Here is a 115,343-nt window from a genome sequence, read left to right on the forward strand (position 1 = left end):
TTGCTGGGCGAGCATACCTACAGTGGTAGGCCATTTCCCCCACATGCTACTTTACCCATTGCACATGAGCATTTTGAGCGCTGGGTAAGCCTTTTTTACGCTACGGTAGACGAACTGTTTACCGGCGACAAAGCCGATGAAGCCAAATGGCGTGCGGCCAAAATAGCCCAGATGTTTGAGGCCAAGGTTTGGCATTTTCAGAACCATCCTGGTGCCATTCAGTAAATAATTATTGTTTTACGAGGGCTATCAGGTTGGGACTGATCTCGTTTTTATTCCCCGTGATTTTATAGAAAGCCATGATGTTGCTGCGGATGGCGTCATCAGGCAAGTTTCGGTTTGCTTTCTTCAAGCGTTCCATCCACTCGTGGTATGATTTATCGGCCAGCGCATATTCTTTAAAGGCAGAGCGGTTGCCTGTATCAAAGTTGATGTTTTGCAGCTTCAGGTTGTTATCGCCGGCCTTTTGCATTAGCGTAGCGTAGTTAATCAGGATGCTGTCCATACTTTTCAGGTACAGTTCTTCGCATTTTACGCCGGGATATCTAAACTGCAGTTTCTTAAACGGACCGATCTTCGGCATCGCCTCAATAAACATGGCCAGCGATTTAGCACCTATGCCCACATGGGTGTACTCTTTGCCATACTGCTTGTCAAAAGCCTTGCGTGGCATCTGGTAACAGAAAGTTTCGCGGGTAATATGTTCGCGGCTTTGGCGGATGCCCTCCTCGTCGCTGCGCCAGGCGGTGCGGGCCAGCTCCGGGAACAGACTGCGCACTCCCCAGCGGAAGGTATTAATGGCCGAATCAAATTTCGGGAAAACATCGTCTAACTGCTGTCCGTAAACCTTTTGAAATGCCCGGCTCAGTACTGGTGTGGCAATATTAAAACCGATGAAATTGTGATAGGCTGTGCTGGCGTAATTGCCTTTTACGGTCTGGATCACATCATAAGCAAACTCCATGCAACTGTGCGAGCTATGGTCGTTATCATAAGTCACCACATCGCCAAATTTCTTTTTTAGCTTGGGGTAGAGTATGGCTACAGATGGATTGGTTGCCAGGGCATGGCCATATTTATCGGCTACGTAATGGGAGAGGGCGCCAATGGCAAAGGCATATTCATTTACATCATGCGCCTCGTTTAGCAGGGCCATCACCATATCGCCGCTGCGTACATAATGCAATAAATTGGTAAAGTAAGGACTGCCACCGGGGATATAGCCCATATCTGCCACCAGCGAACCTCCATAAGCATAAGATTGTGCCACCTGCAGATCATTCTCTGTTGATTGCGGATATTTTTTCAGTAAGAGTGGTTTGATATGGTCCTGCCAGCCGGCATCAATTATAGCCTCATGCGCCAGGATAGAGAAGGCGCGGACAGGAGAAACGAAGACCAGGCAAAGCAAAACGGAGAGTAGGCATTGCCTGTACTTTCCCATGTTATCGCGTTGTGAGTTGTCTGTTTTTCACAACGCAAAATTGGGGAGAGGGTTTAAGTTTATGGGTAAGTGGTGGTTAAGGTTGTGTTAAGTTTTGTGAGATGATTTGAAAATTAACGCAATTACTTAATATTAGAAAAGTAACGGGTTAATTAAAGAGAGCCCTAATTAATTCCAGTAGAAAAGATTTGTCAATTGAGCTTTCTTCGCTTTTGTCGTAAAGGGTTAACATATTAATATCTATATCTCCATCAATTTCCGTTACGAGATAGGTTATTATTCTATATCCTCCACTTTTGCCTTTGCCCTTACTTTTAATGGCTAACCTCACTTTACGGAGACCACCACCTAAATCGACTCCTTGTTTCGGATCGCTAATTAATTCTTTTTCAAGTTCGGCCAAATCACCGGGCAGAGAAATGTGCTTTTTCTTTAACGCCTTGGCCTTTCTTACAAAAACAGGGGTATAGATTATTCTATTAGCCATCAAATATCTTTAAGTGTCAATGGCTTTATATCTCCGTCTTTGATTTGTTTGGCTTCTTTTAAAGCTTCGGCTATTTCGTACGTTAATGAGCTTTCATCTGGTGTCTTAATAACCTTCGCTTTGAATTTCTTCAGAATTGCCAACACCATTTCTGCATCATTATCATTAATCTGTACAGTGAAAGTTGTCATATCACAAATTTATATTAATATCACCCATTCAACAAGCTGCCAAACAGTTGCTGGTGCCAGCTATCTTTAAACGGCACTTCCCATTTGGTGTGCAGGTCTGCCAGGGTTTGGATGGTGTTATTGAATACGGTGGTTTGGGCGTTGATGTTCTGCTGTTTGATCAGTTCTTCAAACTGCGCGCGTGAGGCAGAAAGTATTTCTTCGCCGGCGCGATAGGCCAGGTTAAAGCGATCGAACAGGTTGATGTTAAATTCCTGCTCAATATCTTTCATAACGCGTACCGATTTATCGATAGAACAACCGCTGGCGCCGGCCTGGCTTTCGTCTACAATCAGTATCAGGAAACGGTTATAGCGCACTTCTGCCATGGCTTTCAGGGCATTGTTGTGGGCGGTCCAATTAGTGGTAAACGCATCTAACTGGGTTTGAATGCGGCGGGTTTCGCCTTCACTTAGCTGTCTGTCTGCCTGGTAGATCCACACTCTAGAATTTTCAGAAAATTGCATATCGCAAAAATAGATCAAATAATTATCTTCGTAAAGCGTTGTGATGTTATGAGAAGGCCGTTTTTGTCAAACCTCTGTAAACCATTTGTTTTACTGACCATTGTTGCCGCCCTATTGTGTGGTTTTAAGGCTGCGCCCGATGTTGCCGAACTGCTGGGCTGGAGCAATCATTGCCTTAACCGTTATTACGATCAATCGGCAGAGAGCAAACTTAAAAAACTCGAACTGACGCTTACCGATGATTATTTTTTCCGCCTGCGCAAAACCTATCAGACTGGCAAGCAGGAGTATTTCTCTATGAAAATGCACAGCTTTGATGACCTGGATTATTCAGGTTCACCCACAGCGGGCACACTCATCATCAAAACTAAGGCTGATGATATTATTGTACAGACGTATAATGATCGCCTGGGGAACGTCGATTCTATGGCTACCCAGCTTAACATTCCTGTAAAAGATATGGATGTAGAAGAGGTAGATAGTCTGCGCAGTGCGTTGATTAGCTTAAAGCAAGCTGCAGAAGCGCGATAAACAAATTATAACCCGTTTGCCCGGGCCACAATCTCGGCCACATCCAGCACTTTTATTTCCTGCTCTTTGTCTGAGTGTTTAACGGCGTCGCTGAGCATGGTCATGCAGAAGGGACAGGCCGCGGCTACCACCTGGGCTTTGCTTTCCAGTATATCGTCCATACGTTCCATGTTTATGTCTCTTTTGCCGGCTTCTGGTTCTTTGAACATTTGCCCGCCTCCGGCACCGCAGCACAGGCCGTTACTGCGGCAGCGTTTTAGTTCTACCAGGTCGGCATCCAACGTTTCCAGTGCTTTGCGTGGTGCCTCGTAAACGTTGTTTCCGCGGCCGAGATAGCAAGGGTCATGGTAGGTAATGCGCCGACCTTTAAAGCTTTCGCCGCCCTCTGCTTTCAGTTTGCCTTCGTCTATCAACTGCTGGATTAATTGTGTGTGATGAATCACCTCGTAGTTGCCGCCAAGACCGGGATATTCGTTTTTAATGGTATTGAAGCAATGCGGACAAGCGGTCACAATCTTTTTAATGCCATAGCCATCCAGTACCTGAATATTCATCATGGCCTGCATCTGAAATAAAAACTCGTTACCCGCGCGCTTGGCCGGGTCGCCGGTGCAACTTTCTTCGGTGCCCAGTACTGCGTAGCTAATGCCGGTATGATGCAAAATTTTGCAGATATCGCGGGTAATACGTTGTGCCCGTTCGTCAAAACTACCGGCGCAACCTACCCAGAACAGTATTTCCGGCATTTTACCTTCGGCAGCCATTTGGGCCATGGTTATTGGTTCATTGATCATAGTTCATGGTTCATGACTTTTGTTTTTGGTTGATAATTTATAGGCCATGAACTATGAACCATCAACTATTAACTCAGAAGCTACGCGCCGTTAGCCCAATTCAACCTGTCGGCCTGGCTATACTTCCATGGCGCGCCGTTGTTTTCTACGTTGCCAAACATGTTATTCAGGCTGGCCGGTGCTTGCGATTCTTCCATCACCACGTAACGGCGCATCTCGGTAATAATTTCTAGTGGATTGATGTTTACCGGACAGGCGTCTACACACGCGTTGCAGGTGGTACAGGCCCATAGCTCTTCGCGGGTGATGTAGTTATCCAACAGGGTTTTATCGTCGGTATGGTCCTTGCCGCGCTTGTCTATATTAAGGCCCACTTCGGTGATCCGGTCGCGGGTATCCATCATGATCTTGCGGGGCGACAGCAACTTACCTGTCTGATTGGCCGGACAAACCGATGTGCATCTGCCGCATTCGGTGCAGGTATAGGCCTCCATCAGATTTTTCCAGGTCAGGTCGGTTACATCCTTGGCGCCAAAGCGGGCTACCTCCGCAGGCTCGGGCTTGAAGGATGGATCGAGCATGGCTTTTACCTCGTTTGTAACCGATGCCATATTGCTGAATTGTCCCTTAGGGTTCAGGTTGGAATAATAGGTATTCGGAAATGCCAGCAAAATATGAAAATGTTTAGAGTAGGGGAGGTAGTTTAAAAATGCCAGGATCCCCACAATATGGAACCACCAGCAGCCGCGCTCCAAAAGTTCAAGTGCGTTTTCATTGCCGGGAAGAATTGATGATAATGCACCACTTATTGCAAATCCGCCGGTGCCGTCTGTATGGAAAGACTGTAATCTGTGCTCGGCCGCGTTCATGGTTAAGAAAGCGCACATTAATAATATCTCGGCAATTAAGATGTAATTGGCATCAGATTTTGGCCAGTTTTTCATCTCCACGCCATTAAAGCGCTTTAGGTGCAAAATGTTGCGTCGCGCCAAAAATGCTACGCAAGCTACCAGAACCAGCACTGCCAAAAACTCAAATGCATCAATTAGATAGACATAATAACTACCCAGTGGGCGCGAGAACACCCGGTGCGAGCCAAAAACACCATCAATCAAAATCTCCAACACTTCAATGTTGATGATGACGAAGCCAACGTAAATAAACAAGTGCAATATGGCTGCCACCGGCCGTTTGCCCATTTTACTTTGACCCAATGCCACTTTAGCCATGGTTTTCCAACGCAGGGCCGGGTTATCTGATCGATCCACGGGGCGGCCCATCCGGATGTTACGACGGATCTTACCTACATTTTTGCTGAACAGCCAAATGGCCGCCGCCAGTATCAGTATAAAAATTACTTGCTCGATCATTTGTTATGCATGCATAGTATTTGTAACGAATGTATAAAATACTTTTTAAAATTAAAGTTTAAAAGAATTCTAAATTAACGATGCTAGCAGCATTTATTTGTTTAAGAAAGTAAGATACGTTTAATAGGTGAACCGATAACGTTTAAGGTTGGGCCGATGCTCTTTAAGCCGCGATTGCTCATACTGCATCAGTACCCGGGCCAGGTTTTTTAAAAATGGCAGACATACGGTGGTGTACTCGTATTTGTTATCGTTATAAATGCCGTCTTCATTTGATTGTACTACTGCCGAGAGCAGGAACTCGGCGCCGGTTTTAAAGTTGACGATGTATGCGTTATCAATATCATAACCATAAGAATCGCCTACTTTATTAAAAATGCGGACGTTGGGATCGATACTGGCGGTGCTGTCTCCGCCATAGTATAAGAACTTGCAGTAAGCCGGGAAATAATCGGGGCGATGGTAAGCCGGGTGATCGCTCTCGGTAGGATACATGCTCATGTACCGGTAAATAAATTGTTATTGGGCGTTGGTAAGATTAAAGCGCTGTTCTTTTGGAAAGACCTCAGGGAAGAGCAAATGTTTCAGTACCGTTTGCTGATCAGCCAGGGGATAGTTGTTCTTGTCAGAAAAATCAAATGGGGCCATTACCAACTGATCGTTTTTATCAATATAGCCTTTGCCTTGCTGCAGGTTTTCGGTGGCATACATGGGGTAATCGTGGCTGTCGGTTAGCGCCGGTTTGGTGTACACCAGTTTATCGCCATTATAAAAACGGATCTGGTTGGTGTGCCGGGCGCTCCCGCCGCCATCGCCAACGGCCAGGCGGCTTACTATGCGGGTTTGTATCAGTCCGTACTTCTTTAGCTTTAGGTTAATTTCCTCGCGCCCCACAAACTCATACAGGCGGTTATAAGCATCGTTATCGCTCACCAGTAGTATCTTCTTTATGTAGTTTTCTAAGCTGGGTAATCCGTTGGTAGATGAGGTATCGCGCGTTACCCAGGTTTGGCCCGCATAGCAGCTGTCTGTTAACATGGCCGATTGCAAGGTGAGTCCTTTTATCTTCAGCTCGTTCACTTTTTCCATCGCAAAAATCAGCGTCGGCAATTTCACGGTGCTGGCCGGGTAAAAATAATGGCGTGGGTTAAGGTGATAACTAAATGAAGTGAAATGTGGATTGTTGTGCGAGTCTCGGTCAATCTGTGTATATAGTATCTGCACCTCGTTTTGTGTAGCTTGCTTTAAGATATTGCCAAACAGATCTGGGCGACTTTGCAGCAGTGTTTTCAGAAATACGGTGTCGGGTTGCTGTGCGGTAGCGCATAAACATAAACTGCTGATAAAGACAAGCAATAGCAATTTTTTCATCATTGGGTAAGGCAATAAATGTATAATATAATAAATGAAAAAAAGGTTTAAGCTATTAAGACGAAAAGCTTAAATATGCTGGACAATTTTGTATAGTGAAAAGAGAAGATTTCAGAGTATTTCAATTTGGTGTAGAATAACTTTGCTACTTATCAATTTAATACCCCTAAAAAATATGAAACTGTGGATTTTAAGTTTGCTTAGTCTCTTTTCTTTGGCCTCAATTTCTGTTTCGGCACAGAAAAAACACCAAGACAACCAATTTATTTTAAATGGTACCATAAACGGCCAAATAGATGGCTCGGTATATGTAAGATACCGGGACCTGCATGAGAAATTTGTTGTAGATAGCTGCAAGTTGCAGAACGGCCATTTTAGTATTCAAGGTTCTATTAAAGAACCCACCATCACATTTATCTCCACACTTAAAAAAGCCATCCCTGATGATGATGATATGGAAGCCGATGGCAAGAACTCCACACTGTTCTTTTTAGAACCGGGCACAGTAACCGCCCAGCTCAATCCATCTGATTTTAAAAACGGACAGTTTAGCGGCTCTGCCTCACAAGTGCAGTTTGCTGAGCTTAATGGTAAACTGATGAAAGCAGGTAACGCGGCAGAGAAAGCCGATATTACCCGCCGTTTTTATAACCAGTACTCAAGCTCGTACGTTACCGCTTATTTGGTGAGTGATTCGCACTATAAGCTCGATAGCCTTAACGCATGTTATAAGCGCCTTCCGCCAGCTGTCCGGAAGTCATCCTACGGTGAAGATATTCAGGAAAAAATAGAAAAGAAGGAAAAGGTAGCTGTTGGTCGCCGCGCGCCCGATTTTAAACAGAAGGCGGCAGACGGCACAGAGGTTTCGCTGGCCAACTTTAAAGGGAAATACCTGCTGCTGATTTTCTGGAGCTCGTCTGATATGTCAAGCCGGGCCCAAAGTATGGAGCTGGCGAATGTTTATAATCGTTTTAAAGACAAAAATTTTACTATTCTGGGGGCATCGATAGATGGTGAAAAAACCAGAAAGGTATGGCAAAAGGCAGTACAGCAAGACAATTTACCGTGGATGCAGTTGGCACCGCTGAAAAACAACCATAACCCAGCTGCTATACAATATGATGTTGAGGTACTGCCGGCAAGCTTCTTGATCGACCCGAAAGGGAAGATTATTGCTGCTGATTTGAGCGCTAAGGATTTAGATAAAAGTTTGGAAGCAATGCTGAATCGCTAATGGCCACGTGCTGATGCATTGACTATTTTGAAAACACGCTATATAAATAGTGTGTTTTTTTATATGCGGACTAATTTTAGGTGCCGAAAACCAGACTTCACGGTTGCGTAAAAATATTTAGGTATTCCTTACGTATACTATTTGAAATCGGTACCTTTAGTTAACTCCTTTCTGTACAGGAAAGTTGTTACCTTGTTTAGTACGAACGTCTGCTGTTACCCTATACCTATGATAGAAGATAAATACGGGAGTGTATTATTTAACGCCTATCCAATACCAGCCATTTTATTAAAGGCAGACCACCCCACTTATACCATTGTTGCTGCAAATGATGCCTACTTTGCCTTCACCAACTCTAGCAAAGAAGAGATAATAGGATATAGTTTAATAGGTTTTCTAGAGGCTTATCTGGAAGATGCCGATAAGCTGTTGCCTGGTCTGCAAAACGTACTGCTCAATAAAAAAGCCCATAAGCAGCCTGCTGTTAAATACAACTTCCGCACGCCACATACTAATGAGGTGGTGGTAAAATATCTCGAGGTATTTAGTAATCCCTTATTAGGGGATGATGGAGAGGTTGAGTTTATTTTGCGCACAATAAGTGATGTTACCGAGCTGGTAGAAGCGCAGCAAAATGAAAAATCCATTCATGAAAATCTGCTTAAGCATGAGATGTTTTTAAATGAATCGCAGCGCATTGCAAAGATAGGCTATTGGGAGGTGGATTATATCAACAGCATCATTACCTGGTCTGACGTGCTGAAGGAGATATATGAGGTGCCGCCGGCTTACCAGCCAACGTATGAAACGGGCATGGCCTTCTATAAAACGAATGAGTACAGGGAAATAATATTGAACGCGGTAAACGAGTCTATTAAACACCATGGCGAGTTTGATATAGAACTGGAAATTATTACCGCGGCGGGTAATGTACGCTGGTTGCGAACTACCGGCAAGGCGGATATGGAAGATGGCATATGCGTGCGCCTGTATGGTGTAACTCAGGATATAACTGCCTCTAAAGCGGTTGAAAAAGAGCTGACAGATTCACGTAATCAATACCAGGCGCTTATCGAATCGGTAGAGGGAGTAGTGTGGGAGGCGGATGCTGATACATTTGAGTTTACCTATATCAGCAACAAAATAAATGACTTGCTGGGATACTCGCCCGAAGAATGGTTGAGCGATCCGAATTTCTGGGCTAATCATATTTACCAGGGCGACCGTGAATGGGCCGTAACTTTTTGCCAGGCCCAGACAACCAAAGGTCTGAACCACGTTTTTGATTACCGTATGATCAATGCCGACGGGGGGATAGTGTGGATAAAGGATCTGGTGTCTGTAATTGCCGAAAACGGCAAGCCTAAATTGCTGCGGGGGGTAATGATTGATATTACAGAGTCTAAACTACTGGAGAACCTCGATAATCTTGAAAAAAATGTGCTGGAACAGGTTGCCAATAAAGAGGACGATTTACAGCAGGTTCTTGTTAGCTATTTAAGAGGTATTGAGAATTTGTTACCCTGCATGAAATGTTCTTTGCTGCAGGTAAAAAACAATAAAGTATATACACTGGCTGCACCCTCGCTTCCAAAAGATTACACCGATGCTATAAACGGCAAGCCAATAGGTGCTAAGGCCGGCTCTTGCGGTACAGCAGCCTTTAGGAAAGAAAAAGTAACAGTAACCGATATAGCAACAGATCCCTTGTGGGACAATTACAAGCCCTTTGCTTTAGCACATAACCTGCGAGCATGCTGGTCTTGTCCTATTATTAATAGCGACGGTGAGGTAATGGCCGTATTTGGCATGTATTATGGCGATATTAAAGAGCCTGGCGATGCCGAACAGCTGGTGATAGATCGTTCTACCGCGATGCTGAAGGTAATATTAGAAAACAGACAAGGTGCCCGGATCATTGAAGAAACCACCATGCTGATGACGCAGGGGCAGGAGCTGGCAAAGTTTGGCAACTGGCAGTGGGACATACAAAACAATGAGGTTAAATGGTCTGACGAGTTGTATAATATCTACGGAGTAGATAAAAAAGTACACGTGGCTACTTACGAAAGCTACATGGCTATGCTGCATACAGATGACAGAGAGCCGGTGAGAGATATACTGTTTAAAGCGCTTAACACGCATGAGGATATTGTATTTGAAGAGCGGATTATCCGCCCGGATGGTGAGACCCGTCACCTGAAATCATGGGGGAGAGTGCTTTGCGATAGCAATGGCCAGCCCGAGAAGATGATTGGTTCTTGTTTAGATATTACGGCCGCCAAAATTGCAGAGTCTCAACTATGGGAGATTGCCTGGATGCAATCGCATTTAGTGCGTGGCCCGTTGGCGAGGTTGATGGGATTGGTTGGTTTACTACAAGAAGAGCAGCAGGTGAGCAAAGAAATTGAAGGAGAGTTGTTGGATTATATCATGACCACTGCGCATGAGTTAGATAAAGTTGTCAGGGATATTTCAAACAGAACCGTAACTCAACCTATATAAAGCATTACTGGCTTTTAATTAAGTGGTGAGTCTAAACAAGAAAAGCCTTCAGGTTGCACCTGAAGGCTTTTCTTGTTGGTGATGATAGGGTTTATGCTTTTTTCACAAACTCAGATTTAAGCGCCATGGCGCCAAATCCATCAATCTTACAGTCAATATTATGATCGCTGTCTACCAGTCGAATGTTTTTAACCTTGGTGCCTGCCTTTATAGTTTGCGAAGTGCCTTTAACGGGCAGGTTTTTGATGGTTACTACCGAGTCGCCGTCTTGCAAAATATTGCCGTTGCTGTCTTTCACCACAAACTGCTGATCTGCAGCATTATCTTCTTCCGGGTTCCACTCGTGGCCACATTCGGGGCAGGCCAGCAGGCCGTTCATTTCATACGTAAAGGTTGATTTGCACAAAGGGCAAGGGGGCAGTTCTGTCATCTATAAAAATTTGGGCAAAGGTAAAAATTGCTGCCCGCAATTGAAAAATGATAAATATCACTATTGCAATTGAGGCCTTTCCCGGAAATTTATACCGGTATACAGCTATATTGAGTATATAAATCAACAGAGTAAAACATGAACTTTTTCAAAGCCAAAACAACTTGGTCCAACGCTGAATTTATTCCGCTGAAATTGTGCATCGCATCAATTTACATTGTGGTCGGCAGCTATTTCCATGATTTTTTTAGCAAGTACTATATCGGCTTATTCGTGCTTTTTGCGGCCACCGTTATTTGGAGCGTCTATTTATGGATTAAAAAGATGAAAGAAGCTAACTAAGTTATACCAGCCTGCAGGGCACTTCCAGATCTTCTGTAACGTAATAGCTGCAACATAGGCGGTGATAGCCATCGGCTATAATCAGCCCTGTTTCGCTTCGCACCAGTAATATGGGCGAGAGCTTTTTCTTCTTTTTTATTTTCTTCAGATTTTCCTGTACGTGAATATTGTCTTCTGGCAATAGCGGCAGCCTGCTTGCTCTTAATATATCTTTTGATTTTTTCTGGATGGTAGGGGCCAATCGCAAAGCAGTCACAAACTTTTCTGCCTGTTTGGGCAAAAAGAGCAGTTCCAGATAATCCTGCGCGGCGGGGTAATCGTGTGGTTCCGGGTCATCTTGCCAGATGTCTTTCGGGGTTTCTGTCTTTTTATGTTTTATGGTGGGTATTGAATATTTTAAAATCGATATGAAATAACCTTGGGATGATGGATCAGATTTGCAATCAGTTGCTCATGGTTTTTAATATTGCCGGTTATAAGCCAGGTGCGCGAAAAACTAACAGGGCTACTGTCTTCGCCCAACAAAAAATATTTCAATTGGTACTGTTTAAACAGGGCTATACATTCGTCTGCATCGGCTGGTGTAGCAGTGGCAATATGGTATTCCCGTATTTTATGGTGATTGTCAATATAAGCCTGTAGCGGCAAGAGTAGTTTCAATATAACCAGTATCACCAGTGTGCCTGCCAAGGCCATGTAAATATGGCCCGAGCCCGCGCTCATACCTACAGAGGCGGTGGCCCAGATGGTGGTAGCGGTGGTGATACCTTCTATCTTGTTATTATCTTTAAAAATAACCCCTGCCCCCAAAAAGCCAATGCCGGTTATAATATTGGCAGCTAGCCTGTCTGGGTTGCTTACCCCAATTTTGATCGACAAAATGGTAAACACGCACGACCCAAATGATACCAGTATAAATGTGCGAAGCCCTGCCGACTTATTGCTGTACTCGCGCTCGGTGCCTATTACGGCTCCAATTAAAATAGCCACGCACACCATCAACAGCTCCTGCAGCATGGTAGGCATGTCAAACCCCTGGATCATATTATGTAGCATAACTGAATTTACGAATAAAATAAATTTGGTTGTGTGGTTTTTTGTGGATACGCCTGATTTATATGAATAGCCAAACAGGTATTAAAGCGAAGTTCACTTTAGTTGAACTGTTTTTCTAATCAGGCAAACTTGGTAAGCAGAGGGATGAGGGTCATTTAGCAAAAGACATGGCTACAATTCCGCAGATAGCTTTTACCAGCAATGCTCCGTCAATCAAAATAAGATAGTAAACCAGGCTGTGTCTTTTCCGCATGGTATAAACTACATATATCATAAGCAGGAACGGAATGCAATTGATAAGGATCTGTAAAGGCAGCAGGCCCCTATACAGTGCAAAACATATTAGTGCGAACAGGCCGATAGCCAGCAACGGCATCAAAATAAAAAAGATAGTGCGCCTGAGCCCGAACCGGACAACAAAGGTTTTTAGCTGGACGTTGGCATCCGATGGGTAGTCTTTGACGTCGAACATGATGGCGTTTACGGTGCAAAACATCCAGTTTTTAACAAATAAAAATACCCAAAGCACCGCATCCGGATAAGCGTTCCCGGTTTCTATATGCGTCATCATCATAGGGGCCAGATTTGCACAGCAGGCCCACACAAATCCAATCACAAACGCTTTGAGCCAACCCACGTTTCTTAAGTTCAGAGCTCCAGGCAATAATCCATAATATAAAGTGGCCGTGATTAAAATGACTGCAAGAAATATCCAGGAAATCAGCGGCAGATGCAGCAGGCGGTTGGCATAAGTTACAAATAAGTCTACAGAAATAATGGCCGATAAACCGATCATTATTGCCTGGCTGTATTGTATAAATTGCCGGTGTTTGGCATACCAACGGCTTCGTGGATCAGCCTTTACCGGGTCAATAGATTGATGTTGATAGGCATAGGTATAGTACACTATAGGGAGCATAAACAACAAGGCATAATATTGTAATGAATTATGCGGCATGTGTAATTGGGCAGAAGCTTCTAGATTAAAAGCGATTGCCAAAAAACCAACAAAATAATTACCAAAAAAGAGAAGCCTTAACCCCTTATTCATGCTGTAGGCAGGATTTTAATCGAGCGTTAAATTTACATAAATATTCTCGTTGCATGTAATTATAAACTATTAATCGTAATATTGCGATATATATTATGGGCATTACCAAAACAGAAATATTTACCGAAGAGCAGAACAAGCTGGCGGTGCAGTTAAAAGCCATTGCTCACCCTGCGCGTATCGCCATTTTACAACATATTATGCAAGCAAATGCCTGTATTTGCGGTGACCTTGTTGATGAGTTAGGCCTGGCGCAAGCAACCATATCTCAACACCTGAAAGAATTGAAGAATGCCGGGCTTATTCAGGGCACTATTGAAGGCGTGAGTGTATGTTATTGCATTGAACCCAATGCCTGGAAAAACCTGCAAATGGAGCTGAATAAGCTATTTGGCTCTTATCAGACCAAGGGCAACTGCTGTTAAAATTTTTTGAATTAATATATCGCAATATTACAATGGAAGCTATGGAGACATTAACCTGGGGTAATTTTAAAGCCCGATTAGAAGCAAATCCCGAACTGCATCTGCAATTCCAGTATGAAGAAGGTAAGCTTGCAGACACCTCTTTTCATATTACAGAGATCAAGCTGGCGCCAATTACATCGGTAGATTGCGGTGGCGTAATGAACAAATGGACAGAAGTGATTGTGCAACTGTGGGAGCCTGGAGAAAAACAAGCAGAGCGTAGCATGAAGGTGAATAAAGCGCTGTCTATTATTGCTGTTGTAGAGCAAATGTTACCGTTGGACGGCGATGCTATTGTGAAAATAGAATTTGGCAATTCGCAGTTTGATACCCGCCAAATGTTCCCGGCTGATATTACAGTAGCTGGTGATACGCTGACGGTAAATCTAACCCCAGATTTTGTACAATGTAAAGCACAAACCCGCGGCGGTAGTTGCGGTACAAATGATAAGGGCGAAGAATGCTGCGCCCCGGTTGAAAAACCAACAATCAAATTGGTGAACCTGGTAACTCAAACAGATGCCTGCTGTACACCTGGTGGCGGATGCTGCTAACTCAAAACAAACCCCTAATTTCCTCATACATGAAAAATATTCTCGTTCTATGTACCGGTAACAGCTGCCGGAGCCAGATGGCCGAAGGTTACCTTCGTTTTTATGCTGGCAACAAAGCCAATGTTTACAGTGCTGGTGTAAAAACTCATGGCGTAAACCCCAAAGCTATCCAGGTGATGGCCGAAGATCATATCGATATCTCCGGGCATACTTCCAATCACGTTGATGAGTATCAGCACATCCCGTTTGATATGGTAATCACCGTGTGTGATAATGCTAACGAGGCTTGTCCGTTTTTTCCTGGCAACGTACAACGTTTTCATCAAAACTTCCCTGATCCTCCAAAGGCAACTGGCACCCCCGATGAAATTATGGATGAGTTTAGAAGAGTGCGGGATATGATCAAGGCCTACTCTATGGATTTTGTACAAACCTATTTATGAGAAGATATGTGGCCGAGCTACTCGGTACTTTCATTATGGTGTTTTGCGGCACCGGCGCGATGATTATTGACCAGCAAGCGGGTGGCGCAATTACCCATGTGGGGGTGGCAACAACCTGGGGCTTGGTGGTGATGAGTTTGATCTATGCGCTGGGCGATATTTCGGGCGCGCACATGAATCCGGCTGTGAGTATCGCTTTTACACTTGCCGGCCGTTTTGAAAAAAAACACTTGTTGCCTTATATTTTAAGCCAGGTTTGTGGTGCTTTACTGGCTAGCACAGTTTTAAAACTGTTGTTTCCCGCTAGTGCGTCTTTGGGTGCAACACTGCCAAGCGGAAGTGCAATACAATCTTTTGTATTGGAGCTATTGCTCACTTTCTTTTTGATGCTGGTGGTTCTGAACGTAGCGTGCGGCGACAAAGAGCGGGGCCTATTTGCCGGTATTGCCGTCGGCTCTGTGGTTGGTTTAGAAGCAATGTTTGCCGGACCAATATGTGGCGCATCCATGAATCCCGCCCGTTCGCTCGCCCCGGCATTGGTCTCCGGACATTTGGAAAATCTATGGGTTTACCTGATTGCTACACCACTGGGGGCTACTGCAGCCATCCCAGTGTGGAATTATCTGACAAGTAACGGTAAAATTGATACGATATGAGGATTGCCTTGTTTTCTGATGTGCATGCTAACCTGCCGGCACTTGAGGCGTTCCTGGCGGATCTGGATAAATGCAAGCCAGACGCGGTCTATTGCCTGGGCGATCTGATTGGCTATAACATTTGGCCTAATGAAGTGATTGCAGAGATTCGTAAACGTGGGATAGCCACACTAATGGGTAATCACGATCAGAAGACCAAAGGTTACGCCTACGAGCTGGTGACCGCCGACAATAGGAGTTACCTAAATACCTTACCGGCACATATTCGCCTTGAGTTTCTTCGGGATGATTATTCGTTTCATATATTGATGGCGCATGGTAGCCCGCGAAGCATCAATGAATACATGCTCGAAAATCTGGGCGAAGATTATGTAACCGAAATGATGAACGAGGTTAAAGCGAATGTGCTTTGTGTAGGCCATTCGCATTTGCCCTATTACCGCACTATCGGCGATAAACATATTATCAATGTCGGTTCTGTTGGCAAACCAAAAGATAATGATCCCCGCGGTGGCTACGTTGTGCTGACAATTGGAAATGATATCAAGGTTGAGTTTATTCGATTTGCCTATAACGTAGAAAAAGCCGCCAGAGCGATAGAGGTCAGCCTTTTACCTAATGAACTAGCCGACCGGCTTCGGATGGCATTTTAAAGGTCATTAATCCGTTGAACTAAAAAAACGCTTATAATACAAAAGCCTTCAACGAAAGTTGAAGGCTTTTGTATTTCTGGTGGTGCAGGCTTTAATTCACGCCAAATCTTAGCCAGGGTGTTTCAATACTCCAAAATATAGACAACCGATACACCATATTTTAAAATTCAGCAACCCGATGCGTTATAACGGTTGTGCCCAAAAAAAAGCCCTCAACTTTCGTTGAAGGCTTTCTGGTGGTGCAGACTTTAAATATAACAAACCATTTCTTCTATGATTTGAAGCGATTGGCAGACTTAGACTTAAATTGAACGTGGTTCAAAATTAACCGAATATTTATATTTACAATCAACTAAATCAGGGAGTTAATAAAGTGAAAAAAATATTCATAGTTCTTATTTTATTCAATGTTTCAACGTATAGTCTTTACGCTCAAAAGAAAACGATTGAAGGAAGGGTTATTGATGATAATCTGAAAGCTTTGCCTTACGTGTCAATTATGATCAATGACACTGTTAAAATAGGTAAGACAGACCTAAATGGTTTTTTTCATATAGAGATACCTGTTTCCGTTAAAAAGATATTATTTAGTACTGTTGGAATAGAGCTAGCGTCTGTAGAGCTTGCAGAGAAATGTGATGAAGTAGAAGTTGTAATGATGTTGAGTGGTACTTATGATTTTATAACCCATAGGAGGGTAGATCAACTTCGGATGAAAAGATTTAATAAATTACCGGAACTACATAAGGTGGCGTTTGAGAAAGGGATATTTAAAACCATTAAAGCTTGTTATACCCAAGAGTTTATACCTTGTTTTAAGAAAAGCAATGTAAAACGTTAAGCAGCCCCAAAGGTTCTTTAAAAAAAAAAGCCCTCAACTTTCGTTGAAGGCTTTCTGGTGGTACCAACTGGGATCGAACCAGTGACACATGGATTTTCAGTCCATTGCTCTACCATCTGAGCTATGGTACCCTTTTTTTGACGTTTTGTTCCGTCGTTTTGGGATTGCAAATGTAGTGCGTTTTTTGATTTAAAGAAACTTTTTTTGAAATTTTTTTGAGCTTTCTTCTGTGGTTGGAAATTGAGCTGATTTAACGTTCTGTAAACCTTGTGTTTAACTTATGGAGGGTTGGAGGTTTTTTTTTCTCTTTTTGTAATAATGGCTTCACGTTTGATTAGGTCTGCCGTTTTCAGTCGGGAAAATATTTGTCATCTGCTCAAAATGGAGCTGTTTTTTTGGTTTGAGTATAGTTGAGAATAGTAAATCACATTGTTTAAACACTGGCAAAACCTTAACTTGTCTGTTGTTTCCATGAAAAGAATTTTACCGGTTATCGTTATTTCCCAGTTTTTCTGCACCTCGTTGTGGTTTGCAGGCAATGCCGTTATTGGCGATATAGCACGTGAGTTTCACCTGCAATCTGGCTTTTTGGCTTACTTAAGCAGTGCAGTGCAGCTGGGATTTATTACCGGTACGTTGGTTTTTGCCGTGTTGGGTATTTCAGACCGGTTTTCACCGTCGCGGGTGTTTTTTGCTTGCGCAATGATTGGTGCTCTTATCAATTTGGGGGTGGTTATTGCCGGTATTAGTCCCGCAGTATTATTGTTGCTTAGAGCGCTTACCGGTTTTTTTCTTGCAGGCATCTATCCGGTAGGGATGAAAATAGCAGCCGATCATTATGAGCGCGGACTCGGCAAATCGCTTGGCTTTTTGGTAGGAGCATTGGTTGTAGGTACAGCTTTTCCGCACCTGCTTAAATTTGCAATGGTGGGCTTGCCCTGGCGATATATTGTTTATGCAACGTCGGCGCTTGCAATGGCGGGGGGGACGGCAATGGTGCTTCTGGTGCCGGATGGGCCATATTGTAAACCCGGTCAAAAGATTCAGCCTTCGCTGTTTTTGCAGAGTTTTAAGAACAGGCAGTTCAGGGCTGCGGCGTTCGGCTATTTTGGACACATGTGGGAGTTATATACTTTTTGGGTTTTTGTCCCCATAATTTTGTCGTCCTACAAAGCCTACTTTCATCTGGAAGCATTTAATGTTCCGTTACTTTCATTCCTGATCATTGTTGTGGGGAGTTTGGCCTGTGTGGTAAGTGGCCTTTTGTCGCAGCGTTTTGGAGCAAAAAAGGTAGCCGCTATTGCGCTTGCCATATCTTGTTTGTGCTGTTTGGCGTCGCCATTGATGCTTTTCAATGCGTCGCAGTCGGCATTTTTAGTATTTATGTTGATTTGGAGCGCGTCCGTCATCGCAGATTCGCCGTTGTTTTCTACCCTTGTGGCGGGCAATGCACCTGCCGAGTCAAAAGGTACCGCTCTAACCATTGTTAATTGCATTGGCTTCGGCATTACAATTATCAGCATACAGTTTTTAAGCGCGATACATACCAGCGGCAATACCCGGTACATCTTTACGCTGCTGGCTATTGGTCCGCTGTTGGGGTTGTTAGCTTTGGCCGCTGGCCAAAAGTCAAAGTTGTCGTGCTGACTTAACGGTAGGTACACAGCAACCGGCAGGCTACTGTTTCAGCAAAACTGACTATCTTCAAGCCGGCATTAAGGCCATTTGCACATCCACATGACCATGAAAAAACAGCTGCTTTTTGCACTTGTACTGTTCTGCAGTGCGGCATCGGCACAAAAAAAATATACGGCCAGTTGGGCATCTATAGACTCACGACCCATTCCGGCCTGGTACACCAATGCCAAGTTTGGTATTTTTATCCATTGGGGCGTGTATTCGGTGCCCGCTTATGCACCGGTTGGTAAAGAGTTTGATGTTTACTCCAAGTATGCCGAGTGGTACTGGAACCGGTTAGAAAATGATACTACCAATGTAGGGCGTGCCTTTCGCCATTTTCATGAGAAAACCTACGGCAAAAACTTCAAGTACCGTGATTTTGCGCCGATGTTTAAGGCCGAGCTGTTCAACCCCAGTCAATGGGTCGATCTGTTTGTGGCTTCGGGGGCTAAATATGTAGTGCTAACCTCTAAACATCATGAGGGCTACACGCTTTGGCACAGTGCGCAATCGCCGGGGTGGAATAGTGTTGACGTTGGTGCGCACCGGGATCTGGCCGGCGATCTTACCCATGCCGTAAAGGCCAAAGGACTGAAAATGGGTTTTTATTATTCGCTTTATGAGTGGAACAATCCGCTATATCATAGCAACGTACACCGTTATGTAAGTGAGCACATGCTGCCGCAATTAAAAGATCTGGTTACCCGTTATCAGCCTGATATTATTTGGCCCGATGGCGAGTGGGAGCATCCGGCAGGTACCTGGCGGAGCGCCGAATTTTTAGCATGGTTGTATAATGATAGTGCTGTGAAGGATGACGTGGTGACGAATGACCGCTGGGGAAGCGATACCCGGAACAAGCACGGCGGTTATTACACCACAGAGTATGATTTGGAGGGCGATAAGAATGTCAAAAACAAAAAAATAACCCATCCGTGGGAAGAGTGCCGTGCTATCGGCGGTTCGTTTGGCTATAATCGTAACGAGAACTTTGCCGATTATAGCACGCCTGACGACCTGATCCATGTGCTGATAGAGAAAGTGGCTAAAGGCGGTAATTTGCTGTTAGATATTGGTCCGGCTGCAGACGGAACCATCCCGGTGATTATGCAGCAGCGCTTAATGGATATTGGCCATTGGTTAAAAATTAACGGCGATGCTATTTACAATACGTCCGTTTGGGCCGGGGCTTACGCCAGCAAGCATCCAGGGGTTTTCTATACCCGCAACGGTAAAGATTTGTATGTGCTTTGCGAGCAGTATCCGTCGGTACCTTTAAAAGTTAGCGGTATTAAAAAGCCTGCTAGCATTATTTTGTTAAGCACCCATGGTGCTGTATCTACTGCCTATACCGGTAAAACTTTGACAATTGTGCCTCCTGCTTTCACGCCCAAATCGGGCAGATATGCCTGGGTGTTTAAATTGGCCGGGGCGTTGGACTAACTATAATTTATACGTTTGGTCATTGCCGTAAGGACCGACATTTTATAACGTTCGAATAATTGGGGGCGATCTTCATTATCCCCCCCTCTAAACACAATCTTCCTTTCGGCGTTAAACCAATATGCTGAAACGAATATTGGTCTGTTTGGTATGCGGATACGCTTGGTGCCAAGCTCAGGCTCAACCTAAAACACCGGCACAATTGTACCCGGGCTTGTTTGACGCTGTGCAGATGGAGCGCATTTTTCCCGATGGCAAAACTTTTCCTGATTGTACCCCCAGGCGTTCTGCCGTGGCCATTATGGTTAGCTATAACAAGCAGCGCACCGATCCTGGTTTTAATTTAAAAAGTTTTGTACAGGATAACTTTACCGAACCTGCCCCGGCAGGCTCAACCTATCGCAGTAATGTGAAGAAAGGCGTGCAGTATCACATTGAAGAGCTATGGAATGTGTTGCAGCGCCATGCCGATACCGCTACCAACTCCTCGCTTATTCCGTTGCCGTATAGCTACGTGGTGCCCGGCGGACGTTTCAGGGAGGTTTACTACTGGGATTCATACTTTACCATGCTTGGCTTGGAAGAAAGTAAGCGTTATGACGTGATCAGCAATATGGTCAAAAATTTCGCTTATCTAATAGATACCTATGGCCACGCACCCAACGGCAACCGTACGTACTATCTGAGCCGCTCGCAACCGCCATTTTTTGTGCTGATGGTAGAATTGCTGGCCCGATATACCGATCGCGGTGTACTCATTACTTATCGCCCGCAACTAATTGCCGAGTATAATTACTGGATGAAGACCGGCCCGCAACTAAAGCCGGGCCAAACGAGCAACAATGTGGTGTGTATGCCTGATGGTAGTCTGCTTAATCGTTATTGGGACTATAGCGCCTCTCCACGCGACGAATCGTATCGGGAGGATGTTCTGGGTGCTCGCGAGTCAAAACAGGCTCCAGTGGCTTATTATCGTAATATCCGGGCAGCTGCCGAGTCGGGCTGGGATTTTAGCAGTCGCTGGCTGGCAGATGGCAAAACGCTGGCCACCATTCAAACTACAGATCTGGTGGCTATCGATCTGAATTGTATCCTTTACCGGCTGGAACAAACCATCGCCTCGTCATACCGGTTAAGCGGGCAGGTTAACTCGGCCCAATTTTATCAGGCCAAAGCCCGCCAGCGTCAGAAAGCTATCCTGAAATATTGCTGGAATGCCTCGCTTGGCGATTTTCAGGATTACAATATCAGAACCCGCACGCTATCGCCGCAGGTTACTATTGCCACGGCTTATCCGCTTTTCTTCAATATAGCTACTACAGCTCAGGCTAAGCAAATAGCCAAACTGATAGGTGCAAAGTTTGTGCGTGCCGGAGGTGTGGCCACCACGTTAGTCAATACCGGGCAACAATGGGATAGCCCTAACGGCTGGGCTCCGCTGCAATATATCACCATAACGGGCCTGCGTAATTACGGACAAGATAGCCTGGCGCATGTAATCAGCTCTCGCTGGATCAGCACCAATACCCGGGTGTTTATGCAAACCGGCAAACTACAAGAAAAGTATGAGGTAGAAACCACCGGTAACCAGGCCGGCGGCGGCGAGTACCCGCTGCAAGATGGTTTTGGTTGGACTAACGGCGTGCTGGAAAAGTTAATGGGAGCGGGGAAGTAAATATTACAAGTGGCCTGTGTGATTCCCTCCCCAGGGAGGGATGTGAAAATTTACAAAACCATCTCCGGTACCTCGCCCTCAATAATCAGCTTGCCTGCGGTGGCCTTTTTAATTTCCTCAACACTGATGCCGGGTGCGCGCTCCAGTAGTTTAAAACCGCCCTCTGGTAATACGTCAAGAACCGCCAATTCTGTTACTATTTTTTTTACACAATGGATGCCGGTGAGGGGTAGGGTGCACTTGGGTAATAGTTTAGATTCGCCCTCCTTGTTCACATGCTGCATGGCCACAATAATGTTCTCTGCGCTGGCCACCAGATCCATGGCGCCACCCATGCCTTTTACCATTTTTCCGGGAATCTTCCAGTTGGCAATATCGCCGTTTTCAGATACCTCCATGGCGCCCAGAATAGTAAGATTAACCTTCTTGGCGCGAATCATCCCGAAGCTCATAGCCGAATCAAAAATAGCCGAGCCCGGTAGTATGGTGATGGTTTGCTTGCCGGCGTTAATGGTGTCAGGGTCTTCCTCGCCCGCGATAGGGAAGGGCCCCATGCCCAGCAATCCGTTTTCAGATTGCAGCACCACGTCCATTTCGTTGGGTATATAATTGGCCACAAGGGTGGGTATGCCAATGCCCAGATTAACATAATAGCCATCCTTAATTTCGCGCGCTATGCGTTTGGCAATGCCTTCTTTGTCTAACATAAAAAACGGTTTATAAGCGTCGTTTAGAGCGACAAAACAAATTAGCAATTTGTTTCAGAAAACAGTCAGTCCGGGCAGTTTTTTATTTAGACGGAGGTTTTTGGGGGAGTTTGTTTTTAATGTTTTAAGTTAAATTAATTAGTAATATAAATTATTTATACATCTGAATATTAATTTGATATAAAAAGTTCTGTATTCAAATACAGAACTTTTATCCATATTTAAGTATTAAATTGTCAGGCCGGTTTGTCATTGCGAGGAACGAAGCAATCTCGTCGAATGCTTGTCGGAATTGCATGTCCTGAATGCTTTGTGACGAGATTGCTTCGTTCCTCGCAATGACAGTTTGGCGACGATGAAAAGCAGTTTTCTGTACCCCGATTAACGTTTGTTCCCGCTTTGCGCTCATACGCCTACAGGCCTTATGCACGGGCCGGTATCCGCTCTAATCGGGTTTAGTGTGATCGATGGTCCCGTAGATGAAAAGCATCAGATCAATTCCTTATCTTTAACCCAATGCGTTACCTGAAACTTATCCTAAGCATCATCAGAAAGATCATTACCGGCTTTTTCGCTTTTGTGCTCAGCTACCTTTTCATCGCCATGGTGCTGTCAGAAATTCCGGTGAACCGAAACCATTTGAAAGGGCATGATATTGCCATCTATATCCTCACCAATGGCGACCATACTGATGTGGTTTTGCCCGTCAAAACATCGCTTATTGATTGGAGCCGGCAAGTGAAGTTTGCGCACACCATCAGTCAAGACACGGCTTTCAAATACGTAGCCCTGGGCTGGGGCGATAAAGGCTTCTATCTCAATACACCAACATGGGCACAACTAAAGTTTAGTGTGGCATTCAAAGCGGCAACGGGCTTGAGTACAGCTGCTATCCACGCCACATTCTATAAAGAGATGCATGAAAGCAAACGCTGCGTGAAGATTTGGATTGATAAGGCTCAGTATCAAAAAATGATAGCTTATATTAATTCAAGTTTTATTTTAGATAAATCAGGCCAACCACTCAATATAAAAACCAACGCTCAGTACGGCCGCAACGATGCTTTCTATGATGCTAAGCGGGTTTACAGCATTTTCTACACTTGTAATACCTGGGCCAATGGTGCGCTAAAGGCCGCCGGTATTCGCGCCTGTTTGTGGACGCCTTTTGACAGAGGAATCTTTTATCAGTATAGCAAATAACGGGCAGGAAGAAAGCGTTAAGAATCACTGAATGGGGCTTTTTAGTACATTCTTGTCCGTTGCTTCCCGACTCTTGCTTCTAAAAAGCTAGCGTCATGAAAAAGCAACTAATCACCAATCAACCAATTACTAATCACTAATTATTATCTTTGCAGCTTGATATGAGTAAGCACGGAAGGATATTGGTTGCCATGAGTGGCGGTGTGGACAGTTCGGTTGCCGCGGTGATGCTGCATGAGCAGGGTTATGAGGTAATTGGCCTGACTATGAAAACCTGGGATTATGCGTCGGCAGGTGGCTCGTCTAAAGAGACCGGATGTTGTAGCCTGGATAGTATTAATGATGCCCGTGCACTGGCCGTGGCTTATGGTTTTCCGCATTACATCCTGGACATCCGCGATGAGTTTGGCGATTTTGTAATCGACAATTTTGTGGACGAATACATGGCCGGCCGCACGCCAAACCCATGTGTGTTATGCAACACCCACATTAAATGGGAAGCCTTGCTAAAGCGTGCCGATAAGCTGGATTGTGAGTTTATTGCCACCGGCCATTACGCTAACATTCGCCAGCAGGAAGAGAACAACAGGTATGTGATCTCTAAAGGCCGGGATGAAAATAAAGATCAGTCTTACGTGTTGTGGGGCGTATCTCAGAAAAACCTTGCGCGTACCCATTTTCCGTTAGGTAATTTTACTAAAGCAGAGATCCGTCAGATGGCGCTTGATATGGGGCAATTTGATCTGGCCACCAAAAGCGAGAGCTATGAAATATGTTTTGTGCCCGATAACGATTATAGAGCGTTTTTAAGGCACAAAGTAGGAGATATGGATGCAAGGGTTGGTCAGGGTAGTTTTGTGCTTACAGACGGCACCGTAGTGGGCCAGCATCAAGGTTATCCGTTCTATACCATCGGTCAGCGCAAAGGCCTGGGCATAGCACTGGGTAAACCTATGTTTGTAACCCGTATAGATCCTACCACCAATACTGTGGTTCTGGGTACCGAAGAAGAGCTGCAAAAACGCGAAGCCTGGGTGCGCAACCTCAACCTCATTAAATACGAAAACATTAACCAGCCCCTACAGGCGGTTACCAAAATACGCTACAAAGACGCCGGCACCGAAAGCACCATTGTGCAAATGGGCGATAACATGAAAGTAGATTTTACGCATGCCGTAGCAGGTATAGCTCCCGGTCAGTCAGCCGTATTCTATGAAGGTTCGGATTTGCTGGGCGGCGGATTTTTGATATAACTGGTCATTAGTCATTGGTATGTCTCCTGAGGACTTAATAAAATAGAAAAGCGGCGTAAGCCGCTTTTCTATTTTTATCCGTATGTCATCCCGACGAAGGAGGGATCTTTTCGATATTGAATCCAGAAGCGCAAATCCGACTTGTTGTTCCGAAAAGATCCCTCCTTCGTCGGGATGACAGATTGTTAGCACTAATCACTAATGACTAATGACCGGCGCAGCCAAAATGACTACCCCACAAACACCGTCTTAATATTCACAAACTCGTGTATCCCGAACATTCCCAATTCCCGACCGTAGCCCGATTGTTTAATGCCGCCAAAGGGCAGGCGCGGGTCTGATTTTACCAGCGCGTTTACAAAGCACGAACCAGCCTCCAGTTGCGTGGCGGCAATGTGCTCGCCGCGGGCCTGATCTTTGGTAAATATGGCCGCGCCCAGACCGAAATTGCTATCATTGGCCAGGGCAATGGCCTCGGCTTCATCGGTGGCGCTGATGATGGCTGCTACCGGGCCGAATAGTTCTTCATCAAATGCCGGCATCCCTTTTTTTACGTTGCTGAGTACGGTTGGTGGGTAATAGGCCCCCGGGCCGCCGCAAACTTTGCCGCCTAACAGCAATTTAGCGCCTTTGGCGATAGAATCTTCTACCTGTTGATGTAGTTGATCGCGAAGATTAACCCGTGCCTGCGGGCCGATATCTACGCCGCCCTGCAGCGGATCGCCCATTACCTTGGCGGCCATTTTATCTACAAACAGTCGGGTAAACTCATCTTCTGCATCCTTAACCACTATAAAACGTTTGGCGGCAATGCAGCTCTGGCCGCCGTTAATCAATCGGCTCTCCACGCAAATGTGGGCGGCGTGGTCCAGATCTGCATCGGCTAAAATCACATAGGCATCACTACCGCCCAGCTCCAATACCGTTTTTTTAATCAGCTCGCCAGCTTTGGCGGCAACTTTACTGCCTGCGCCATTGCTGCCGGTGAGTGTTACGGCTTTAATGTACGGGTGTTCGATGATCTGCTCTACGGCATCGGCGCCTACCAGCAGGGTTTGAAAAACATGTGCGGGGAAACCTGCTGCTTTTACCATCTCTTCTATAATCAGCGCGCAGCCTGGTACGTTGCTGGCATGTTTTAAAACGCCACAATTGCCGGCAGCCAATGCGGGAGCCAGAAAGCGGAACACCTGCCAGAACGGAAAATTCCATGGCATTACGGCCAGTACAGTACCAATTGGCTGAAAGGTGACGAAGCTTTTGCTGGCCTCGGTTTCAATCAATTGGTCCGCTAAAAAGCTTTCGGCATTATCAGCATAGTAGGTGCAAACGGCGGCGCACTTCTCGGCCTCACCAATGCCTTGATTAAGAGGCTTGCCCATTTCTATTGCCATTAGATGGGCTAGTTCATTTTTGCGGGTTTCCAGTTGCTCTGCCAGTTTATGGAGTAGGGCTGAGCGTTCTTGAAAACTGGTATTGTGCCATTGCAACCATGCCTGGTGTGTTTGATTGATCTTTTTGGCCACCTCATCGGCAGTATGGGCGTTATATTGTTTTATAACCTGATTGTTAGCGGGGTTTATAGATGAAATGAGCATTGCTGTTGTTTTAATTAGAAAGCCTGGTTAGGGCAAAAAGGTTTGTTTCAATAGCTTATTGCGGATGCGGTTTTTTATGGCGTTCGTCGTATTTCCCGCAGGATTCATAGGCATATTTGCGTAAAAGTTGGGTATTGTTAAGTTTAAGTAAATGTAGATTTTGTGCTAATTTATTGTGAAAATATTATTGCAAATGTCAGGTTTGAAACAGTGTTCAAATGAATCACAATAATATTTGAAAGTTTACTAAAAGTTTTCAGGCTATTGTAATGAGTATGTTACACCTATATATTTGAAATAACCTGAAGACGATGAAAACTATTATTAACAAACTAACTATCGAACAAAAAATACAGGGCATCATCCTGGCCATCATTGGCTGTGTTGCTCTTGTAGAATTCACTATTATGTAAGTCATAATAAATGTGAGAAGAAGACATTAAGTCAAAATCAAGGCGCCCTGACCAATGGCGCCTTTTGTATTTTATAAGGATTGGGGTTATGGTGGTTTGTTGGGTTGTTGTGAAGCAGCAGCTCCTATCCATCAGTTAAACCAGGATTAACTTCAAAAAAAAGCCGGACTCTAAAATGAGTCCGGCTTTCTAATATCATGATGTGTACAGCTATTAATACAATGATGCGTAGTAATGCAAGCTATCGCTAAGCTCTTCTTCGGTGCAGATATGATCAATGCTGCACTCGCCAATTTTGTTGAGCAGCGTGCAGTTGATTTGCGTGCCGTTGTTCTTTTTATCTTTTTGCATCAGTTGAAGCAGATCTGCATGGCATGATGATTTGATTTCGTGCTGAGGATAAAGGTTGGTCAGTACAGCTACAATCTCATTCAGCTCCTGCTCGCTCAGTCCATTCTTTTTGAACGATAGCCATGATTCGCAGATCATGCCAATAGCAATGGCTTCACCGTGTGTAAGGTGTTTCGCGCCATCATGCTCCAATGAATATGCCTCTACGGCATGGCCAATGGTATGACCAAAATTAAGCGCCTTACGGATGCCTTTTTCTTTAGGGTCTTCCAGCACAATCTGATTTTTAATAGCTACCGATTGGTAAACCAAACCGGCTGAAGGTTTTGTCAGATCACTGATTTTTAGTTCATTCCAGTACTCGGCATCACAGATCAGTCCGTGTTTCAACATTTCTGCCAGGCCAGACAGAATTTGGCGCGGCGGCAGGCTGGTTAGGAAACGGTGATCCATAAATACCGCTTGCGGCTGGGCAAACGTACCTACAATGTTTTTAACGCTCGACAGATCGATGCCGGTTTTGCCACCCACAGAAGCATCAACTTGCGAAAGCAGGGTGGTAGGCACGTGTACAAAATCAATTCCACGTTTATAGGTTGATGCTGCAAAACCGCCCATATCGGTAATAACGCCGCCACCCAGGTTAATGAGTAAGCTGTTACGGTCTGCACCAAAATCAATCAGCATCTGCCAGATGCCGATGCAAAAATCGATGGTTTTGTTCTGTTCGCCTGATGGAACTTCAATCAGGTCATACTGGGCATTTTCGCCCAGATAAGGTTGCAATACAGGCAGGCAGTATTCGCCGGTCTGATCGTCTGTTAAAACAAAAAAACGAGTGTATTTCCCGCGCTCAATAAAGCGGGCAAGTTCTGTTAAACTGTCTTCAAAAAAAACGGGGTAACCAATACTTTCAATAGTATCCATTGCTAAAGTATCCATAGTTATTTCACTAAGATGGGGGTGTTATTAAACTCAACGATATCGCCTTTCCTGACTTTGAGGCGTTTGCGGTAATCGACAGTGCCGTTGTATTTAACCAGTCCTTCCGTAACTACAATCTGGGCTTCGCCGCCAGAGCCTACCAGGTTGGTGGCTTTAAGCAATTGTATTAAAGGAATAAAGTCCTCTGTCAGGGTAAACTCAATCATAATAATTTAGCAAAAATAAACTATTCAGATGATATGTTTAAAGTAAATCGACAATTTTCTAATTTAGAGTTATGCAAACTCAGGATAACGACATGGAGCGTAAAGGGGAAGTACTGTCTTTTGAGAATACGGAAATCGCCTTTAAACATGCCTCAAATAAAGATTTGAACCGTGCCTATTGGCTTTTTAAGGCCATTAATGTCAATTTGCTGGTGAAGATCGGTCCGGCAATAACCAACTTTGCTATCAACATAGGAGTACCAATTAAAGGGCTCATCAAGGCCACCATTTTTAAACATTTCTGCGGTGGAGAGACCATTGCCGAATGTGATACCACTATAAAAAATCTGGCATCAGGGGGGGTAGGCACTATTTTAGATTATTCTGTGGAGGGCGAGGATGATGAAAAAATATTTGATGATACCCGCGACGAGATTATCCGCACCGTCATTCGTGCTACAGGTGACGCAGCCGTGCCTATTACCGTATTTAAAGTGACTGGTGTCGGCCGATTTGCATTGTTAGAGAAGCTTGATGCCCGGGAAGCGCTTACGCCTGCCGAGGCTATTGAATGGCAAAAAGTGCAGGCTCGCGTAAGAGCGATCTGCCAGCAAGCTTTTGACGCGGGAGTACCGGTAATGATTGATGCCGAAGAAACCTGGATCCAAAACACTATTGACTCGCTTGCGTTGGATATGATGCGCGCTTATAATCAGCAGGTGCCCATTGTTTATAATACGTACCAGTTGTACCGGCATGATAAACTGACTTTATTGAAAGCTGATTTTGCCGTTGCCGAGAAAGAAGGTTTTATACTTGGCGCTAAACTTGTTCGCGGTGCTTACATGGAAAAGGAGCGTAAGCGTGCCGAGGAATTAGGCTACCCGTCGCCCATACAGCCCCACAAAACAGCTACCGACCGTGATTATGACGATGCCCTGCGTTTTTGCGTAGCGCATGCAGCTAAATTAGCGATAGTGGCCGGTACTCATAACGAAGGTAGTTGCCGCTTACTGGCAGATCTGTTGGAGGACAGCCAATTGCCCTATAATCACCCCCATATTTACTTTGCGCAGCTACTGGGCATGAGCGATAACCTGAGCTTTAACCTGGCGCACGCTGGTTACAACGTAGCCAAATATGTGCCGTATGGACCGGTTAAAGCTGTATTACCCTACCTGTTCCGCCGTGCACAGGAGAACACGGCCATTGCCGGACAGATGAGCCGCGAACTAGGGCTGATCATCAAGGAAAAGAAAAGGAGAGGGGGCTTAATTAAATAAGCCCTTCGCGTTTAAAGAAGGCCTGCAAAGTATCTGGTGCCTTCATTAAAAAAGTGTGAATACCTAACTTTTGTGCGCCTAACAGATGCTGCGGACTATCGTCGATAAACAGCGTTTCTTCGGGGCGCAAATTATTTTCATCTAATATTTGCTGAAAAAATGCTACGTCGGGCTTGCGTTTGCCTACCAGGTGAGAGTAATAAGTTTTCTCAAACAGGTGGTCGTTCCCCTGCATATTAAACTCATGCCATAGGTAGTTCATGATGTGACTGTAATGAATATCATTAATGTTACTCATCAGAAACGTACGGTACTTGCTCTTTAGTTGTAATAACAACTCCTGATTACCTTCTGCTATCCCCAACAACATGCTGTTCCAGGCAGCATCGATCTGCTCATCCGTCACCGTCGGATTACCGGCCACCTCGCGGATGCGATCGCGAAATTGAGCCGCTGTGATCTCGCCACGATCAAAAGCATCAAAAATGGCGTTCTGCTGCAAATGACCAAAGAATACATCAGCCTGGGTGATACCCAGGTTTTTAAATCCCCGCTGAGCAAGCGTAAAGTCAATACTAAAGATAACGTTACCGTAATCGAAGATGATATTTTTGATGTTTTGCATAAATATTTCGCTAATTGAGCGCAAATATGTAACATTGCAGCCGGAAATTGAAACCGTTTCCGCAACCGCGCCTATAGCTCAGTCGGTTAGAGTAGAAGACTCATAATCTTTTGGTCCCTGGTTCGAGCCCAGGTGGGCGCACTTCTAACGAGTTCGGAAGCTTTTTTCTTCCGCTTGAACCCTCTAAATAGCTTATTTAGGGGGTTTTTTATTTTTTTTCACCCTCGGTAACCCTTAGAAACCTTCAACTTCTGTGCACCTAACTGAGCACCTCTTTTAAGTTTTTAACTTAGGTGCTCACTTTAGACCTTATGTGCTCATTGTCAGCTTATTGCGGCAATGAAACGGCAATGCTTTGCCAAAACTTGAATTAACCTTTCCGCACCTGAACAATGCGGAAAATTTGAAAACAATTAATGCAAAGAGCACATGAAAACAACTCAGTCGTTCAGAATCCACTTCGTGGTAAGGGCTTACAAAGCCAAAGACGGAAAGGCGCCATTGTACGTGGCCGTGACCGTAAACAAAGAAAAATGCCTGATCGGGCTTAAACAAAATGTCGATTTAAAAAACTGGGATGCCGATAAAGGCGCTCCAAAAGGTAACCGCGACCAGGTGCGGGAAATGACAAATTATCTTGAAGAAGTAAGGCTAAGCCTCGGTAACTGTTACAAGGAACTTACCATGAAAGGCCGGCTACCTACTGCTGCTGCCGTAAAAAATTTATACCTGGGCGATGATACCGCCGAGGGGCAAACACTTGCCAAACTGTTTGCCTACCATCACGAGACGTCACAAAAAGCATTAAAATGGAGCACGCTTAAACATTATGCTGTATAATACGGAGAAGTTGACCAGGTGATTCCGTGGCAAATTGACCACCCAAAGTGCTGGCGAACGAGCGCAGCGAACGCTGTAGAAGCGTTGTCAAAAGTAGTTATTTAAAGTGTGTTTTGCAGATAGCTTTTTTCGGGCTCTGCGGGCCTTCTTTTTCTCATCGACTCTCCCTTTAGTTCCATCCGGTGCGCATCATGCACGATGCGGTCGAGGATAGCATCAGCGATCGTCTTTTCACCAATGACCTCATACCATTTACTGACCGGCAGCTGAGAGGTGATGATCAGGGATGTCTTACCGTGCCTGTCCTCAATGATCTCCATCAGTGCGGCCCTGCTCTGCGCATCAAAAGGTTGTATACCGAAGTCATCCAGGATCAGTAGTTGCTGGCGTTCCAGTTTGGCTACATCCTTCATGTAGGAACCATCTGCCTTGGCCATCTTCAGCTTAGCAAAGAGTTTGGGTGTGCTGGCATAGAACACGCGGTAACCCAGTATGCAGGCTTGGTGTCCGATAGCAGAAGCGATATAGCTTTTGCCGATACCGGTGCTGCCTGTGATCAACAGGTTCTCATTCCGGTCAATAAAGTGGCAGTCTGCCAGGCGCATTACCTGATTGCGGTCGATACTACGGTCGGCATGGTAGTGGATGTTCTCTACCGAGGCCTTATAGCGGAACTTAGCATACATGATCGTACGCTCTATGCGCCTGTTCTGCCGGTCGTCCCATTCGGCCTCTACCAGGTGGGCCAGCAGTTCATCAGTGGTGTATTCTGCGGTCTGTCCCGTTTCCAGGCAGCTTTTAAAGGCATGGTACATGCCATAGAACTTCAGTTTGCGAAGTTTGTCTAAGGTGTTCGTGTTCATATCGATCTGTTCATTAATGGTTATTTATAGTAGTTCTCTCCCCGGATATTGTCATGGCTGGGCATAGGCAGCTCGTCAGCAAATAAGCTTTCCTCGTAGCTGTCCATCTTGTTCTCCAGTATCTGCTGTATGGTCTTGTAGTTGTACACGCCATAGCCGAGCGCACGCCTGCAAGCGCTGGCCAGCCTTTCGTTACCTGCCTTGCGCGCCAGGCTGAGGATACCGATACAGGAGCGGTAAGCTTGTTCCGGATGTTGCTTTCGGTCCAGTATCTTCAGGATGTAAAGCCTCACATCCTCGTGAATGGATGCTGCCCATTCCAGGAACTTATCGGGTGTCCATTCGGTCATAAAGCGGTGTGTCGAAGCCAGGTGATCTTTATCCGTTGTGTAGCTGTAAGGGCTTTTGATGCGCCTGTGCATGGCGATGCGTTCATAGTGGTAGTAGACTTCTACGTTGGTGCGGGAATACAGCAGTTTGACCTTCCTGCCGATAAAGCGGTACGGTACGCTGTAGTAGTGTTTGTCGATACCCAGACAAACATGTCCGTTCTTCATTACAGTGGCCTGGTGCTGCCGTTTGAACTCATAACGTAATGCCGGTAATGGCGAGAGTGCCTGGCGTTCTATCTCCTCGAACTGGAGCTTTCTGCTGTAATTGCGGCCTTTCAGCGGCTGGCTGTTATGTGCTTCTAAAGCGACCTTGATCGCGATATTCAGTTCTGCAAGGGTATGATAGGCCTCTTTGCGAACAGGTGCGTAGATACGGCTGTAAACGATCTTAACGGCTCCTTCTACCAGTGCTTTGTCACGAGGGCGGTACGCCCTCGCTGGTAAGATGGTCGTTCCGTAATGGTCGGCAAAGTCAGCAAAGGTCTCGTTCAGCGTTGGCTCATAGCGGTTACTCTTGGTAACGGCAGCCTTCAGGTTGTCGGGAACGATGGCGGCAGGTACGCCGCCATAAAAGTGCAGGGCATTCTCACAGGCTGCTATAAAGTCTTCTTTCTGCTGGCTCAGCACAGCTTCTACGTAAGTTAGTTGGCTGGCGCCAAGGATAGCAACGAACACCTCGGCCTCGATGACCTCACCGGTATCCTTGTCCGCTATGCTTAGCTTTTCACCGGCAAAGTCCACATACAGCTTATCACCGGCTTTATGATCCAGGTGCATCGTGGGGTTCACGCGGGCTTTCCACTGGTTGTAATAAAAGCAGAATTGGGTGTACTTGAACCCGTCAGGGAACTCTTTGATATAAGCTTCCCACAGGATGCGGCGGTTCATACCGACACGCTTTAACTCTTTATCTATCTGCGGGAAACAGCGTTGCAGGGCCACCATTCGCTTGTCCGGGGGACGTTCACTGCTTTTGCCAAAGAAGTCCTCCAGCTCCTTATCATTAAGGGTATTGATTTCCTCGAACGTAAAGCCGCTGGCATCGAACGCAATAAGGTACTTCTTTGCGGTATTGCGTGACACGCCGGTCTGGGCCGCTATCGATAGCTTGCTGCGGCCCTGGCTGTACATCCTGAGGATCTGTCTTATCTTACTCATGCTTATCGTAGTGTTGGCCATTAGTGAAGTTGTTAAACCTCAAAAATAGGCCTGCTTCTACAGCATATGTGGCTCGTTCGGGGTGGTCAGTTTCCTCCGAAATCAGGTGGTCACTTTCCCGCGGAATCGGTGGTCAGTTTGCGCCGAAATCAGGTGGTCAATATCAGCGAATTCTCCAGTTTTAGTGAGAATTGGAACAAGATGCTGGCATACCTGAAATAAATAGATTCCAACGCCGCCCGGTCGCCTTCCCGCAGCAGCTTCAGCAATTCCGCATCGGTTGGTTTTGTCCGTTGTGATCTCATCCCGGAACCAAAAGTAGCCGGACGCTATTAAGTTAACATTAAGGGTAAATTAATGTATATTATAGTTAGGATTACTTATTGAATTGAGCATCTGATAAAATAATTCCAGGCGTTTTAGCGTATTTTCAAATTGAAATAATTGTAAAAAAAGCAGCATAACGATAATAATGTCTACAAAATCTATAGACTTTGTTATATTTGTCCAAAATCACCCCTGTGTTCCATTATTCCCACATTGGAAAGGATGATGCTTTCATTGCAAGCATCTAAGAACATGAGCAGAAGGATTTGAGATTAACCATCGGTTGGTTATCATTTGAGAAACGTTTTACGCAAGCCCGATTTAAAGGCGGGTAGCAGTTACAGGAAGGAGGCTGTGCACCTTATCAAAGTTTACTGAAACAAAAAAGGGAAATACCTGGCAGTATTTCCCCGCGAATTTAATTAACTGGACCAGAGATCAATTGACGTTGCAACCGGTCCGTTTTTAACCAAATCATTACAATAATATGCAAAAAATCCGAAAGCCTGGCCGGACTGGCAGCGCCATGGCTTATAGAGTTCTTTTACTTTCTCAATTAACCTTTACGCTGATACTTGTTGCTGATCTGCCTGCATCTGCAGAAACGGCGGTACTCAATAAAGGAATTGTATTCAATTCAAATAGTATTAAGGGCCATGTTACCGATGAAAAAGGGATTTCCCTGCCCGGGGTAAGCGTGCGCATAAAAGGTAAAACCGGCGGTGTGGCAACAGATGCCAATGGTAATTTTCAGTTAACTGCCCCTGATGAAAACGCTACCCTTGTTTTTAGTTTTATTGGCTATAAAACGCAGGAGGTAATTGCTGCCGGCCAATTGTTAAACGTAAAACTGCTGCCAGATCAAAGTAATTTAAATGAGGTTTTGGTAGTTGGTTACGGTACACAGAAAAGAAGCGATGTACTGGGGGCCGTAGCATCTTTCAATGCTAAAAATGTTGAAGAAAAACCAATAGACCGTGTTGAACAAGCGCTGATTGGCCAGATGCCGGGTGTGCAGGTGCGCCAGCAAACCGGTATGCCGGGAGCTGGTTTAAGTATCCTGGTGCGCGGAACAGGGTCAATCACTGCGGGTAACGAGCCTTTATATGTACTGGATGGTTTCCCGCTTGATGTTGCCAGCCAGAACTCGGCAGGTGGTTTTAGTAATAACCCGCTGGACGACCTTAACCCCGCCGATATTGAGAGTATCCAGGTATTGAAAGATGCTTCGGCCGCTGCCATCTACGGTTCGCGGGCAGCAAACGGTGTGGTTATCATCACTACCAAAAGGGGGCAAAACGGTAAGGCCAAAATTAGTTTGAACGCCAAAGCAGGTGTAAGCAGGGTAGCTAAAAAGCTGGATCTGCTGAGCCCGCAGGAGTGGGTAGACATGGCTACAAGTGTTGCTAATACCGCCTGGGTAAATTCTGGCGCAGGTCGCACGGCAGATCAAACCAATGACCAGCGCGCCGCCATATTGGGACTGGCACCCGGTACCATCAACACCACTTATATGACCGACCCCCGTTGGGCTTTACCGGGGCACCCTGGGCTTGATTATATTGACTGGCAGGATGCCGTTTATCGCAAGGCACCGTATCAGAATTATGAATTATCAGCAAGCGGTGGAAGCGAGAACGTGAAATATTTCATCTCTGGCAACTACCTTAATCAAAAAGGCACGCTGGTCAATACCAACTATCTTGATTACGGTTTAAGAGCCAACATAGAAGCCAATGCCGGCAAAAAGCTGAAATTTGGTATCAACCTTGCGCCTACTTATTCTATTAACAATACGCCGCCTGCTGAAGGTAAAGATAACCAGTTGATGAAGCTGGCGCAGATGACGCCCGTTGCAGAAAGTTCTATCGGCGTAAACACAGGGGCCTACGGCAGCAACACGTATACCTGGGCAAGCCCGAAGCTAATTAGTCCGTACGCTTTTCTGCAAACCGCCATTAACGAAGTAAAAACCTCGCGTATACTTACCTCGTTGTACGGCGAGTACCAGATTATTCCGGGACTTGCATTAAAATCAACCGTTAACTATGACGGGGTTGATCGTAACAATAAAAAATACACTTCAGACCAGGTAACCGTAGGTGCTGCATCCGCATTGCTTACCAATCCGGGTTTGTATTCTACAGGTTCTTACAGCACGGCCAAGAAGCAGAACTTCCTGAATGAGAATACGCTGAGTTATGATAAAACCATAGCGCAAGATCATCATATCTCTGCTGTGGCCGGTGTGTCATATAATATTGTGCATTATGAAACCGTATCGTTGGCAACAGCCGGAGGTTTTGCTAATGACAACGTTACAACGCTTAACAATGCTATTGCCAATGCGGCAGGGGTAACTTATACCGGCACTAATACCGAAACCAATAATACGCTGTTCTCCTACTACAGTCGCTTACAATACAGCTATAAAGATAGATACCTGGTATCCGGAACGCTGCGTCGAGATGCATCTTCAAAATTTGGTTCAGCCAGTCGTTGGGGCACGTTCCCGTCGGCGTCAGTGGGTTGGAGGGTATCTCAGGAATCATTCCTTCAAAATGTTAAAACTATTGACGATCTGAAACTGCGTTTCAGTTGGGGTAAGTCAGGCAATAACAACATTGGCGATTATAACTCCATCCCAACCCTGACCAGCGCCAACTACAACTTTGGTGGCAACACGCCGGTGTCAGCTAACGGGCAAGTGGTATCTGGTCTGGCCAACCCTAATCTTAAATGGGAAACATCATCAACCTATAACGCCGGTTTAGATTTAAGTTTGCTAAATAGCCGCATTAACTTAACGGTAGATGCTTATCATAAAAAGAACAGTGATTTGCTGTTGAATTTGCCGGTGCTTTCTGCCAGTGGTTTCAGCTCAAGCTTGCAGAATATTGGTGCAGTAGTGAATAAGGGTCTGGAGATTAGTCTGAGTACGGTTAACATCAAAACATCGGCCTTCCAATGGTCTATGAATGCTAACATCGCCTTTAATAAAAACACGGTAACGGCGCTGGGCCCAGATCATGCACCGATTGAGATTGCTTCGGCATACAGCGGCAGCAATGCACCTTATTTGCTGAAAGAAGGTCTGCCTGCCTTCAGCTTTTATGTAACCAAAGTAACCGGTATTTTAACTGCTGCAGATATTGCGGACCCTAAAGTGGCCAAGGTAGCTAAAGAAGCGGTTGGCGATCCTAAGTTTCTGGATGCCAATGGCGATGGCGTGATCAGCGCTGCCGATAGGGTAGTTGACGGTCATCCTACGCCTGATTATACCTGGGGCTGGACCAATACTTTCAAATATCATGATTTTGATCTGAGTGTGCTGGTTTACGGTCAGCATGGTGGTTCGCTATTGTCTTACCTGGGCAGGGCAATTGATTTTTCGGGCAGTACCACAGGTAACGTGCTGGGCATCTGGCGCGACCGTTGGACACCACAGAATCAGAACTACAGCGCACCGCGCGGCAAATTCGGTTCAACTTACACCGTACCTTACGTAACGTCAGACTGGATCTATTCTACCGATTTCATCCGGGTGCAGAACATTACGTTGGGTTATAACCTCAAAAAGCTGTTCGGTGGTAATAAGGGTATCAGTGCAGCCAGGATTTATGTATCGCTTGAGAACTATTTCGGGCACGATAAATACTATGGCGGTGTAAACCCCGAAGCCCAAAATACTAACGTAAGCGGTAACAGCAGCTATGCCCTGCCGGGCGATTATGGTGCTATGCCATTAAGCAAAACGGCCTCACTCGGTGTCAATTTCAGTTTTTAAATCCTAACAGATCTGCAAATGAATAAGAAGATATATATCCTTTTGCTGGCAACCGCAACCATTTTTGGCTGCAAGAAGCAATTGGACCAGCAGCCGGTATCAAGCCTGGCAACAACCAATTTTTTTACTAATAACAATGATTTTTTACAGGGTGTAAATGGCGTATATGCGCAGTTGAAAAGTATTCCAGATCAGTTTTTATGGCTGGGTGAAATGCGTAGCGATAACATCAACGCTATATCAGACGGTAACCGCGATTGGGACGGCATCAATAACTTTTCGCCCAATATTACTACGGTTGCCTTCATCAGCAATGCCTGGAAAACTAATTACAACGGCATCTTTAACGCCAATACTGTGTTAAAAGCCCTCACCGATAAAAGCAGCGTAATTGGCAACGCATCGCTGGTTACCCGTTATACAGCGGAGTGCCGCTACCTGCGCGCGTTTTATTATTTCCAGTTACTGCGTTTGTTTGGCGGTGTGCCGGTAATCTCAAGCCCTTTAACAGCCGATGAGGTAAAAAGCGTGGCCCGCGGTTCGGTAGCAGACGTTTACACATTGATTATTGGCGATCTGCAATATGCAGCCGCCAATCTGCCTGCCTCTTATACCGGCAGTGATGTAGGTCGTGCCACCTCTTACGCGGCTAAAGGCTTGCTGGGTTTGGTATACCTTACCCGTTCCGGCCCCACTTATAACGTAGCCGGTCCGGGCCTGGCCAGTAACGAGTATGATAAGGCTTTGGCACAGTTTAATGATATTATTGCCGGCAACCAGTATAGCTTCCTGAGCGACTATACATCGATATTCTCTTACGCTAATGAAGATAACAAGGAGGTGATTTTTGATGTACAATACGCCAGCAGCATTAACGGCGCCGGTTTCCCGAGCGATCTGGTTCCGGTAGCTTACTGGACCAGTTTGGGTATTTCTAACACCTATGGTAACGGTTATGGCTCAAGCTCGTTTGCTGTTACCAATAACCTGAAAACCTCTTATACTTCGGCTGGGACGGATAAGCGTTATGCTTTTAACGTGGCTACAACTTATACCAGTCCGTTCTTAAAGAAATATATTGATTTGACCAAAAAAGGAACTAGCGGTACAGATTGGCCTATCAATTTTATTTTGCTGCGTTATACCGATATTTTGCTGATGAAAGCCGAATGTATATTACACGGAGCCGCCGGTACACAAGCCGATGTTGATGGCATTGTTAATCAGGTACGCACCAGGGCCGGATTGGGCTCATTAGCCAACGTAAACCTGGCTACGCTGATGGAAGAGCGCCGCCGTGAGTTTGCAGGCGAAGGCTTGCGCTGGAATGACCTGGTGCGTGAGGGCTTAGCGGTAGACGTGATGAACGCCTGGATCAAGGCAGACGCGGTTACCAATGTTAGTCAGGTAGTGCCTAATTATGTAATCTACCCGGTCCCTGCCGCAGAGATACAAACCAAGGCTGGCTTGTACACACAAAACCCGGGATATAATTGATAACTTTAACGCAATAGATTAATGCTTATGAAATTTGTAAAACGGCTGTTGCTGTTACTTTTAATTGCACCGGCAAGTCTTTTAGCCCAAACTAAACAAAGGCCCAATATTGTATTTATACTGGCTGATGATTTAGGGTATGGCGATGTTGGCGTGTACGGTCAGCAGAAAATACTGACACCCAATATTGATGAGTTGGCCAAGGAGGGAACCAAGTTTACCGATTTTTATGCCGGTGCGCCGGTTTGTTCGCCATCGCGCGGAGCTTTGTTAACCGGTAAGCATACCGGCCATGCCACCATCCGCGGAAACATGACCATTAAAGGCGGTATTCCGGGTGGTAAAGAGGGTAAGCAGGTTTACCGTCAGGGTTTACTGCCGCAAGAGCAGACCATTGGTAATGTGCTGCGCAATGCTGGCTATACCACAGGATTGGTGGGTAAGTGGCATGTGGATGGTTTTGATACCACTGCAACGCCGCTGGCCCACGGCTTTGATTATTTTTATGGTTGGCTGGTAGCTTATGAGCAAACCTACAGAAGCACTTACTGGCCAGACCAATGGTATCGTAATGGTAAGATGGTGGATATCCCTCAAAATAAAAATGGCCAGAAGCAATACTATACCAGCGAGATCATCACGGATGACGCTATTGATTTTATTGGCAAACACAAGAACGATAAAAAGCCGTTTTTTGTAATGGTTAACCACTCTAATCCGCACTCGCCGCTGGACGCGCCGCATAATACCATTTATGAAAATAAAGACTGGACGGCCGATCAGAAAACGTATGCAGCCATGGTAACTTATCTGGATAAATCGGTTGGGAAGATTAAACAATACCTGATTGATAACGGGTTGGATAAAAACACCATCGTGATCTTTACGTCAGATAATGGTCCGCGGTCTGAGCCTACTAAACAGTTGACAGATGTGGCCAACTTCTTTCAGTCTTACGGTCCGCTGCGAGGGTATAAGCGCGATGTTACCGAAGGCGGCATCCGTATACCGCTGGTGGTTTGGGGTAAAGGCTTGATCAAAGCAGGTGCGGTATCGCATACACCAGGCTACTTTGTAGATTTTATGGCAACTTTTGCGGGCATTGCCAATGGCAAACCTGCCCCAGGTACCGATGGCATCAACCTGTATCCGTATTTTCTGAATGCGCAAGCAGCACCGAAAGACCGGTTTTTATACTGGGAGTTTTTTGAAGGCGGCTATGTGCAAGCCGTGCGATATGGCAACTGGAAAGCTATCATCAGAAACGGAAAGCTGTCACTGTATGATCTGAGTAAAGACATTCATGAAGATCATGACCTGGCTGATGCCCAGCCGGAGATAGTTAAAAAGGTGCAGGATTACTTGCGCACCAGTCGCACGCCATCGCCTTACTGGCCTTTAGAAGGCGAAAAATAAGATCAGGATAATATCAAATAAAGAAGGCCGGACACTATCCGGCCTTCTTTGTTACAGGACCTGAAAAGAAATCATGACATGGAGGTATAAGACTTAATACGGCGGATAATGGCCTGTCTAAGACCGATGTCTTTGATATCGCCATCGGTAAATTGCCAACCATCATTGCCTCTTGTTATGGTGGCGTTATAACGGCCATTAATAAATATCAAAAAAGCATCCCGATTTGCGGTAAGCTTAATCCAGCTTCTGATATGTAAGGCATCGTAACAAAATACCAATGCCGTTTGCGGTCGGCGGGCGTAAATAAAAGTTTGCTGTCGCGATTGCAGCATATCCAATACCTGTAGTACTTCTTCTTCATTTAGCTGGTTGCCTTGATAGCTCCATTCATAAAGCGTGCTGCCCGTAAAGCGGATTTCGCCCAGGTAACCCGGCTGTGTTTTTGCGCTCTGCCAGAGATAATGGACATAGCGGTCTAAACGACCGGTTGCGCTATGGGCATCTTCCCCGGTGTAACCTTCATAAAGCCTGAAGGCATCGGTAGCAATAAAATGGTCGCCCTCTTGCCGGTATATGGGAAAGATCTCCAGCGTAGCAGGATGCTCATTATGGCGTATAATTTTTATTAAAGCAGGATTACGAAGCATAGATCAATCAGTATATTGTTAATTACTCCTTACTTCTCCCACTGACAGAAAGAATAGCAAGCGGACTAACCCGCGCGGTGTCTATGTATAACCGGTTCTGGTTGCCGGTATCAGCATTGGCAAACTTGCCCAGCAAAATGCTCTCGCCCGTGGTACCGGGATTGTTGCCGCCGCCTAACAGCCATTTACCTTTGGTATCTTTTACCTCAAGACCGGCAAGGTTGGCGGCCTTCAAACCAAAATCGGTACAATTGTTTTTGTTGAGATGATAAGCCAGGCCGTCATATTGATGTGCCAGTTGCAAGATCTTCTCAAAGCGCCTTTTGGAAATGAACTTGCCAACTATCTCATCCCATGGATAGGCGGTATCATCGCGCAGGGTAGATGACGATGAGGGCATCAGCGGTGTAGATGATAACGGATTATCTTTCTTCGGCCCGAATCCAAACGAGAGCGTAGCGTAGGACGAATCGACGTTAAACTTTATCAACGTGATATAAGTATGACCGGTATAGATCAACTTGTGCACTTTGGCTTTGCCGCGCACCGGCTGGCGCACATGGAATATCATGGCGTAAGCCAATGCTTTTTTGCCATCATTAAACGTCTCCAGAATCTTATCTGAGTGGATGAATTTACTGTTGGTGGTTTGCCGGGTACCTTGTAGCGGTTGTAACTGAGCTTCTAATATTTGCTGATCCTGTGAAGAGAACGGGAGAGTCTCGTTGGTCAGGCTGTCTGGCGTTAGCGTTTTTAAAAAGCATTTCATCGCCAATGGATAAAGCTTCATTCGTGTAAGCAATCCGGCCAGTTTATACAAGTTGTCGCGGTCGGTCTCATTATAAGCAGCATCGCTAACGTCGAGTTGTTTAAATGCCGTTAATAGCTGCTTGCGGGTGAGTTTGCCGCTCAGCTCTGCAGATGCTGAAGGCGCATCTGTATTGACTGGAAAATGATTCCCTTCGGTTACAATAGCAGCCAGTTGTTGCTGAGGCTGCGCCAGTAGCGATAGCGGGAATAGCACTGCTAAAAAGGATAACTGTAATAACCTGCTCATGGCTGAATGATTTTATGTTTTCAGGGTTTTGTTGAAGTCTGGCTTAGCCATTGTTGCTGCACATAAGGCGATTGACTCAGCCGCTCAAACAGCTGCGCCGTTTGAGCTAGTTTTTCAGGACTGTTGATCTTAAAATACCAGAACTCCTCCAGGTCGCCATCGTTCATCGTCATCTGTGTTGCACCCTGGCTTTTATGGGCGGCCAGTTCCCAGTTGGCAATAATTTTATAATTGATCTTGTTGCGATAGCTGAAACTAGTGGTACGGTCTACGCTAAAAGATGGTGCTGTTGAAATGGCAGTTGTGCGTTCATAAGCAGCTAATTGCTTGAACGTTTTCACGTCGTCGGCTTTATTACGCAAGGCTGCGCCTAACACTATCGGACGCTCGTTTGCAGGCAACGATGCCACTACATCAAGCGCCAGCAGAGTAGCCGCCTTATGACCGGCATGAGTATCGGCTTCGGGTAAGAGGCAGAATACATAGTTGTAATGATTCTGTATTAAGAGCTGATGCAGCTGTTGTTTAACGGCTGGTACATGCCAGCTGGTATCCAGAGGTTCATGCTCGTCGGTACTGTAGTGGCTGTCTGCCTGGTTGCCAAAGTAATAATGACTGATGCCTAAAACCTCGCCCGCTTCATGTAATTCCTTTTTGCGGATAGCCGGCAGATTTTTCCGGGCATCAGCGGCATCGGTAAGTTTAAGCCCATAATACTGCTCGGCAAGGGTTGAATAACGGTAACCGGCTTCGCCATTAGTAATTACAAACAGATCTACCTGGCCATGTTGTTCTTTTGCTAGCTTGTATAAGGTTACAGATAACATGCTTTCATCATCCGGATGGGCAATAATTACCAGGGTTTTTAAAGGTGTTTGGGCGTGGGCGTTATATTGGATGATTCCCAAAAAGACAAAGAGAATCAGTAGCTGATACTTTTTCGGTTTCATAACCGGAGACAATTAAATGATTAACGATTGGATTAAAGAAGACTTAAAGAAGGGCTGGAGCGCCCCGATGGATCAACAGCAACAACAACCATGTGCCGCCTGCTGGTTAGGCGACATATAGAAAAATGATTGTTTGTTTGAATGATCAGTCATCTGCTTAAAATCGATGCTACAATACAAACGTAGTGGATAGATCTCGCTTTTCAAAATAAATCTATAAATACTAGAGGCTTTGTAGTATTTATGATAATTTTATAGAACTACAGAAGCTTAGACGCGAATCAATGATCCGTTTAACGATATGGTTAAAGTGATAACTAACATAGAAGCTATGCATCAAATTCATAATCTTGCATCATGGTAAAATCAGAAGAATACGCGTTGGTAACAGGGGCAAGTAGCGGTATTGGCAGAGAGATTGCACTGCAATTGGCCGCAAGAGGTTACTCGTTGCTGCTAACGTCGCGCTCAATTGATGGGTTAGAACAGCTTGCTGCCCAAGTTAAAGAGCGTTACGCCGTTAATGCGTTGTGCTTCGCTGCGGATCTTGCTGATCCTGATGCTGTGACCAGGCTTGCTGCCTGGTGTAAGGAAGTAACATCCTCACTAGCAGTACTCATTAATAACGCAGGCTACGGTTTATGGGGCAATTTTGATCAGCTGGAACTGCGCGATCAGCAGCATATGTTACAGTTAAACATTGGTGCGGTCATTGGTTTAACGCATCAGCTCCTGCCGTTGCTTAAGCAGCAGCCTAATGCTTATATTATGAATGTGGCCAGCACGGCAGCTTATCAGTCTGTACCTACACTGACGGTGTATGCGGCAACTAAGGCTTTTGTACTTAACTATAGCCGCGGCCTGCGCCTGGAGCTGGAGGGCTTAAATATTTACGTAACATGCCTTTGTCCAGGCCCTACAGCAACCGGTTTTGCTGAGCGAGCAGGTATGGCTGCATTGGCAGAGCTGGCAGATAAGTTTAATATGCAACCACAGGAGGTAGCCGCCGCAGGATTAAAAGGGTTATTTGGAAAGAAAGCAGAAGTTGTGCCCGGTGGGCTCAACCGAGTTTCCGCCTGGGGTGCCCGGCATCTCCCTAAATCATGGATAGAGGGGATATCTGCAAAACTATATAAGGTTAAAAACAGATAGTTAGATCTGGTTTAAAAAGTAAAGCCCCTGATGGGCAGGGGCTTTTACTAACCAAATATAAACCTAAAGATGAGAGAGATGTGTAATTTGAGGTGTGAGAACGGATTCGAACCGTTGTGAAGAGTTTTGCAGACTCCCGCCTTACCACTCGGCCACTCCACCTGCTCATATTTTATTTATGCATCATTAAGCGGAGGCATGAATTACGCTTGTGGGCTTTAGATCTTCAGTTGAGTTCCTGCTGCGTCTGCGCAGCAGATAACCAATAATCAACGCTATAATCATATCATTATCCTACGATACCTGCAAAACGTTGATAAAATGCGGTTGGACTTTCAGCGTGCTTAGGCGCATATTTACCACCGATGATAGGTATGTAGATCACCCTCCGGCGACTTTCGGGCCCCGAAACCAGCGATTGCGCTACCCGGTGCCAAAGCCTGCCATCGTGAATGGTCAGATCGCCTGCTTCCGGAGCAATAGCAACCTCGTTGTCGTCGGCATCATTATCCAGGAAATAGCGTTTCTTGAAGAGTAATTGATAAAGGTTTTGCTGATGAGTGCCAGGCAATATTCTTAAGCCACCGTTTTCGGGTTTTAAAGTGTTTAGATGGATGCCAACGTTAAGCATAGGGTTTAGCCTGGTGCCATGAAATACATCTCTAAGCCCATCCGTATGCCATCCCATTTTGGTAAAACTGCTATTTGAGGCATTTATGTAATGATTAAACACCATCCCGTCCTTTTCATCGGTGCCCAGACGGGCTTCTGATCCTGCAAGTTGTAGTAGTGTATGGAAACGTGGATCTGCTGCAAGCGCCTCCAGTACAGGGTGCTGCTGATTAATAAAGGCAAAGCGTTGCACAATGGGGCTGCCATCTACATCTTTTCCAAATTTTATGGGTACGCCATTAACTTTTTTGACATCCTCGGCCAACCAGCGCTGCTGAACTTCTTCTGAGGCCCGGATGATGGAGTTGACAGTATCCTGAGAAATGAAATTTTTGAAATGTATAAAGCCGTATTCATTAAAAAAACGACGCTGTTCGTTACTGATGGTTTGTCCTAAAACAAACCTGGTATAATTCTTTAACATGGTAAAAAAGGGTAATAGAAAATAATGTTGTTACTAAGAGAAGTTATCGGGGGCGACAACAGCAGCAACAACACATGACCCTTGTTGGGAAGGATACCTCCGGGAGGCTATTGGGCGATATGTTAAGAAATGTTTTCAATGTATATAAATCCTATAGATTTAATAGACGTTTCAAATATAGGCGAATGTTATATTAGTTTCCAAATAAAATATAACTTTTTTGATCGACTGATAGCGGGATTCAGAAATGGCTTTTTCTTTTATAACTACAGATCTAGGTTACCCTGCGTTAATGTTCTGATTAATAAGGTGCTGGAGAAAAATATTCTTTTAAGGTTGATTTTTGTCTTGATAATGCATTTTATTGCACTATATTCGCGGCCCCTTCGGGATGTAGCGTAGCCCGGTATCGCGCCACATTTGGGATGTGGAGGCCGCAGGTTCGAATCCTGCCATCCCGACTTAAAAGGACAGATCAAGTTTATCTTGGTTTGTCCTTTTTTATTTCCACGCATAATTGTTAATCAGTTGACAGAGACCTGATTAGTGAGCATACACCGATGGTTAAAAAGTTTAATACTTATTCACTATCGGCATCCTGCACAACTCGCATAATATTATTGCTGCCATAATTCTCCAGGGTTTTGGTTAACTGGGCTTTTATCTGTTTTACCAGTATCCTTGGGCTCAATACTCTCATTTTGGCGCCAAATCCTAATAATTCCCGTTCTAATTCAAAGTTCAGTATTACCTTGATACTAAATATTTTTCCGTTTATATCTTCACTTAACAGCTTTTGGGTATGGTGCAGCGGCTTGGTAACAACGTAAGGCGCATTGGCCGCGTCTATCCAAAATATCACCTCGCAATCGCGCTGACCGGGAGATTTAGTTACGCCGATACAGTCATTATAATAAGTAGCCAGGTCTAGTGATCTGTTCTCTCTGTAAGGTTCTTCATGTTCTGCAACAGCTTGTATTCTGTCTAAAGCCAGGTTCAGAATATGGGCATTGCGTTTGTGGGGTACCCCTAAAACAAACCAGCGATTGCGATATTCTTTCAACAGATATCCGCTAAAACAAAACGAGCTGGCTTCTCTGGCTTTGAAGGATTGATAAGTAATACAAATGGTCTTTTTGGCTACAATAGCTTTACGAATCACCTCTATCCACTCCAGTCCTTTCAGATTATCGTTCTTCTCAAAATCAATTACCGGCGTACTCTGCGTTTTCTGGGTGTAGATCTTATCTTCCAGTTTACTCACCATTTCATTGAGATCGGTAAAATGGTTAAAGCCTTTAAACTGCTTTAATAAGCCGGATACCTCGCTCAAAACCAGCATATCCTGTTGATTTAGCGGACTGTTGGTAATGCTGTAATTCTTATCGCTGTAGGTATAATACTTTTTATCAACCACCACTATAGGCGCTTCATAGCCCAGTTTATTACTGCGCATCATTTCCATATCGGCCTGTACCGTGCGTCGGCTTACGCCGGTATCAATTCCCTGATATTCATATAGGGCATCGCTACAGGCGTCAATCAAATCGTCCAGCGTCCACTTCTTAAAACGGTTTTGCAGGCATTGGTCAATGGTTCGGTAGCGGATCAGGGCGTTGCGGTTAACAGGCATAGGGTTATGATTTTGAATTTCGGATGTTTTATTTCGGATTTTGAGATTCGAAAACTAAGATTAAACAAATCCGAAATAGAGCATCCGAAATCCGAATTTAAAAAATCTTTTTTACTGCGCAAATACACTGCGCACTTGATGTTTCTCTTTGTAGTGTCGAAAGGCTAAACCTGTTCACAAACGCCCCCTCTCCCGATACGGGGAGAGGGGTTTTGGCCCGGAGACATTTAAATGATTAAATTACAAACTCAGTTTTATGAGAAAACAGCATAGCCCAGAAACACTCCCCCTTCAGGGGGCCGGGGGGCAAAAAGAGAAAATAGGCAACAACGAGTTAAAGGCGTTGGGTATTAATGATGTAGAGATATTGGTAAACTTTAGTCGCGTGGCTAATGGCTTGCTGAAACACAACGTAATGGCCAAGCCCGAAATACTGGCCAATTTAGAAGCCTTGATTCACGACCCGATGCCTTACGCCCTAAAGAAAGGCGGCAAGTTTAAAAACCTGGCCGATGACGTGATTGCCCTGCGTAAAGAAGGCAAGTTTGTAAAGCAGGAGCGCGGCAACTTTAAGCTGAAAGAAGAGATAGCCGATTTCCCGGTGTGGGGACTGGAAAATATTGAGGTAGGGGCCCTTGCGCAGATGCGTACTGCGGTACAGCTGCCCATTGCCGTGGCGGGCGCTTTAATGCCCGACGCACACCAGGGTTATGGCCTGCCTATTGGCGGTGTGCTGGCTACTACGGCCAATACCATTATTCCGTTTGCGGTGGGGGTGGATATTGCCTGCCGTATGTGCCTGAGTATTTTTGATTTGCCTGCCGAAGCGATTGATACCGAGACAGACAAGCTGAAAAATATACTGGTTGATAACACTTACTTCGGGATGGGGTGCACTACCAAATCATATTTTGACAGCTCGTTGTTTGATAGTAAAACCTGGGGCGAAACCAAGCTGATCCGTTCGCTTAAAGACAGAGCTTATGCACAATTAGGTACCAGTGGCACCGGCAACCACTTTGTGGAATGGGGCGAACTGACCTTGACCGAGGGTGCGTTGGATGATATCCCGGCGGGTAAATACCTGGCCTTGCTTTCGCACTCGGGCTCACGCGGGTTTGGGGGCGCCGTGGCCGACTATTACAGTCGCATAGCCATGACCAAAACCAAATTGCCTGCCGAGGCCAAACACCTGGCTTGGTTAGATTTGGATAAAGACGAAGGGCAGGAGTACTGGATAGCCATGAACCTGGCCGGCGAATATGCCAGCGCCAACCACCATGAGATTCATAACAAAATCGCTCGCGCTTTGGGCGTTAAACCCATCAGCAGGATTGAGAACCACCACAACTTTGCCTGGAAAGAACACCTGGCCGACGGCACCGAAGTAATAGTACACCGCAAAGGCGCCACACCGGCCGGCGAAGGTGTGTTAGGCATCATCCCCGGCAGCATGAGTACGCCAGGTTTCCTGGTGCGTGGTAAAGGCGATGCGTCGAGCATCAACTCCGCCAGTCACGGCGCGGGTAGGGCCATGAGCCGAAGCGCCGCCTTCAAAACGCTGGATAAAGCTTTGATTGCCGCCAACCTGGTAGAAAAGCGCATTACCCTGATGGGTAGCGACGTAGACGAAGCCCCAATGGCTTATAAAGACATCCACACCGTTATGGCCGCCCAGCATGACCTGGTAGAAGTGTTAGCCAAATTTGAGCCAAGGATTGTAAGGATGGCGGATGCGAGGGAGAAGCCGGAGGATTAGAGGAGGGCTTTTTCTGGCACGGGTGTGTGGTTTTTATCTAATATGTTAAATTAAGGGATTTTAACTATTATTGATCAACTTAAATCAATATGGAAATCAACGAAATATTAGAAAGTATTATTACAGGCAATAGCACCTTGTTTACGGGTTCAGGGTTTTCTTATGGTACCACTAATATTCTTGGCAAGAGTCCAATTACCGCCGTACCGCTAACTGAGAAACTTTATAAAGATGCGGGAATAGATGAAAATGATAATGACCTGAAAAATGCTTCGCATTTTTATATAGACACATTTTCCGAATATGATTTAATTAAGCTACTTCGAGAAAATTATACGATAACAAAGGTAACTGATTCTCATTTGACAATTGCAGATTTGCCTTGGAAACGTATTTATACGACAAACTATGATAATGCTTTGGAATTGGCGTCCCATCAAAATAATAAACTTCTAACCCCAATAATATTATCAGAAAGGATCGATCAATATAAAGATAAAAGAACCTTGTGTGTACATCTGAATGGTTACATAGATCGCCTCACCCCTAATTCCCTGTACAAGGACTTTAAGCTTACTGATGCTAGTTATTTGACAACAGATTTTTTAATAAGTAGCTGGATTGATTTATTTAGAAGTGATATTGAAACTTCCAAAGTCGTTCTATTTATTGGATTTTCTTTAATTAGTGATTTAGACTTATCGCGAATAATATCTACGCATTCAAAAAGAGACAACTTAGTCTTTATCGTAAAACCCAATGAGTCACAGCTACTTATTAAAAGACTCAAAAAATATGGAACTGTATTTGACTTGGGTATTGACGGTTTAGCAGAAGCCATTAAACAAAAGCAATTGACGTTTGAAAAACCTGACGATAAGGAAATGATATTACAATCATTTACACTTAGTAATGTATCAGGTAATTCTCCGAAACTGAAGGACAAAGATATTTTTGATTTACTTTTTAAAGGTGATAGTAACACTGATTTAATTCATTACTCGCTGGTAAATCCAGATCAATATAGATACTACATCAAGAGAGAACAGATAGAGGACGTAGTTGATTACATAAAAAAAGGAGGAAAGAACATCTTAATTCATTCTGATTTAGGAAATGGAAAAACCTTGTTTTTGGAAGGGTTAATGGATCAGCTAAAAAATTTAGACTATAGGGTTTACAAATTCAACAAATATTACGATACTACTTTCGATGAAATAGAATATCTATGTACCAAGGTGCATAGATGTATACTTATTATTGAAAAATATAGCGATCACTTCGATTTATTGCGAAAAATAGCACTTTTTAGAACTAGCGACATTACAATCATCGTTTCCGATAGATCAATTATAAATGACACGGTATATCTAACTTTAGAGAAGGTCATTTTTGAAGAGAGTTATCTGATTAAAGACTTGAATAAGCTTTCGTTAATCGAAGTAACGAATCTTATGCAAATGATTTCCCATTATGGTTTATGGGGTAATTATTCTTCCCAGAAAGATGATGTTAAGAGGAAAATTATAACAGATGATTGCAAGAGTTCATTTAGGCTATTCTTACTTCATTTATTAGCCTCTCCTGATATTAAAGAGCGCTTCAATAAGCTCTTAAGATTTATAAAGGACGCTAATGAATCCTTTTTTGACGCGACTCTATTAATTTTAGCCAGTAACGTTTTTGAATTTCATCTAGACCTAAATAAGTTAATCTACATTCTTGACGATGAGCTTATTAATAACCCGTCGTTTTACAGCAATGATCAATTAAAAGAGGTTTTAAATTTTCATGAGTCGAAAATTTATGTCCGCTCTTCGATTCTTGCCCAATCGTTACTTTCTCAACCACAATTTCATCACAGTCTAATAATCTTATTGATTAAAGTCTTTCGAAAACTAGATAATAGGACTTTTGATAAGAACAATTATCAAATACTAAAAAGTCTTGTATCGTTTTCAAGGTTACAGAGTATCTTTAACTTAAAGGAAAACTCTCATTTTAAAGCTGTTGTTTTGAATTTTTATGAAGAAATCAAGGATACGAAATTTGCTTCTAAGAATCCTTTTTTTTGGCTACAGTACGCTATCGCAAGATTGTCTTCAAGAGATTATCCAATAGCAGATAAATATTTTCAAACAGCTTATAGTTTCGCACGGGCTAATGACGAGTTCGATACTTTCCATATTGATAACCATTTTGCTCGGCATATATTGGAGAACGAGATTTATAACGGATCTGATGACACTGCTATGGAGCAATTTATCAAAGCTCACAACATGCTATCCGTGAAGACTAGTGTTAATGAAAACCGACACTATCCAATAAGAGTAGCCACGAATTATGGGAGATTTTACGACAGATATTATAAAAATTTCTCACTTCAGAATAAGAAAGTATTTATAATTTCCTGTAGAGAGATTATGCTTAAAATTATTGAATACAAAACATCGGTAGATTACGAGCGATGGAATAAATCGGTAATGGTCTGTGAAAGTGAACTTAACCGTATTCTTGATAAGGAGGGGGACTTTAAAATATAATGGCCCTGCTACCGCAAGCCTCTCCCGGCGAGACTCGAACTCTTCCTCATAAATAGAGAATAGTTCGGGGCTCGCCGGTTTTTAAATAAAACCCTCACCTTTTTTCAAAATAATTTCCACCTGCGCAAATACACTGCGCAGTGCCTCAATTTCTTTGTATCAACATAAAGAAAAAAAGGAGGTTCACAATGAAATTCAACCTGTTAAGCAAAGTCAGAAACCAAACGGTTAACCACGAGGGGGCTAAAGCGTTTACGCTGTCACCGGAGATGGAGCTGTATACCGCCGTGGTTACCTGGAGCTTGAACGACTCTTTTTATGAAAAGGACCAGGCGCGTTTACAGCGTCTGCAAAAATTGATTGCCGTGTGCAACCCGGTGTTTGTGGGTAAGCTGGCCGTATACGCCCGCACCAAAATGTATATGCGTTCGGTACCGCTGGTGCTGGTGACTGAATTGGCCAAACTGCACCGCGGCGACGATCTGGTGGCCCGGGTTACAGACGGCGTGATCGGCCGTGCAGACGAGATTACCGAACTTTTGGCCTGCTACGAATTGCTGAACGAGCGTAAAGGCACCAAAAAGCTTAACCGCCTGAGCAAGCAGTTGCAAAAAGGTTTGTCGACCGCGTTTAACCGTTTCGACGAGTACCAGTTTGGTAAATACAACCGCGATGGCGCCATCAAACTGCGCGATGCCTTGTTTCTGGTTCACCCAAAAGCAAAGGACGAGTTGCAGCAGGTGCTGTTTAACAAAATAGCCAATAACGATCTGCAAACGCCATACACCTGGGAAACAGAGCTATCGGCGCTGGGTCAGATAGGTTTTGATAGCGACGAAGCTAAGGCAATAGCTTTCTGCGCTAAGTGGGAGGAACTGATAGACAGCGGTAAGCTGGGCTACATGGCCCTGCTGCGTAACCTGCGCAACATACAGGAGGCCGGTGTAAGCTACAAGCACTTTGAAAAAGTGTGTGCCCGCCTGGCCAATGCCGACGAGGTTGCCCGGGCAAAACAGTTTCCGTTCCGTTACCTGGCGGCCTATCGCGAGCTGGTTAATCCGGCGGTTACCAGGGTGCCTGCGCAAAGCATGGTTAAAAAGCTGACCAACCTGCTACAAGACAACAAAGGTTACACCGGCGAGTTGCTGGACGCACTGGAGAAAGCGGTACAGGCCAGCGCCGCCAACATTAAAGGCTTTGACCATAATACCCGTGTGCTGCTGGCTTGCGATGTATCGGGATCAATGCAAACACCGGTATCGGCAAAATCAAAAGTATTGCTGTATGATGTGGGGGTAATGCTGGCCATGTTGCTGCAAAGCCGTTGTAAAAACGTAGAGGTGGGCATGTTTGGTAATATTTGGAAAACCATAGCTGTGCCACGCAATAACATCTTAGGCAACGTACAGGAGTTTTATCGCCGCGAGGGCGAGGTGGGTTATAGCACCAATGGCTACCTGGTTATCAAAGATCTATTGTTGCGTAAGGTAAAAATGGACAAGGTAATGTTATTTACCGATGCCCAGTTATGGAACAGTTCATCAACCACAGGCGATCATATACAGCCTTTATGGTTACGCTACAAAGCAGAGGTATCGCCAAACGCGAAGCTCTACCTGTTTGACCTGAAAGGTTACGGACAAGCACCATTGCAGGTATTGCGCAATGATGTTTACCTGGTAGCCGGCTGGAGTGATAAAGTTTTTGAGGTGTTAGCCGCCTTAGAAAACGGAGGCTCGGCTCTGGATGCCATCAATAGCATAGAACTATTATAACCAAGTATGGGGCGTTAACACCCCATACTTTTAAAGAAATTAAAGAATAAGGATGCCGTAGAAACGGGTTACTTCGCTCCGACCATGGGGGAGGGCAGTGTGGCGAAGGCCATGCTGAGGGTTCGAGTCCCTAAGGCGCACCCCCGGCCCGCGTTCGCCTGTTGCTCCTTATAAAATATAAAAGAAGGTGTCGTAAATAAGTCTTACTTCGATCAGGGAACCGTTGCCGGGCAATATGCTACGGGCGGGATGAAATTGGCTTGTTGCTTATTGCCCTTCTTTTTAAAGAAACTAAAATATTAAGGTGCCGTAAATATGCGCTACTTCGTGTCGCCGGTTCGATTCCGGTCTGTGGGAAGCAATTTCCGTAGTAGCTCAGTTGGTAGAGCAGAAAGCCGTCAGGCCGTTGCGCATATTGACTATCGCCCTTAAAAAAATAAAGAAGATGCCGTGGGTCAGCGTTACTTCGCCTGTCACGCAAAATTAAACGTTGACTAATCGTTGCTCTTCTTTTAAAAGGTGCCGTAAACAGGTGTTACATCGGTTAGAACATCCCTGAAAAATGGGAAGGCCGTCGGTTCAAGTCCGGCCAGTGATTAATTTCACGAGTAGTTCAGTAAAACACACCTGTTGCTTTTAGCCCTTTTTTAAACATAATGAAAGATGCCGTAAGCGGGAGATACTTCGTTGGTGAAACCGCGAAAGCGGGCAGGTTCGAATCCTGAAAAGACTCCCGCTGCTTGTCGCTCTTTCATTTATATTTTAACCTTAGCTATTAAATTATAATGGATACTATCCTCCAAAAACTGCTCGAACTAGAGCAGCATCAAAATATAAAAATACTGTATGCCTGCGAGTCAGGCAGCCGGGCCTGGGGCTTTGCTTCGCCCGATAGCGACTTTGACGTTCGCTTTATATATACCAGGTCAGTAAATGATTACCTGGGCATAACAGAGTTGCCCGACAATGTTGGTTTGCCTGTTAACGAAGTGTTGGATATAAGTGGTTGGGATATCAAAAAAGCATTAAAGCTATTCCTGAAATCAAACAGCACACTGTACGAATGGTTGCAATCGCCAATAGTATATCAAGGAGACGCAACTTTTGTTGACGATCTGCGTAAGCTAATGCCGGTATACTTTTCGTTGCGTGCCAGCGCTAATCATTATTTATCAATGGCCCATAATACACTTCGGGACGACCTGCAAAGCGAGCGGGTAAAGCTGAAACGCTACTTTTATGCGCTTCGCCCGGCATTGGCTTGTTTATGGATAGTTGAAAAGCAAACTGTACCACCGATGGAATTTCAGCATTTAAGGGTTCTGTTAACAGCGTCTAAAATTCAAAATGCAATAGATGAACTGTTGGAAAGAAAGAAGATAGCTGATGAAAAAGCTTTAATACCGCCTGTTCTTGAACTTAATCAATGGCTGAGTGATACACTTGACTATTGCAAGGAGCAAATACCAGCCCTCGCGTCAGAAAAGAAATATCCCGATAAATTGAACAATATCTTTAGAACATATATCCAGTAATGACCTACAAACAGCTAAAAAAGCAAAAAGAACTGATCCTGCTTGATTGCATCAGCGGCAGCATGGCTTATAACCTGAATATGGCTGGTTCTGATGTGGATAAGAAAGGAATATTTATTATGCCTCAAAAGCAACTATATGGTTTTGAGCGACAGGAGCAGATAGCCAATGAAACCAATGATGAGGTTTATTTTGAGATGGGTCGTTTTCTGGAATTATTGACTAAAAACAACCCCAATATATTGGAATTGTTGAGCACTCCCAAAGAATACGTACTATTTCGCCATCCATTAATGGACTTGATCAGGCCCGATGATTTTTTATCCAAGCTTTGCCAGGATACATTTGCCGGATACGCGCAAACACAGATAAAAAAAGCCCGCGGGTTAAATAAGAAGATCAATAGACCATTAGATGCTGAACGGAAGTCGGTGTTGGATTTCTGCTTTGTGATATACAACAACGGCAGTATTCCACTAAGTGAATGGCTAAATGAACATGATTTCGATCAGAGTGAATGCGGCTTGGTTAATCTGAATCATTTCAGGAACGTCTATTTATTATATCATCAAAAACAATTAACAGATGGCTGGTTTAAGGGAATTGTCTCGGGCCCTGATGCTGATGATGTGCAGCTGAGTTCTGTGCCGATGGGGTTAGAAAATATAGCGGTAATGAACTTTAACAAGGACAGCTATTCTATTTACTGCCGAGAATATAAAGAGTATCTGGAATGGGAAGAGAATCGAAACCAGCATCGTTATCAAAGCACACTGTCACATGGCAAAAGTTACGATGCAAAAAATATGATGCACACCTTTCGCCTTTTGAATATGGCCGAAGAAATTGCGCTATATCAACAGATTATAGTAAAACGTGAAGATCGCGATTTCTTGCTGAAGATCCGCAATGGAGAATTTGAATTTGACTACCTGATGCAAATGGTTGAAGACAAGTTGGAGCGGATAAAAGCCGCCTATGAGAACTCATCCTTGCCTAACAAGGTAGATATTAAAATAGCGGAGAATATTTTGGTGCAAATTCGGCAGAAATATTACAGTGGTAAGTATTAGTTGTGCTTAATATCGTTTTTCCTCAAATCATCCATAAATTGTTTAGAGAAAAACAAGGTGGCGCAGCGGAAAGCGAATAACATTAGTTATTCGCTTTTTTGTTTTGGGGGGAGGGGAGGCTGTGGTTCTGTAGTGGAATCATTTGTTCCTATTGTTTGTAAGTCAGATTTTTATGTTGTGTTTTCTGGTTCATCTCCAGTCCATCATACAGTTATGAATTATCAATGCAAAACGATAATTTAGAAATAGAAATTTCTGGTCCCGGCATCGGGCTGCCTTATTTCCACCGAGATAAACTTTTAAAAACGCATAGATTCTATGAAAATACTGTTGGTATACCCTGAAATGTATGATTCGTTTTATGCTTTTAAGCATCTTGCTTCTTTAATAGGTAAGAAGGCGGCTTTTCCTCCGCTGGGGTTATTGACAGTAGCTGCTATGTTGCCGCAAAACTGGGAACGAAAGCTTATCGATTTAAATGTAAAAGCATTATCTGACTCGGATATTGAATGGGCAGATATGGTTTTTGTTTCGGCTATGAATGTTCAGGAAGAGTCTGTCCGGAAGATTATTGCACAATGTAAAAGAAAAAATGCCACCATTGTTGCCGGCGGCCCGCTTTTTACACATGAGCATGAGCGCTTTGAAGGTATTGATCATTTTGTGTTGAATGAAGCTGAAATTACGCTTCCTCTTTTTCTTGCCGATTTGGAATCAGGCCGGGCCAAGCCGATCTATAAAACAGCTGAGTTTGCTGACGTAAGTAAAACTCCGCTTCCGCAAATGGACCTAATCAACATGAAGGACTACCTGTATGCTATTGTGCAGTTTTCGCGAGGTTGTCCTTATCTATGCGATTTTTGTGATGTAACAACCCTGTACGGGCGTAAACCCCGTACTAAGTCTGCAGAACAAATTATTGCCGAGTTGGAGTTGATCCATAAAGCCGGCGAAAGCCAGAATGTGCTGTTTGCCGACGATAACCTTATTGGAAATAAAAAGATATTAAAATCAGAGTTGCTTCCGGCACTGATTGACTGGCAATACAAAACCAACCCGGGTTTATATTTCATAACACAGCTCACTATCAACCTGGCAGATGATGATGAAATGATGCGGCTGATGCTTGAGGCGAAATTTAGAAACGTATTTATCGGGATTGAAACCCCGGACGAAGACAGCTTGAAACTTTCGCTTAAAAACCAAAACCTGAAGCGGGATATATTAAGTAACATTCATAGGCTGCACCAGGCAGGATTTACCATTATGGGCGGGTTTATAGTTGGCTTTGATACAGACAAGGATAATAGTTTTAAAAATATAATTGACTTTATACAGGAAAGCGGGATCCCTATTCCGATTGTGAATGTATTAAAAGCGCCGCCGGGTACGGCGTTGTTTGATAGGATGAAACGCGAGAACAGGCTGTCCAGGCATTTTACTTTTTCTGAAGGAGAAACAAATATTATCCCTGTTATGGGGGCAGAACGTTTAAAAAACGGATTTTTACAGGTGGTTTCCAGCATTTATCCAGCTGAACATTCTTATAAAAGGGTTAAGCGGTTTTTAACGATGCATGAATTTCCTAAAAATGGTGGCGTTAAGACGAAAGAAAAATATACCTTCTCGCAATTATATCATATTATAAAGGCTATTATAAAACTGGCCGTGTTTGACAAAGACGGCAAACATTACCGGGATTTATTGCTGTGGACATATAAAAACAAACGAACACACCTCTCGCTTGCCTTGATGTATGGCATGATGCTTTATCAATTGAGAGAGAATCATAAACAAATTGTGACCACTCTTTCGAGGTCGGCTGATGTATATGAACCAGACAGTAAACCAATGCTGCTGGCAGAAGCTGTTTGAGGATTGTAATTTTGATGAGGACGCGATCTAAGCTGAGTGTACTGAAAAAGCAGTTACGTTTATTGCGTAACTGCTTTTTATTTAACAAACCCATCTATCGCTTTTTTATAACCAGCATTTGGTTGCCTCCGCGCTGAAACTCATAGGCTACCTTAACTATTTCTGTAAAATAATCAGATTGCAGCGCTATCAAAAAGCTGTCAATAAACTCATTCTTTTCGGCGTTCAGGTTAACAAGCGGGAATATCCTTACCTCTTTGCAAATCCGCATCATTTCGTTTATTGACTGCTGATGAAAATCAAGACCAAGGTTGGAGTAAAGCAGCAAAAAATGAGAGCTCAGCCCCAGATCAAACTCATCATCCAGAAAGCTGGTTGGAGCTGGCAGGCTATGCGTTAAGTATCTTTTCTGATGTTTCCCTTCTTCAAAATCGGCCAGAAACCGTTCCATGGCGCCCATTCGTTTTTCTTTAAGTTCTTCAACACTTTTAATGGTGTCCCAAACAAAATTTTCCTGGTTTGCGGTGGTCTGGTTAATCACTTCAATACAGGTTTCATCAATACGCTGCCTGAGCTGCCCGGCGGTAAACTGGTAAATCGGGTCGATAGATAATACGGTATTACCTATTGCGGTCATCTCGGCATTAAAACTAGCAGGGCCATCGCCAAAGCTGATGATCTTCTTTTGCAGGTCTGCCTGGGTAAGCGCAAACATGTTTTCGTACTCGTCAAGCGTACGGCCCCAGGGCACCACGCTGTTTAAGGTATAAGCCATAAATTATTAGTTTGAAATTTTAAATGGGCAGGCAAAACCAGGCAAAAAAATAACCCGGCAAGTGCTTGCCGGGTTATTTACATATTTAAATTTTTTATTAAACAGAATTAAAACCACACAGCAGCAAGCGGATGGGTTTGCCACCAGATAGCGTTAAAATTATGTGCGTGTTTGTTGTTCATCTGAGGTGCTAAATTATAAAAAAAGAAATCAGCGGGGGCGATGATCCTGCAAACTCTTCAGAAAAATAAATAAATTTCGTTCTGTCTTATGGAATTGGATGTGCCCCTGCATCATTGGGCTATAGGATCATTTAAAATGAAATCATTCAACCAGCATCGCCGTCTTAAAAACAGTTTGTTTATTCTTCTTTTCTTGCTGCCCGGCCTTGGCCATGCGCAAACCGCAAGGCAAATTGAAAAACGAATTGACTCGTTGGTTAACCTGGGTTTGCCAAAATCTGCATTAGAGCAGGTTAATCTGCTTGACCAGCTAGGGCATAAAACAGGCAATACGCCCGTAAAAATAAAAGCGGCCATTTACCGTATGACGCTGCAATCCTATCTTGATGAAAACTCAATCGTAGGGATTATAGATACTTTAAAAGCAAATATCCGCACCTCGGTTTATCCGGCAAAGCCGGTACTGCAGTCTATACTGGGGGCCATGTACTTTGTTTACTATCGCGAAAACCGGTGGAAGTTTGCCGGTCGCAGCCAGTTGGAAAAGCCCTCAAATGATTTCAGGGAATGGGACCTGAAAACCATTATCAACCAAACCGATCAAACTTTTCGTTCATCGCTGCAGGATGCGGCTCTTGAACAGCGCACACCTGTTGGCATACTGGATGGCGTGCTTGATGGCGATGAAAATACCCGCCCCTTGCGGCCATCATTATATGATCTGCTGGCGCAGCGTGCGTTAGACTTTTATCTTGATCCAGAACCAGCGCTGCCAAAGCCAAAATTACCTTTCTCGCTAGATGATCCTCGTTTTTTTGCTGACAGCAAAACGTTTGCCGGGCTCGGCCTAAAAACATCAGACACGCTTTCTACATTTTATACCGGTGTCAAACTGTTGCAACAACTTACACTGTTCCATTTAAACAGGCATAACGATGCGGCTTTGATTGATGTTGATATTAAACGTCTAGCGTTTATGCAGCAGCAAAGTCATCTACTTAATAAAGATAGTTTATACGCAACTGCGTTGAGAGGACTTGTTGCACAAGCAGACCGTCAGCATACTACGGGCGCCTACAATGCAGATCCGCTTTTAGAACTGGCCAAATACTATCACCAGAAAAATAATAACGTGCAGGCCCGCAATTACTGTAACCAGGTTTTATCACAAGCACCCAATAGTCATGCAGGCCGCAATGCGCAATCATTAATCAGCGATATCGGACAAAAAACGCTCACCGCTAATTTTGAGAATACCAGTTTACCCAATCAACTTATACTGGCGTTGATCAATTATCGCAATGTTAAAACTATTAACTATCGTATTTATCGTCTTAACGCCGCGCAAAGAGATGCTTATACCCAGATTGAGCATGGTAGCCCTGTGGTGGTTAAAAAATGGATTGACAACAATTTGCAGGCTACGCAGCCAACGCTAAACGGCTCGGCCTTTCTGCCTGATCTGCATGATTATCAGCCGCATCATACAGAAATAAAGATAGACGGCATGCCAGCCGGTAATTATCTGTGCATCATGGCCGATAGCGCGGCGGCTGGTGATTCAACGCTGATTACCCATGCACCATTAAAGGTAAGTCGCCTGAGTTATGTTACCCGTAGCGTGGCTAACGGACAGGAGGTGATTGTAACCGATAGGGAGACCGGCGCACCGTTGAAAAATGTACTCACGCAATTGAACGTCAAGAGTTCAAACTGGCACTCAAACGGATACATTTATTTGGATACCATTGCTGCCGCCCATACCGACGCGCAGGGCCGGCACCTGTTTCCATGGCAAATTAGCGGCACTGCAATTGTTACCCTGGCTATGAAGGGCGATACCCTGATTGGCGAAAACTATTATGCCACCAGCCTAAATGCTCCCGATGATGAAGACGATGACCCGGAAGAGAGGACCGTACTATTTACCGACCGGCAAATTTATCGCCCCGGCCAAACGGTTTATTTTAAGGGGATGCAGCTCAAGGTATTTAAGCATCATAACGAAATTGTCCCCAATTATGCAGAAGATGTTGAGCTGAAAGATGCTAACCGAAAAGTGCTCAGCAAACTTGAACTACACACTAATGAGTTTGGCACCTTCAGCGGCAACTTTACCTTGCCCCAGGCGTTGCTTAACGGCCAAACAAGCATTGAAACCGGGAATGGCAGCATCCAGTTCAGGGTGGAGGAATACAAACGCCCAACTTTTAAAGCAGAGTTTTTACCGGTTACAGAAAGCTACAAGCTGAAGGATAGTATAAAAGTAAAAGGCAGGGTAGAAGCATTCTCCGGCTATGGCCTCTCGCAGGCCCGGGTGGCCTGTCATATCACCCGCACCTTAACTATTCCGGGCCTTTATTATTATCCGCAGGGTTATACCCAACAGGAAATTAAAACCGATACCCTGGTTACTGATAATCAGGGCGCTTTTGAGATCAGGTTTAAAGAAGACGATGCCAATCTTACCGAAACCAAGGCCATCTACAATTACAACCTATCTGTAGATGTTACCGATGCGGCTGGCGAAACTCACTCGGCAAGTACGCAGGTAAAAGTGGGCAATAATAACATTAGTCTGCACGCCGGTCTATCTGCCCAAATCCTGGCGACAGATACTGCCCGTATTCCGGCCAGTATTAGCAATCTGAATGGCCAGCCGCAAAAGGGGACTTTACGCGTTCAGGTATACGCTCTGCAAAATCCCGAGAGGTTATTTAAGACCAGAAACTGGGCAGTGCCTGACGCGCTGGCCTTAACCCGGGATGAATATCATCGTTATTTCCCTGGTTATACCTATAAAAACGAAGCCGACCCGGCATCATGGGCGCAACGGGAACAGATTAGCGATACCACATTGCAAGTTGCTGGCATCAATAATTACTTCCGGCTTAACGCCCTGAAAAAGCAGCTTTCGGGCACATACCTTATCCTGCTAAGCGGACGAAATGAAAAAGGCGATACCGTATCTAACCGCAGTTATGTGCAGCTGATTAGCGCCGATGCCCGTCCGCAGCAACTATCTAACTGGCAATTGCCTTTTACGGAGCGGGTTGCCAGGGGCGGCAACGCCCGCGCGGTTATTGGTTTAAATGAACCGGTAGACGTGCTGCTGGAAAAGATCAGCAATAGCAAGCTGGTGTCAAGCCAATGGATCCATGCCGCACGTGCTAAAGAAGTAAGCGTGCCTATCTTACAAGCCGATACAAATGTGCAGGTACAACTTACCATGGTGTTGCATAACCGGCTTTATACCAGCACACAGTGGATTAACATCCCGGCGCCCGATACCCGGTTAAATCTCAAACTGATCAGCTATCGCGATAAACTGCAGCCGGGCGATAAAGAGCAATGGAGACTACGGGTGACCGGTCCGGACAGCAGCCGCCAGTCTGCCGAGGTTATGGCCGGGATGTATGATGCCTCGTTGGATGATATTGCCAGTCCTACGCCTTGGTCGCAGTGGATGCCAACCCATAGTCAGCGTTACTACAGCTGGATGTGGAACAGTAACTTCGCTCAAAATCAGGTTACGCAGCCTTTTAAATACCTGTATCGTGGTTACACACTTTCGGCCTATGATTATGAACGTCTGGATATGTTTGCCTACAATTACTGGGGCGGCTACAATTATGGTTATTATAATTACCTGCGCACCATAAGAAGCAATGCCCGGGTATTACAACGCGACGCAGAGGCAGAGCAGGCGTATAGAAATGCCATGAAGAAAGTAAAAGACGGGCTGGATGTAACCGGTACCGTTACTGATAAAAATATTGGCGGCCTGCCCGGGGTAAGCGTAAAAATTAAGGGGACTGATATTGGGGTAACAACCAACAGTAATGGCAATTTCAAGATGCGTGTACCGGTTAATGGCGTATTGCAGTTCTCTTTTATTGGTTATGAACAGAAGGAAGTAACTGTTACCAAAGCCGGTCCGGTTAAGATCGAACTGAAAGCTAGTGCCAACAGTTTGAACGAGGTATCTGTAGTAGGTTATGGAGTGCTAAAGAAAGCAAGTATCACCGGAGCCGTTGCATCTGTTAAGGCCGAAGAGCTCGGTTCTTTGAATGAGGTTGCTATTCATCAGGCGCTAGAAGGCAAGCTAGCTGGCGTTGCTGGGGCCTCTGGTGACTATAATATCATGATCCGTGGGGGCGGTTCCATTAGCTCAGATAAAGTTCCGCTTTATGTTGTTGACGGTGTGCCTACGGAGCATGCGCTAGATACCCTTTTACCAGCAGATATTGTTTCTATAGATATATTGAAGGATGCGGGAGCTACCGCTATCTACGGCGCAAAGGGAGCTAATGGTGTTGTTATCATCAGTACCAAGAGTGGCAGAAGCAGGCTGATGGGTGGGCAGGAGATAGCGGTGCGTAAAAACTTTAACGAAACGGTGTTCTTTTACCCGCAACTGCAAACCGACGAACATGGTAACGTACTCATTAACTTTACCATGCCCGACGCCTTGACCAGCTGGAAATTCAGAAGCTTTGCCCACACCAAAGACCTGAAGACTGGTTACTTTGAAACCGAGGTAGTTACCCAAAAGCAACTGAGCATAACGGCCAACACACCACGCTTTTTACGCGAAGGCGATACCATAACGATTGCTGCCCGACTAGCAAACCTTAACACTGCAGTTATGAAAGGCAAGGTAACGCTTCAATTGTTCAATGGCGTTAACATGCAGCCTGTAAAACTGCTGCTCAACCCGGCAGAAGCACAGCAGGATTTTAACATAGCACCATCTACCAACAAAGCTATATCTTTTAAAATGGCTATTCCGGCTGGTCTTGAAGCGCTTACTTATCGCCTGGTGGCAGATGGTGGTGAATATAGTGATGGCGAAGAGAACACATTGCCCGTGTTACCAAATCGTATGCTGGTTACCGAGTCCATGCCAATGATGGTGAGGGCTGGTCAAACACGCTCATTCACTATGAATAAATTGGTGAACAATACCAGCACTACGCTTCAAAACAAAACGCTGACGCTGGAGTACACGCAAAACCCGGTTTGGTATGCCGTGCAAGCGCTGCCATACATGATGGAGTTTCAGTACGAGTGTTCTGAGCAGTTGTTTAGCCGTTTTTATGCCAATAGCATGGCTGCTGGTTTAGTGAATAAGCAGCCGGCTATTAAACGGGTGTTTGATCTGTGGAAAGCTACAAACAGCGACGAACTGAAATCAAACCTGGAAAAGAATCAGGAACTGAAAAGTGTACTGCTGGAAGAAACGCCCTGGTTGCGCGATGCCATAAGCGAGACCGAGCAAAAGCGGCGGATTGCGCTCTTGTTCGACTTGAATAAAATGAGCAGCGAATTAAAGATCAATCTTGATAAGTTAAAAGACCGCCAACTGCGCGATGGTGGTTTCCCTTGGTTTGGCGGCACCCAGAGCGACGAATATATCACCAATTATATTGTTGCCGGTATTGGTCAACTACGCCGCTTGGGGATGGTAGACCATAGTAATGACGAGTTGAATGACATTAGCGGCAAGGCCCGCGATTTTCTAAGCGATAACCTGATCAACACGGCCAGGCGGCAAAAAGAGAAATCAAATTATTATGACCGCCTGCTTTCGGCATCTGAAATTTATGCATGGTACGCCCTAAGTTATTTTGCTGATGAAAAGCTAAATCCTGAAATGCAGGATCTGCTGGCCAGTTATCTTAAGCTGGCCAACGTTCAGTGGCTTGGCAATGGCGTTTACACACAGGCGCTGATGGCGTTAGCCATGCACCGCTTTGGCCATGACGCAGATGCACAGAAGATCATCCGCTCATTAAAAGAAACAGCACAGCGCAGTGATGACATGGGGATGTACTGGGGTAAAAATCAGTTGGGGTATTATTGGTATCAATCGCCCATAGAAACCCAAAGCTTGTTGATTGAACTGTTTAGCGAGATGCCGGGTAATGATAAAGAGGTAGGCGAGATGAAGATCTGGCTGCTGCGCAACAAGCAAACTGCCAACTGGAAAACTACCAAGGCCACGGCTCAGGCTTGTTATGCCTTGCTGCTGAGAGGTGAGGACTGGCTGACAACGGAAGCAAGCTCGACAGTTAAATTGGGCAACCAACCCCTTGCCGAACTAAAACCTGACCTTAAAGCCGACGCCGGTACCGGGTACATTAAGACCACCTGGAAAGACGGCGATGTTAAGCCTGCCCTGGGTAATGTGAGCGTAAGCAACACCGGTAAAACCATTAGCTGGGGGGCTTTGCACTGGCAGTATTTGGAAAATCTGGACAAGATCACGCCTTCAAGCACCGATATCCATCTGGAGCGTAAATACTTTGTGGTTAAACAAACAGATCGTGGCGAAATATTGACTGCTGTTGATGCCGCGCATCCGCCTAAAACGGGCGATCTGCTCAAGGTGGTGGTTTACCTCAAAGCCGGTCGCGATTTTGAATATGTGCAGCTGAAAGATATGCGCCCCGCCGGTACCGAGCCGGTTGATGCGTTGTCTGGCTATAAATTTCAGGACGGCCTTTGGTATTATCAGGTAACCAAAGATGTGGCTACCAATTTCTTTATCAGTCGCCTTAATAAAGGTAATTATGTGTTTGAGTACCGCTTGAGGGTGGCCCAACCGGGTAATTTCTCAACAGGTATCAGCACTGTGCAATGTATGTACGCGCCAGAGTTTAATGCACACTCAGAAGGTACCCGGATGACGATCAGATAAGTTGAAAATAATGAAGCGGCCGGCCGTTTGCAGTTCTATGGGTAGGGGTGATTTACAAACTTGCCAGAAACTCAGACGGCCGCATATTCATCACCTGCTGAAAGGTTGCGCTAAAGGCCGATAAACTTTGATAGCCGGTTTCATAAGCAATCTCCGTTAAATTAGAGCCCGTGTGCAGCATCATTTCGGTGCCTTTTATAATGCGGCGTTGCTTTAGGTATTGCAGAAAAGAGATGCTCAGTTCTGCCTGGAAAAGGCGCGACAGCGAGCGGTCGCTCATATTAAAATGTTCGGCAACGCTGGTCAGGGTAATTGGCTGGGCAATATGATTGGTAATATAATCTATAACCGGGCGCATGCGCGTGTTGGTGGTAGTGGGTACAATAAACGGCAGCGCAATCTGACTCACCCTTGGCAACATGTTTTTTAAGGTGATGAGAAACTGATATTCGGCGGTGTCGCGGGCGGGCTCGGCGTCAAAATCGCCGGTATAGATAATCATTTCATGCAGCAGGCGATTGATGGGATAGATGCCGGTTTTGTTGTAAAACGGGGCCTGGTCATCTTTATGCATCGAAAAATAGATGTTGCGAATGGCCGTGGCCGCAAATCGCACCTCCAGCCGGTGCACCACGCCGCCCGGTAGCCAGATATAATGGCGGGCCGGGATAACATAAGTTTTGGCCTCGAGATGAATGTAAGCAATTCCCCCCTCCACATAAGTTAACTGCCCTTTGATATGCTGATGCATCGGAAGCTTCCTTTCTTTTCTTTCATGTAAAACATACACCGTTTCCGGATGGCGATCGATCAAATCTAAGGAGCTGGTATCAACTTGCATGTGCTTTGTCTGGATTCATCTAATTAATGGCAAGTTACATCAAATTTAACATTGTGCCAAAGCCGAACTTTGTATCATAATGAAAAAGAGATGTATTTATACCGTAACAGCCGCCCTGCTGCTGATCTTTTATAAGCCAGCTTCAGCGCAAAACACTGGCGGCCAACTGCAACACCTCAGTCTTGATGAAGTGTGGGCAAAAGCCGTAACCTACAACAAACAGCTGCATGTTAAAAAGCAGGAAGTTGAAAGCGGCAAAGAAGAAATAAAAGACGCCATGGCAGAACGCCTGCCCGAAGTGCAGGTAGGCGGCGATTATGCCCGTGTAAGCAACATGCCCATTTTTGAGAATGGCCTGCTGCACACCCCATCTCAATACCCGGTACTGCACTCCACCTACGGGTTGGACGGCGATGCATATCTGAATATTTACAACGGCAATAAAACCAACCTGCACATAGCCCAAAAGCAAACGCTTGAGGCCGAAAAGCAGATACAGGTAGCCCAAACCCAGTCGCAGGTTAAGCTGCTGGCCGCCGTGCATTATCTGGAACTGCAAAAAGGTCTGATGTTTAAGCAATTGTTGCTGAGCGACATTGCGGCCCAGCAAAAACAGCTGGATAAAATTGAACAATTGCGCAAAAACGGTGTGGTGCTTAAAAGCGATGTTTTGCGTGCCCAGCTGCAACTATCGCGTCAGCAACTGTCGGTTACTACTATTGATAATGATATTGCCATTGCCCGCCAGCAACTGGCCGTTACCATGAGCGAGCCTGATGATTTTGCCGTGCAGCCGGATAGTACCTCCTTAGCTGATTCAGCCGGTGTAAAAACCTATAATGAACTGCTGGCCGATGCTTATCATCATGCTTTTGCGGGTAAGATATCAGAGCAGGAAACACAGTTAAAAGCACTGCAGCTAAAAGATGTTAAAGGTAGCAATATGCCTAAGGTTGGCTTGTTTGCCACGTATTCGGTAAGCTATCCGCAGATTATGTTCTATCCTTATTCGCCTTATCTGTATGGTTTTGGTTTGGCCGGTGTTAAGGCTTCGTTTTCAATATCCGGTTTGTATACTAACCGGCACAAGATCAAGGCCGCCCAAATTGAACTGCAAAAACAGGAGACCGAGCACGAGGATATGCTGGACGGTATTCGGCTCAGTGTAAACAATGCTTACCTGCGCTTGCAAGAGGCGCGTCACCGGGTTGAGGTGGCTAAAGTGAATGTAAAGCAGGCCGAAGAAAACTCGCGCATTGTTAACAATACCTATTTCAATCAAACATCACTCATTACCGATTTGCTCGATGCCAACAACACCCTGCTGCAAACCCGGTTTGAACTTACCGCCGCGCAGATTGGCGAGCAGGTACAATACTATCAATTACAAAACGCTATAGGAGATTTATAAGATGACAACCGCCGAAATTACCAAAACAGATAAACTGATAACGCGTATCTCTGCAGGTATCGCCCTGCTGCTGTTAGTAGCATTGGCCTGCTGGGGAGTAAGTTATTTGTATGAAACATCGCACGCTGAGGATACCAACGATGCGCAGGTGCAGGAATATATTAACCCCGTAACCTCAAGAGTAGGGGGCTACATTACCAAGATTTATTATGATGAAAACCAGGACGTAAAAAAAGGCGACACCCTGTTGGTGATTGATAACCGCGAGTATTTGTTACAACAGGAAGAATCGGAATCGGCACTGACCAATGCAAAGGCCCAGTTGAATGTGTTGGGCAGTAACCAGCAAACCACCGAGCGCCTGGCCGCCGTAACCCGCAGTTCTATTGAGGCTGCCAAAGCCAGACTGGTTAACAAGCAGCAGGAATATGATCGTTACAAAAAACTGTTTGATGCCGAGTCTGCCACCCGTCAGCAATTAGAAAATGTGGAAGCGGCGCTGGCCGTGGCCCGTTCTGATTATGATGCGGCGCAGGAGAATTACCAGTCGTCGTTATCAAAAATAAATGATGTGTCCGCTCAACGCGCAGTGTTAAGCGCCGAGATCAAAAGACGCGAAGCACTGGTAAGCCGGAGCAGTCTGGATTTGGATTACACCGTTATCAGAGCGCCTTATGACGGCAAAATGGGGCGCCGCACGGTACAAGAAGGGCAATCTATCCAGGCCGGACAAACACTGGCCTTTATTGTCGATAAAACTTCGGGCAAATGGGTGGTGGCTAACTTTAAAGAAACACAGCTAAAAGATATGCAGGAAGGCGACCTGGCCGAAGTTAGTGCCGATGCCTATCCCGGTAAAAAGTTTCAGGGTAAGATAGTTTCCATCTCTGGCGCTACCGGTTCCAGCTTTTCACTGCTGCCGCCAGATAACAGCTCGGGCAACTTTGTAAAGATTGTTCAGCGTGTACCGGTGCGCATCCGCTTAACACAGCAAAGCAGTGAGATTGCCCCACTACGTGCAGGGATGAATGTTAACGTTTCTATTGCCAAACATCATGACTAACGCAGTTGACCAGCCGGTATTTAAATCGTGGGTGCCCGAGTGGGGCATCCGCATTATCATTTTCCTGGTGATGTTGCCGTCGCTGGGGCTGTTTGGCCTGTCTATGGCCAACAGCACCGCAGCGGCGGGCTTTTATGGCATTGAACCGCCCGATGTGCAATTTACCATGATTGTGTTTTACGCGGCCGTAGCCAGCTTTTACAGTTTTGAAACCAGGCTGTTTAGTTATATCGATATCAAAAATTACCTGATACTGAGCACCGGACTGGAGCTGATAACCTCCTACGTTTGTTATGCCACCAAAGATCCTATAGTACTAACCATTTTCCGGTTTTTGCAGGGCCTGGGGAGTTGTGCGGCTACCAGTATTTGTATTACGCTGATATTTAATCGCCTGCAAACAGAACGCGCACGAGAGATTGGTTACTCGGTGTTTTACTGTATCCTGCTCATTATATCGCAGCTGACTACGTTAGTAACAGCCCCAATGCTGGATGCGGTTGATTACAGCGCATTGTATAAAGGTATTATTTACCTGTACCTGCCCGGCTCTATGTTGCTCTACCTGGTACTTAATAACGTGAGGTTAGAAAAGCGCATGCCGCTGTATCAGTTAGATTGGGCCAGCTTTGTGCTTTATGCCGCGGCTATCTGTTTGCTGGGCTTCGTTCTCATTTACGGTCAGCAATACTACTGGTTTGCCGATGCGCGTATTACCGGGGCGGCAATTGCTTCTGCATTGTTGTTTGCGTTGTATGGCTTGCGCCAGCGTTCTTTAAAACGACCGTACCTGTCGTTCAAGGTATTTAAATACCGCAACTATTGTACGGGGGCTTTGCTGCTGTTTGTGTTATACCTGTGTCGAGGATCATTAAATGTAACCAGTCTTTTTTTTACCGCTGTGCTGGGGCTTGATCCATTGCATTTGGGTATAGTGCTAATGGCCAATATGGCTGGAATTATTGTTGGTGTGATGATCTCTTCAAGGATGACACTGACGAAACGCCCCATGAGGTGGATCACGCTATCAGGATTTCTGTTAATGCTGATATTTCATGTGTGGATGACGCAGATGTTTACCGTTCAGGCTAATCTTGATGAATTTATTGTTCCGCTGATGCTGCATGGCCTGGGAGCAGGATTACTAATGGTACCTGTGATCTTATTTATGATATCTGCCGTGCCGCCGGCCTTAGGTAAATCTGCTTCGGGCATGGGTGTGTTGGTGCGTTTTTGCGGTTTTTGCTCAAGCCTGGCCTGTATCAATTACTTTGCAGATCACAGCAAAACCCAGCACTATACGCGCTTTTTGCAAAATTTAACTACAGATAATGTATTATGGGGGCAGCGCACCGCTGCGTATGCTGGTGCGTTGCAATCAAAAGGATTATCTAACGATGCTGCTGCAAAGGCCGCAAACGGTTTGGTTGCAAAGGGCATGAGCACCCAATTGCAGATCCGTTTTTCTATGGAGTATTACCAGTGGATAGCTGTGATATTGGTTATCCTGCTGATTTTTATTGCCTTGTATCCATACTTCAAAAAAACACTTATCAATACGGGTAATAATGCGCCGTCTGCAGTAGGGGGATAATGGAGTTTGGCTGATTAACAGAAAGCCTCTTAGTTTGCTAAGAGGCTTTCTGTTTTGAGTGAAATTCGATAAATCTGCTTTCCCAAATTTTTTTTACCTTCGCGGCCCTGAAAATTTTTATCTCTAAATCCACGCGGGCATGAAGCAGTTTTTATATGGAATTGATTTTGGGACAACCAACTCTGCAATAGTTATTTATGACGAAGAGGCGGGACAGATCTTTGATAAGATTATTATCCCTTCTCTCATCTATTTCTACGCCAATCCAGAAAAGGGGAGCGAGAAGACCTATGTTGTTGGCGAAGAAGCTGTTGCTGCTTATTTAAGTGATGGCATGCAGGGGCGTTTCATTAAATCGGTTAAGCAAATACTGTCCAGAAGCAGTTTTACAGAAACGCGCATTCAGGGTAAAAAATATACCGCGTCTGACCTGGTAGCGGTGATTCTGAAGGAATTGAAATTTCGTGCAGATACCTTAACAGGGCAAGACGGCCAAAAGGCGGTAATTGGCCGCCCCGTATTTTTTGATGATGACGATGTACAGAAAGATACCCTGGCACAAACCCGCCTGCAAAAAGCGGCAGATCTTGCCGGTTTTACTCAGGTCCGCTTTCAGTACGAGCCTATTGGCGCTGCTTTTGCCTACGAGCGGAATTTGCAAAGCAAAGAAAACGTGTTGGTAGCCGATTTAGGTGGTGGTACAACGGATTTTACCTACCTGACACTCGATCCTCAAAAGGCTGGCAGCAAAGACCGTAAGAGTGATATGATGGCCAGTGGGGGTATTTATATTGGCGGCGATAGTTTTGACTCGGCTTTTATGTGGGAAAAAGGTACCCCTTACTTTGGCAGGGATGTGCAGTATCAGGCCGGCGGTGGTAAGTATTTGACAGTACCAAAATCGCTGTTTGCCAACATCTGTACCTGGGAGAAAATGAACTTTTTGAACGGTCAGCGGGTGAAGAAGGAGATGGATGATTACTATTATTTCTCGGGTAAAGACCGCACATTTAAAAACTTGATTACGCTGGTAGAGAATAACCTGGGGTACTCGGTTTTTCAGTCGATAGAGAAAACAAAAATTGCACTTTCGGGCACAGATAGTACTGTGTTCAACTACAAGCACGATGATATCAGCATCAGCGAAGAAATATCACTGCCCGAATATGAGCAGATCATAGCTAAAGATGTTGCCCGTATAACAGCATACCTGCAACGTTTTCTGGCGGAGAACAATATAGCCCCATCTACCATCGATACCATCTTTTTAACCGGTGGTACGTCTATGGTTCGTGGTATCCAGCGTTTGTTTCAAGATCAGTTTCCGCACGTTAACCTGCGCTCTGGCGATAATTTTAATAGTGTGGCCATTGGCCTAGCGTATAGCGGCTATCTTTTTGAAAATTAATAACGCTGGGTCTAACCCAGCGTTATCTCTCGTTTGATGCTGATCTCTTCTAAAAAATGCCGGTCGTGCGAGATGACCAGGAGCGTGCCATCATAATTGGTTATCGCAGCGGTTAAAATTGCTGTGGCGGCCATATCGAGGTTATTGGTTGGCTCATCAAGAATAATGAGGTCTGGCGCCTGTTGCTCTAAAGTAAGGCAGCATAAAGCCAGCCGCATGCGTTCACCGCCGCTTAGGGCGCTGCAAGGTTTATCCCAGGCTTCGTGGTCAAAAAGGCATTGGTGCAGCCGGGTTCGTACCGTGTGTTCTTCCAATCCGGTTTGATTATGTTGTTGCGCCTGTTCATAAACCGTTAGCCTTTCATCAATCATTGCATAATCCTGATCAATGTAAACCGGCAGATTAACAGCTCTTTTTAATATGCCAGCTGTAGGATTGATCTTGCCGAGCATCAGTTGTACCAAGGTGGTTTTCCCGGAACCGTTGGCTCCTTTAATGGCAATACGCTCGCCCCCGTTTATTTTGAAATGCAGATTTTCATGCCACAGGTTATTGTTATCATAAGCAAAGTTTAAGGCCTCTGCCTCAAACACTACTTTGCCCGCAGGTAATTTCACCGCATCAAAACGGATCTGTAGCTGATCCATCGCATCGCGGTTATCGCGTAGCTCTCTGAGGTTTTGCGAGATCTGGTTGGTTTTCTCGGCATGTGCGCTTTGCGTTCTTGCAGTGCTTTGCTCTGCCTGGTCTTTCAATGTTTTGAGCATGATACGGGCTACGCCTGACTTTTCTTGCTGCCCGCGACCGCGTGCATCGCGTTTTTGCTGGCGTTCCATCGCTTCACGGGCTTGGGTTTTGGCTTGTTTCAATGCCCGTTCCTGGCTGTGGATATCCTGTGCCAATGCGGCTTGCTCTACCTGTTTTTGTTCGGCAAAAAAGCTGTAGTTGCCACCGTATAGGGTTATGCCTTTACGGGTTAGCTCTGCTGTTGAGTTGGTTAAATCCAGCAGCGCCCGGTCATGACTTACCATTAGTGCAGCATGTTTAAAACCTTCTATCAGTTCATAAAGTTTAGTCCGGCTTGGTTCATCTAAATGGTTGCTAGGTTCATCCATTAAAATCAGTTCGGGCCGATGGATGGTTATGCCGGCCAAAAATACTTTGGTTTTCTGGCCGCCGCTCAGGTTGCTCATTTGGTGAGAGAGCGATATGTTGCCCAGTTTCCATTCTTCTAAAGCCTGTTGGCAACGTTCTTCTATGGTCCAGTCATCGTCCAGGGTAGTAAAGTCCGGCTCTGTTCCGGTTCCTTTTAAAATAGATTGTAAAGCGGCATATTTCCGGGCCACGTTTAATGCATCGGCCACAGTCAGGCTATCATATTGCCCAAAATGTTGAGGCACGTAGTAGGGCAGTGCATCATATCTTATCTGGCCCGACGTTGGCGTTAGTGCTCCGGCTATCAGCTTCAGTATGGTTGATTTACCGGCACCGTTGGCGCCAATCAGCGATAGTTTTTGGCTGGGGCCGACAAATAAATTAATGTGATTAAATAAAAGCTCCTTATTAGGATGCGCATAGGCAATATCCTGCAGTATCAGCATAGTAAATTTGATGAAGAAAGTAAAAAGAAAAAGCCCGGAGCCGGAACCGGCTGGCCATTAATTTAAGATCGATGAGGAATTGCTGATCACATAAAGAATGCGTAAAAGTACGGGTTTTTTATCAAAAAACGCCTGATTATAATTCGACCGGAGCAGGGCGCTTTGATAAGAAGCGATCTTTCAATAAATTAGTATAACCATAGCCTGCATATTTACGTATATTGCAGACTAGTATTTGCTCTCTTTAATTGAACTCAAACTTATGACACTCCGCAAGGTAATTTCTGTTGCCTGGTTGGCTTTGTTATTGGTGCTTGCTGGCGGCTTGCTTTGGTATAATCAGTACCGTTACAGTTTGCCCACGCCGGTTCCGGCAAGTTACCGCCCCATTGCCAACGGTAAGCTTATTCCGTTGGAAGCCAGTTTTGGCCAGGGGAACGGCAAGCCAACTTTTATCCATTTTTTCAATCCGGATTGTCCTTGTTCGCGGTTCAATATCGATCATTTTAAGTCGCTGGTAACCCAATATGGTCAACAGGTTAATTTTGCGGTGGTCGTTTTATCCAAATACCCTTACAATATCGCCGACTTTAAAAAGAAATATAATATAGATGTACCGGTAAGTACCGATGGCCGTATTGCTGTTCAGTGCGGTGTATATTCTACCCCGCAGGCTGTTATTCTTACCCGCGATCAAAAACTGTATTATCGCGGTAATTATAATCGTAGCCGCTATTGTGCCGACGAGCAAACCGCTTACGCTAAACAGGCGCTAACCGGTTATCTGGCCGGAGATTTACCAATGCATTTCAACCGCTTTGCACTGACGGCTTATGGCTGCCAGGCGCCGGGTTGCTACAAATAATAACATGACTGTTTTACACGCCGACCCCGAAGTGCTTGCCCACCAGCAAACCTACCTGCTGGACATCAAGAAGCGATCGGACAAATTCATTAATTATTTCCTGGCCTTCTACTACCTCACCGGTATTGCGCTGTCGTTTTATTACGATACCTGGCTAATCGGGCTGAGTTTAAGCACCATCAGCGTGGTAGCTTATTACAGTATAAAATGGCTGCTGCCCGAAAGTGATTTGTATCAATATGTGCTGAGCGCGGTGCTGGGCTTGTTCCTGGCGCAGTTTATATACCAGATGCACGGCATGTTTGAGATGCATTTTTTTGCGTTTATCAGCAGCGCGGTGCTCATCACTTATCAAAAGTGGAAGCTGCAGATCCCGTTGCTTATTGTAGTGGGCATACATCATGCAACTTTCAGTTACCTGCAAAATCTGGGACATGGCGAGGTGTATTTTACTACGCTGAGGTATTTTGATAATACTACCCTGATAATACACCTGGCGTTAACGGTTGTTATCTTTTTTATCAGCGGTTTGTGGGCTTATCAGCTGGATAATTACGGAGAAAAGCAAATTCTGAACAATGTGGAGGTGAGCCGCCTGCAGAAAGAGGCAATTTTAAACGAAGAGCGTAAACGCAACGAGGCAGCCCTTAAAAAGTTTAACCAGGAATTGCTGGCTACCAACCGTGATTTGGAACTGGCCCGTAAGGAGGCCGAACAGGCCAATAAGGCAAAGAGCATTTTCCTGGCTACCATGAGTCATGAGATCCGCACGCCGATGAATGGGGTACTGGGCATGGCCGCTCTACTGACCGAAACGCCGTTAACCGAACAGCAACGCACCTATGCCGAAGCGATTAATACCTGCGGCGAGAACCTGCTGACGGTGATTAACGACATCCTTGATTTTTCAAAGATTGAAGCAGGCAACCTGGAGTTGGATAGTCATGATTTTGATTTACGCAACGCGATGGAAGATGTGCTGGATATTTTTGCCACCACCGCGGCCCGCAAACAGCTGGAAGTAGCTTTGGAGATTGCCGAAGATGTACCGCGCCATATAGTGGGCGACCGCGTGCGTTTACAACAGATATTAACAAACCTGATTGGTAATGCCATTAAGTTCACCTCAACTGGTGAGGTGATTGTACGTGCTGCTGTAATTAGTGGGGATGAGGATATAGACGGTATCATCGGCCTAAAACTATCGGTTAGGGATACCGGCATCGGCATTGCGCCTGATAAGGTGGGCCGTTTGTTTACCGCATTTAGTCAGGCTGATTCTTCTACCACCCGCAAGTATGGTGGTACAGGTTTAGGCTTAGCCATATCGCGCAGGCTGACGGAGTTAATGCACGGCGAGATTTGGGTGGATAGCACGCCGGGCACGGGTTCAGAGTTCTCATTTACTATTCGTACGCAGAAAGGGCAGGAGGTGCCGCCGCCTTATACGGTATTCCATATTTCCCGGCATGCCGGGAAATCAGTACTGGTGGTTGATGATAATCAAACCAACCTTACCATACTTGAGCAGCAGTTACTCAACTGGAAGCTGAAGCCAGTGGTGGCACCATCTGCAGATGAGGCGCTAAAACTACTGGGTAGTGAGCAGATAGATCTGGTGATTACGGATGCGCAGATGCCAGAAGTTGACGGTGTTGAACTGGCCCGACGGATCAAAGCAATACACCCGCTGCTGCCGGTTATATTGCTCAGTTCAATTGGCGATGAGCGCAACATGACCGATACCGGCCTGTTTGAGCACGTGCTAACCAAACCCGTCAAACAACAATTGCTGGGCAAATATATTTCACAAAGCCTGTCGCCCAAAACAGGCGCAGCACAGGAAGAGACCGTTAATAAATTCCGGCTTTCGCCAGATTTTGCTTTACATTATCCTTTCCAGATCCTGGTGGCCGAAGATAACCGCATTAACCAGATGGTAATTATGCAGATCCTGAGCAAACTGGGTTATGCGCCAGATTTGGCGAACAATGGTATAGAGGTGTTAGCCATGCTGGCCGAAAAACTTTATGACCTGGTGTTGATGGATGTGCACATGCCGGATATGGATGGCCTTGAAGCTACCCGCCTTATTCGCCAGACGCTGGATAGTCAGCCGCTAATTTTGGCCTTAACCGCCAACGCCATGATAGAAGACCGTGAAGAATGCCTGGCCGCCGGTATGGACGACTATATTGGCAAGCCCGTGAAGTTTGAGGATTTGATGACCAAACTGCGGAAACTATATAACCGGAATTTAAAATAAGCGGTTTCCCGCGGATGTGCTTGCGTTAAATAGCGGTTTAAGTCAAATTTGCTACCGTCGTTTTTCCGTGTTTACTGAGGGTTACGGGTTTTTTCTGGATAATATTTTTGCACCTCGGTTTTTGTTCATAGGAACCGTACCTTTATAAAGGTAACGGCCGTCTATTGGGGCAGACGGTCGTTTTTATTTTTGTAGCATGCAGTTACCTCGCTAAGATTTCAATTAATAATCCCAGACACTTTCATAGCCGCCAAGTGCTTCTGCATAGGCAATCAGTTCTGCATAAAATGGCGATTGCCCCAGCGTGGCGCTATCGCCCACCAGTATCAGTTTCATGCGGGGGCGGGTCATGGCCACATTCATGCGGCGATAATCTGATAAAAAGCCAATTACTCCTTCGGCATTACTGCGGGTGAGCGAAAGATAAACTACGTCGCGCTCCTGTCCCTGGAAACCATCTACCGTGTTCACTTCTACCCGGGTTTCTGCCAGCAATTCTTTTAGTAATGCTACTTGCTTTTGGTAGGGGGCAATAACGGCTACACTTCTGCCCATGTAGTCCATTGAGGCTATGTGCCGCACAATGAACGCAGCTTCCTCTGGGTTGCTCATGCTGGTGCCATCGGGTTGTTCTTCATAACCTGCTCCGGCGGTATCAATAAAGGTAAAAGGTTTATCACCGGGGGCCAGTAATCGGTTTGCTACGGTAGGGCTGGCCTGCAATCGGCCTTCATAAAATTTGAGAGATGAAAAACCCATAATGGCGGTGTTCATCCGGTACTGGGTTTCCAGTAGCGTCACCGCTTCAGGGTGCAGCGCAACGCATTTTTCCAGCAGGGTAGTGGTTAACCCGCTTTGGGCTGATTTTACGGTAGGTGGTAATTGCTGATGATCGCCCGCCATAATCAATCGATCGGCTTTTAGAATGGGGATCCAGGCCGCAGGTTCCAGCGATTGGCCGGCTTCATCCAGTATTACGGTGCGATAACGCCGGTTGCGGATGGTATAATGATCGGCACCAACCAGTGTGGCAGTGATCACCTGTGCTTTGGCAATCACATCTTCAATAATAAATTCCTCTATTTTGGTTGCGTCGCGAACAATGCGGTGGGCTTCGTCAAACAAGGCCTTTCGTTGATCGCGTTCGGCTTTGCCAAAGCTGCGTTTATATTTATGCGCCATGTCTTTAAAACTGGCGGCCTGTTTCTTGAGTCTTTTTATCTCTTTCGCCTGATGGTGTTCGGCTATCCGGCTATCCAGCGTAAGCTGTTGCAATCGTTCAGATACCCGCACCGGGTTGCCAATGCGTAATACGCTTAAGCCACGTTCGGCTAACTTTTCGCTTAACAGATCTACCGCCGTGTTGCTCGGTGCTACCACCAAAAGCTGTGGTTCACCAGAGGCTACCAGGGCTGCAATACCAGCTACCAGTGTGGTTGTTTTGCCTGTTCCCGGCGGCCCGTGCACTATGGCCAGGTCCTCTGCCGATAGCATGCGTTCAACTGCCTGTTGCTGAGAAATATTGAGTGAACTGGTTGAAAATGGTGGCGTTGTGGCGCTAAACTTAGGGCTTTCCTGTCCGGTCAGTACTTTAATCAAACGGTTGTCTGTCTTAGCAGCCAGCTTCACTGCATCCTGCATCTCATCGTAGCTGTACGCGTCAAACAGCAGGTCTATGCCAAGTTTTCCGGCATCTGCCCAATCAGGTAGCTCTTCGGTTAATAGTGTTATCCGCATGCGGTCAGCACCAACGTAGGTAATGGTGCCATTTACCCGGTCGGCCCGGTCGTAGTTAGAGAACAAGGCCACGCTGCTACCAAAACGGAACTGATGCCCTAACTCGCGGTTGGTGGTCCGTTCTACCTCGATGCTCAGGTAATCACCCCGTACAGGTTCCGTTCCGCGAATGGCAATAGGGTACCAGCAAATACCGGCAGACCGCCGTTCGGCGGCGCTGGTGCCTGCCGTTAGTTGGTTAAAAGCAGCTTCGTCTGCAGTGCGTTCTGCTGTAAGTTGATTTAATAAGTTTTCGAAATACGTCCCCGTCATGCGGTTGCAAGTATAGGTAAAGCAAAAAAATATTCTATCTTCACTTTATCAATTATTACGCCTATGTTTCCCCGGATTAAAGAAGAAATAAAAATTGGTGAGCTCACCCTGAGGTTCCTGTTTGACGGAGAGGACACCGACAACAGCCTGGTTGTTTTTGAAATGCTGGTTCCGCCTAATACCAAGGTGCCTGCGCCGCATTACCATGTACATGTTGATGAAACTTTGTATGTGATGGAAGGTACGGTGGAGCAGCTGTATGGCACGGAAACCCGCGTGCTTAATCCCGGCGATAAGGTTTTTATTAAGCGTGGCACTGTGCATGGGTTTAACAATACCGGCACTGAAACTGCCCGTGGGCTTTGTTTCCTCTCGCCAGCCAGCATCGGTCCTGAATATTTCAGAGAGATTGCCGCGGTAGTTAATGCCGGTGGCCCGCCGGATATGCAAAAGCTGTTAGACATTATGAAACGCCATGGACTGGAACCGGTAAAACCGGCATAAAGTTGGGTTAATGGCTTGCCTTTAGAATTTTAGCCAGGGTAGTTCCAGATCGTGGTATAGTAGAATGGTCCAGTGTTCCTTGGGGGCTTGGTCCAGCCATTGCTTGCGTAAGTTCATGGCCTTTTTACCGTCGTAGTCGGTTTTGTAGGCGATGTGATAATCAGCGTAGCGTTTTTGCGGCAGGTTATCTGCACCGTAAAAAAATGTCTGTCCCTCAGCTTTTAACCAAAATACCAGTTGGAATGAGGTATGGCCTCCGGCTACCTCATACGTGATGCCAGGAAGGATAGTGCCTTGCTGTTCAGTCAGCAATTTAATGTTGGGCAAAGTACGGAGGTTTTTCAGTACACGTTTGTCATAAGCCGGTTTATCGGTCTGTGTTAGTGCAAAGGCTAGTTCCTGTTCAAACACAAATATTTCGGCATTGGGGAAATACGTTTTATAAACGGCGTCATCAAAATAACCCAGTCCACCCAAGTGGTCTTTGTGCAGATGAGATAGTAATACTTTGGTAACCTGATTGGGCGTGAAACCCTGTGCTGCCAATAACGCTACAATCTGATGATCCTTTGATATTTCATTGCCTAAGCCTGTATCCAGCAAAATCAACTCCCCATCCAGTTGAATGAGGAAAGGGCGGATGGCCATATGCAAGGTATTTGGCGCCGGCGTTATACCGGCGCTGAACGGTGTGTAGTTCTTTGCGTCGTCTACCTGGTAAAGACCTTCTGCTAAGGGGATAACTTTCATGTGCGGGTTAGTTGACCGTATAAACGTTAGCAACGGCTTTACGGTTTTGCAGATACCAGCGGTAACCCACATAAGCGCCCACAGCTAACAGTCCTGATAATGCCTCGATTGATACCACATAACGCGAAGGCATCACCTCGGCCAACCAGCCAATGAGCAGGCTGCCTACCGGCGTTATGCCCAGATAAGCCATTACATAATAGCTGATGGCCCGCGCCCGCATGTGATGCTGGGCATGGGTTTGGATGTACATGTTAATGCCTGATACCTGGATCATCATCCCAGCGCCGGCAATCACCATCCCGGCTATGGCTACGTGCTGCACAGGGGCAAAGGCCACAATAAGCAGACCAATGCTAAAAACCACACTGGCTGTGAGGATGGTGCCAATCAGTTTATCAGCAGCTTTTAAGCGTGCCAGGTAAATGGCGCTAAACAGCGAGCCCAAACCCACTGCGCTCTCAAACAGGCTGAAGGTGCCTGAGTTGCCATGAAATACATCCTTTGCAAAAACAGGCATCAACGTGGTAAACGGAATTACTAGCAAGCTGCTTACCGCACATAATCCAAGCAGGCCCAGAATGTCTTTTTCAGACAAGATATAATCCAGCCCTTCTTTTAGTTCGGCCCAGATATGTTGTTGCGGCTTTTCTGTAACCACTGTGTTGATACGCATCTGGTAAAGGCAAATCAAGATGGGGGCATAGCTCAAAAAGTTGCTGATGAAACAAAAGTCCTCGCCAAATGTGCTGAGCAATATACCCGCCAATGCAGGGCCCACCAGGCGCGCCATGTTGTTCATGGTAGAGTTAAGGGCGATGGCGTTGGGTAGGTCGGCTTTGTCGTCAACCAGTTCAATCATCATAGATTGGCGGCAGGTTACATCAAACGCGTTGATGAGGCCTTGCAGCAAGCTCAAGAAGATGATGGTAGAGATGTTGTAAAAATGAAAGAAAACAACCGCTGCCAGTGCGCCTGCCTGTAGCATGGCCATCAGCTGGGTTTGTTTCATCACCTTAAACTTATCGTGCCTGTCTACATAACTGCCGGTGTAGGGCGACAGGATAAGTGACGGAATAAGGCTCACGAAGCCAGTGATACCCAGCAACATGGCCGAACCTGTTAAACGGTAAACCAGCCACATTACGGCGGTTTTCTGGATCCAGGTACCGAGCAGCGATACCGACTGCCCGTAAAAGAACAATTTAAAATTGCGGTATTTGAATGATCTGAATGTGCTCATTTTGTAATGATCAAAAGCATTTAAAATTGTGCCCTTGATTTATTCTACAAATTTCCGTCACTTTGATTGATTTGTAAAATGGTATTTTTCTATCACATTAATCGATAAAACAGATTGATATGGAGCTGCGCCAACTCAGATATTTTGTAAAAGCCCGCGAGTTAGAAAATTTCACCGAGGCTGCTGCCCAGCTGTTTATCAGTCAGAGTACGCTATCGCAGCAGATCAAACAGCTGGAAGATGAACTGGGCACGCCGCTTTTTGACCGCGTAGGTAAATACATCCACGTTACCGAAGCCGGCAAGCTGTTTTATGATTATGCCCTGCAATGCCTGCAGAAGGCTAATGACGGTTATCAACTGCTGAAAGATCTGAGTGAGTTGCAAACCGGGCACCTGGTTATTGGTGCTACCTATGGGTTACGACATATGCTTACCCCGGCGCTGGTGGCCTTTTACCGGCAGTATCCGCAGGTAAAGGTGGAAGTGATCTTTGATACCTCAACCGAACTGCTGACCCGGCTGGAACGCTTTGAGGCCGATTTTTTGCTCACCTATGAAGAAGTGCAGATGCGCAAGGGCATGAAATACCAACCTTTGTTCGAGTCTGAACTGGCATTTATTGTTCGTAAAGACTCGCCGCTGGCCACAAAAAAGTCGGTTACCTTGAAAGAAATTCAGGCCTTTGAGCTGGCTTTGCCCTCTAAAGGATTTGTAACCCGAAGGTTTGTGGATGAAGTGTTTGAGCAACATGGTATTGTGCCGCACATCAACCTGGAGATCAGTGATATCCCAACGCTGCTGGAGTTGGTTGGTACGGGGCATTGGCATAGCATCCTTACGCATACTACCGTGGCAGATCAGCATGATCTGGTGGCGCTGCCCATCCGTTCAGTAACGGCGCTGCAGCAGGCAGCTATCATTTCTTTGGCCGATGTTTATGAGAAGAAGGCAGCGCGGGCGTTTTTTGAGATCTTACTGAATCGGGGTTGATCTGCTGACCGGTATTTACCGCATGAATTATTAAACGTAAATGTTACATTTATTTCGGTAGGCTTGTTCTATCTTTAATGTTTTCAAAATAACCAATAAAAATTTCGTTAAGCATTTAAAGAAAAAAATGAAAACTTGCTATCAAATGGTCACCGCAGGCTTGCTCTCGCTGGCTTTTTTACTTCCAATGGGAGTTGCAAATGCGCAGGACGGCGCTGCCGCCACACAACCTGAACAGGGACAAATACCACCGCATCCACCACGCTTACCCGAGGCGGTTATTCCGGCATTTCCGGGTGCCTGGGGCGGCGCTATGTTTACGTCCGGCGGCCGTGGGGGTAAAGTTATTGCTGTAACCAATCTGAATGATAGCGGCCCGGGTAGCTTACGTGCTGCTTTATCAGCCGAAGGCCCGCGTATTGTCATCTTCCGCGTTGCAGGTACTATTAAGATAAATACCGATCTGGACATCAATAACCCTGATATTACCATTGCAGGTCAATCTGCTCCTGGCGATGGTATTTGTGTTGCCGGTACGCTAAACATTAACACCCATAACGTAATTGTGCGTCACCTGCGTGTGCGTCGCGGTATTCCAACCGGCGGTCAGGGTGATGATAACATTGGTGGCAATCCGCATCACCATATTATTGTTGACCACTGCTCTGCCAGCTGGGGTATGGATGAAAATCTGTCGCTTTACCGCCACATGAGACCATCTTATGACGGAAAAACACAGATCAAAGATCCGGCGGAATATATTACCGTTCAGTGGTGTATCTCAAGCGAGGCATTGGACGCTAAAAGCCACGCTTTTGGCGGTACCTGGGGCGGTAACCCATCAACGTTCCACCACAATCTTTTTGCTTGTAATACTGCCCGCAACCCATCAATAGGTATGTCTGGCGATTTTGATTTCAGATACAATGTAGTATTTAATTGGAAAAACCGTTCAATTGATGGCGGCGATGAAACTTCTACCATCAACCTGATTAACAACTATTTTAAACCAGGTCCGGCAACTATTGATGAAATGCGCGATGTTTTTGCCCGCATTGAACAACGTAGCCAGTACTCTCCGGGCAGCGCCTGGGCAGCTGGCGGCTGGTTCCCTAAGGCGCCTGTTCGTCCGGGTAAATGGTATGTGGCCGGTAATATTATGTTTGGCAGTACTGCTGCTACCAACAATAACTGGGCTGGTATGCGCGGTCCTGAAAAACTGGCGCGTGTTAATACACCGTTTGTGGGCTGGCCGGTTGCTCCGCATCAAACTGCAGATGTTGCTTATGAAGCTGTGTTGGCTAAAGCAGGTGCAACCTTACCAAAACGCGATGCTATTGATACCCGCGTTGTTGAAATGGTACGCACAGGTAAAACCACCACCCCAACAGGTATTATTAAAGACGTAAATGAAGTAGGCGGTTATCCAAACCTGACCTACAAACCATCTCAATTACCTAAAGACACTGATGGCGACGGCATGCCAGATGAGTGGGAAATTAAATATGGCCTCGACCCAAAAAATCCAAAAGATGGTGCTATTGACAGCGATGGCGATGGTTATACCAATATTGAGGAGTATTTGAACGGTACTAACCCGAAAGAAAACATTAACTACCGTAATCTGGGTAATAACGTAGATACCATTAGCTAAAGAGATTTAGTTAGTAATTGATGATAAAAATTATTGTCATTGCGAACCCTTTTAGTTCCTCGCAATGACAAATAAGTTCTAATTCAATCTGCGGATATAAAAGAAGCGGCCCTTTATCTCTAAAGGGCCACTTCTTTTATATCGGGATTTTTATAATTCTTTATGATCAATATGATCAGTCTTGGTATCGGCAATATTAGGACTGTTATGCAGCGCTAAGCCATTCACCTTATTAAGTACCAATGTAGGCACGCCTGATGGATGCTGACCGCGGAGGTGCTCCAGATCTGCACCGGTTATGCTATCGAACATAAAGGCCGGTCGCTGGTCGGTGTTCATGTAATGTACCTCGATGTCTTTCATTTTCAAATCGTTTACATGGCGAACAAAGAAACCGTAAGACGGTGTTTCTTTAAAACGGCCGGGCTCAGGGTACTCTTTCTCTAGCTCTGGCACTACAATTTTGGCCTGTTCTGCTGTGCCACCGCCTTTAAAATAAATGCGGATGTTGCTCAGCGTTAAATCATTAATGTCATGCCCGGGTATGCCGCTGATTAGTGCGCCCTGGCGGGGATCGGCATTATAACAAACCACGTTGCTGATGATTACGCGGCGCAGTGCACCAACGGTATCAGTAGCCGGGGCACGCATGCGGCCATTCAATCGCACAAAAATGGGAGAGTTGGTAATATCGCGCATGGTGATGTTGTTGATGGTCACATCCTCCAGCAAGGCGCCGTCTGATGTTTCTAACGCCAGGCCGCGGCAGTAAGAGAACACGCAGTTAGAGATAGTAATGTTTTTAAAACCACCGTTTGATTCGGTACCGAATTTAATGCGGCCAGTAGGTCCATCGGCACCATAATCTATCGTTCGTTTAAATGTGCCGTCAAGAAACGAGCCCTCGTCATAGCCGCTTACCTGGCAGTTGGTAATGGTTACATTCTCCGTCGCGCGACCGGTGTTCAGGCCGTAAGAGCTTTTAAGACAGATACCATCGTCCTCCGGAGAGTTGACGCTGCAGTTAGAGATCCGCACGTTCCAGCAACAATCCACATCCATACCGTCGCGGTTGGTATCCATTTTCAGGTTGTCAATGGTCAGATTGTCTGTAGCGGTAGCCAAAATGCCAAACCAGCCACCATGCAGAATAGAAAAATCGCGCAGAATAACGTTGTGGCATTTATAGAGGGCGATAGTTTTGTTAGGATTCATAAACGTCTCGTCCGTCATTTTGTTAATGCGGTTGGTACGTTCCAGTCCTTTACCCCACAACAGGCCAGGGCCAAGAATGGATACATCGTGCAGGTTTTCGCCCCAGATCAGGCTGTTGTGCCAGTGGCGGTGTCCAAAATCTTCATATTGGTTAGTCACCACGTTTTCTGGTTTGTCATAACCGGCCTCGGGCGTATAATCGGCAGCAACAATGGTAGCGCCCTGGTCTATATACAGCGAGATATTGCTTTTGAGATGGATAGAGCCACTGAGGTAGCTACCGGCCGGAAACCATACGGTACCACCGCCGGCAGTTGCCGCGGCGTCTATGGCTTTGTTAATGCTTTTGGTGTCGATGGTTTTGCCGTCGCCTTTGGCGCCATAGTTGGTTACATAATAAATTCCTTTGCCCTGCGCAGCCGCAACAGATGCGGCAAAACAAAGCGCAAACGCCATTTTAAGGCATGCTGATACTTTCATACTAGGATTTGGGTTTGATAACTGGTAATGCGCTAAAATAATGGTTGTCACCTTATTTTATGCGCTGCAAGGGTAACGATACTGTTGCTTTGCAGAAAATACGACGGGAGACAAGACAGTTCAGGACAGTCCGGCACAGCTTTTCCATTATCAACTATCTATCTTTAATTTAATTGTACTAAATACAGTTGTAACCCAATTATAATCAAGCCGGCTGCCTGCACCCCTCCGTTGCGTCGGTTGTTTATTATATAATGAATAGAATATTATTATAATTAGTCATTAACATTGGCGGCAACCCGCTATTGACCGCTGTGAAGCGGACCATCATATGACCAATTATAAAGCATTGCAGCCACCTGTCGGGTGGTGTGTGCTATTGCTGTAACCAAACCTAACCAATACCAGATGAGAAAACTTTACCCAAGCCTAATTTCAATACTTCCAGTACTTGTTGTAATTGTGTTGTGCCTATCCTTTGGTAAAGCATTGGCGCAGGTATCAGACCTTCGTTTTGCGCACCTTAACTCTGATAACGGGTTGCCGCAAAATACCATCCATGGTATTGTAAAGGATAAGTATGGCTTTATCTGGTTTGGCACCTGGTCTGGTTTGTGCCGTTATGATGGTTACCGCGTTAGGGTTTACCGTCACAAACCTGGCGATTCTACCAGTTTGCCTGATAACCGCGTACACAGCATTAGTTTAGATGCTGAAGGCAATGTTTGGCTCATCACTTTCAAATCAACCATTGGCTCCCGGTATGACTATGAGAAGGATAACTTTGTAAACGTTTCTCCGGAAAAGGTGCCTAAAACCATGCATGACATGTTGATACGCACCGGGCACTATAAACGAGCCGTGTTTGAGTCTAATGGTTACGCATGGCGAATTGATAGTGCTTCGCGCGCATTGATCCAAACGCATTTAGCCAATGGCCGCGAGAGTAAGATTATGCCCAATCCGGCCAACCGCTGGTCATTAAACGATACCTACATGAGTGAGCTTTATAAAGATAAAGACAACATGCTCTGGGTTGGTACTTACAGTAATGGGGTAGACCGCGCCGATCTTAACGCCAAACCCTTTCATTATCATTTTCATGATCTGGCAAACCCCAGCTCTATTGCCGACAACAACGTACGTGCCCTATGCAGAGACAATGAGGGGGGCTTATGGATAGGTACCCGCGATATGGGCATTAGCGTGGTAAGAGACAACGGTCATACCATGCACCTGAAAGCCGGAACGGGCCCAGCCTCTTTATCTGATAACCAGATCAGGCGGATTTTTACCGACTCGCGCGGAAATACCTGGATAGGAGAAAAAACGGGACTAGACCGTTACGACCGTAAAACCGGAACTATAAAACGTTTTAACACCACCGCAATTGGTAACGCTACTGTTTTTGGGGTTGCCGAAGATCATTTACACCAGATATGGCTGGCAACCTGGGCAGGAGTATTTAAATACTCTTATGAAACCAATTTACTTACCCGCTATCTGGTAGGTAAAACCATTCCAGAAAACTGGTGCTATTGTATTATGGAAGATAAGGCCGGCCAGATTTGGCTCGGTACAGAAGGTAATGGTTTGATGGTTTGTGAGTCTGGTGCAAATGGCCAGTTCAGGGTAAAGAAAGTTTACAGGCAAGATGATAAAAATAGCAACTCTATCAGTAATGACCGGATCTACTGTTTGTTTCAAGACTCGCACCAAAATATCTGGATTGGAACAGGTGACGGTTTAGACAGACTCGAACCTAAATCTGGCCGGATTGAACATTTTAGCCGGTCTGCCGCCGGGTTGCCGCGCTCGGCCATTGCATCGGTGGTTGAGGATAACAAAGGAAACATTTGGGTAGGGCATAAGCAGGGGATCTCAAAAATTTCAGGCAACTCATCTGTGATTAACTACACCGGGCAGGATGGTTTGCAGGGAAACGAGTTTTCTGACGATGCCGTTTATAAATGCGCTAAAAGCGGCAGAATGTATTTCGGGGGCATCAATGGGTATAATGATTTTGATCCGGATAGCATTTTAACCGATACCCGGAACTATCCCATCATGATTACCGAGCTAAAAGTGTCTAGCAAGCCCGTGGAGGCAGGGCAGGAGGTTAACGGCAGGATTTTGCTGAGCAAACCTATTCACCTCACTGATTACATTGAACTGAACTATAAAGACAAAGGTGTTTCTATAGAGTTTGCCGCGTTGGATTACGCCAATCCTAACGCCAATAAATATGCCTACAAACTGGAGGGCTTTGATAGGGATTGGATTTATACCGACGCCTCCCAGCGCATAGCATCATACCCTGATTTGCAGCGGGGAGATTATGTATTTAAAGTGATAGCTGCCAACTCTGATGGGGTGTGGAATAAAACGCCGCGCACGCTTCGCATCAGGGTATACCCGCCGTGGTGGTCAAGCAATGTAGCTTATACCATTTACTGCATTATATTAATTGTTACTGTAATTATTGTTGGCCGGCACGCTATTGCCTTCATTAAGCTAAAAGCTAAACTGGGGTATGACCAGATGCTGCATGAGAAGGAATTGGAAATGACGCAAAGCAAGATTGAATTCTTTACCAATATCTCGCACGAAATTAAAACGCCTTTATCGCTCATCCTGGCACCTATAGCCCGGCTTAAAACCGGCGATCATGATAAGCAATTTATCAATAATCAGCTGCAGATTATGGAAGAGAACGGCGAACGTTTACATAAGCTGATCAGTCAGCTGTTAGATATTCGTCGCGTAGAGACGGGCAATTCGCCATTAAATCTGCAACCGGGAGATATTGGTGCTTTTGTGCAGCATGTGGCTGGCTGCTTCCAGCAACTGGCAGAATCAAAAGACATCAAGTTGCAGATTGATATTGAACAGCAAGGCCTGCTGCGCTACTTTGACCACGATAAGCTGGAGCGGGTGATAGACAATTTACTATCTAACGCCATGAAGTTCTCCAAACCGGGTGGCATGGTTCGTATAGCGGTAGGCGAACGAACTTTAGATGATAAAAAGACAATTGTAATAGAAGTTACAGATCAGGGTGATGGTATTGCGCCTGCCGATATTAAGCGCCTGTTTACGCCGTTTTACCAGGGTAAAAACAAGTTTGTGGGTGGAAGCGGCCTTGGCCTGGCATTTTCAAAAGCACTGGTTGAATTACATGGCGGACGGATCAGTGCCCAAAGTGACTCCCTGCCGGGCTCGGACCTGAAAGAAACCAGATTTACAGTGGAACTTCCGTCAACCCCAGCCGAATCGGTGACTAAACCACCTGTTACAGGGCTGCCAACTGTTGGCGTTAACAGGGTAGAAGAGGTGAGGAAGACGATTGAAATAGCAACACCTTTAACCAAAGCAGCCAAAATTGAGAAAAAGCCGGTGCTGCTAATTGTGGAAGACAGTGTTGACCTGCGGGCTTACCTGCGTGATCTTTTTGCGCTTGATTTTGTTGTGCTGGAGGCCCGGGGCGGCGGAGAGGGCAACCTGATGGCCATTCAGCATCAGCCTGACCTGATTATTACCGATATGATGATGCCTGAAGGCAATGGTTTGCAGCTATGCGAAGCCATAAAAAATAATGAGGAAACCCGGCACATTCCGGTAATTATGCTCACGGCGCGGTCTTTTGCAGAGCACCAGGTACATGGTTTGCAAGCCGGCGCGGATGATTACGTGGCCAAGCCGTTTGACCCAACAGCGCTGGTGCTCAAAGCCAGAAACACCATACTGCAACGACGCGTTATGCGCGAAAAATATCGCAGTACCATTATGGTAACGCCAGCTGCCACAGAAGCCAAGGTTTCTGTCGATGATGACTTGCTGGGCAAGATTACACAACACATAGAAGCCAATATTGACGACCCCGAACTGAATAATGAAAGCGTTGCCCAGGCGGTAGGCATTAGCAGGCCGCAGTTATACCGCAAAATAAAAGCCCTTACCGGCATGAGCGTTGTTGATATTATTAAAGAAGTGCGCCTGGCCCATGCCCGCAAAATGCTGGCCGAGCGCAAGTTTAACGTCAATGAAATTGCTTACAAGGTGGGCTTTACCGATTCTGACTATTTCAGCAAATGTTTTAAAGCAAAATGGGGGATGACGCCTTCTGAGTTTGCAAAATCAGAGCTGGATACTGTTCTGTAAAATATCACCCCACCAATCGTGAAGCCAGCTTGCCCTGGCTTCACGATTGCTTTCATTTAGCTCACTCTAGAACATCGTCTTCCCAACGATAGCTATAGCCGTTAGGCTTTGCTGATTATTGCCTATCAATGATAGGAAAGTACTACCGAACAGTTGTTCTTCCGAACTTTTTTTCTCCATCCCACAGGTATGTTTGGCAAGCAGAACCCGGTGTGTTTTCAATCACTTTCCAGCGGAACGTTCGGTGCTTTTAGCCGCCGTTTTTTGTATGCCGATAGTCTTTGTGCCTCGTTGCTCCCCATCTCCCTCTCTGCTTTAGGCTTTACGCTATATTAATATTGTTGTTTTGACATTTAATACCGGAGTGAGTTCGGTTTTAAGCTGTTTTTATAGCTATATGAACAAATTTTACGGTTTTTTGAGCAAATTTTCGGGTGCTTAATTGCTGCCCGCAGATAATTTTGAATGTCTGATGTAGATGAATAATTACACAGCGCACTGAAACCAATTGATATAAGCCCGGGCAATCCTGGCATTTTACACGAAACGATTTTGATGGTTTTTTAGCTCAATGGGTTAAAGGCTTTTTAAGCCTGGTAACCGCTGAGCAAATACGCCCGAGTCTGTTCGCACCCTGTTTTAGAAACCAAATTAAGAACCAATATATGAAGCACCTTTACACCAACAAACGTTTTCCTGAAACCTGAAATCAGCTGATTTAATTATCAGCTGATTTTATTCGCTTATTCCGCAGCTCTGGGGCAGCCCCGGACGGGGATGCTATTGCCCTACTTTTTGCACAAAACCAATTAAACTTCACAATGATTCCTCAATTTATTAGAAGACTGGTCCTTCTGGCGACAGCTGTCGTTTTGGTGGCCGGTTGCCGGAAAAAAGCATTTGATGATTTCTACGGCCGACCTGCTACCTTGCAGCCTCCCATCTACAACGTATTAGATTCACGAAAAAACTTTACCACTTTTTTGACACTGATTGATAAATCAGGGTACAAAAAATCGCTTTCAGGCGGCGGTTACTGGACGCTGTTTGCACCTAACGACGCAGCTTTTCAGAAGTATTTTACAGATAACAATACTACGCTTGCCAATATAGACAGTGCTACCGCACGCAAAATTGTTCAATACTGCCTGGTTTATAACGATTTTGAAACCACTCACATTGCAGATTACCAGTCTGACGCTGGCTGGGTGCCCAACGCGGCATTTAAACGTATGACCAATTATTATGATGGTTTTTACAAAGGGCAGGGGCCCGATGGTAGTGCAACGGTACTGCTTTCATCAAACAGAAACCAGTCTACCAACGGTTCCTCATTTGTTTTTGGCGATAACAACAACAAGTATATCCCTTTCTTCTATTCATCATACATGTCTGCAATGGGTTTGAGCGCTGCAGATTACAATGCCTTTTACCCAAACTCAACCTACACCGGCTTTAATGTTGACCAGGCACAAGTGGTTAACAAGGATCTGATTGCAGAAAATGGCGTGGTGCACGAGATTGACCGTGTACTTACCCCGCTGCCCAACCTGGAGCAATATCTGGCCACCAACAGCCAGTATAGCGAGTTCAGAAAACTTTTTGAGCAGTACATGACGCTTTATATCCCTAATGTTGATGCCACTGCCCGTTATAAAATATTAACCGGTTCGTCAAGTACGGTTTACATCAAGCAATACTCTCCGCTGCTGGCCTACGCTCCAAATAATGAGAATTATGTTAAGGCTAATGTTTATGATGCTCAGTCTGACGGATATACCATGGTTGCGCCAAATAACACGGCGTTAACCCAGTACCTCAACAGTGTTATCCTGGAGTTTTACGGCACGGTTGATAAACTTCCGGCATCAATTATTGCCGATTTGTTGAACGCGCACATGTACAACACCACTGCATGGCCTTCAAAATTTGCTACTACGCCTAACTTCCAGAATGAAACCAGCAAGCTAAGCTTCAGCGCAGATCTGGCAGAGAAGAAAATGTGCAGCAACGGTATTTTCTACGGCTCAAACAAGGTGCAGCAGGCCAACGTGTTCAGTACGGTATATGCCAGGGCTTATCTTGATCCTAACTACTCTTTAATGTGGCGCATTTTGAATAACCTTAAACTCGCCATTACCTCGCCAACGCAGCGCTATACTATTTTCATGCTGCCAGATACTTACCTGCGTGCATTGGGTTATGATTATAACACCACTACAAATGCATTTACGCTAACAGTAAATGGAACAGTAGTTGCCGGTGGCGACCAGTTGCAGCGCCTTGTTAACCTGCATGTAATCAACACGCCAAATAATGAGTTAAACAGTCTGGCTGGTTCTGGTATTCTGGAAACTTACGGCGGCGAGTACATGAAATGGAACGCCGGGCAGATTTTTGCCGCCGGTAACGTTGAAACAGGTGTAAATGCCACCGTAGGTGCGTCAAGAGACTATATCAACGGTCGTATTTATTACCTCAACTCTGGCAACCTGATCTACCCTACAGGTACACTGGCATCGCAGATTGCAAAGCTTGCTAAAGTAGCCACAGATCCATACTATGATTTTTATCAGTACCTGATTAACTCTACTGCCTATAATGCGGTATCAGCAGAGTTCTCTTTCACGGTTTCGGGAGCTAACTATACCATATTTATCCCAACTAAGGCAGCCATTTTGCAGGCTGTTAAAGATGGTTATTTGCCAGGTACCGTATCTGGTACAACCGTAACGCCAACTTACAACCCAACCAGCATTGATGATAAAGCAAAGGTAACCAAGTTTATACAGTACCATATCATCAACGGTGTAGCTATGGCAACCGATGGTAAAAAGAGCAGCGTGTCTACAGCGTTCCAAACCTTCCTGGTTAACTCATTGGGCGATAAGCTGACCATTACCGTGAAAAATCAACCCAACAACATGACGGTGACTGACAACTTCGGCCGTACATCAAATGTGGTAAATGGTTCGGCCAGCAATTACCTGGGCTCAAGGGCACTCTTTCATCAAATTGATAACTACCTGAAGTATAACTTCTAAGCATCGGCATTTTATGAGAAGAAATTTATATATTTTATTGATCTGTGCCGTTGCGGTTTGCGTGGGCGGCCTACAGCTCAGTTGGGCACAAACAACCGGCGGCGTGCTTGTTAAAGGGCGCGTTACAGACAAAGCCGGTCCGCTTGTTGGCGCCACTGTAATTGAACAGGATAAAGACAACCGTACCATTATTGGTGTGGCTACAGATATCGACGGCAACTTTGCACTCCACATCAGCGATGTAACACACAAACTGGTGGTATCGCTCATCAGTTATGAAACGCAGAGCCTCACCATCGGCCCCAAAAGAACCTTTGAGGTTTTCATGAAGCCGAATTCACGCGATCTGGACGAGGTAATTGTAAAAGCCCGGCCACAGGTTAACAACGGCAGCGGTTTATTGATTGACGATAGGGACCGTACCACCTCAACCTTAACACTGAATGCTAAAGATGTGGAGGAGCTGCAGGCTACCACTATTGATCAGGCTATTCAGGGCCGTTTACCAGGGGTAGATATCGTATCAAACTCTGGTGATCCAGGCGCTGGTATGTCTATCAAAATCCGTGGTACGGCAACTATTAACGGTGCTACCAATCCGCTGATTGTGTTGGACGGCGTACCTTTTGAAACCACCGTGCCATCTGATTTTAACTTTGCAACGGCAGACAATAACCAATATGCCGACTTGCTGAGCATCGCCCCGTCTGATATCAAGGATATCTCTATCCTGAAAGATGCGGCTGCAACTGCCGTTTGGGGATCAAGAGCGGCTAACGGCGTACTAATCATCAACACCAAACGTGGTGTAAAAGGAGCACCTACTATTTCTTACACCTTTAAAGGCACCAGTACCGAGCAGCCGGGCAGTATTCCGCTGTTGAACGGCGACCAGTACACCACGCTGATTCCGGAGATGGTGATGAACGTTAACGGCTTGCCACTTAATATGTTCAACGTTAAGGAGTTTCAGTTTGACCCGCAAGATCTTTACTATTATAACAACTATACCCAAAATACAGATTGGGTAAAAGCCATTTCCAGAACCGGTTCTGTGTATGATAATAACCTGTCGCTTTCGGGCGGTGGCGATAAAGCACGTTACTTCGCATCGGTAGGGTATAACACCCAAACCGGTACAACCATAGGTACCGGCCTGCAGCGTTTAAACACCAGGCTCAACCTGGATTACATCGTGTCAGACCGTATCCGGTTTACCACTTACGTGGCTTATGCGCACTCTAACACATTGTTTAACTACTCAACCAGTGCAAACGGTACCGGTAGCGGAAACGTGCGTGCTGTGGCGGCCATCAGGGCGCCAAACAGCAGTATTTATGCTTATAACGAGTATGGTATACTAACGCCAAACTATTTTACGCCGGCATCAGACGTGCAGGGACAATATCCGGCTACCTACAACCCGGTGGCACTGGCCAATACTGCCCTTAACGAGGCCGTAAATGACCGTATTACGCCTCACTTCTCGCTACAGTATAACATTGTTAAAGGTATCCTGAATGCAACCGGCGATGTGGTTTTTGATATCAGCAACGGCCGTCAGCATCGTTTCCTGCCGCAACAGGCAACCGGCAGACCGTTTACAGAAACAACGGTAAACCAGACATCTGTTTCAGATTATGATAGCTACAACGTATCTACCAAAGCCAACCTGGTTTATACACCAGATCTGGGCGATAAAAACTCATTCTCTGGTTTGGTATCGTTGCAAAGCAATGATTCTAAATCTGTAACCCAGGGAGAAAAATCATCCAACACGGCTTCAGACGAGTTGCAGGATCCGCTTTCGCCGGGCCGTTCAAATGTGGCTGGCGCGTTGCTGTCGTCAACTACACAATCACGGTCGGTATCCGCGCTTATCAACGGTCAGTATAAATTCCTTGATCGTTATATTGTTAACGTAGCCTTGCGCGGCGATGGTAGCTCAAGATTTGGTTCTAACAAACGTTATGGTTTGTTCCCGGCCATCTCTGGTCGCTGGCGCGCATCTGCCGAGCCATTTATGAAGAAGTTTTCTAAATGGATGGACGACCTTAGTTTCCGTGGCGGTTATGGTGTGAGCGGTAGCGCTCCGCGCAGTGACTATCTGTTCTTTGGTAAATATCTGCCTAGCGATAACACCTATGCCGGCGCTGCAACTGTGTATCCAAGCAATATTCAGTTGGATAACCTGCGCTGGGAAACACTGGAAGGCCTTGACGCCGGCGTTAACCTGATCATGTTCAACAGCAGATTGAATATTGACTTCGGTATCTACCGCAACCGTACCAAAGACCTGTTCAGCACCGTTAACCTGGCTGCTTACAATGGTTTCAGCTCAGTATTAATCAATGCCGGTACGCTAGACAACCAGGGCTTCGAGCTGAATATTATTTCTACACCAATACGCACCAAAAGCATTGTTGTAGATTTTGCTTTCAACATTGCTAACAACGTTAACGCGCTGCGCTCGGTAAACCCTAACTACCCTGTACAAAGCGGTAACACCAACACCAACGGCAACTATTTAGGTCTGTTGCAGATCAATAACCCACTGGGTTCTTTCTACGGCTACCGCTATAAAGGCGTTTATAAAGACGCGGATGCCACCGTTGCACGCGGTGCAAACGGCAACAAACTGATCAGTCCAGACGGTACGCCTGTGCAAATGCGTTTCAACTACCCGGCAGTTGACTACAAATTCCAACCGGGCGACGCTAAGTATGAAGATGTTAACCATGATGGTAACATCAACTATCAGGACGTGGTTTACCTGGGTAACAGTAATCCTAAGTTTACCGGTGGTTTTGGTCCGAGCATTACCTGGCACGGTAACTTCAAGCTGCAAGCTTTCTTCAACTTCCGTACCGGCGGCCAGATTGTAAATGGTACCGAAATGAGTACTACCAATATGTATGGCTTCAGTAACCAAAGCACTGCAGTATTAAGAAGATGGAGACGCCCGGGTGATGAAACCGATATCCCGAGAGCCTTATACCGTTCGGGCTATAACTGGCTGGGGTCTGACCGTTATGTAGAAACCGGCTCTTACCTGCGTTTCAGATCAATTACGGCAAGGTATAACTTCAACCGCGCCCTGGCAGCCAAGCTAAAAACCAAAAACCTGAGCGTGTACTTCACAGCAGAAAACCTGCTCACCTTCACCAACTATACTGGGCAAGACCCAGAGGTGGCCGTAAGGGGAGAGGGCATTAACCAGATGGCGATAGATAACTCTACCACACCGCCACTTAAACAATTTACGCTTGGTTTATCCGCAACTTTTTAATGACTGTTGAAATGAGAAAGATAGCAACGATATTATTATTGATACTGGTAAGCGCCGGTAACTACTCGTGCAATAAATACCTTGACCTTAAGCCTAACGACGGCATTATCAGAGATATTTTCTGGCAGTCAAAAGAGCAACTTCAGGCCGCAACCCTTGGCTGCTATAATGCCATGGAGGATGTGCCCAGCGGCAGAACACCAGCCGAACTGTTTTTTGTTTGGGGTGAGCTGCGTGCCGATATGATTTCACCAGGTTTGGGTATGGGTGCAGAAGAACTGAGCTTTGTTAACTACAACATCCTCAGCACAAACTCTTTTGCCGACTGGCGCAATATCTACCGTGTAATTAACATTTGCAACACGGTAATTGATTTTGGGCCGAATGTGAAAAGCATTGACGCCACGCTGTCAACCACCGAGCTGAACGGTTATCTGGCCGAGGCGCTCACCGTACGGGCAATGATGTATTTCTACCTGGTGCGCACCTTTGGCGATGTGCCGATGAAGATCAAGGCCACAGCAACAGATGCAGATATTACCAATATTGCCAAAACGCCAAAAGCCGACGTATTGAAGCAGATTGTAGCCGATTTGAAACTGGCCGAAGGCTACGCGGTGGATACCTATAACAATAACACGTTTGATAAAGGCCGTGTTACCAAATACACCGTTTATGCAGTAGAGGCTGATGTTTACCTGTGGCTGGATGATTACGCTAACTGTATTGCCGCTGCCGATAAGATCATTAACTCCAACAAATTTGCCCTGGTACCGGGTAACTCGGCATGGTTCAACACCCTTTTTGCTAACGGTAACTCGGTAGAAGGTATTTTTGAGCTGCAGTTTGACCAGCAAATCCTCAACCCTTACTATGCCATGTTTACCACCAGCAAAAGGAGGTACATAGCAGCATCAAACGTGCTGAGCGACATTTATACCATTGATCCGCAGAAGGCAGATAATATTGATATCCGTGGTATCAATGCGGCTGTTCGCCCGAGCGATCAAAGTATCTACAAGTATCTGGGTATTAGCGACGATGTAGCCCGTACATCAGACGGATCTTATGCGCATTGGATATTTTACCGCTATGCAGACATCTTGCTGTTAAAGGCCGAGGCCTGCATTAACTCTGGTCGCGGTCAGGATGCGCTTGATATCATCCAGCAGATCCGCCAGCGTGGGCATGCGCTGTCATTCTCAGAAGAATCTCCACTGCCTGATGACGTTGCCGGTTTAACAGATTACCTGGTGAAAGAACGTGCCCGGGAGTTTGCTTATGAAGGTAAACGCTGGTATGACCTGTTGCGTGTTGCTAAACGCAATAACTACGAACGCATGGACATTTTGCGCGAAGCGGTATTGAATTCTGTACCGCCATCTGTACAGCAATCGGCATTGAATAAGCTGAAAGACCCGAACAGCCATTACCTGCCCATATTCTATACAGAGATTCAAAATGATCCGCTGCTTATTCAGAATCCATTCTATAAATAATAGCCAACCAAATTATAAGAAGATATGAGAACGATATTTTTTAAACGGATCTCGATGTGGCTTAGCGCACTGCCGGTGTTGTTTGCCATACTGTTTAGCGGCTGCGCCCGTGAGCACATTAACTATAATACTACCAGTGTAGTAAACATGTACAGCTACCTGGAGCAAGACCCTGCCAACTTCTCTATGTTTAAACAAATTATTGATAAGGCAGGTTACGGAGATTTTTTAAACTCTTACGGTACCTATACACTTTTTGCCTCTACCAACGATGGGGTAAAGGCATTTTTGAAAGCCAATAATCTGGCCAACATTGATGCGATTGATCAGGCCATGGCCAAAAAGATTGTCAGCATCAGCCTTATTGCCGATACTATTAACACGTCGCTGTTTACCGACGGTAAGATGCGGACGCCAACTACTTCCGGTCAGTTTTTGATTACCGGTGCTCAAAATACCGATGGGGCAAGTTCTATCACTATTAACAGACAGGCCAACCTGATAAAAGGTAATGTTAGGCTGGGTAACGGTATTGTACACGTTATTGACAATGTGTTGATGCCGGCGCAGCTCACATTGGCTAAAATGATAGAGCAAAACCCAAGCTACTCTATATTCTCTGATGCGCTGAAAGCTACCGGTTTTTATGATACGTTAAACGTGGCCAGTGCAGATCAAACCAATCCGGCCCGCAAATACCTTACGCTGATAGCCGAAACCAACACCGTATTTGCTGCAGCGGGTATCTCTGATTTTAATACGCTGAAGGCAAAGTACTCAACAACGGGTAACCCGAAAGATCCTACTGATAGCCTTTACCTGTTTGTGGCTTACCACATCCTGCCGGAGTTGTCTTTCATGTCAGACATCGTTGCGGTATCTTCACACCCAACGCTGGCTCCGCTTGAGGTAACTACAAGTATGCTGCAGGGCGAAGATGTGTTGTTAAACAACGATACGTTTAACGGTGTGCTTGAACCGGGCGTTGCGCTTGTTCGCTCGCTGAGTGATTTTCCGGCACAGAATGGCGTGTTGCACTCTGCCGCGGCAAATTACAAGATCAAGGTGCGTGAACCATCGGCGGTATATTTTGACTTTGGCGATCAGCCCGAGATCCGTCGTGCGCCAGGCGTTTTCCGTGTGTTGGGCTTGCCTGCTGCCGGTATTGCTTTCTCGATAGGTGATCTGGCCGATGTAACCTGGGTGTCCCGCGCATCTTCAGATCAGAAGCTGTATTACTGTACCACTGGTGTTGTACCAGGCTCTGGCGACTACTATTATGGTAATGACTTTGTGTACTTCGGTACCCGTTTCCAGCCTGGCTCTGGTGGTGGTATAGCTATGATGGAGATCACCTTTAAAACGCCGTTGCTGGTTCGTGGCCGCTATAAAGTATGGATAGATTGGAGAAGGGTGGGAGGCACCGCCCCAATTGTGGTAAGTTTTGATGGCGCAGACCTGCCTACAACCTTTACCCCGAATGATGTGGTGAGTGATAAAGACAATGATGCCGTACTGGAATCAAAAGGATTTAAACGCTACTCAGAATCGCCTTTAACATCAAATTCAAATGGTTTTGTGAGTAAAATGGTTGGCGTAATTAACGTAACCACAACAGACAGGCACTTTATCAAGTTCAGGCCGACCGGTTCTATCGCCACACAAATTCCGATGGATGCGGTAGAGTTCCGCCCGATTGATATGCAAAGCCAGATTACGCCCAAACTGGGCCGGGATGGCAGCCTTAAATACTAACCAATACTTTTTTAACACGACCAATTGATCATGAATCATATCAAAATAAAGCTCTTAACGCTGATAGTGCTGGTTGTTGCCGTTATCTCCTGCAAAAAGCAGTGGGATAACCAAAGCGCAGGTACAGATCAGCAGTTGAACCAAAACCTCATGCAAGCCATCAGCGCCCAAAGTAACCTGAGCACGTTTGCCGGTTACCTGTCAAAACTGGGCTATGATAAATTACTTTCAACCAGCCTTACCTATACTGTATGGGCGCCTGATAATCAGGCGCTCAGCACTATAGATCAATCAATAGTTGCTGATACGGCTAAACTGAGAGCATTTGTAAACAATCACATAGCAAAGCAAAGTTTCTTTACTGCTGATGCTAAAACCGGTATCCGCGTGCGTACGCTGGGTGGCAAACGAATCACTTTTACTGCTACTACTGTAGAGGATGCCACCATCACCACGCCTAACCGTTACGTAGCCAACGGCGTGCTGCACGTAATCAACAAAGCGCTGCCGCCAAAAATGAATATCTATGAGTTTATCAAGAACCTGACAGGCACAGGCCAGTTGGTGCGAACCTATATCCTTGGTCAGGATACCAGCTATGTAGATACCACCAAGGCTACCGTTGCTGGGATTGATAAAACTACCGGCAAGCCAATCCTGGTAGCCGGAACCGGTTTAGTGAGCATGAACAAATATGCCACCCGGGTAGCCAACATCCAAAGCGAAGACAGTCTGTACACCTTCTTTGTACTGACAGACAACGCCTATAACAACGAGCGTAACAAAGTAAGCAAGTACTTTAAAACCGTTAGCGGTTCGGCTGATACCACCATGAATATGCTGGCCGCCCTTAACGTGCTGAAAGATGTTGCCGTGAAAGGTGTGGTATTACCTGCTAATCTGCCGGCCAGCTTAACATCGGTAAACGGTGTGCCTATGCCAATTGATAAATCGACCATTGTGCAGAGCTATCAGGCCAGTAACGGTATTGTTTACGTGATAGACAAGATGGATTTTGCCGTGTCTGACAAGATTACACCGATCATCATCCAGGGAGAGGCACCTACATTTTTTGCCCGTACAGACCGTCGTTCTAATTACGCTTACCGCGTAAAGAACGATCCAAGCGGTGTTACTTATCATGACTTGATGGTATCAGGTTCAGGTTTGCCTGCTGCCTATTATGCCGGCTATCGCCTCAGCAACCTTTATACCTGCCAGTACAAGGTAATCTGGAGAGCAATTAATGATTTTTATGCTACGCCTACCAATATTTCGCAAAGGTTGGGTTTCTCAATGATCAGAAATACGGTTGGTCGTGACGGATTTTTGCCACTGGTGCAGTTCCCGTACACCAACGTAACACCACTTAATTATAATGAGGTTACACTGACCGGTGCTACCAACCCTAACCCCACAGCTGGCGGAACCATCAGCGTGGTTAGCGGTACGCTCAGTGTAGACAAGTATTCATCGGTAGATATGTTCTTGCAGGGCGCTAACAGTACAACCGTGAACGCCAATATTTTCACTGCAGATTATATCAAACTTATCCCAATCCTCAATTAACACCGTACAGATTATGCATAAATTTACTTTATCAGCCATATCCATCTTCTCTATCTGCGCGCTGTATGGTGTTAGTGCAAAAGCACAACAAACAGACGCCATATCGGCGGCACGCAAGGATAGCCTTGCCTTATATAAAGCCGATTCTACCCGCCGGGCTCAGGGCAATAAATTTACGGGCTTCCTGCGTGATGCTGCCACCGGCAAACCCGTGAGCGGCATGAACATCAGCGTTGAAGCTTATTCTGCCGCTCTGAGTGACGACAAGGGCCGCTTCACTATCAGCGTACCTAATTACGATGCCGTTTTAGTAGTAAAAGGGCAAGGCTATCAGCTGAAAGAAATTCCGCTGAAGGGCCGTAAGAAGTTACCAGATGTGCTGCTTTTTGAAGAGTCGTTCAACTCTGTTTATGACGAGGCCAACCTGGTTACCCGTCCAATGGCCATGAACCGCACAGCAAACGCAGTTAACATTGTAAATACACAAGGCTCATGGGAAAACACCAGCGCCGAAACGCCTGATACTTACCTGCAAGGAAAAGTTGCCGGGTTGAGCGTTGTACGCAGATCTGGCTCGCCTAATGCTGGCGCCAATCTTTTCCTCCGTGGCTTCAGCTCGCTGTTTGGCACCAACGCACCGCTGGTGATTGTTGACGGGATGATCTATGACACCAACCAATACGGCAGTTCGCTTGCGAGCGGGCACATCCGTAACCCATTTGGTAATCTTGACCTGCGCGATGTGGAGAGCTTTACGGTACTGAAGGATGCAAGCGCCAGCGTTTATGGTACCAAAGGTGCAAACGGCGTGATCCTCATCACCACTAATAGTCGCCCGGAGTTGGCTACCCGTATTGACCTTGGCATTTACGGCGAGTACAACTACATGGGCAACAACAAGCTGTTGCCGCTGATGAAAGCCGGCGATTACCGGTTGTATCTGGCCGACGTACTGAAATCAAGCGGAATGACGCCAGAGCAGGTTGCCGCCCAGCCTTATTTTAATGATAATCCTGCAAGCCCAACTTACGCTATGTACCATAACGACAGGAACTGGCAGAAACAGGCGTTTAAAAATGGCTACAATCAAAACTATAACTTAAGAGTATCAGGTGGCGATAACGTTGCCCGCTACGTATTGTCATTAGGCTATGCAAATAATAAAGGTATTACCCAAAATACAGGAATCACCAAATTCAACACCCGGTTTAATGCCGATCTGAATATCAGCAGGCACCTTACGGTAAATGCTAACCTGTCGTTCAACTATGCGCAGCAAAACCTTTTTGATCAGACCGCGTCAGAAACCAGTCCGCTTTATCTGAGTTTGATCAAATCGCCGCTGGTGGGTGTTAATGATGTTAACGCACAAGGCGTGCCATCGCCCAACCTGGCCGATGTCGATGCGTTTGGCATAGGCAACCCGCAGGCCGTTTTCAATAAAGCAAAAGAGAACGATCAGAACTACCGCTTTTTGGGTGGCCTGAACTTTAAATATGATTTCAATAAAAGCTGGGCAGCCCAAACATTGATTGGCTTAACAGCAGATAAAGTGCGCGAAAACTATTTTGTACCGCGCGCCGGCGTAGCTAATGATACCACCGCCAGTGGAGTGGTTGATAGTCGCCTGGGTTCGCAGGTGCAAAGGCTGTTTAACATTTACAGCGATACCCGCGTTACTTTTAATCATACCTACAACCGTATCCACTATGTTGGCTTGAACCTGGGTGTACGTTTCTCATCATTCAACACCGAGACTAATTACAATCAGTCATCCAACTCGGCCATTGACCAGTTGATTACCGTTGGCAACGGCGATCCACTGCTGAACCGCACAGGCGGCGAGTTAGGCAAATACCGTTGGCTGAATAACTACTTTACCGGCGACTACCGCCTGTATAACAAATACATCTTCAACGTAACGGTGGCTGCCGACGCATCTTCGCGCTTTGGAGATCGTGCTGATGGTATGGATATTGGCGGCAAAAAGATGGCTTTATTGCCAGCTGTATCTGCCGCGTGGATTGTATCATCAGAAAAATTCCTGGCTGATGTAAATATGCTGGAGATGCTGAAACTGCGTGCCAGCTACGGCCTTACCGGTAATGATGACATTGGTAATTATGCATCTAAACAATACTATATCTCGCAAAACTGGTTAGGTATGCAGGGTTTAATCCGCGGCAATGTGGGTAACCCGTACCTGCAGTGGGAGGTAAATAAGAAGCTTGATCTGGGTCTTGATGCGTCGTTCTTCCAGGAGCGTATAGGTTTGACGTTTGATTATTTCCGCAATACCACTTCACACATGATCACCCGTTCTACAGCGCCGACAGTTTCTGGGCTGGAGTACGTAGTAAGCAATGGCGGCGGCATGAAAACCGATGGCTATGAGCTTGCCATAAACGGAAGGATTATTAACAACAGCAAGTTTAAGTGGGATTTAGGTTTCAATATCTACACCTATCGTAACCGCATCACGGCGTTGCCATCAACTTATTTAAGCTCTTATTATGGGGCTACTATTTTGACACAGGTAGGTGCACCGGCAGGTTTGTTCTATGGTTACCGCACTAACGGCGTTTACCGAACCAATGCAGAGGCTGCAGCGGCCGGTATATCGGTTCGTAACAGTCAGGGTATCCCGGTTGCACAACAGGGTGGCGATGTGAAGTTTGTAGATGTAAACGGCGATCATATTATTGATAATGCCGACAGACAAGCCATCGGTAACCCTAACCCTGATTTTGCAGGCGCTATTACCACCGGTTTCACTTATGGCCGTGTTAACCTGAACGCGCTGTTCACCTTCAGTAAAGGCAATAAAGTGTATAATGAAACCCGCCGTTTGCTGGAGTCAGAATCTGGTCCGCAAAATCAGCTGACTTCAGTTAACAACAGATGGCGTGTAGACGGTCAGCAAACCAATATGCCAAGAGCGGCTTATGGCGATCCAACCATGAATAACTCGTTTTCTGACCGCTGGATTGAAGATGGCTCATATCTGCGCCTCAGAACACTTTCGGTTACTTATGATGTGCCGCTGAAGTACAAAGGTTTCAAATACCTCAAAGTGTATGCAACCGGTAATAACCTGCTCACTTTCAGTAAATACCTGGGCTATGATCCGGAGTTTGCGCCCACCGGTAACCTGTTAACCAACGGCATTGACAACCTGCTCGATCCGCAGTTTAAAACCATTATGCTGGGCGTGCGCATAGGTATCTAATTAATTGACAATTATTTTGACGACAATGAGAAACAAAATATTTAAAATAGGTGGCCGTGTGCTGTTGATCTCGTGCCTGCTGCTTTCGTTTTCATGCAAAAAACTGCTGGATGTATCACCTGAAGACGCGGTAGAGGCCAAAAACAACTACCGTAATATTAACGATGCCAACGCTGCTGTAATTGGTATTTACGGTCAGCTGCAAACCATAGCCGACCGTTACATGGTGCTTAATGAACTGCGCGGCGACCTGGTGAGCCCAACTATCAATGCCGACCGTTACCTGCGCGAGATTAGCGAACATAACGTATCGGCTGATAATCCATGGGCAGATCCAAAGCCGTTCTACAAGATCATTATGAATTGTAATGACGCCCTGGCAAACTTTAAGATCATGCTGAGAGATGCCAAATTCCGTCAGGAAGAATATAATCAGCGTTATGCAGATATTATTGCGGTGCGTGCGTGGTTGTACCTTCAGGTAGGTATCCACTGGGGAAATGTTCCATACGTAACAGACCCGCTGGCCTCAATTGATGATCTGAAGGATAGCTCTAAATTCCCTAAGGTATCATTTAATGACTTGCTTGATAAGCTGATTGCCAGTATGCAGGGCATTTATTTAGATGGCTACACCTCAACAACGGCAACCGGTTCTAACAGCAACTCGTTATTAACCACTGTTGATGGGTACTCTACCGGTTTAATGTTTATTAACAAACGCTGCCTGCTGGGCGATCTTAACCTGTGGCGCGGTAATTATACAGACGCATCTACCCAGTACCGTTATGTTACCGAGCAAGGTTACAGAAACGACCAGGGCGCGGGTAACATCAGTTTCTGGCAGTATAAGGCTACTTATAGCAACTTTAACATTGTCTACAATATTGGTAGCGATGAGCAATCATTGAAAGATGACAACACGGATGTAGCCGGTTGGAGATCCATCTTTGGTTCAACAGCACAGGGTACAGATATCAGCGCCGAGTGGATCTGGACCATGCCGTTTGATAAGAATTTTGCACCTACCAATCCGTTTATTGATCTCTTTTCAAATCAGGGCGGTCGTTACCTGCTTACTGCATCGCAGTTTGCTATGGATAAATGGAACTCTGAGACCCAAGCCAACGGTTTTCCATATGATGCCCGCGGCAAGCTATCAGTTAGAACCGTTAACGGCAAACCTGTAATTATGAAGCCGTTGTACCTGTATCTTAACGGGCCAAACTTTACGGCGCTAAATCCGCTGCAAAAACAAGGTCGCTGGTTATTATACCGCACGGCTACACTTAATCTGCACTTTGCCGAGGCCGCCTGTCGTGATAACTATTTGGACGTAGCTTATGCACTTACCAATGCGGGGGTTATCCAGGTATTCAGTGGTATTTTCCCTACAAGGGCGGTTGTAGGCACTGGTCGTAACGTGCCTACCGATGCTACCAATATTATGATCACACATCGTCCGGCTCCTTATGATCTGGATGCCAGGTACGGTGATGTACCTTCATACCGCGGCCCATGGAACCGCCAGATTGGTACACGCTCAAGGGCTAACCTTAACTGGCTGCCAACATCGCTCATTAACAATGCACCAAATGCGGGTGGCGATCAAATTGGATTAGAGAATGCCATTATACAGGAAGATGCCGAAGAGCTTGCTTTTGAAGGCCAGCGCTGGGGAGATCTGCTGCGTGTGTCGCTGCACAGAAACGACATGTCATTTATTGCCGAAGCTGTTTACCAGAAGTTGCTGAGAGACGGCAATCCTAATGCGTCAACGGCTAAAGCCAAGTTATTGAGCAAAGACGGCGTTTACCTTCCGTTTAAAATGTAAACCCCTGGCGAGTCATCCGTTCTGTAGACCGGGTGACTCGCTTTATAAACTGACAAGTATGAAAAAAGAGAATTTAACCGTTGCAGATTTGACTATGGGCGCCGGCGGAATGCTTGGTCAGTCGCTGATGGATAAAGTAGCTAACAGGCTCATTGGTGATATAGAAAATGGAAAATATGAGTTAGGGCAGCAAATACCGTCTATCAATGTGCTGGCCCGTGAGCTGGATATGGCCCGTGATACGGTAGAAAGAGCTTATCGTAAATTAAGATCATTGGGCTATGTAAAGTCTGTACCGGGATCAGGATATTTTGTTTGCCGTCCGCGGGAATCTGGTAATGCCAAGGTGTTGTGTCTGACGGACCGCTTAACCGACGAGAAGCAGGCATTGTATAACGAGGTTACCCGTGCTTTGGGCGGGCAGGATAATGTTGACCTGCAAACCTTTCAAAACAGGTTTACGTTAGATAGCATCATCCTGAATTATAGCGATAAGTACCAGTATTTTGTACTGATAACGGTAGATGCCACCCAACTGCAAAATGAAACCATGTGGTTATCATTAAGAAATTTGCCTGCCGATAAGGTGATTGTTTTGGGGCCCGAAATTTTTCCTTTCTCGCCGCTGGCACACATTTATCAGGATGGACGCCGGGATGTTTTTAACATGCTGATGGCGCAGAAAGAGCGCTTAACCGGTCTTTATCAGGAGCTGGTTTTGTTATCGGCGCAAGACTACCTGGTGCCTCTAAGTATCCGCGAGGCGTTGTTTGCGTTTTGCTGTAACGCGGGCATCAAATTCAGATGGAGTAATTCATATACCGAATGTCTGGCAGCCGGAACACTGTTCATTACCTATCATGACGAGGAACTTTTTAACCTGCTCAATCAATTAAGAACCACCGATCTGGCCATTGGCAAAGATGTGGGCATCATCACCTTTAATGATAATATTTTTAAAGAGTTCTTAAACCTTACCGTCATCACGCCTGATTTTAAGCAAGCCGGCAAAGCCATATCGGGCATCGTAAACGGCGAGCAGGAGGGACGCATCTGCAATCCTTACCAGATGATCTTAAGGTCATCCATCTAATTTAATACCCCTATTAATTAACCTTGTTTTTTCGATGGCGTATACTGATATGTAAAATATTATGCAATTGAAATTGAATGGGTTAAACAGCAAAAAACTATTTATCTTGGTGTGCCGATTTTTTATCAGGCGCATCAAACCAGTTATAAAAGTTTAATCGTTTACCTAACCTGAAAATTATGTCAGCAAATCTTGTTGATAATTAGCGGCCGGTAAACCAAGTTTAAGCATAAGCCTATGAAAAAGATACCCCTGTTACTTTTGCTTACCGTTGTTTACATGATGAGCTTTGCTCAGGTTGTAAAACCCAAACCATCTACCGTAAAACTGTTTTTTGAGAAAGCGTTTCTGCATACAGACCGCGATATCTACACGCCGGGCGATACGCTTTGGTTTAAAGCATACCTAACCAACGCCCAGGATAAAAGCCTGAAAGAACTGAGCCGGAACCTCTACGTTGATCTGATTGACCCTAACGGGCATCTGCTTAACTCCATTAATATAGAAATACAAAACAATCAGGGTCATGGCGATTTTACTTTGCCTGATTCCATCCCGGCGGGTTATTACCGCATCAGGGCATACACCACCTGGATGCGAAACTTTGGCAACTACTTTGTTTTTGAAAAGAAGATAGCATTGTTGCAACCGGCTAAAGCTGGCCCAGCCACGTTAAAAGGCAAGTCATTACCCGGTATAGCCAAAGAGCCATCGGTTCGCTTCTTTCCTGAGAGTGGATCAATGATAGAAGGCGTTGCCGGCATAGTTGCCGTAAAGGCAGAGGACGCCAATGGCAAAGGACTGAAAGCATCAGGAGTGGTCTTGTCTTCAGCCGGAGATACCGTAACGCATTTTACCTGCGACTCATTAGGTATGGGCCTGATGGTGCTGTTGCCCGAGGCTGGGCATAACTACACAGCTTCAGTAAAAATCGGTTCGCGCACCTTCCATTATCCGGTTCCTGCCGCTTTAAAGTATGGTTTTGCCTTGCACGTTAAACAAGCCGACACCCTGGTGCAGGCTGTGATCAGTTACCGTAGTCCGGAAGCGGCTACGCCTCCAAAAGTCAATGTTTTTGTAAAAAGTGCAGGGCGAACCATCATCAGCAAATCGGTGCAGGTAAATAACGCTCAGGAAGAGCTGGCCATTCCCAACAGTTTATTACCCGAAGGCATTTGCAGCATCATACTGGCAGATCAGGACGGCAAGCCCAACTGCGAGCGTCTGTTTTTTGTACACCACCCGGCCAATGAAAAAGACTTGCAGCTAACCACAGGCAAATTGCCGTCGGCAACAACTTTAAATATCCAGACAACGCCGGGGGCAAGGCTCTCTATGGCCATTATTCAGGATGGATTATTGCTAAAGGACAGTCACACCATAGCTTCACAAATCTTCCTGGCATCAGAACTGCGCGGCGCTATAGAGCAGCCTGCCAGATATTTTGATCCTAAAAACACCAATCGTTTTAAAGAACTGGATAACCTGATGCTTACCCAGGGCTGGCGCGATTACACCTGGCGCCGGTTGGCAGACTCGGCATTGCGAATTAGTTATGGGATAGAGAAAGGCATCAACGTAACGGGTACCGTAAAAAATGAGGCGCGTAATAAGCCTATCCCTAATGCCCACATCACCTTGTTTGCCGGTCAGCTTAAAAATGCCAAGCTATTCATGACGCAGACAGACTCAGCGGGTCGTTTTATGGTTGAAGAATTGCCGGTAATTGGTAATCAAGCCGCCAGCCTGTCATCTGTAAATGATAAAGGCAAAAAAGTAGGTCGCATTTATATGGATACCCTGGTGCCGATGCCAATCAGCACAGCGCCAGGCTTAAAAGAAACAGATACGTTAAGTATTCCACGCTATTTTACCACCAGAAGCAATCATTTTGACCGCGTTACCCAACTAAAAGAGGTGAAGGTAAGTGGTAAGAGCAAAGTGATTCATTTACCCAATGGCAGAGGCTATACCCCCTGGGGCGATTCTAAAATATTTAATATTACTCCTAAAGATTATGAGTATAAAACGCTGGAATGGTACCTTATCCAGTTTACACAAGCACATGAGCCCAAAGATATCAGGCAACCTGGTGTCGCTTACTTTTCAGATGGCAGGTTGGTGCCGCCCATTATTACGATAAATGACCCGGATGCACCAAACGGTATCCGGATTCCGCGCAAAGAAGAGCGTGATTTGATTTATAGTTTGCCTCTAGACAAGATTAAGAAAATACAGGTTACGCCGGTGGCAGAGATCGGCGGTGGCATCAGGCGTATTGTTTCGCTAACTATAATTGACAACGGACTGGAAGATAATCCGGGTATATTGAGCACCAATATCAGTGGCTATTATCAGGCGCAAACTTTTTATCAGCCATTGAGTGATGATGGTGCTATTCAATACACTTCGCACCCAACCGTTGCCTGGCAGCCCGATGTGCGTTTGGATGCAACTGGTCATGCCGCCATCAGGGTGAGCAATAAGCCATCAACCTCATACCAGGTGGTTGTGCAGGGCTTATCCGCCGATGGTTCTCCGCTGAGCCAGGTAATCCATGTTAAAAACTAAGAACATCAACCTAAAAAGATACTTATGAGAACCTTCACCGCTCGTTTTGCCGGTATTGCGGCTCTTCTATTATTCCCGGCTGTATTGATGGCCCAGCGACCAATGGAATACCTGGGCAGGGGCGTAGTAGCCATTCACCAAACAACCGACTCTGTTTTTGTGAGCTGGCGCGTGCTGGGCACAGATCCGGCTGGTCTGGGTTTTAACCTGTACCGTCAAACCGGTAAAGCTGCGCCTGTTAAACTCAATCAATCACCAATAACCGGCGCAACCATATTTAGCGATATCAAACCTGATTTTACGCAGACTAACGCCTATTTTGTGCGTCCGGTAGATCAGGGTAAAGAGCAAGAGGCCAGCAAACCGTTTGTACTCCCGGCAAATGCACCTGTAAAGCCATATCTGTCGGTTCCGCTTAAAACGCCAAACGGTTATCAACCTAATGATGTCTCTGTGGCCGATCTGGACGGTGATGGCGAGTACGAAATTATATTGCACCAAGCCGGCCGCGGGCATGATAACTCGCAGGGAGGGTTTACCGATAGCCCTATTTTGCAAGCCTACAAGCTGGATGGTACGCTCTTGTGGACCATCAACCTGGGCAAGAACATTCGCGAAGGCGCACACTATACCCAGTTTATGGTGTATGACCTGGACGGCGACGGCAGGGCAGAGGTGGCTTGTAAAACTGCCGATGGTACTATAGACGGCCAGGGCAATGTAATAGGCGATTCTACCAAAGACTGGCGTAACGATCGCGGTTACATCCTGGCTGGTCCGGAATACCTCACTATTTTTAATGGAATGACCGGCAAGGCTATGGCCACCACCAATTTTGTTCCGGCCCGGTATCCTGATAACTTAAATCCAACTTCAGATCAGCTGAAAGAAATGTGGGGCGATGGTTATGGTAACCGTATGGATCGTTTCCTGGCGGCCATTGCTTACCTGGATGGCAAGCATCCCAGCCTGATTATGAGTCGCGGTTATTACACCCGCACGTTTGTAACCGCCTGGGACTGGAAAGACGGCAAACTAACCAAACGCTGGGCCTTTGATAGTAAAGATAAAAAGAACCCATACTCGGGCCAGGGCAACCACAACCTGAGCATCACGGATGTGGACGGCGATGGCAAAGACGAGATTATCTATGGTGCCATGACGCTGGACGATGACGGTAAAGGTTTGTACACCACAGGTATTGGTCATGCTGATGCTTTGCACGTTGGCGATCTGGACCCTGATCGACCCGGACTGGAGGTTTTTGATACACAGGAACGTTTCTCTGACGCCGGTGCTAATTTTCGCGACGCCCGTACTGGCGAAGTGATCTGGAAAAAAGCATCGGTAAAAGCCGGTGAAGATGGCGAGGGCCCGGGCAGGGCACTGGCGCTGAATATCGACCCAAGGTATCGCGGTTCTGAATGCTGGGTAGCCGGTGCCGGTTTAACCGGGATCTGGGATGCCAAGGGCAATAAAATAAGCGAGGTAGCGCCGCCTTGCAACTTCGGCATATTTTGGGATGGCGATTTGCAAAGCGAATTGTTGAACGGTACCAACATTATGAAATGGGATTACCAGAATAGTAAAACCATATCACTGCTCAATGCGCGTAATTATGATTGTGCCTCAAACAACGGTACCAAGGCCAATCCATGTCTGTCGGCAGATATCTTAGGCGATTGGCGCGAGGAAGCCATTTACCGCACAACCGATGGTAAAGAGCTGCGCATTTTTGTATCTACTATCCCAACCACGCATCGGCTGTACACTTTTATGCATGATCCGCAATATCGCCTTAGTATTGCCTGGCAAAATGTGGCTTATAACCAGCCGCCCCACACCAGTTTTTACATGGGCGATGATATGACCGAGCCGCCAAAACCTAATATTATCTTAATTAAGTACGCAGAGAAGAAGTAATATTGGATGTTAGATAATTAAGGTTTAGAAGAGATGCTAAATAACAAACTGCAACATTCTGTTAGTCCCTGGTGTTTTGAGCCGATGACGCTTGTGGAGTTGTGCGCCGCTGCCAAAGCCATAGGCATGCAAGGGATTGATCTTTGCGGACCGGCGGACTGGCCCACGCTCAAACAGTTTGATCTGTACTCGCCCATGTGTAACGGGGCCGAAATTAGCCTTACAGAGGGCTTTAATGATCCACAATATCATACGTTATTATTTGAACGATACACGGCGATGATACCGCTGGTTAGCCAGAATGGATATCAAAACCTCATTTGCTTTAGCGGCAACAGAAGGGGCATAAGCGATGACCAAGGCCTTCAAAACTGCGTAGCAGGCATCGAACCGCTGCTTAAACTGGCAGAGGAGCACAGCATAGTTTTATGCATGGAACTTTTGAACAGTAGGGTAGACCACCCAGATTATCAGTGCGACCATACCGAGTGGGGGGTAGAATTGGCCAAACACCTGGATTCAAATAATTTCAAGCTGTTGTATGATATCTACCACATGCAGATTATGGAGGGCGACATCATTGCCTCCATCAAAAAATACAGCCCATACATAGCGCATTATCATACGGCTGGTGTACCAGGGCGTAACGAGATCAATCAATCACAGGAGCTAAACTACCCGGCAATTATGCAGGCCATTGCAGCTACTGGTTATACCGGTTTCATCGGGCAGGAGTTTGTGCCGTTATCAGCAGATAAAATTGCTGCTTTGAAGGCTGCTGTGGAGCTATGTGATGTATAAATGGAATCGCATTATTTACGTGTTTATAACATATAGAAAGCTCCGGATAACAGGGCCCCTCCTTTTACAAGAGTACGCATACTAAGGACGCCTCTGTAAAGACACCAAACGTTCCGCTGGAACGTGACTGGGTTTGTGCTGCCTTTCTACCGACCAGACATCCCTCCGGGATGAAAGAATAAAACGTTCCAGAGGAACGTTTGGTTGGTAGAAATTAAGCATACCTCATTATAGCGTTCCAGCGGAACGCCTGGTGAAAGACAGTCGATAAGCTATTACTCCATTAAGGTCATTAATGAGGTCTATTTCAACCATGCCCAGCGCTTGGCCCAGTCTGCCAGCATCGCCTCGCGCCATTTGCGCACAGTTACGGCACCTTGCCAGCCACCGTCAAAAAGTTCAGGGGCCGATTTATCGGTGTACCAGGTCGAGCCTAATTTAAAATCATTTGCGGTTGGTTTGCCTGGCCATACGTTATCAATAACCAAAGCCCCGCTTTGCGCCTTAAAGCCAGGGATGTTTGACGTGACGGTGTAAGTGATATCCTCTTTCTGCTTATGCGCGTAGTTAACGGCATAATCACCATTGCCCATGTAGTAGCCGTTCCATTTCTGCAAGCGGTCGCCAGCCTTGATGGTTAGCGTAAAGCAAGCCGAATCTGCAGGAATATTCAGTTTAGGGCCCTCAAAATGGAACTCTAAAATAGAATATACATGAGCCGTATCCTTATTGGTAGTAGGCTTGCGGATGATATATCTTGGGCTGCGGCTCATCTTTTCAAAACTGCCGCCCCAGTTTTCGCGAGCAGGATCGTTAGGGTTGCCGTCCATCATATAAAGTAATGACGGTGTATCGCCCATTTTTACATTGCCCTGGTAACGGTTTTTGTCGAAATCAAAGCCCAGGGCACCTGCATTCTGGATAAAATTGCCGAAGTAATTCTTGCTGTTAAACTTGTCTGAACTGCCAGTATTAGAGAAGAAGCCGCGGTATGATGCGTTGTTCTCAATAAACCACAAATCGGGGAAGTTTTTTACAATATACACGTAGCTGTTAGCTCCCCATATTTTATTCGGGCCACCTATCCAGTAAACCTTGATTTTTGATTTGATATCAGGTGCATCATGTAAGGCTTGAGCCAAATCTTCTAATCCACCCCAAATAAGTACCCATAATGGTTGGTTGCTTTTCTTTCTGGCGCATTTAACAATCCAGTCAGAGCCTTCTGTGGGTTTGGAATAACCTGCAAATGGAGATATACCGCGATGCCCCTGTTTAGTAACCGACCGCAGATAGTCTGGCGTGTTGAGGTTCTTGTCGTGCTGAATCAGCTTAGGATAATCTTTCTCATACAAGCCAATCATCCTCAAAATCTCTTCTTTAGAGCCACCGCCATAAGATGGCGAGGACACCAGCCCTTCAATGTTAAACAAATCGCTGTACATTAAAAGATGAGCCATAGACTGGTTGTCATCCGGGTCTGACCCGCCGATATCTGTACTAACCAAAATTCTCGGTTTTACCGGCACAGGCTGCTGGCCTTGTGCCGAGGTGTAAAATAAAACAACAGTAAACAGTAATATCAGGTACTTCATAACGGTTCAAAAAAATTGGTGACCGAAAGTACTAAAAAATGGAACTTATAGCGAGTCTCAACAAGATTGTGACACGGTGAAACAGATGACATTAGTGAAAACCATTATCTTTGATAAATACCTGCCAGTACCCAAAATGTTCGTTAAGTCAATGTGTAAATTACTGAACTTCAAATCTTTTATTAGTATTTTGGTACTGATAGCGTTTTTGGTGCTCGGGTTTTGTCCGTTGCGTAACACGCTTTGTAAACTGATTAACAGCTCTTCGCCGGCGAGGCACCAACAACGCGTACCCGAATACGGTAAAATTAGTGCAGCCGACAAATGCGGATCGGTGGCGGTAGTGAAAGCATTGCCGCTTAAGGAGCGTGTATTTGACGGAGCACCCCTGCTTTTCTTTGTCGTTTTGGTTGGTACGTTTTTGGTGGCGGGGCTTCGTTTTGATGATGCTTTTACCGGCAATCTCGCCATAAGCCATCACCGGTATTTGGCAGTTCCAATTTATCTTCGTAACCAGATTCTTCGTATTTGATCTTCTTTAAAATTTAAAGAGAATATAAAGCTGACGGTTGGCGCCGCTTAGCCATTTTTTTTATTTGAAGAAGACAAATCATGTTAAACAATCTTTTTTCTGTTGGTGGTAAAAACCACCGGCAGCTTGCTCCTTTATTTTTGCGTATGGCTATCGGCTTCGGTTTTATGGCCCACGGGTGGGCCAAACTAAGCAGAGGCCCCGAGGCGTTTGCACAGTTGTTAACCTTAATAAAAGTGCCCGCGCCGCAGGTGTTGGCCTGGGTTACCACACTTACAGAATTGACGGGCGGTTTTGCACTGTTTGTGGGTGCGTTGGTAAGTCTGGTAGCAATTCCGCTAATTTGTACTATGGTGGTGGCAATGTTTAGCATCCACATTCATTATGGTTACAGTGCGGTGAAAACAATTGGGTTAACGCCACATGGCCCATTGTTTGGGCCACCAGGTTATGAGATTAACCTGATTTACATTGCAGGCTTAATATCGTTGCTGATTACAGGTGCCGGCAGGTTTTCTATAGATGCACTACTTGCCAAAACCAAAACTATTCAATAATTAAATTATCGCAGCTGGTGTTGTAAAAGCACCAGCTGCTTTTACATTTAGTCGTTAAAAATGACCATGATCTATATCTGCCTGCTTCTGGTGGGTTTTATTGCAACGCTGGTGCGCTCTACTTTTGGTTTTGGCGAGTCGCTGGTAGCGGTGCCATTGTTCAGTTTGTTTATGCCCATCAGTGTGGCGGTGCCCTTATCTGTGCTTATCTCGGTATTGGTGGCGTTGGTAGTTGTGGTGCAAGATCATCGGCGCATTCATTTCAAAAGTGCCAAATGGCTTGTTCTTGCAGCGTTGCCGGGCATCCCATTGGGCTTGCTGATCCTGATTTACGGTAACGAGCTATGGGTGAAGACCGGCCTGGGTTTGCTGATTATTTTTTATGCACTCTACGCGCTGTTTGCTACCAAGGCCATCCGACTGCAGAATGACAGTAAACTTTGGCTGACGGTATGTGGATTCTTATCTGGCGTGTTAGGTGGTGCTTACGGCGTTAACGGGCCGCCATTGGTGGTTTATGGCAATATGCGCCAATGGAGTGCTAAAGAATTCAGGGCCACTTTACAAGGTTATTTTCTGCCGGCCAGCTTTATTGGTTTGATGGGATAT

The 115,343-nt window shown here is 45.7% G+C and carries 86 protein-coding genes and 4 tRNA genes (2 of these 90 only partly in view); 55 read left to right on the forward strand and 35 right to left on the reverse strand.

What is annotated here, in order from left to right:
* A protein-coding gene (locus ABZR88_RS05060; RefSeq protein WP_107831282.1) for a group III truncated hemoglobin crosses the window boundary here: on the forward strand, nt 1–225 show its 3' portion. 168 nt of this gene lie to the left of the window's left edge; the window shows 225 of its 393 coding nt (coding positions 169–393); the start codon falls outside the window, past its left edge; it ends in the stop codon at nt 223–225.
* Nucleotides 226–229: 4 nt separating this feature from the next.
* Here ABZR88_RS05060 and ABZR88_RS05065 read toward each other — a convergent pair whose 3' ends face one another.
* The 4 genes from ABZR88_RS05065 to ABZR88_RS05080 form a co-directional block, all read right to left on the reverse strand.
* Nucleotides 230–1,444: a zinc dependent phospholipase C family protein gene (locus tag ABZR88_RS05065; protein ID WP_107831284.1), complete on the reverse strand. Its 1,215-nt coding sequence runs from the start codon at nt 1,442–1,444 to the stop codon at nt 230–232.
* A gap of 148 nt (nt 1,445–1,592) precedes the next feature.
* Entirely contained in the window at nt 1,593–1,931 is a 339-nt protein-coding gene (locus ABZR88_RS05070; RefSeq protein ID WP_107831286.1) for a type II toxin-antitoxin system RelE/ParE family toxin, read from the reverse strand.
* Complete coding sequence (locus ABZR88_RS05075) at nt 1,931–2,122, reverse strand: hypothetical protein (RefSeq protein ID WP_107831288.1); 192 nt, start codon at nt 2,120–2,122, stop codon at nt 1,931–1,933. Before ABZR88_RS05075 ends, ABZR88_RS05070 begins: the two co-directional genes overlap by 1 nt.
* A gap of 20 nt (nt 2,123–2,142) precedes the next feature.
* The gene (locus ABZR88_RS05080) at nt 2,143–2,628 is read right to left on the reverse strand and encodes an ABC transporter ATPase (RefSeq protein WP_107831290.1); all 486 of its coding nucleotides are present in this window, start codon (nt 2,626–2,628) and stop codon (nt 2,143–2,145) included.
* 48 nt (nt 2,629–2,676) lie between these two features.
* Between ABZR88_RS05080 and ABZR88_RS05085 the strand changes: the two genes are divergently transcribed.
* Nucleotides 2,677–3,159 carry a hypothetical protein gene (locus ABZR88_RS05085; protein ID WP_107831292.1) on the forward strand — a complete coding sequence of 161 codons (483 nt, stop codon included), beginning with the start codon at nt 2,677–2,679 and terminating at the stop codon, nt 3,157–3,159.
* 5 nt (nt 3,160–3,164) lie between these two features.
* Here the strand turns inward: ABZR88_RS05085 and ABZR88_RS05090 are convergent, their stop codons facing one another.
* The 4 genes from ABZR88_RS05090 to ABZR88_RS05105 form a co-directional block, all read right to left on the reverse strand.
* A complete protein-coding gene (locus ABZR88_RS05090) occupies nt 3,165–3,953 on the reverse strand; it encodes a (Fe-S)-binding protein (protein WP_107831294.1) in 789 nt (262 codons plus the stop codon).
* An 80-nt stretch (nt 3,954–4,033) separates the two neighbouring features.
* The gene (locus tag ABZR88_RS05095) at nt 4,034–5,323 is read right to left on the reverse strand and encodes a (Fe-S)-binding protein (protein ID WP_107831296.1); all 1,290 of its coding nucleotides are present in this window, start codon (nt 5,321–5,323) and stop codon (nt 4,034–4,036) included.
* 120 nt (nt 5,324–5,443) lie between these two features.
* The gene (locus ABZR88_RS05100) at nt 5,444–5,824 is read right to left on the reverse strand and encodes a hypothetical protein (protein WP_245917115.1); all 381 of its coding nucleotides are present in this window, start codon (nt 5,822–5,824) and stop codon (nt 5,444–5,446) included.
* 18 nt (nt 5,825–5,842) lie between these two features.
* Entirely contained in the window at nt 5,843–6,697 is an 855-nt protein-coding gene (locus tag ABZR88_RS05105) for a serine hydrolase (protein WP_245917116.1), read from the reverse strand.
* Between the two features lie 172 nt (nt 6,698–6,869).
* Between ABZR88_RS05105 and ABZR88_RS05110 the strand changes: the two genes are divergently transcribed.
* Both ABZR88_RS05110 and ABZR88_RS05115 read left to right on the forward strand, forming a co-directional pair.
* Complete coding sequence (locus tag ABZR88_RS05110; RefSeq protein ID WP_107831298.1) at nt 6,870–7,928, forward strand: redoxin domain-containing protein; 1,059 nt, start codon at nt 6,870–6,872, stop codon at nt 7,926–7,928.
* 228 nt (nt 7,929–8,156) lie between these two features.
* On the forward strand, nt 8,157–10,433 hold the full coding sequence (locus tag ABZR88_RS05115) for a PAS domain-containing protein (protein ID WP_107831300.1): 2,277 nt from the start codon (nt 8,157–8,159) through the stop codon (nt 10,431–10,433).
* A gap of 91 nt (nt 10,434–10,524) precedes the next feature.
* Here ABZR88_RS05115 and ABZR88_RS05120 read toward each other — a convergent pair whose 3' ends face one another.
* Entirely contained in the window at nt 10,525–10,863 is a 339-nt protein-coding gene (locus ABZR88_RS05120; RefSeq protein ID WP_107831302.1) for a zinc ribbon domain-containing protein YjdM, read from the reverse strand.
* Between the two features lie 138 nt (nt 10,864–11,001).
* Between ABZR88_RS05120 and ABZR88_RS05125 the strand changes: the two genes are divergently transcribed.
* The gene (locus ABZR88_RS05125) at nt 11,002–11,205 is read left to right on the forward strand and encodes a hypothetical protein (RefSeq protein WP_107831304.1); all 204 of its coding nucleotides are present in this window, start codon (nt 11,002–11,004) and stop codon (nt 11,203–11,205) included.
* 1 nt (nt 11,206) lies between these two features.
* Here ABZR88_RS05125 and ABZR88_RS05130 read toward each other — a convergent pair whose 3' ends face one another.
* The 3 genes from ABZR88_RS05130 to ABZR88_RS05140 all read right to left on the reverse strand — a co-directional run bounded on the left by ABZR88_RS05130 (nt 11,207) and on the right by ABZR88_RS05140 (nt 13,219).
* Nucleotides 11,207–11,485, reverse strand: coding sequence for a hypothetical protein (locus ABZR88_RS05130; RefSeq protein ID WP_211309874.1), 279 nt, complete (start codon nt 11,483–11,485; stop codon nt 11,207–11,209).
* Nucleotides 11,486–11,601: 116 nt separating this feature from the next.
* Nucleotides 11,602–12,261 (reverse strand): MgtC/SapB family protein, encoded by a 660-nt coding sequence (locus ABZR88_RS05135; RefSeq protein ID WP_245917117.1) that lies wholly within the window; start codon nt 12,259–12,261, stop codon nt 11,602–11,604.
* Between the two features lie 151 nt (nt 12,262–12,412).
* The gene (locus ABZR88_RS05140; RefSeq protein WP_245917118.1) at nt 12,413–13,219 is read right to left on the reverse strand and encodes a UbiA family prenyltransferase; all 807 of its coding nucleotides are present in this window, start codon (nt 13,217–13,219) and stop codon (nt 12,413–12,415) included.
* A 188-nt stretch (nt 13,220–13,407) separates the two neighbouring features.
* Here ABZR88_RS05140 and ABZR88_RS05145 point away from each other — a divergent pair, with 188 nt between their 5' ends.
* The 6 genes from ABZR88_RS05145 (at nt 13,408) to ABZR88_RS05170 (ending at nt 16,926) form a co-directional block, all read left to right on the forward strand.
* Nucleotides 13,408–13,737 (forward strand): helix-turn-helix transcriptional regulator, encoded by a 330-nt coding sequence (locus tag ABZR88_RS05145; RefSeq protein ID WP_107831310.1) that lies wholly within the window; start codon nt 13,408–13,410, stop codon nt 13,735–13,737.
* Nucleotides 13,738–13,778: 41 nt separating this feature from the next.
* Nucleotides 13,779–14,333 carry a DUF6428 family protein gene (locus ABZR88_RS05150; protein ID WP_245917119.1) on the forward strand — a complete coding sequence of 185 codons (555 nt, stop codon included), beginning with the start codon at nt 13,779–13,781 and terminating at the stop codon, nt 14,331–14,333.
* A gap of 29 nt (nt 14,334–14,362) precedes the next feature.
* Complete coding sequence (locus ABZR88_RS05155; protein ID WP_107831314.1) at nt 14,363–14,776, forward strand: arsenate reductase ArsC; 414 nt, start codon at nt 14,363–14,365, stop codon at nt 14,774–14,776.
* Nucleotides 14,773–15,432, forward strand: coding sequence for an aquaporin (locus ABZR88_RS05160; RefSeq protein ID WP_107831316.1), 660 nt, complete (start codon nt 14,773–14,775; stop codon nt 15,430–15,432). Before ABZR88_RS05155 ends, ABZR88_RS05160 begins: the two co-directional genes overlap by 4 nt.
* Complete coding sequence (locus tag ABZR88_RS05165; protein ID WP_107831318.1) at nt 15,429–16,085, forward strand: metallophosphoesterase; 657 nt, start codon at nt 15,429–15,431, stop codon at nt 16,083–16,085. Before ABZR88_RS05160 ends, ABZR88_RS05165 begins: the two co-directional genes overlap by 4 nt.
* Before the next feature lie 373 nt (nt 16,086–16,458).
* Complete coding sequence (locus ABZR88_RS05170) at nt 16,459–16,926, forward strand: carboxypeptidase-like regulatory domain-containing protein (RefSeq protein WP_170113687.1); 468 nt, start codon at nt 16,459–16,461, stop codon at nt 16,924–16,926.
* A 55-nt stretch (nt 16,927–16,981) separates the two neighbouring features.
* Here ABZR88_RS05170 and ABZR88_RS05175 read toward each other — a convergent pair.
* Nucleotides 16,982–17,057, reverse strand: a tRNA-Phe gene (locus tag ABZR88_RS05175).
* A gap of 340 nt (nt 17,058–17,397) precedes the next feature.
* Here ABZR88_RS05175 and ABZR88_RS05180 point away from each other — a divergent pair.
* The 3 genes from ABZR88_RS05180 (at nt 17,398) to treF (ending at nt 21,724) form a co-directional block, all read left to right on the forward strand.
* On the forward strand, nt 17,398–18,573 hold the full coding sequence (locus ABZR88_RS05180) for a nitrate/nitrite transporter (RefSeq protein ID WP_107831322.1): 1,176 nt from the start codon (nt 17,398–17,400) through the stop codon (nt 18,571–18,573).
* Between the two features lie 96 nt (nt 18,574–18,669).
* Nucleotides 18,670–20,049, forward strand: a complete 1,380-nt coding sequence (locus ABZR88_RS05185; protein ID WP_107831353.1) for an alpha-L-fucosidase — start codon at nt 18,670–18,672, stop codon at nt 20,047–20,049.
* Nucleotides 20,050–20,170: 121 nt separating this feature from the next.
* Nucleotides 20,171–21,724: an alpha,alpha-trehalase TreF gene (treF, locus tag ABZR88_RS05190; RefSeq protein ID WP_107831324.1), complete on the forward strand. Its 1,554-nt coding sequence runs from the start codon at nt 20,171–20,173 to the stop codon at nt 21,722–21,724.
* A gap of 50 nt (nt 21,725–21,774) precedes the next feature.
* Here treF and ABZR88_RS05195 read toward each other — a convergent pair whose 3' ends face one another.
* Complete coding sequence (locus tag ABZR88_RS05195; protein ID WP_107831326.1) at nt 21,775–22,431, reverse strand: 3-oxoacid CoA-transferase subunit B; 657 nt, start codon at nt 22,429–22,431, stop codon at nt 21,775–21,777.
* Nucleotides 22,432–22,947: 516 nt separating this feature from the next.
* On the opposite strand from ABZR88_RS05195, the gene ABZR88_RS05200 reads away from it, so the two are divergent.
* Nucleotides 22,948–23,634: a TIGR02117 family protein gene (locus ABZR88_RS05200; RefSeq protein ID WP_107831328.1), complete on the forward strand. Its 687-nt coding sequence runs from the start codon at nt 22,948–22,950 to the stop codon at nt 23,632–23,634.
* 161 nt (nt 23,635–23,795) lie between these two features.
* On the forward strand, nt 23,796–24,887 hold the full coding sequence (gene mnmA, locus ABZR88_RS05205) for a tRNA 2-thiouridine(34) synthase MnmA (protein WP_107831330.1): 1,092 nt from the start codon (nt 23,796–23,798) through the stop codon (nt 24,885–24,887).
* A 230-nt stretch (nt 24,888–25,117) separates the two neighbouring features.
* Here mnmA and ABZR88_RS05210 read toward each other — a convergent pair whose 3' ends face one another.
* The 3 genes from ABZR88_RS05210 to ABZR88_RS05220 form a co-directional block, all read right to left on the reverse strand.
* Nucleotides 25,118–26,485 carry an NAD-dependent succinate-semialdehyde dehydrogenase gene (locus ABZR88_RS05210; RefSeq protein ID WP_107831332.1) on the reverse strand — a complete coding sequence of 456 codons (1,368 nt, stop codon included), beginning with the start codon at nt 26,483–26,485 and terminating at the stop codon, nt 25,118–25,120.
* A 626-nt stretch (nt 26,486–27,111) separates the two neighbouring features.
* A complete protein-coding gene (aroB, locus tag ABZR88_RS05215) occupies nt 27,112–28,191 on the reverse strand; it encodes a 3-dehydroquinate synthase (RefSeq protein ID WP_245917120.1) in 1,080 nt (359 codons plus the stop codon).
* A 2-nt stretch (nt 28,192–28,193) separates the two neighbouring features.
* Nucleotides 28,194–28,400: an RNA-binding S4 domain-containing protein gene (locus ABZR88_RS05220; protein ID WP_107831334.1), complete on the reverse strand. Its 207-nt coding sequence runs from the start codon at nt 28,398–28,400 to the stop codon at nt 28,194–28,196.
* 71 nt (nt 28,401–28,471) lie between these two features.
* Between ABZR88_RS05220 and ABZR88_RS05225 the strand changes: the two genes are divergently transcribed.
* Entirely contained in the window at nt 28,472–29,683 is a 1,212-nt protein-coding gene (locus ABZR88_RS05225; RefSeq protein ID WP_107831336.1) for a proline dehydrogenase family protein, read from the forward strand.
* Here the strand turns inward: ABZR88_RS05225 and ABZR88_RS05230 are convergent.
* Entirely contained in the window at nt 29,676–30,308 is a 633-nt protein-coding gene (locus ABZR88_RS05230; protein ID WP_107831338.1) for an HAD family phosphatase, read from the reverse strand. The genes ABZR88_RS05225 and ABZR88_RS05230 overlap by 8 nt on opposite strands.
* A 67-nt stretch (nt 30,309–30,375) precedes the next feature.
* Between ABZR88_RS05230 and ABZR88_RS05235 the strand changes: the two genes are divergently transcribed.
* Nucleotides 30,376–30,449: transfer RNA gene (locus ABZR88_RS05235), tRNA-Ile, on the forward strand.
* 288 nt (nt 30,450–30,737) lie between these two features.
* Entirely contained in the window at nt 30,738–31,148 is a 411-nt protein-coding gene (locus tag ABZR88_RS05240; RefSeq protein ID WP_107831340.1) for an Arm DNA-binding domain-containing protein, read from the forward strand.
* A 101-nt stretch (nt 31,149–31,249) separates the two neighbouring features.
* Here ABZR88_RS05240 and istB read toward each other — a convergent pair whose 3' ends face one another.
* From istB to ABZR88_RS05255, 3 genes are all read right to left on the reverse strand, one after another.
* Entirely contained in the window at nt 31,250–32,011 is a 762-nt protein-coding gene (istB, locus tag ABZR88_RS05245) for an IS21-like element helper ATPase IstB (protein WP_107831783.1), read from the reverse strand.
* A 20-nt stretch (nt 32,012–32,031) separates the two neighbouring features.
* On the reverse strand, nt 32,032–33,561 hold the full coding sequence (gene istA / locus ABZR88_RS05250; protein WP_369434689.1) for an IS21 family transposase: 1,530 nt from the start codon (nt 33,559–33,561) through the stop codon (nt 32,032–32,034).
* A gap of 149 nt (nt 33,562–33,710) precedes the next feature.
* A complete protein-coding gene (locus ABZR88_RS05255) occupies nt 33,711–33,866 on the reverse strand; it encodes a hypothetical protein (RefSeq protein ID WP_170113592.1) in 156 nt (51 codons plus the stop codon).
* 509 nt (nt 33,867–34,375) lie between these two features.
* Between ABZR88_RS05255 and ABZR88_RS05260 the strand changes: the two genes are divergently transcribed.
* Genes ABZR88_RS05260 through ABZR88_RS05270 form a run of 3 tightly spaced genes read left to right on the forward strand, consistent with a single transcriptional unit; the run spans nt 34,376 to nt 40,588 of the window.
* Nucleotides 34,376–37,675 carry a TonB-dependent receptor gene (locus ABZR88_RS05260; RefSeq protein WP_245917034.1) on the forward strand — a complete coding sequence of 1,100 codons (3,300 nt, stop codon included), beginning with the start codon at nt 34,376–34,378 and terminating at the stop codon, nt 37,673–37,675.
* 18 nt (nt 37,676–37,693) lie between these two features.
* Complete coding sequence (locus ABZR88_RS05265; protein WP_107828458.1) at nt 37,694–39,172, forward strand: RagB/SusD family nutrient uptake outer membrane protein; 1,479 nt, start codon at nt 37,694–37,696, stop codon at nt 39,170–39,172.
* A 21-nt stretch (nt 39,173–39,193) separates the two neighbouring features.
* Nucleotides 39,194–40,588 carry an arylsulfatase gene (locus ABZR88_RS05270; protein WP_107828457.1) on the forward strand — a complete coding sequence of 465 codons (1,395 nt, stop codon included), beginning with the start codon at nt 39,194–39,196 and terminating at the stop codon, nt 40,586–40,588.
* A 71-nt stretch (nt 40,589–40,659) separates the two neighbouring features.
* On the opposite strand, the gene ABZR88_RS05275 is transcribed toward ABZR88_RS05270, so the two are convergent.
* The 3 genes from ABZR88_RS05275 to ABZR88_RS05285 are packed head-to-tail and all read right to left on the reverse strand — an operon-like array spanning nt 40,660 to nt 43,245.
* Nucleotides 40,660–41,238, reverse strand: coding sequence for a hypothetical protein (locus ABZR88_RS05275; RefSeq protein WP_107828456.1), 579 nt, complete (start codon nt 41,236–41,238; stop codon nt 40,660–40,662).
* A 22-nt stretch (nt 41,239–41,260) separates the two neighbouring features.
* Complete coding sequence (locus tag ABZR88_RS05280) at nt 41,261–42,295, reverse strand: hypothetical protein (protein WP_146166524.1); 1,035 nt, start codon at nt 42,293–42,295, stop codon at nt 41,261–41,263.
* 20 nt (nt 42,296–42,315) lie between these two features.
* The gene (locus tag ABZR88_RS05285) at nt 42,316–43,245 is read right to left on the reverse strand and encodes a PIG-L family deacetylase (protein WP_107828454.1); all 930 of its coding nucleotides are present in this window, start codon (nt 43,243–43,245) and stop codon (nt 42,316–42,318) included.
* A 357-nt stretch (nt 43,246–43,602) separates the two neighbouring features.
* On the opposite strand from ABZR88_RS05285, the gene ABZR88_RS05290 reads away from it, so the two are divergent.
* A complete protein-coding gene (locus ABZR88_RS05290; RefSeq protein ID WP_107828453.1) occupies nt 43,603–44,397 on the forward strand; it encodes an SDR family oxidoreductase in 795 nt (264 codons plus the stop codon).
* 90 nt (nt 44,398–44,487) lie between these two features.
* Here the strand turns inward: ABZR88_RS05290 and ABZR88_RS05295 are convergent.
* A tRNA-Cys gene (locus ABZR88_RS05295) sits at nt 44,488–44,559 on the reverse strand.
* Nucleotides 44,560–44,686: 127 nt separating this feature from the next.
* Complete coding sequence (locus tag ABZR88_RS05300) at nt 44,687–45,493, reverse strand: phytanoyl-CoA dioxygenase family protein (RefSeq protein ID WP_107828452.1); 807 nt, start codon at nt 45,491–45,493, stop codon at nt 44,687–44,689.
* A 387-nt stretch (nt 45,494–45,880) separates the two neighbouring features.
* Here ABZR88_RS05300 and ABZR88_RS05305 point away from each other — a divergent pair.
* A tRNA-Pro gene (locus tag ABZR88_RS05305) sits at nt 45,881–45,954 on the forward strand.
* 119 nt (nt 45,955–46,073) lie between these two features.
* Here the strand turns inward: ABZR88_RS05305 and ABZR88_RS05310 are convergent.
* Nucleotides 46,074–47,126: a YafY family protein gene (locus ABZR88_RS05310; protein WP_107828451.1), complete on the reverse strand. Its 1,053-nt coding sequence runs from the start codon at nt 47,124–47,126 to the stop codon at nt 46,074–46,076.
* Between the two features lie 256 nt (nt 47,127–47,382).
* On the opposite strand from ABZR88_RS05310, the gene ABZR88_RS05315 reads away from it, so the two are divergent.
* From ABZR88_RS05315 to ABZR88_RS05340, 6 genes are all read left to right on the forward strand, one after another.
* Nucleotides 47,383–48,885, forward strand: coding sequence for an RtcB family protein (locus ABZR88_RS05315; RefSeq protein WP_107828450.1), 1,503 nt, complete (start codon nt 47,383–47,385; stop codon nt 48,883–48,885).
* Nucleotides 48,886–48,974: 89 nt separating this feature from the next.
* Complete coding sequence (locus ABZR88_RS05320) at nt 48,975–51,428, forward strand: SIR2 family protein (protein ID WP_107828449.1); 2,454 nt, start codon at nt 48,975–48,977, stop codon at nt 51,426–51,428.
* 188 nt (nt 51,429–51,616) lie between these two features.
* Nucleotides 51,617–53,203, forward strand: coding sequence for a TROVE domain-containing protein (locus tag ABZR88_RS05325; protein WP_107828448.1), 1,587 nt, complete (start codon nt 51,617–51,619; stop codon nt 53,201–53,203).
* A 785-nt stretch (nt 53,204–53,988) separates the two neighbouring features.
* Nucleotides 53,989–54,738 carry a nucleotidyltransferase domain-containing protein gene (locus tag ABZR88_RS05330; protein WP_107828447.1) on the forward strand — a complete coding sequence of 250 codons (750 nt, stop codon included), beginning with the start codon at nt 53,989–53,991 and terminating at the stop codon, nt 54,736–54,738.
* Nucleotides 54,738–55,811, forward strand: coding sequence for a nucleotidyltransferase domain-containing protein (locus tag ABZR88_RS05335; protein WP_107828446.1), 1,074 nt, complete (start codon nt 54,738–54,740; stop codon nt 55,809–55,811). The genes ABZR88_RS05330 and ABZR88_RS05335 overlap by 1 nt, the downstream gene beginning before the upstream one ends.
* Nucleotides 55,812–56,129: 318 nt before the next feature.
* A complete protein-coding gene (locus tag ABZR88_RS05340; RefSeq protein ID WP_107828445.1) occupies nt 56,130–57,686 on the forward strand; it encodes a B12-binding domain-containing radical SAM protein in 1,557 nt (518 codons plus the stop codon).
* 94 nt (nt 57,687–57,780) lie between these two features.
* Here the strand turns inward: ABZR88_RS05340 and ABZR88_RS05345 are convergent, their stop codons facing one another.
* The gene (locus ABZR88_RS05345) at nt 57,781–58,461 is read right to left on the reverse strand and encodes an SAM-dependent methyltransferase (RefSeq protein ID WP_107828444.1); all 681 of its coding nucleotides are present in this window, start codon (nt 58,459–58,461) and stop codon (nt 57,781–57,783) included.
* Nucleotides 58,462–58,779: 318 nt separating this feature from the next.
* On the opposite strand from ABZR88_RS05345, the gene ABZR88_RS05350 reads away from it, so the two are divergent.
* The gene (locus tag ABZR88_RS05350) at nt 58,780–65,346 is read left to right on the forward strand and encodes an alpha-2-macroglobulin family protein (RefSeq protein WP_170113591.1); all 6,567 of its coding nucleotides are present in this window, start codon (nt 58,780–58,782) and stop codon (nt 65,344–65,346) included.
* Between the two features lie 52 nt (nt 65,347–65,398).
* On the opposite strand, the gene ABZR88_RS05355 is transcribed toward ABZR88_RS05350, so the two are convergent.
* Complete coding sequence (locus ABZR88_RS05355; RefSeq protein ID WP_245917032.1) at nt 65,399–66,097, reverse strand: AraC family transcriptional regulator; 699 nt, start codon at nt 66,095–66,097, stop codon at nt 65,399–65,401.
* Between the two features lie 169 nt (nt 66,098–66,266).
* On the opposite strand from ABZR88_RS05355, the gene ABZR88_RS05360 reads away from it, so the two are divergent.
* From ABZR88_RS05360 to ABZR88_RS05375, 4 genes are all read left to right on the forward strand, one after another.
* Complete coding sequence (locus tag ABZR88_RS05360; protein ID WP_107828441.1) at nt 66,267–67,598, forward strand: TolC family protein; 1,332 nt, start codon at nt 66,267–66,269, stop codon at nt 67,596–67,598.
* 1 nt (nt 67,599) lies between these two features.
* On the forward strand, nt 67,600–68,661 hold the full coding sequence (locus ABZR88_RS05365; protein WP_107828440.1) for an HlyD family secretion protein: 1,062 nt from the start codon (nt 67,600–67,602) through the stop codon (nt 68,659–68,661).
* Nucleotides 68,654–70,255: an MFS transporter gene (locus tag ABZR88_RS05370; protein ID WP_107828439.1), complete on the forward strand. Its 1,602-nt coding sequence runs from the start codon at nt 68,654–68,656 to the stop codon at nt 70,253–70,255. The genes ABZR88_RS05365 and ABZR88_RS05370 overlap by 8 nt, the downstream gene beginning before the upstream one ends.
* A 139-nt stretch (nt 70,256–70,394) precedes the next feature.
* Nucleotides 70,395–71,663 carry an Hsp70 family protein gene (locus tag ABZR88_RS05375; RefSeq protein WP_107828438.1) on the forward strand — a complete coding sequence of 423 codons (1,269 nt, stop codon included), beginning with the start codon at nt 70,395–70,397 and terminating at the stop codon, nt 71,661–71,663.
* Between the two features lie 11 nt (nt 71,664–71,674).
* On the opposite strand, the gene ABZR88_RS05380 is transcribed toward ABZR88_RS05375, so the two are convergent.
* Nucleotides 71,675–73,264 (reverse strand): ABC-F family ATP-binding cassette domain-containing protein, encoded by a 1,590-nt coding sequence (locus tag ABZR88_RS05380; RefSeq protein ID WP_107828437.1) that lies wholly within the window; start codon nt 73,262–73,264, stop codon nt 71,675–71,677.
* Nucleotides 73,265–73,526: 262 nt separating this feature from the next.
* Here ABZR88_RS05380 and ABZR88_RS05385 point away from each other — a divergent pair, with 262 nt between their 5' ends.
* The gene (locus tag ABZR88_RS05385) at nt 73,527–74,129 is read left to right on the forward strand and encodes an AhpC/TSA family protein (protein WP_245917031.1); all 603 of its coding nucleotides are present in this window, start codon (nt 73,527–73,529) and stop codon (nt 74,127–74,129) included.
* Nucleotides 74,130–74,133: 4 nt separating this feature from the next.
* The gene (locus tag ABZR88_RS05390; RefSeq protein WP_170113590.1) at nt 74,134–76,395 is read left to right on the forward strand and encodes a response regulator; all 2,262 of its coding nucleotides are present in this window, start codon (nt 74,134–74,136) and stop codon (nt 76,393–76,395) included.
* Nucleotides 76,396–76,617: 222 nt separating this feature from the next.
* Here the strand turns inward: ABZR88_RS05390 and ABZR88_RS05395 are convergent, their stop codons facing one another.
* Nucleotides 76,618–78,444: an AAA domain-containing protein gene (locus ABZR88_RS05395; protein WP_107828435.1), complete on the reverse strand. Its 1,827-nt coding sequence runs from the start codon at nt 78,442–78,444 to the stop codon at nt 76,618–76,620.
* Between the two features lie 63 nt (nt 78,445–78,507).
* Between ABZR88_RS05395 and ABZR88_RS05400 the strand changes: the two genes are divergently transcribed.
* The gene (locus ABZR88_RS05400; RefSeq protein ID WP_107828434.1) at nt 78,508–78,948 is read left to right on the forward strand and encodes a cupin domain-containing protein; all 441 of its coding nucleotides are present in this window, start codon (nt 78,508–78,510) and stop codon (nt 78,946–78,948) included.
* Between the two features lie 21 nt (nt 78,949–78,969).
* On the opposite strand, the gene ABZR88_RS05405 is transcribed toward ABZR88_RS05400, so the two are convergent.
* A complete protein-coding gene (locus ABZR88_RS05405; RefSeq protein WP_107828433.1) occupies nt 78,970–79,698 on the reverse strand; it encodes an MBL fold metallo-hydrolase in 729 nt (242 codons plus the stop codon).
* A 7-nt stretch (nt 79,699–79,705) separates the two neighbouring features.
* Entirely contained in the window at nt 79,706–80,941 is a 1,236-nt protein-coding gene (locus tag ABZR88_RS05410) for an MFS transporter (RefSeq protein ID WP_107828432.1), read from the reverse strand.
* Nucleotides 80,942–81,060: 119 nt separating this feature from the next.
* Here ABZR88_RS05410 and ABZR88_RS05415 point away from each other — a divergent pair, with 119 nt between their 5' ends.
* Entirely contained in the window at nt 81,061–81,933 is an 873-nt protein-coding gene (locus ABZR88_RS05415) for a LysR substrate-binding domain-containing protein (protein ID WP_107828431.1), read from the forward strand.
* Nucleotides 81,934–82,060: 127 nt separating this feature from the next.
* Entirely contained in the window at nt 82,061–83,587 is a 1,527-nt protein-coding gene (locus tag ABZR88_RS05420) for a polysaccharide lyase (protein WP_107828430.1), read from the forward strand.
* A 150-nt stretch (nt 83,588–83,737) separates the two neighbouring features.
* Here ABZR88_RS05420 and ABZR88_RS05425 read toward each other — a convergent pair whose 3' ends face one another.
* A complete protein-coding gene (locus tag ABZR88_RS05425) occupies nt 83,738–85,282 on the reverse strand; it encodes a glycoside hydrolase family 28 protein (protein ID WP_211309794.1) in 1,545 nt (514 codons plus the stop codon).
* Between the two features lie 408 nt (nt 85,283–85,690).
* On the opposite strand from ABZR88_RS05425, the gene ABZR88_RS05430 reads away from it, so the two are divergent.
* From ABZR88_RS05430 to ABZR88_RS05485, 12 genes are all read left to right on the forward strand, one after another.
* The gene (locus ABZR88_RS05430; protein WP_146166523.1) at nt 85,691–89,443 is read left to right on the forward strand and encodes a hybrid sensor histidine kinase/response regulator transcription factor; all 3,753 of its coding nucleotides are present in this window, start codon (nt 85,691–85,693) and stop codon (nt 89,441–89,443) included.
* Nucleotides 89,444–90,264: 821 nt separating this feature from the next.
* Nucleotides 90,265–92,487: a fasciclin domain-containing protein gene (locus ABZR88_RS05435; RefSeq protein WP_107828428.1), complete on the forward strand. Its 2,223-nt coding sequence runs from the start codon at nt 90,265–90,267 to the stop codon at nt 92,485–92,487.
* A gap of 13 nt (nt 92,488–92,500) precedes the next feature.
* The gene (locus tag ABZR88_RS05440) at nt 92,501–95,776 is read left to right on the forward strand and encodes a SusC/RagA family TonB-linked outer membrane protein (RefSeq protein WP_107828427.1); all 3,276 of its coding nucleotides are present in this window, start codon (nt 92,501–92,503) and stop codon (nt 95,774–95,776) included.
* An 11-nt stretch (nt 95,777–95,787) separates the two neighbouring features.
* The gene (locus tag ABZR88_RS05445; protein ID WP_107828485.1) at nt 95,788–97,275 is read left to right on the forward strand and encodes a RagB/SusD family nutrient uptake outer membrane protein; all 1,488 of its coding nucleotides are present in this window, start codon (nt 95,788–95,790) and stop codon (nt 97,273–97,275) included.
* Nucleotides 97,276–97,299: 24 nt separating this feature from the next.
* A complete protein-coding gene (locus ABZR88_RS05450) occupies nt 97,300–99,030 on the forward strand; it encodes a fasciclin domain-containing protein (protein ID WP_107828426.1) in 1,731 nt (576 codons plus the stop codon).
* Between the two features lie 30 nt (nt 99,031–99,060).
* On the forward strand, nt 99,061–100,599 hold the full coding sequence (locus ABZR88_RS05455; protein WP_107828425.1) for a fasciclin domain-containing protein: 1,539 nt from the start codon (nt 99,061–99,063) through the stop codon (nt 100,597–100,599).
* 13 nt (nt 100,600–100,612) lie between these two features.
* On the forward strand, nt 100,613–103,828 hold the full coding sequence (locus ABZR88_RS05460) for a SusC/RagA family TonB-linked outer membrane protein (protein WP_107828424.1): 3,216 nt from the start codon (nt 100,613–100,615) through the stop codon (nt 103,826–103,828).
* Between the two features lie 25 nt (nt 103,829–103,853).
* Nucleotides 103,854–105,662: a RagB/SusD family nutrient uptake outer membrane protein gene (locus ABZR88_RS05465; protein ID WP_107828423.1), complete on the forward strand. Its 1,809-nt coding sequence runs from the start codon at nt 103,854–103,856 to the stop codon at nt 105,660–105,662.
* A gap of 58 nt (nt 105,663–105,720) precedes the next feature.
* Nucleotides 105,721–106,755, forward strand: a complete 1,035-nt coding sequence (locus tag ABZR88_RS05470) for a GntR family transcriptional regulator (RefSeq protein WP_107828422.1) — start codon at nt 105,721–105,723, stop codon at nt 106,753–106,755.
* 237 nt (nt 106,756–106,992) lie between these two features.
* Nucleotides 106,993–109,326, forward strand: coding sequence for a carboxypeptidase-like regulatory domain-containing protein (locus ABZR88_RS05475; RefSeq protein WP_107828421.1), 2,334 nt, complete (start codon nt 106,993–106,995; stop codon nt 109,324–109,326).
* Between the two features lie 24 nt (nt 109,327–109,350).
* A complete protein-coding gene (locus tag ABZR88_RS05480) occupies nt 109,351–111,249 on the forward strand; it encodes a rhamnogalacturonan lyase (protein ID WP_211309793.1) in 1,899 nt (632 codons plus the stop codon).
* Nucleotides 111,250–111,282: 33 nt separating this feature from the next.
* Nucleotides 111,283–112,050: a hydroxypyruvate isomerase family protein gene (locus ABZR88_RS05485; protein ID WP_107828419.1), complete on the forward strand. Its 768-nt coding sequence runs from the start codon at nt 111,283–111,285 to the stop codon at nt 112,048–112,050.
* Nucleotides 112,051–112,352: 302 nt separating this feature from the next.
* Here ABZR88_RS05485 and ABZR88_RS05490 read toward each other — a convergent pair whose 3' ends face one another.
* Nucleotides 112,353–113,645 (reverse strand): nucleoside hydrolase-like domain-containing protein, encoded by a 1,293-nt coding sequence (locus ABZR88_RS05490; protein WP_107828418.1) that lies wholly within the window; start codon nt 113,643–113,645, stop codon nt 112,353–112,355.
* A gap of 85 nt (nt 113,646–113,730) precedes the next feature.
* Between ABZR88_RS05490 and ABZR88_RS05495 the strand changes: the two genes are divergently transcribed.
* From ABZR88_RS05495 to ABZR88_RS05505, 3 genes are all read left to right on the forward strand, one after another.
* Nucleotides 113,731–114,177, forward strand: coding sequence for a hypothetical protein (locus tag ABZR88_RS05495; protein WP_107828417.1), 447 nt, complete (start codon nt 113,731–113,733; stop codon nt 114,175–114,177).
* Nucleotides 114,178–114,257: 80 nt separating this feature from the next.
* Nucleotides 114,258–114,734, forward strand: coding sequence for a DoxX family protein (locus ABZR88_RS05500; protein WP_107828416.1), 477 nt, complete (start codon nt 114,258–114,260; stop codon nt 114,732–114,734).
* A gap of 60 nt (nt 114,735–114,794) precedes the next feature.
* Nucleotides 114,795–115,343 carry the 5' portion of a sulfite exporter TauE/SafE family protein gene (locus ABZR88_RS05505; RefSeq protein WP_107828415.1) on the forward strand. Its footprint extends 198 nt past the window's final position, so only the first 549 of its 747 coding nucleotides appear in the window; the start codon lies at nt 114,795–114,797; its stop codon lies off the right edge, out of view.

Origin of the sequence: Mucilaginibacter yixingensis, from assembly GCF_041080815.1 — a bacterium.
GTDB lineage: Bacteria > Bacteroidota > Bacteroidia > Sphingobacteriales > Sphingobacteriaceae > Mucilaginibacter > Mucilaginibacter yixingensis.

Excerpts from the sequence above, each read along its gene's own strand:
- ABZR88_RS05065 (WP_107831284.1), bottom strand. The coding sequence starts at position 1,444 with ATGGGAAAGTACAGGCAATGCCTACTCTCCGTTTTGCTTTGCCTGGTC.
- ABZR88_RS05070 (WP_107831286.1), bottom strand. The coding sequence starts at position 1,931 with ATGGCTAATAGAATAATCTATACCCCTGTTTTTGTAAGAAAGGCCAAG.
- ABZR88_RS05075 (WP_107831288.1), bottom strand. The coding sequence starts at position 2,122 with ATGACAACTTTCACTGTACAGATTAATGATAATGATGCAGAAATGGTG.
- ABZR88_RS05080 (WP_107831290.1), bottom strand. The coding sequence starts at position 2,628 with ATGCAATTTTCTGAAAATTCTAGAGTGTGGATCTACCAGGCAGACAGA.
- ABZR88_RS05085 (WP_107831292.1), top strand. The coding sequence starts at position 2,677 with ATGAGAAGGCCGTTTTTGTCAAACCTCTGTAAACCATTTGTTTTACTG.
- ABZR88_RS05090 (WP_107831294.1), bottom strand. The coding sequence starts at position 3,953 with ATGATCAATGAACCAATAACCATGGCCCAAATGGCTGCCGAAGGTAAA.
- ABZR88_RS05095 (WP_107831296.1), bottom strand. The coding sequence starts at position 5,323 with ATGATCGAGCAAGTAATTTTTATACTGATACTGGCGGCGGCCATTTGG.
- ABZR88_RS05100 (WP_245917115.1), bottom strand. The coding sequence starts at position 5,824 with ATGAGCATGTATCCTACCGAGAGCGATCACCCGGCTTACCATCGCCCC.
- ABZR88_RS05105 (WP_245917116.1), bottom strand. The coding sequence starts at position 6,697 with ATGATGAAAAAATTGCTATTGCTTGTCTTTATCAGCAGTTTATGTTTA.
- ABZR88_RS05110 (WP_107831298.1), top strand. The coding sequence starts at position 6,870 with ATGAAACTGTGGATTTTAAGTTTGCTTAGTCTCTTTTCTTTGGCCTCA.
- ABZR88_RS05115 (WP_107831300.1), top strand. The coding sequence starts at position 8,157 with ATGATAGAAGATAAATACGGGAGTGTATTATTTAACGCCTATCCAATA.
- ABZR88_RS05120 (WP_107831302.1), bottom strand. The coding sequence starts at position 10,863 with ATGACAGAACTGCCCCCTTGCCCTTTGTGCAAATCAACCTTTACGTAT.
- ABZR88_RS05125 (WP_107831304.1), top strand. The coding sequence starts at position 11,002 with ATGAACTTTTTCAAAGCCAAAACAACTTGGTCCAACGCTGAATTTATT.
- ABZR88_RS05135 (WP_245917117.1), bottom strand. The coding sequence starts at position 12,261 with ATGCTACATAATATGATCCAGGGGTTTGACATGCCTACCATGCTGCAG.
- ABZR88_RS05140 (WP_245917118.1), bottom strand. The coding sequence starts at position 13,219 with ATGCCGCATAATTCATTACAATATTATGCCTTGTTGTTTATGCTCCCT.
- ABZR88_RS05145 (WP_107831310.1), top strand. The coding sequence starts at position 13,408 with ATGGGCATTACCAAAACAGAAATATTTACCGAAGAGCAGAACAAGCTG.
- ABZR88_RS05150 (WP_245917119.1), top strand. The coding sequence starts at position 13,779 with ATGGAGACATTAACCTGGGGTAATTTTAAAGCCCGATTAGAAGCAAAT.
- ABZR88_RS05155 (WP_107831314.1), top strand. The coding sequence starts at position 14,363 with ATGAAAAATATTCTCGTTCTATGTACCGGTAACAGCTGCCGGAGCCAG.
- ABZR88_RS05160 (WP_107831316.1), top strand. The coding sequence starts at position 14,773 with ATGAGAAGATATGTGGCCGAGCTACTCGGTACTTTCATTATGGTGTTT.
- ABZR88_RS05165 (WP_107831318.1), top strand. The coding sequence starts at position 15,429 with ATGAGGATTGCCTTGTTTTCTGATGTGCATGCTAACCTGCCGGCACTT.
- ABZR88_RS05180 (WP_107831322.1), top strand. The coding sequence starts at position 17,398 with ATGAAAAGAATTTTACCGGTTATCGTTATTTCCCAGTTTTTCTGCACC.
- ABZR88_RS05185 (WP_107831353.1), top strand. The coding sequence starts at position 18,670 with ATGAAAAAACAGCTGCTTTTTGCACTTGTACTGTTCTGCAGTGCGGCA.
- treF (WP_107831324.1), top strand. The coding sequence starts at position 20,171 with ATGCTGAAACGAATATTGGTCTGTTTGGTATGCGGATACGCTTGGTGC.
- ABZR88_RS05195 (WP_107831326.1), bottom strand. The coding sequence starts at position 22,431 with ATGTTAGACAAAGAAGGCATTGCCAAACGCATAGCGCGCGAAATTAAG.
- ABZR88_RS05200 (WP_107831328.1), top strand. The coding sequence starts at position 22,948 with ATGCGTTACCTGAAACTTATCCTAAGCATCATCAGAAAGATCATTACC.
- mnmA (WP_107831330.1), top strand. The coding sequence starts at position 23,796 with ATGAGTAAGCACGGAAGGATATTGGTTGCCATGAGTGGCGGTGTGGAC.
- ABZR88_RS05210 (WP_107831332.1), bottom strand. The coding sequence starts at position 26,485 with ATGCTCATTTCATCTATAAACCCCGCTAACAATCAGGTTATAAAACAA.
- aroB (WP_245917120.1), bottom strand. The coding sequence starts at position 28,191 with ATGGATACTTTAGCAATGGATACTATTGAAAGTATTGGTTACCCCGTT.
- ABZR88_RS05220 (WP_107831334.1), bottom strand. The coding sequence starts at position 28,400 with ATGATTGAGTTTACCCTGACAGAGGACTTTATTCCTTTAATACAATTG.
- ABZR88_RS05225 (WP_107831336.1), top strand. The coding sequence starts at position 28,472 with ATGCAAACTCAGGATAACGACATGGAGCGTAAAGGGGAAGTACTGTCT.
- ABZR88_RS05230 (WP_107831338.1), bottom strand. The coding sequence starts at position 30,308 with ATGCAAAACATCAAAAATATCATCTTCGATTACGGTAACGTTATCTTT.
- ABZR88_RS05240 (WP_107831340.1), top strand. The coding sequence starts at position 30,738 with ATGAAAACAACTCAGTCGTTCAGAATCCACTTCGTGGTAAGGGCTTAC.
- istB (WP_107831783.1), bottom strand. The coding sequence starts at position 32,011 with ATGAACACGAACACCTTAGACAAACTTCGCAAACTGAAGTTCTATGGC.
- istA (WP_369434689.1), bottom strand. The coding sequence starts at position 33,561 with ATGAGTAAGATAAGACAGATCCTCAGGATGTACAGCCAGGGCCGCAGC.
- ABZR88_RS05255 (WP_170113592.1), bottom strand. The coding sequence starts at position 33,866 with ATGAGATCACAACGGACAAAACCAACCGATGCGGAATTGCTGAAGCTG.
- ABZR88_RS05260 (WP_245917034.1), top strand. The coding sequence starts at position 34,376 with ATGCAAAAAATCCGAAAGCCTGGCCGGACTGGCAGCGCCATGGCTTAT.
- ABZR88_RS05265 (WP_107828458.1), top strand. The coding sequence starts at position 37,694 with ATGAATAAGAAGATATATATCCTTTTGCTGGCAACCGCAACCATTTTT.
- ABZR88_RS05270 (WP_107828457.1), top strand. The coding sequence starts at position 39,194 with ATGCTTATGAAATTTGTAAAACGGCTGTTGCTGTTACTTTTAATTGCA.
- ABZR88_RS05275 (WP_107828456.1), bottom strand. The coding sequence starts at position 41,238 with ATGCTTCGTAATCCTGCTTTAATAAAAATTATACGCCATAATGAGCAT.
- ABZR88_RS05280 (WP_146166524.1), bottom strand. The coding sequence starts at position 42,295 with ATGAGCAGGTTATTACAGTTATCCTTTTTAGCAGTGCTATTCCCGCTA.
- ABZR88_RS05285 (WP_107828454.1), bottom strand. The coding sequence starts at position 43,245 with ATGAAACCGAAAAAGTATCAGCTACTGATTCTCTTTGTCTTTTTGGGA.
- ABZR88_RS05290 (WP_107828453.1), top strand. The coding sequence starts at position 43,603 with ATGGTAAAATCAGAAGAATACGCGTTGGTAACAGGGGCAAGTAGCGGT.
- ABZR88_RS05300 (WP_107828452.1), bottom strand. The coding sequence starts at position 45,493 with ATGTTAAAGAATTATACCAGGTTTGTTTTAGGACAAACCATCAGTAAC.
- ABZR88_RS05310 (WP_107828451.1), bottom strand. The coding sequence starts at position 47,126 with ATGCCTGTTAACCGCAACGCCCTGATCCGCTACCGAACCATTGACCAA.
- ABZR88_RS05315 (WP_107828450.1), top strand. The coding sequence starts at position 47,383 with ATGAGAAAACAGCATAGCCCAGAAACACTCCCCCTTCAGGGGGCCGGG.
- ABZR88_RS05320 (WP_107828449.1), top strand. The coding sequence starts at position 48,975 with ATGGAAATCAACGAAATATTAGAAAGTATTATTACAGGCAATAGCACC.
- ABZR88_RS05325 (WP_107828448.1), top strand. The coding sequence starts at position 51,617 with ATGAAATTCAACCTGTTAAGCAAAGTCAGAAACCAAACGGTTAACCAC.
- ABZR88_RS05330 (WP_107828447.1), top strand. The coding sequence starts at position 53,989 with ATGGATACTATCCTCCAAAAACTGCTCGAACTAGAGCAGCATCAAAAT.
- ABZR88_RS05335 (WP_107828446.1), top strand. The coding sequence starts at position 54,738 with ATGACCTACAAACAGCTAAAAAAGCAAAAAGAACTGATCCTGCTTGAT.
- ABZR88_RS05340 (WP_107828445.1), top strand. The coding sequence starts at position 56,130 with ATGAAAATACTGTTGGTATACCCTGAAATGTATGATTCGTTTTATGCT.
- ABZR88_RS05345 (WP_107828444.1), bottom strand. The coding sequence starts at position 58,461 with ATGGCTTATACCTTAAACAGCGTGGTGCCCTGGGGCCGTACGCTTGAC.
- ABZR88_RS05350 (WP_170113591.1), top strand. The coding sequence starts at position 58,780 with ATGAAATCATTCAACCAGCATCGCCGTCTTAAAAACAGTTTGTTTATT.
- ABZR88_RS05355 (WP_245917032.1), bottom strand. The coding sequence starts at position 66,097 with ATGCATCAGCATATCAAAGGGCAGTTAACTTATGTGGAGGGGGGAATT.
- ABZR88_RS05360 (WP_107828441.1), top strand. The coding sequence starts at position 66,267 with ATGAAAAAGAGATGTATTTATACCGTAACAGCCGCCCTGCTGCTGATC.
- ABZR88_RS05365 (WP_107828440.1), top strand. The coding sequence starts at position 67,600 with ATGACAACCGCCGAAATTACCAAAACAGATAAACTGATAACGCGTATC.
- ABZR88_RS05370 (WP_107828439.1), top strand. The coding sequence starts at position 68,654 with ATGACTAACGCAGTTGACCAGCCGGTATTTAAATCGTGGGTGCCCGAG.
- ABZR88_RS05375 (WP_107828438.1), top strand. The coding sequence starts at position 70,395 with ATGAAGCAGTTTTTATATGGAATTGATTTTGGGACAACCAACTCTGCA.
- ABZR88_RS05380 (WP_107828437.1), bottom strand. The coding sequence starts at position 73,264 with ATGCTGATACTGCAGGATATTGCCTATGCGCATCCTAATAAGGAGCTT.
- ABZR88_RS05385 (WP_245917031.1), top strand. The coding sequence starts at position 73,527 with ATGACACTCCGCAAGGTAATTTCTGTTGCCTGGTTGGCTTTGTTATTG.
- ABZR88_RS05390 (WP_170113590.1), top strand. The coding sequence starts at position 74,134 with ATGACTGTTTTACACGCCGACCCCGAAGTGCTTGCCCACCAGCAAACC.
- ABZR88_RS05395 (WP_107828435.1), bottom strand. The coding sequence starts at position 78,444 with ATGACGGGGACGTATTTCGAAAACTTATTAAATCAACTTACAGCAGAA.
- ABZR88_RS05400 (WP_107828434.1), top strand. The coding sequence starts at position 78,508 with ATGTTTCCCCGGATTAAAGAAGAAATAAAAATTGGTGAGCTCACCCTG.
- ABZR88_RS05405 (WP_107828433.1), bottom strand. The coding sequence starts at position 79,698 with ATGAAAGTTATCCCCTTAGCAGAAGGTCTTTACCAGGTAGACGACGCA.
- ABZR88_RS05410 (WP_107828432.1), bottom strand. The coding sequence starts at position 80,941 with ATGAGCACATTCAGATCATTCAAATACCGCAATTTTAAATTGTTCTTT.
- ABZR88_RS05415 (WP_107828431.1), top strand. The coding sequence starts at position 81,061 with ATGGAGCTGCGCCAACTCAGATATTTTGTAAAAGCCCGCGAGTTAGAA.
- ABZR88_RS05420 (WP_107828430.1), top strand. The coding sequence starts at position 82,061 with ATGAAAACTTGCTATCAAATGGTCACCGCAGGCTTGCTCTCGCTGGCT.
- ABZR88_RS05425 (WP_211309794.1), bottom strand. The coding sequence starts at position 85,282 with ATGAAAGTATCAGCATGCCTTAAAATGGCGTTTGCGCTTTGTTTTGCC.
- ABZR88_RS05430 (WP_146166523.1), top strand. The coding sequence starts at position 85,691 with ATGAGAAAACTTTACCCAAGCCTAATTTCAATACTTCCAGTACTTGTT.
- ABZR88_RS05435 (WP_107828428.1), top strand. The coding sequence starts at position 90,265 with ATGATTCCTCAATTTATTAGAAGACTGGTCCTTCTGGCGACAGCTGTC.
- ABZR88_RS05440 (WP_107828427.1), top strand. The coding sequence starts at position 92,501 with ATGAGAAGAAATTTATATATTTTATTGATCTGTGCCGTTGCGGTTTGC.
- ABZR88_RS05445 (WP_107828485.1), top strand. The coding sequence starts at position 95,788 with ATGAGAAAGATAGCAACGATATTATTATTGATACTGGTAAGCGCCGGT.
- ABZR88_RS05450 (WP_107828426.1), top strand. The coding sequence starts at position 97,300 with ATGAGAACGATATTTTTTAAACGGATCTCGATGTGGCTTAGCGCACTG.
- ABZR88_RS05455 (WP_107828425.1), top strand. The coding sequence starts at position 99,061 with ATGAATCATATCAAAATAAAGCTCTTAACGCTGATAGTGCTGGTTGTT.
- ABZR88_RS05460 (WP_107828424.1), top strand. The coding sequence starts at position 100,613 with ATGCATAAATTTACTTTATCAGCCATATCCATCTTCTCTATCTGCGCG.
- ABZR88_RS05465 (WP_107828423.1), top strand. The coding sequence starts at position 103,854 with ATGAGAAACAAAATATTTAAAATAGGTGGCCGTGTGCTGTTGATCTCG.
- ABZR88_RS05470 (WP_107828422.1), top strand. The coding sequence starts at position 105,721 with ATGAAAAAAGAGAATTTAACCGTTGCAGATTTGACTATGGGCGCCGGC.
- ABZR88_RS05475 (WP_107828421.1), top strand. The coding sequence starts at position 106,993 with ATGAAAAAGATACCCCTGTTACTTTTGCTTACCGTTGTTTACATGATG.
- ABZR88_RS05480 (WP_211309793.1), top strand. The coding sequence starts at position 109,351 with ATGAGAACCTTCACCGCTCGTTTTGCCGGTATTGCGGCTCTTCTATTA.
- ABZR88_RS05485 (WP_107828419.1), top strand. The coding sequence starts at position 111,283 with ATGCTAAATAACAAACTGCAACATTCTGTTAGTCCCTGGTGTTTTGAG.
- ABZR88_RS05490 (WP_107828418.1), bottom strand. The coding sequence starts at position 113,645 with ATGAAGTACCTGATATTACTGTTTACTGTTGTTTTATTTTACACCTCG.
- ABZR88_RS05495 (WP_107828417.1), top strand. The coding sequence starts at position 113,731 with ATGACATTAGTGAAAACCATTATCTTTGATAAATACCTGCCAGTACCC.
- ABZR88_RS05500 (WP_107828416.1), top strand. The coding sequence starts at position 114,258 with ATGTTAAACAATCTTTTTTCTGTTGGTGGTAAAAACCACCGGCAGCTT.